Source organism: Thiococcus pfennigii (assembly GCF_016583835.1).
GTDB classification, from domain to species: domain Bacteria; phylum Pseudomonadota; class Gammaproteobacteria; order Chromatiales; family Chromatiaceae; genus Thiococcus; species Thiococcus pfennigii.
The window spans coordinates 1-104,202 of sequence record NZ_NRRW01000007.1 but is presented as its reverse complement, the minus strand read 5'-3'; the positions used below and the strand labels follow the sequence as shown (position 1 = coordinate 104,202).

General features: G+C 68.5%; 85 protein-coding genes, 3 tRNA genes and 1 riboswitch. Of the genes, 38 read left to right on the top strand and 50 right to left on the bottom strand.

All coding sequences use genetic code 11. The annotated features are described in order from the left end of the window. The first annotated feature begins 298 nt into the window (after positions 1 to 298). From CKO41_RS04105 to CKO41_RS04095, 3 genes are all read left to right on the top strand, one after another. Positions 299 to 2,374, top strand: coding sequence for a caspase family protein (locus CKO41_RS04105; protein ID WP_200381347.1), 2,076 nt, complete (start codon positions 299 to 301; stop codon positions 2,372 to 2,374). A 705-nt stretch (positions 2,375 to 3,079) separates the two neighbouring features. After that, positions 3,080 to 5,617 carry a CHAT domain-containing protein gene (locus CKO41_RS04100; protein ID WP_200381346.1) on the top strand — a complete coding sequence of 846 codons (2,538 nt, stop codon included), beginning with the start codon at positions 3,080 to 3,082 and terminating at the stop codon, positions 5,615 to 5,617. A 277-nt stretch (positions 5,618 to 5,894) separates the two neighbouring features. Next, positions 5,895 to 6,092 carry a hypothetical protein gene (locus tag CKO41_RS04095; protein WP_200254036.1) on the top strand — a complete coding sequence of 66 codons (198 nt, stop codon included), beginning with the start codon at positions 5,895 to 5,897 and terminating at the stop codon, positions 6,090 to 6,092. A 276-nt stretch (positions 6,093 to 6,368) separates the two neighbouring features. Here CKO41_RS04095 and CKO41_RS04090 read toward each other — a convergent pair whose 3' ends face one another. Beyond that, positions 6,369 to 6,812, bottom strand: coding sequence for a DUF302 domain-containing protein (locus CKO41_RS04090; RefSeq protein ID WP_242463935.1), 444 nt, complete (start codon positions 6,810 to 6,812; stop codon positions 6,369 to 6,371). 424 nt (positions 6,813 to 7,236) lie between these two features. On the opposite strand from CKO41_RS04090, the gene CKO41_RS04085 reads away from it, so the two are divergent. The 3 genes from CKO41_RS04085 to CKO41_RS04075 all read left to right on the top strand — a co-directional run bounded on the left by CKO41_RS04085 (position 7,237) and on the right by CKO41_RS04075 (position 11,861). After that, positions 7,237 to 9,186 carry a sigma-54-dependent Fis family transcriptional regulator gene (locus CKO41_RS04085; RefSeq protein WP_200381345.1) on the top strand — a complete coding sequence of 650 codons (1,950 nt, stop codon included), beginning with the start codon at positions 7,237 to 7,239 and terminating at the stop codon, positions 9,184 to 9,186. Positions 9,187 to 9,385: 199 nt separating this feature from the next. Then, the gene (locus tag CKO41_RS04080; protein WP_200381352.1) at positions 9,386 to 9,943 is read left to right on the top strand and encodes an OsmC family protein; all 558 of its coding nucleotides are present in this window, start codon (positions 9,386 to 9,388) and stop codon (positions 9,941 to 9,943) included. Positions 9,944 to 10,574: 631 nt separating this feature from the next. After that, entirely contained in the window at positions 10,575 to 11,861 is a 1,287-nt protein-coding gene (locus CKO41_RS04075) for an MFS transporter (RefSeq protein WP_200381344.1), read from the top strand. Between the two features lie 241 nt (positions 11,862 to 12,102). Here the strand turns inward: CKO41_RS04075 and CKO41_RS04070 are convergent, their stop codons facing one another. Further along, complete coding sequence (locus tag CKO41_RS04070) at positions 12,103 to 13,737, bottom strand: glutamate synthase-related protein (RefSeq protein WP_200381343.1); 1,635 nt, start codon at positions 13,735 to 13,737, stop codon at positions 12,103 to 12,105. A gap of 519 nt (positions 13,738 to 14,256) precedes the next feature. Between CKO41_RS04070 and CKO41_RS04065 the strand changes: the two genes are divergently transcribed. After that, complete coding sequence (locus CKO41_RS04065) at positions 14,257 to 14,496, top strand: hypothetical protein (RefSeq protein ID WP_200253686.1); 240 nt, start codon at positions 14,257 to 14,259, stop codon at positions 14,494 to 14,496. A 21-nt stretch (positions 14,497 to 14,517) separates the two neighbouring features. After that, positions 14,518 to 15,108, top strand: a complete 591-nt coding sequence (locus tag CKO41_RS04060; RefSeq protein WP_200253688.1) for a hypothetical protein — start codon at positions 14,518 to 14,520, stop codon at positions 15,106 to 15,108. A gap of 236 nt (positions 15,109 to 15,344) precedes the next feature. On the opposite strand, the gene CKO41_RS04055 is transcribed toward CKO41_RS04060, so the two are convergent. The 9 genes from CKO41_RS04055 to CKO41_RS04015 all read right to left on the bottom strand — a co-directional run bounded on the left by CKO41_RS04055 (position 15,345) and on the right by CKO41_RS04015 (position 26,610). Beyond that, a complete protein-coding gene (locus CKO41_RS04055; protein WP_200253690.1) occupies positions 15,345 to 15,899 on the bottom strand; it encodes a rhodanese-like domain-containing protein in 555 nt (184 codons plus the stop codon). A gap of 951 nt (positions 15,900 to 16,850) precedes the next feature. Beyond that, a complete protein-coding gene (locus tag CKO41_RS04050) occupies positions 16,851 to 17,396 on the bottom strand; it encodes a hypothetical protein (RefSeq protein WP_200381342.1) in 546 nt (181 codons plus the stop codon). Between the two features lie 298 nt (positions 17,397 to 17,694). Then, the gene (frdD, locus tag CKO41_RS04045; protein ID WP_200381341.1) at positions 17,695 to 18,033 is read right to left on the bottom strand and encodes a fumarate reductase subunit FrdD; all 339 of its coding nucleotides are present in this window, start codon (positions 18,031 to 18,033) and stop codon (positions 17,695 to 17,697) included. 160 nt (positions 18,034 to 18,193) lie between these two features. Further along, the gene (locus CKO41_RS04040; RefSeq protein ID WP_200253695.1) at positions 18,194 to 18,589 is read right to left on the bottom strand and encodes a fumarate reductase subunit C; all 396 of its coding nucleotides are present in this window, start codon (positions 18,587 to 18,589) and stop codon (positions 18,194 to 18,196) included. Continuing rightward, positions 18,586 to 19,362, bottom strand: a complete 777-nt coding sequence (locus tag CKO41_RS04035; RefSeq protein WP_200253697.1) for a succinate dehydrogenase/fumarate reductase iron-sulfur subunit — start codon at positions 19,360 to 19,362, stop codon at positions 18,586 to 18,588. Before CKO41_RS04035 ends, CKO41_RS04040 begins: the two co-directional genes overlap by 4 nt. Next, positions 19,359 to 21,134 (bottom strand): fumarate reductase (quinol) flavoprotein subunit, encoded by a 1,776-nt coding sequence (frdA, locus tag CKO41_RS04030; protein WP_200381340.1) that lies wholly within the window; start codon positions 21,132 to 21,134, stop codon positions 19,359 to 19,361. The genes CKO41_RS04035 and frdA overlap by 4 nt, the downstream gene beginning before the upstream one ends. Positions 21,135 to 21,258: 124 nt before the next feature. Then, complete coding sequence (locus CKO41_RS04025) at positions 21,259 to 24,075, bottom strand: AMP-binding protein (RefSeq protein WP_200381339.1); 2,817 nt, start codon at positions 24,073 to 24,075, stop codon at positions 21,259 to 21,261. After that, entirely contained in the window at positions 24,072 to 25,958 is a 1,887-nt protein-coding gene (locus tag CKO41_RS04020) for an AMP-dependent synthetase/ligase (RefSeq protein WP_338115535.1), read from the bottom strand. The genes CKO41_RS04025 and CKO41_RS04020 overlap by 4 nt, the downstream gene beginning before the upstream one ends. A gap of 250 nt (positions 25,959 to 26,208) precedes the next feature. Continuing rightward, a complete protein-coding gene (locus tag CKO41_RS04015) occupies positions 26,209 to 26,610 on the bottom strand; it encodes a thiol-disulfide oxidoreductase DCC family protein (RefSeq protein WP_200254807.1) in 402 nt (133 codons plus the stop codon). A gap of 300 nt (positions 26,611 to 26,910) precedes the next feature. On the opposite strand from CKO41_RS04015, the gene CKO41_RS04010 reads away from it, so the two are divergent. Then, positions 26,911 to 27,333, top strand: a complete 423-nt coding sequence (locus tag CKO41_RS04010; RefSeq protein WP_200381338.1) for a hypothetical protein — start codon at positions 26,911 to 26,913, stop codon at positions 27,331 to 27,333. Between the two features lie 358 nt (positions 27,334 to 27,691). Here CKO41_RS04010 and CKO41_RS04005 read toward each other — a convergent pair whose 3' ends face one another. From CKO41_RS04005 to CKO41_RS03985, 5 genes are all read right to left on the bottom strand, one after another. Then, positions 27,692 to 28,699: a metallophosphoesterase gene (locus CKO41_RS04005; protein ID WP_200254716.1), complete on the bottom strand. Its 1,008-nt coding sequence runs from the start codon at positions 28,697 to 28,699 to the stop codon at positions 27,692 to 27,694. 575 nt (positions 28,700 to 29,274) lie between these two features. After that, positions 29,275 to 30,447 carry a PQQ-dependent sugar dehydrogenase gene (locus tag CKO41_RS04000; protein WP_200381337.1) on the bottom strand — a complete coding sequence of 391 codons (1,173 nt, stop codon included), beginning with the start codon at positions 30,445 to 30,447 and terminating at the stop codon, positions 29,275 to 29,277. A gap of 125 nt (positions 30,448 to 30,572) precedes the next feature. Next, complete coding sequence (locus CKO41_RS03995) at positions 30,573 to 31,058, bottom strand: Hsp20/alpha crystallin family protein (RefSeq protein WP_200381336.1); 486 nt, start codon at positions 31,056 to 31,058, stop codon at positions 30,573 to 30,575. 93 nt (positions 31,059 to 31,151) lie between these two features. Continuing rightward, entirely contained in the window at positions 31,152 to 31,736 is a 585-nt protein-coding gene (locus CKO41_RS03990) for a metallophosphoesterase family protein (RefSeq protein WP_200381335.1), read from the bottom strand. After that, on the bottom strand, positions 31,729 to 32,733 hold the full coding sequence (locus tag CKO41_RS03985) for a zinc-dependent alcohol dehydrogenase family protein (protein WP_200381334.1): 1,005 nt from the start codon (positions 32,731 to 32,733) through the stop codon (positions 31,729 to 31,731). The genes CKO41_RS03990 and CKO41_RS03985 overlap by 8 nt, the downstream gene beginning before the upstream one ends. Before the next feature lie 213 nt (positions 32,734 to 32,946). Between CKO41_RS03985 and CKO41_RS03980 the strand changes: the two genes are divergently transcribed. From CKO41_RS03980 to CKO41_RS03965, 4 genes are all read left to right on the top strand, one after another. Next, entirely contained in the window at positions 32,947 to 34,521 is a 1,575-nt protein-coding gene (locus tag CKO41_RS03980; protein WP_200381333.1) for a carbon-nitrogen hydrolase family protein, read from the top strand. A gap of 470 nt (positions 34,522 to 34,991) precedes the next feature. Beyond that, positions 34,992 to 36,749, top strand: a complete 1,758-nt coding sequence (gene argS / locus CKO41_RS03975; protein WP_200381332.1) for an arginine--tRNA ligase — start codon at positions 34,992 to 34,994, stop codon at positions 36,747 to 36,749. 1 nt (position 36,750) lies between these two features. Continuing rightward, positions 36,751 to 37,359: an SPOR domain-containing protein gene (locus CKO41_RS03970; protein ID WP_200253979.1), complete on the top strand. Its 609-nt coding sequence runs from the start codon at positions 36,751 to 36,753 to the stop codon at positions 37,357 to 37,359. Positions 37,360 to 37,668: 309 nt separating this feature from the next. Further along, entirely contained in the window at positions 37,669 to 38,061 is a 393-nt protein-coding gene (locus CKO41_RS03965) for a DUF1523 family protein (RefSeq protein WP_200253977.1), read from the top strand. Positions 38,062 to 38,085: 24 nt separating this feature from the next. On the opposite strand, the gene ampD is transcribed toward CKO41_RS03965, so the two are convergent. Then, complete coding sequence (gene ampD / locus CKO41_RS03960) at positions 38,086 to 38,664, bottom strand: 1,6-anhydro-N-acetylmuramyl-L-alanine amidase AmpD (RefSeq protein WP_242463932.1); 579 nt, start codon at positions 38,662 to 38,664, stop codon at positions 38,086 to 38,088. Positions 38,665 to 38,949: 285 nt separating this feature from the next. On the opposite strand from ampD, the gene CKO41_RS03955 reads away from it, so the two are divergent. From CKO41_RS03955 to CKO41_RS03940, 4 genes are all read left to right on the top strand, one after another. After that, positions 38,950 to 40,941: a DUF1631 family protein gene (locus CKO41_RS03955; RefSeq protein ID WP_200381331.1), complete on the top strand. Its 1,992-nt coding sequence runs from the start codon at positions 38,950 to 38,952 to the stop codon at positions 40,939 to 40,941. A gap of 28 nt (positions 40,942 to 40,969) precedes the next feature. Next, positions 40,970 to 41,872 (top strand): carboxylating nicotinate-nucleotide diphosphorylase, encoded by a 903-nt coding sequence (gene nadC, locus CKO41_RS03950; protein ID WP_200381330.1) that lies wholly within the window; start codon positions 40,970 to 40,972, stop codon positions 41,870 to 41,872. A gap of 32 nt (positions 41,873 to 41,904) precedes the next feature. Next, positions 41,905 to 42,021, top strand: a riboswitch (TPP riboswitch). 152 nt (positions 42,022 to 42,173) lie between these two features. Then, positions 42,174 to 44,066: a phosphomethylpyrimidine synthase ThiC gene (gene thiC, locus CKO41_RS03945; protein ID WP_200381329.1), complete on the top strand. Its 1,893-nt coding sequence runs from the start codon at positions 42,174 to 42,176 to the stop codon at positions 44,064 to 44,066. 316 nt (positions 44,067 to 44,382) lie between these two features. After that, a complete protein-coding gene (locus tag CKO41_RS03940) occupies positions 44,383 to 44,520 on the top strand; it encodes a hypothetical protein (protein WP_200381328.1) in 138 nt (45 codons plus the stop codon). A gap of 116 nt (positions 44,521 to 44,636) precedes the next feature. Here the strand turns inward: CKO41_RS03940 and CKO41_RS03935 are convergent, their stop codons facing one another. From CKO41_RS03935 to CKO41_RS03900, 8 genes are all read right to left on the bottom strand, one after another. After that, entirely contained in the window at positions 44,637 to 45,413 is a 777-nt protein-coding gene (locus CKO41_RS03935; protein WP_200254521.1) for a YdcF family protein, read from the bottom strand. Positions 45,414 to 45,745: 332 nt separating this feature from the next. Then, on the bottom strand, positions 45,746 to 46,315 hold the full coding sequence (locus CKO41_RS03930; protein ID WP_200381327.1) for a tetratricopeptide repeat protein: 570 nt from the start codon (positions 46,313 to 46,315) through the stop codon (positions 45,746 to 45,748). Between the two features lie 68 nt (positions 46,316 to 46,383). Beyond that, on the bottom strand, positions 46,384 to 47,283 hold the full coding sequence (locus CKO41_RS03925) for a cation diffusion facilitator family transporter (protein WP_242463943.1): 900 nt from the start codon (positions 47,281 to 47,283) through the stop codon (positions 46,384 to 46,386). Positions 47,284 to 47,335: 52 nt separating this feature from the next. Then, the gene (locus tag CKO41_RS03920; protein WP_200381325.1) at positions 47,336 to 47,968 is read right to left on the bottom strand and encodes an EF-hand domain-containing protein; all 633 of its coding nucleotides are present in this window, start codon (positions 47,966 to 47,968) and stop codon (positions 47,336 to 47,338) included. Positions 47,969 to 48,188: 220 nt separating this feature from the next. Then, entirely contained in the window at positions 48,189 to 48,839 is a 651-nt protein-coding gene (locus tag CKO41_RS03915) for a diheme cytochrome c (protein ID WP_338115534.1), read from the bottom strand. Next, the gene (locus CKO41_RS03910) at positions 48,836 to 49,414 is read right to left on the bottom strand and encodes a diheme cytochrome c (protein ID WP_200381324.1); all 579 of its coding nucleotides are present in this window, start codon (positions 49,412 to 49,414) and stop codon (positions 48,836 to 48,838) included. Before CKO41_RS03910 ends, CKO41_RS03915 begins: the two co-directional genes overlap by 4 nt. Positions 49,415 to 49,430: 16 nt before the next feature. Beyond that, positions 49,431 to 49,784, bottom strand: coding sequence for a DUF1924 domain-containing protein (locus CKO41_RS03905; protein ID WP_200381323.1), 354 nt, complete (start codon positions 49,782 to 49,784; stop codon positions 49,431 to 49,433). Further along, positions 49,781 to 50,419 (bottom strand): cytochrome b/b6 domain-containing protein, encoded by a 639-nt coding sequence (locus CKO41_RS03900; protein ID WP_200381322.1) that lies wholly within the window; start codon positions 50,417 to 50,419, stop codon positions 49,781 to 49,783. The genes CKO41_RS03905 and CKO41_RS03900 overlap by 4 nt, the downstream gene beginning before the upstream one ends. 144 nt (positions 50,420 to 50,563) lie before the next feature. Here CKO41_RS03900 and CKO41_RS03895 point away from each other — a divergent pair, with 144 nt between their 5' ends. From CKO41_RS03895 to CKO41_RS03885, 3 genes are read left to right on the top strand one after another with little or no spacing between them, the layout of a single operon-like run. Beyond that, positions 50,564 to 50,890: a PepSY domain-containing protein gene (locus tag CKO41_RS03895; protein WP_200381321.1), complete on the top strand. Its 327-nt coding sequence runs from the start codon at positions 50,564 to 50,566 to the stop codon at positions 50,888 to 50,890. Further along, complete coding sequence (locus CKO41_RS03890; protein ID WP_200381320.1) at positions 50,890 to 51,558, top strand: response regulator transcription factor; 669 nt, start codon at positions 50,890 to 50,892, stop codon at positions 51,556 to 51,558. Before CKO41_RS03895 ends, CKO41_RS03890 begins: the two co-directional genes overlap by 1 nt. Then, positions 51,555 to 52,925, top strand: a complete 1,371-nt coding sequence (locus CKO41_RS03885) for a sensor histidine kinase (RefSeq protein ID WP_200381319.1) — start codon at positions 51,555 to 51,557, stop codon at positions 52,923 to 52,925. The genes CKO41_RS03890 and CKO41_RS03885 overlap by 4 nt, the downstream gene beginning before the upstream one ends. 141 nt (positions 52,926 to 53,066) lie before the next feature. Here the strand turns inward: CKO41_RS03885 and radA are convergent, their stop codons facing one another. From radA to rpsF, 7 genes are all read right to left on the bottom strand, one after another. Further along, entirely contained in the window at positions 53,067 to 54,443 is a 1,377-nt protein-coding gene (gene radA / locus CKO41_RS03880; protein WP_200253882.1) for a DNA repair protein RadA, read from the bottom strand. Continuing rightward, complete coding sequence (gene alr, locus CKO41_RS03875; protein WP_200381318.1) at positions 54,440 to 55,543, bottom strand: alanine racemase; 1,104 nt, start codon at positions 55,541 to 55,543, stop codon at positions 54,440 to 54,442. Before alr ends, radA begins: the two co-directional genes overlap by 4 nt. Continuing rightward, complete coding sequence (gene dnaB, locus CKO41_RS03870; RefSeq protein ID WP_200253878.1) at positions 55,540 to 56,946, bottom strand: replicative DNA helicase; 1,407 nt, start codon at positions 56,944 to 56,946, stop codon at positions 55,540 to 55,542. Before dnaB ends, alr begins: the two co-directional genes overlap by 4 nt. Before the next feature lie 253 nt (positions 56,947 to 57,199). Next, a complete protein-coding gene (rplI, locus tag CKO41_RS03865; protein ID WP_200253876.1) occupies positions 57,200 to 57,649 on the bottom strand; it encodes a 50S ribosomal protein L9 in 450 nt (149 codons plus the stop codon). Between the two features lie 43 nt (positions 57,650 to 57,692). Continuing rightward, positions 57,693 to 58,610: a hypothetical protein gene (locus CKO41_RS03860; RefSeq protein ID WP_200381317.1), complete on the bottom strand. Its 918-nt coding sequence runs from the start codon at positions 58,608 to 58,610 to the stop codon at positions 57,693 to 57,695. Between the two features lie 106 nt (positions 58,611 to 58,716). Next, the gene (gene rpsR, locus CKO41_RS03855; RefSeq protein ID WP_015280436.1) at positions 58,717 to 58,941 is read right to left on the bottom strand and encodes a 30S ribosomal protein S18; all 225 of its coding nucleotides are present in this window, start codon (positions 58,939 to 58,941) and stop codon (positions 58,717 to 58,719) included. A gap of 26 nt (positions 58,942 to 58,967) precedes the next feature. Further along, positions 58,968 to 59,339, bottom strand: a complete 372-nt coding sequence (gene rpsF / locus CKO41_RS03850) for a 30S ribosomal protein S6 (RefSeq protein WP_200253872.1) — start codon at positions 59,337 to 59,339, stop codon at positions 58,968 to 58,970. A 764-nt stretch (positions 59,340 to 60,103) separates the two neighbouring features. Between rpsF and CKO41_RS03845 the strand changes: the two genes are divergently transcribed. The 3 genes from CKO41_RS03845 (at position 60,104) to yhbY (ending at position 62,932) form a co-directional block, all read left to right on the top strand. After that, complete coding sequence (locus CKO41_RS03845) at positions 60,104 to 60,877, top strand: DUF3050 domain-containing protein (protein ID WP_200381316.1); 774 nt, start codon at positions 60,104 to 60,106, stop codon at positions 60,875 to 60,877. 576 nt (positions 60,878 to 61,453) lie between these two features. Beyond that, the gene (locus CKO41_RS03840; RefSeq protein ID WP_200381315.1) at positions 61,454 to 62,041 is read left to right on the top strand and encodes a Uma2 family endonuclease; all 588 of its coding nucleotides are present in this window, start codon (positions 61,454 to 61,456) and stop codon (positions 62,039 to 62,041) included. A gap of 576 nt (positions 62,042 to 62,617) precedes the next feature. Beyond that, positions 62,618 to 62,932, top strand: a complete 315-nt coding sequence (yhbY, locus tag CKO41_RS03835; protein ID WP_200253610.1) for a ribosome assembly RNA-binding protein YhbY — start codon at positions 62,618 to 62,620, stop codon at positions 62,930 to 62,932. Positions 62,933 to 63,137: 205 nt separating this feature from the next. Here the strand turns inward: yhbY and CKO41_RS03830 are convergent, their stop codons facing one another. Then, positions 63,138 to 63,641, bottom strand: coding sequence for a GIY-YIG nuclease family protein (locus tag CKO41_RS03830; RefSeq protein ID WP_200381314.1), 504 nt, complete (start codon positions 63,639 to 63,641; stop codon positions 63,138 to 63,140). Positions 63,642 to 63,729: 88 nt separating this feature from the next. Between CKO41_RS03830 and CKO41_RS03825 the strand changes: the two genes are divergently transcribed. Continuing rightward, the gene (locus CKO41_RS03825; RefSeq protein WP_242463931.1) at positions 63,730 to 65,874 is read left to right on the top strand and encodes a hypothetical protein; all 2,145 of its coding nucleotides are present in this window, start codon (positions 63,730 to 63,732) and stop codon (positions 65,872 to 65,874) included. 73 nt (positions 65,875 to 65,947) lie between these two features. On the opposite strand, the gene cowN is transcribed toward CKO41_RS03825, so the two are convergent. The 3 genes from cowN to CKO41_RS03810 form a co-directional block, all read right to left on the bottom strand. Beyond that, positions 65,948 to 66,238 (bottom strand): N(2)-fixation sustaining protein CowN, encoded by a 291-nt coding sequence (gene cowN, locus CKO41_RS03820; protein ID WP_200253606.1) that lies wholly within the window; start codon positions 66,236 to 66,238, stop codon positions 65,948 to 65,950. A gap of 388 nt (positions 66,239 to 66,626) precedes the next feature. Beyond that, a tRNA-Leu gene (locus tag CKO41_RS03815) sits at positions 66,627 to 66,711 on the bottom strand. A gap of 335 nt (positions 66,712 to 67,046) precedes the next feature. After that, a complete protein-coding gene (locus CKO41_RS03810; protein WP_200253604.1) occupies positions 67,047 to 67,733 on the bottom strand; it encodes an SOS response-associated peptidase in 687 nt (228 codons plus the stop codon). Between the two features lie 303 nt (positions 67,734 to 68,036). Between CKO41_RS03810 and CKO41_RS03805 the strand changes: the two genes are divergently transcribed. Next, positions 68,037 to 72,176, top strand: coding sequence for a hypothetical protein (locus CKO41_RS03805; RefSeq protein ID WP_338115533.1), 4,140 nt, complete (start codon positions 68,037 to 68,039; stop codon positions 72,174 to 72,176). A gap of 296 nt (positions 72,177 to 72,472) precedes the next feature. Here the strand turns inward: CKO41_RS03805 and CKO41_RS03800 are convergent. Then, positions 72,473 to 72,546 (bottom strand) — tRNA-Cys (locus tag CKO41_RS03800). A gap of 495 nt (positions 72,547 to 73,041) precedes the next feature. Here CKO41_RS03800 and mfd point away from each other — a divergent pair. Further along, positions 73,042 to 76,563, top strand: a complete 3,522-nt coding sequence (gene mfd / locus CKO41_RS03795; protein WP_200249796.1) for a transcription-repair coupling factor — start codon at positions 73,042 to 73,044, stop codon at positions 76,561 to 76,563. Positions 76,564 to 76,789: 226 nt separating this feature from the next. Here mfd and CKO41_RS03790 read toward each other — a convergent pair whose 3' ends face one another. The 3 genes from CKO41_RS03790 to uvrB all read right to left on the bottom strand — a co-directional run bounded on the left by CKO41_RS03790 (position 76,790) and on the right by uvrB (position 80,960). After that, complete coding sequence (locus CKO41_RS03790; RefSeq protein ID WP_200381312.1) at positions 76,790 to 77,764, bottom strand: pilin; 975 nt, start codon at positions 77,762 to 77,764, stop codon at positions 76,790 to 76,792. A gap of 31 nt (positions 77,765 to 77,795) precedes the next feature. Continuing rightward, positions 77,796 to 78,554: a PilZ domain-containing protein gene (locus tag CKO41_RS03785; protein WP_200249798.1), complete on the bottom strand. Its 759-nt coding sequence runs from the start codon at positions 78,552 to 78,554 to the stop codon at positions 77,796 to 77,798. A 399-nt stretch (positions 78,555 to 78,953) separates the two neighbouring features. Continuing rightward, positions 78,954 to 80,960, bottom strand: a complete 2,007-nt coding sequence (gene uvrB / locus CKO41_RS03780; protein ID WP_200249799.1) for an excinuclease ABC subunit UvrB — start codon at positions 80,958 to 80,960, stop codon at positions 78,954 to 78,956. Between the two features lie 108 nt (positions 80,961 to 81,068). Between uvrB and CKO41_RS03775 the strand changes: the two genes are divergently transcribed. The 3 genes from CKO41_RS03775 to CKO41_RS03765 all read left to right on the top strand — a co-directional run bounded on the left by CKO41_RS03775 (position 81,069) and on the right by CKO41_RS03765 (position 83,227). Beyond that, positions 81,069 to 82,253, top strand: coding sequence for a pyridoxal phosphate-dependent aminotransferase (locus CKO41_RS03775; RefSeq protein ID WP_207143703.1), 1,185 nt, complete (start codon positions 81,069 to 81,071; stop codon positions 82,251 to 82,253). Positions 82,254 to 82,382: 129 nt separating this feature from the next. Then, positions 82,383 to 82,925 carry a GspH/FimT family pseudopilin gene (locus CKO41_RS03770; RefSeq protein ID WP_200249800.1) on the top strand — a complete coding sequence of 181 codons (543 nt, stop codon included), beginning with the start codon at positions 82,383 to 82,385 and terminating at the stop codon, positions 82,923 to 82,925. Positions 82,926 to 83,151: 226 nt separating this feature from the next. Continuing rightward, positions 83,152 to 83,227 (top strand) — tRNA-Asn (locus CKO41_RS03765). Between the two features lie 75 nt (positions 83,228 to 83,302). Here CKO41_RS03765 and nifA read toward each other — a convergent pair. The 3 genes from nifA to CKO41_RS03750 all read right to left on the bottom strand — a co-directional run bounded on the left by nifA (position 83,303) and on the right by CKO41_RS03750 (position 87,505). After that, on the bottom strand, positions 83,303 to 84,889 hold the full coding sequence (gene nifA / locus CKO41_RS03760) for a nif-specific transcriptional activator NifA (RefSeq protein WP_200248483.1): 1,587 nt from the start codon (positions 84,887 to 84,889) through the stop codon (positions 83,303 to 83,305). A gap of 19 nt (positions 84,890 to 84,908) precedes the next feature. Next, positions 84,909 to 86,546 carry a nitrogen fixation negative regulator NifL gene (nifL, locus tag CKO41_RS03755; protein ID WP_200248480.1) on the bottom strand — a complete coding sequence of 546 codons (1,638 nt, stop codon included), beginning with the start codon at positions 86,544 to 86,546 and terminating at the stop codon, positions 84,909 to 84,911. Between the two features lie 464 nt (positions 86,547 to 87,010). Then, positions 87,011 to 87,505, bottom strand: coding sequence for a Uma2 family endonuclease (locus CKO41_RS03750; RefSeq protein ID WP_200381311.1), 495 nt, complete (start codon positions 87,503 to 87,505; stop codon positions 87,011 to 87,013). 325 nt (positions 87,506 to 87,830) lie between these two features. Between CKO41_RS03750 and rsxA the strand changes: the two genes are divergently transcribed. The 7 genes from rsxA to CKO41_RS03715 all read left to right on the top strand — a co-directional run bounded on the left by rsxA (position 87,831) and on the right by CKO41_RS03715 (position 93,492). Beyond that, positions 87,831 to 88,412, top strand: a complete 582-nt coding sequence (gene rsxA / locus CKO41_RS03745) for an electron transport complex subunit RsxA (protein ID WP_200381310.1) — start codon at positions 87,831 to 87,833, stop codon at positions 88,410 to 88,412. A gap of 32 nt (positions 88,413 to 88,444) precedes the next feature. Further along, entirely contained in the window at positions 88,445 to 88,975 is a 531-nt protein-coding gene (locus tag CKO41_RS03740) for an RnfABCDGE type electron transport complex subunit B (protein ID WP_200248471.1), read from the top strand. Between the two features lie 40 nt (positions 88,976 to 89,015). Further along, complete coding sequence (gene rsxC, locus CKO41_RS03735) at positions 89,016 to 90,521, top strand: electron transport complex subunit RsxC (protein ID WP_200381309.1); 1,506 nt, start codon at positions 89,016 to 89,018, stop codon at positions 90,519 to 90,521. Continuing rightward, positions 90,518 to 91,615, top strand: coding sequence for an RnfABCDGE type electron transport complex subunit D (locus tag CKO41_RS03730; RefSeq protein WP_200381308.1), 1,098 nt, complete (start codon positions 90,518 to 90,520; stop codon positions 91,613 to 91,615). Before rsxC ends, CKO41_RS03730 begins: the two co-directional genes overlap by 4 nt. Next, on the top strand, positions 91,612 to 92,280 hold the full coding sequence (gene rsxG / locus CKO41_RS03725) for an electron transport complex subunit RsxG (RefSeq protein WP_200381307.1): 669 nt from the start codon (positions 91,612 to 91,614) through the stop codon (positions 92,278 to 92,280). The genes CKO41_RS03730 and rsxG overlap by 4 nt, the downstream gene beginning before the upstream one ends. Continuing rightward, the gene (locus CKO41_RS03720) at positions 92,277 to 92,975 is read left to right on the top strand and encodes an electron transport complex subunit E (RefSeq protein ID WP_200248460.1); all 699 of its coding nucleotides are present in this window, start codon (positions 92,277 to 92,279) and stop codon (positions 92,973 to 92,975) included. Before rsxG ends, CKO41_RS03720 begins: the two co-directional genes overlap by 4 nt. A 253-nt stretch (positions 92,976 to 93,228) precedes the next feature. After that, a complete protein-coding gene (locus CKO41_RS03715; protein ID WP_200248458.1) occupies positions 93,229 to 93,492 on the top strand; it encodes an RnfH family protein in 264 nt (87 codons plus the stop codon). A 215-nt stretch (positions 93,493 to 93,707) separates the two neighbouring features. On the opposite strand, the gene CKO41_RS03710 is transcribed toward CKO41_RS03715, so the two are convergent. From CKO41_RS03710 to CKO41_RS03685, 6 genes are all read right to left on the bottom strand, one after another. Then, the gene (locus tag CKO41_RS03710; protein WP_200381306.1) at positions 93,708 to 95,153 is read right to left on the bottom strand and encodes a TrkH family potassium uptake protein; all 1,446 of its coding nucleotides are present in this window, start codon (positions 95,151 to 95,153) and stop codon (positions 93,708 to 93,710) included. A gap of 495 nt (positions 95,154 to 95,648) precedes the next feature. Continuing rightward, a complete protein-coding gene (locus CKO41_RS03705) occupies positions 95,649 to 95,942 on the bottom strand; it encodes an EF-hand domain-containing protein (RefSeq protein WP_200248453.1) in 294 nt (97 codons plus the stop codon). Between the two features lie 16 nt (positions 95,943 to 95,958). Further along, entirely contained in the window at positions 95,959 to 96,501 is a 543-nt protein-coding gene (locus CKO41_RS03700; protein WP_200248449.1) for a hypothetical protein, read from the bottom strand. Between the two features lie 384 nt (positions 96,502 to 96,885). Next, entirely contained in the window at positions 96,886 to 99,675 is a 2,790-nt protein-coding gene (ppc, locus tag CKO41_RS03695) for a phosphoenolpyruvate carboxylase (RefSeq protein WP_200248446.1), read from the bottom strand. A gap of 144 nt (positions 99,676 to 99,819) precedes the next feature. Beyond that, the gene (locus tag CKO41_RS03690) at positions 99,820 to 100,539 is read right to left on the bottom strand and encodes a lytic transglycosylase domain-containing protein (RefSeq protein WP_200381348.1); all 720 of its coding nucleotides are present in this window, start codon (positions 100,537 to 100,539) and stop codon (positions 99,820 to 99,822) included. Positions 100,540 to 100,627: 88 nt separating this feature from the next. Continuing rightward, complete coding sequence (locus CKO41_RS03685; protein ID WP_200381305.1) at positions 100,628 to 101,410, bottom strand: spermidine synthase; 783 nt, start codon at positions 101,408 to 101,410, stop codon at positions 100,628 to 100,630. A gap of 560 nt (positions 101,411 to 101,970) precedes the next feature. On the opposite strand from CKO41_RS03685, the gene hisG reads away from it, so the two are divergent. Both hisG and CKO41_RS03675 read left to right on the top strand, forming a co-directional pair. Continuing rightward, positions 101,971 to 102,843, top strand: coding sequence for an ATP phosphoribosyltransferase (hisG, locus tag CKO41_RS03680; protein ID WP_200248441.1), 873 nt, complete (start codon positions 101,971 to 101,973; stop codon positions 102,841 to 102,843). An 84-nt stretch (positions 102,844 to 102,927) separates the two neighbouring features. Continuing rightward, positions 102,928 to 103,893 (top strand): metallophosphoesterase, encoded by a 966-nt coding sequence (locus CKO41_RS03675; protein WP_200381304.1) that lies wholly within the window; start codon positions 102,928 to 102,930, stop codon positions 103,891 to 103,893. An 18-nt stretch (positions 103,894 to 103,911) separates the two neighbouring features. Here CKO41_RS03675 and CKO41_RS03670 read toward each other — a convergent pair. Then, the coding region (locus CKO41_RS03670) for a CDP-archaeol synthase (RefSeq protein WP_200381303.1) at positions 103,912 to 104,202 on the bottom strand (291 nt) is incomplete at its 5' end.

Genomic DNA, 104,202 nt, shown 5'->3' with positions numbered 1-104,202 from the left:
TGATCAGCGAGCGATCCGAATCGAGCGTCACTTCTTGAGCCTCCGCGATAGCCATCTCAGAATGTTGCGGAGGTTATATCATGTATATTATATAAGAATATCATAATGCTATGATGCGTTTGCCCTGTGCACTACCCCAACGCCCATTTCGACGGCCAAGGCAGATCCCGGAAGGTAACGCACCAGGCCTACGCGGCTATCGGTGCACTCGCGACACCCGAGCGGCACCTACGGCATCGAGGCGGAGCGCGGCATCCCACGAGCGCGGAGCCATTCGTCCACGAGAGAGGGACTCCCCATGCAGCGCTTTCTTGTTTCCGCAACCGTTCTGGCGTGCACTGCGTCTTGGGTCGCCATCGCTGCGGTCCCAGCGGCCGCAGCGAGCCACGCGCTCCTCATCGGCATTCAGCAGTACTCGGCCCCGGGTATCCCCTCGCTGGAGGGCCCGGCAAACGACATCGCGCTCGTGCGTGAGTTGCTCGAGACCCGGTTCCAGGTCCCGGGGGAGAACATTGCCACTCTGGCGGATTCCCAGGCGACGCACACGGGTATTGAGAAAGCATTCGCCAGCCTCGCCGCGCGAGTAATGCCGGAGGACTTCGTCTACATCCATTACTCGGGGCACGGCTCGGAGGCGCAGGACGAGAATGGCGATGAAGAACATGGCGGCCTGGATCAGACCTGGGTGAGCCACGGTGCGCGGGCCAAAAGGCTGGAAGGGATCGATGACCACGACGTCCTGGACGATGAAATCAATGAATGGCTGATCCCGCTCTATGACAAGACCGACCGCATTGTCTTCGTGTCGGACTCCTGTCACTCGCAATCGGTGAGCCGCGGCGAACTGCGCGGCGTGCGTGCCGTCCTCATGGACCCGAGAGAGCATCCCCTCGCGTCCAGACGCTTCAAGACGGCAGCGGCTCCCGGGGCGCGCATCGGGTCAGCGCGCGATATCGAGACGGCCATCGAAACCTTCAAAGGGGGGAAAATCTACGGCCTGTTCACCTGGTATTGGGTCGAGGCCCTGAACCAGGCGCGGCCGGGCGAGACCTGGGATGAGGTATTCAAGCGCACCTACACGCTCGTCACCACCCAGCGCGGCGTCCATCAGCGCCCCCAGATGGAGGGACGCGCCAACTGGCCGGTGTTCGGTGGTGACTTCGTGGCGGTGCAGCCGACCGTCGCCGTGACGAAGGTCCACGAGGCGACGCGGACCCTCACCATCGCGGCCGGTGCCGTCAACGGTGCGACCGTGAAGTCGATATACCGACTGCTCCAAACCGCCGATGCGACGCCCATCGAACCGCCCGCGACGATCGAGTTGACCGAGGTGCGGGCGTTCTCCAGCCTCGGTTCCATAAAGCAGGGGCGCTTCAAGGTAGGTGATGTCGTCGTGGAGGCGGAACACGCCTACCCTTTTCAACCCATCAAGGTCGCCGTGGAAGGCGATTACGCCACGGGCGCTGATCGCGACTTGGTGCGGCGAATTGAGAACGCGGTGAAGGCGTTGAAGGGTTTCGAGTTGGTGGGAGGGCGCTCCGACGCCGATTGGGTCGCCTACGTTTTGCGGCCGGTGCCCGACGCCAAGGGCGGCTTCGTCAAAGCGTCGACTGCGCACACGCTGCCCAGTTCCTCGCCAGCCAATGAGCCCCAGGTCTGGGTAATCAGTCCGAAGGACAGGGAAAGGCTGTTGCACGAGAAGATGCGCATCCCGCTCGAGGAGCCAGATCAGGGCATCAAGACGCTCACCGACAACCTGAGCACCTTCGCCCGCGTCCAGGAGCTAAAGCAGCTCTCCGCGAAGGGAGCTCCCCCGCTGGTCACCGTGGCCGCCTTCCGGCTCGTGCGCGCACCGGGCTGTGGCAAGGACTGCGTGCAACTCCCCGACGAGCAGGGCGAACAGCAGCGCTACCGAAAGGAGCCAGGCAGACAGCTCACCGACCTTTCTTCGGAATCGTTCAAATCTGGCGATATCCTGGGTTTCGCGGTCAAAAACGAGGATACAGACCCGCGCTACGTCTATCTGCTCAACATTGGCCCCAACGCAGAGGTGAATGTGATCTTTCCAGCGCCCTATCGGGCCCGTGAGCATGCACGGGCCGAGCCCGGTGAGTCCCGCGACCTCAGCCAAGAGACGGCCCTTCTGCTCGACACTCAAGGGACGGAGATGGTGAAGCTCGTCGCCACCAGCGAGCCGATAGATGCGAGGCTATTCGAGCTCGCTGGCTATCGCGAGGTACCAGCGCACCGGGACGGCACCCTCAATCCGCTAGAACGTCTGCTGAACACGGCCATGCACGCCCGTGGGCAGGTGGTGCTTTCTGCGGCCAGGAGTTGGGGTACCGCCCAGGCCGAGTTCCCCGTTGCCGATTAGTCCACTCGGCGAAACGATCATCCAAGCAACGATCGGATGCGGGCGCGGCAGCGGGGACGGCGCATCAGCAACGAATTACCTCAACCCAAGAACGGTAGTTGCCCGCGTCATCTTGGATTCAGATTCTTGAAACCGCGAAGAGGCTTTACGTGAGTCCTGCCCACCCGCTCGGTGAAGACCGCTACGGCGCGCGATCCACATCGCGCGCGGCGCCCGGCGGTATTACAGATCGCGGCAATCGCTTAGCGATCGCGCCTCCTCGTGCCTTGCCGGACACGCCACGCGGCGCACCCCGGACACTGTCCAGCGGCCGCCTTTCGGCTCCAATGTTAGAGCCCCTGCGCAAGCTGCCGTCTATCGTGGCGCGCATCGCGTCGACTTTGGTCGTTCTAATCGACCTCGTCTCGGTTGGATTGCTCGTAACCGCTGACAACGAGACGCGCGTGTGCACTGGAGAGTCCCAGCTGCGGTATCCGCTATCTCGCGCTCAAATAGACGGGTCGGGTTCTGTTTGCGCTTGGCGGTGCGCATGCATTTAGCCGGGTGCCTTGCGAGTCCGAAATGCCGATCAATGCATAGGGGGTGGTCATGAGGGTAGCTATCTCGATAACCCGTGCATCTCGCAGTCTTCAAGCGACACCATCCAGTTGGTTCAACGGCAACGGCCGCGACCGAAACGGGTTAAGGGCCGCCAGGCTTTGGTTGGTGCCGGTACTCGTCTTGTGGGCAGGTTTACCGGCGACCGCCGGCGACGACCCACATGCCTTGCAGGAGCGGGCCATCGCGCGCATCGACGCCTACATCGACCATTTTCGGCGGACCTTTGACCAAACCGCGTTGAAACAGGAGCGCAAGCTCGCGCAGGGCGAGCTCATCGAGAGCATCCGCCTGTTTCGGGCGGCCGGAAAGCCGGGCCCCGCGGCCTACTCGATGGTCAAGCAAGGGGATCTCAATCGATATAGCAATCGCTGGGACGCCGCCATCGAGCTCTACGAGGAGGCTTTGCGAACCGCCCAGGAGGCCGGCGACCCTGTCCCCGAATGCATGGCCCTCCTCGGACAGGCGCGTTCCTTGATGCTCGGGAAGCGTGACTCTGACCGTGCAGCGGGTCCCATCGAGCAGGCCATCCAGATCGGCACAGGCATCGATGACGAGACTTGTCTCTTCGACGCGCTCTCCCTCAGGGCGCAAACCGAACTCACGCAGGGCAACCTGATTGCGGCGGCGGACTCCCTCAACCGCGCCTTCTCCGTTGTCGACAGAATCCAGAACGACAAGCTCCTGTTCTATGGCCATCTCGATCGTGCCGACCTGTATCAGAAGCTAGCCGAGCGGTGCGATTTCGAGCGGGCTTTCCAACCCTGTTTGGAGGCCGCAGGGCTCGCAAGAAGGGACTACGAGGAGGCGCTCGCGTTGGCGCAAGGGTTCGGCTGGAGCGGGCTTGCCAGGGAGGTGCAGGGTTTTCTCCGTCGCTTGGGAACGCGCGAAGGACTGATCCGTAGTCAAAGGCGCCTTCACCAACTGGTGACGGGCAGCGCGGTCTTCGCACCAAAGCAGGCCAGTGACGTACTGGTAAACGAGCGGTTCACGGCCGGTGAGAATCCACAGCTTTCCGGCCTGTTGGCCTGGACCGAGGCCGAGGGCGGCATTCCGCCGGCGAGTGATGCCCGGGGTGCGTTCGTGCGGGGTCTGTTGCGGGAGATGGAAGGCGAAAGCGATGAGGCGTTGAAGTGGTACCTGCGCTCGGTAGAGCTGCTGGAGAGCGACCGCAGCTTGTTACAGACCGAGCAGGCGCGTGGCAGCTTTTTGGAGGACAAGGTCGAGTTCTATTACAACACGATGCTCCACCTGCTGGATCGCGGTCGGCTCGCGGAAGCCTTCGCGCTCATGGAGCAAGCGAGCTCCAGGGTGGTGGCGGATCTGCTTGCGACCAAGGACGTCGCGTTTGCAGAGGCGGGGCAACGCGAGCTCTACGCATCGGCCTTGACGCTTCGAACGCGGATTGCCGAGCAACAACAGCGCCTATTCAACCTCCGTAACGCCACCGGGCGCATGGCCTCTGTCGGTTCCGCCGGTCGCGCCAATGCGGGCGAGGCGCAACGAGGGAAGGTGCTGGCACCATCCGGCCCGAGTGCAGCGGAGCTGGAAGGGGAACTCGCACGCTTGGAAGAGTCCTATCAGAAGGTCATGTCGAGCATCCGCGAACAAGCCCCGCAGCTCGCGCGCCTGATCAGCTCGGAGCCCGTCTCTCTGGAGGCGGTGCAGCGAATGCTGGCAGCCGACGGCAGCGAGCTACTGGCCTACATGACGCTGGAGAGTCAGTTGGTACTCTGGCACATCGGCCCACAAAGCGTACATGTTCGCTCTGTCTTTCTGCCCAGTTCGGAGCTACAGCACAAGGTTGCATCGCTGCGCGAAGGTCTGATCGACCCCAAACGCCCATTCGATCAGCACCTCGCCCGCGAGCTCTACCTCTACCTCGTCGAGCCCGTGCTGAAATGGATCGAAACAGATCACCTGGTGATCGTTCCTCACCAGGACCTCAACTACCTGCCTTTTCAAGTGTTACTCAGCAGCACGGCGCCAGAGCGTTACCTCGGGGAGCGCTATGAGATCACGTATGCGCCGAGCGCGACGGTGCTGACATCGCTGCCCCCGCCGCGCCCCGTCACGGCAGGGCAGATGCTGGCGGTTGCCGATCCCTCGTTGGCGCACGCGCCCGCCGAGGTCCGTGCCATCGCCGATCGCTACCCGGGCCGAGTCGAGGCCGACGTCTTACCGACGGAAGCGGAGGTCAAGACCTGGCTCCCGGGGCGGGACCTGGTGCATTTTGCCGTGCACGGGCGGTTCGTTGCCGATCAACCCTTGCTGTCTTACCTATCGCTGCGCAGCGGCGGTGGCGACGATGGACAACTCACTGCCGCCGAGATGTACGGTCTGCCGCTCGATGCGGCGAAGCTGGTGGTTCTGAGCGCATGCGAAACCGGTACCGCCAAGGCGACCCATGCCAACGAGGTCTTGGGGATGACCCGCGGGCTCTTGTTCGCGGGTGCCGACGCGCTCGTGCTGTCGGCTTGGCCGATCAACGACGAGGCGACCGCGGCCTGGATGAAGGGGTTCTATGATGGAGCCGGGTTCAAGCCACCCGGAGCGGCGGCACGTGCTGCTATCGAGAATCTGCAGCGGGATGCCCGGTACCGGCATCCGTATTACTGGGGGCCGTTCCTGGTAGTCGGCCGCTAGCGGTTGCCGCCTCGGCTCCGGGAGACAAGCCCGCCGTGAGGACTTCAGCGCGAGCGGTCGTCAGGCTGCGCGGTCTCCTCGCGCCTCATGCGGCTGGAACCTGGCAATGTGCGGTAGATTCCATTAGAACAGCGGTGTTTCAGCCGTCGATGGCGGCGGGCGCCACCGGATACGACAGGACTGTGCTACGCTTGAATAGCACAACCGGATAGCCAATCTCGATTAGCGTGGCGATCCATTCAATCGCGGCCTAGCAACCGAGCCGAGGTGATTTCAAATGCCTGGATTCATGATTACCGTTACCAGCAACAATAAGTGGTGGTATCTACTCGGCGCTGTCCTGTTTTTGTTGGGTGGTATCGCCTTGGCCATCGCCGGCTTTACAACGCTCGGAACGTCCTGGGGTATCGCCGGCATCGTCGTCGGCGTCGTATCGGTGGTGTTTCTCATCGACGCCATTATGAATATAGTATAGCCGCGGCAACGCTTGAAACGGCGTGCCAGTAGTAGGGGTCAAAGGCGTAGAAAGGCTTAGGGGCCTGGCATCGTGGCAGCCCTTCCCCCTCCCGCTGGCTAAGGCGATATCAGCGGCCCCCTGAGCTGCGGGGCTTCAGGGGACCTTGAAAAACTGCGATCCGGGCAATTTTTCGAGACGCGAAGCGAAAATGCGATTTCCGCTTCGCTTCATTTTCAGTCGCTTAGGCGACTGAAAATGGGGAGGCGCCCCGGTGTCTCCGCCTTCTCCGTCGTCTCAGTCTGGCGCGCGCTCCAAGAAGGCGAGGATCGCGGCATCATCGGCAGCGATGTCGGCAAGCACGTCGCTGACCGGTTGTGGCATCAGCCGCGCAAAGAGCGCCATATTCATCGTTGCCACATAGGTGCGCCTATCGGACTTCTCGTAGACCGAGATCGAACACGGCGCCATCACCGAGACGGCCTTCGAGGCATCGCTGGCGAACATCCGCGTCGCGAACTCTGGCGAGCAGAGTTTGATGACACTGATCCGTCCCGGGTCGGGTTGTCCGCGGGACACGAGCGCTTGCTGGAAGTCGAAGACCTTCGGTACCTCCCAGCCGCGCTCCGCCGCCGCCTCGAAGATGGCGTCAACGGTCGCGTCGAAGCCGTAGGGGCTCGGTCGCTCGCGGATCATCACCGAGCCCAGACCGCAGCCGGCAATCAGCAGTGCCGGCAGCATGATTGCGACTAGCCACTGCAACCGCGTTGACATCACGGCGTCCTCCCACTGCATCTCTCTTAGTGAGAATATTAGCAGATTATAATTTTCTTGCAGACGGCAGCCCGGGTTCGAACGGCTCCGGCAAAGGGCGGCACGATGCAGGTGGGCTGAAGATCGGTGAGGGTACTGACCGACGAGCACAGCGAACGCTTGGCCGGCCGTGCCGGCCCTCCGGGTCGGCCAGGCGATCCGCGCCCCTGTCTCCGCCCGCGCAGGGGTCATCGAACGCACCAGTCAGAGCGCATGCCCCAGGTGTCGAGTTGCGCCGCGCGCAGCCAAGGAGCACGCCCTTCCCGACCGAGTCCCGTGGCTGGCCCCCTGCCGGCGCTCCGGCTTGGAGGCGTGCGTTGACGCGCTCCGTGAGAGGATCCACCTACAATGAATGAATACCCAGGCCGCCAAACACGTGGATCAGCGCGTCCTGCACGAGATCTTCAAGGGCGTCGCCGCGGAGACGGGCGAGGCCTTCTTCGACGCGCTGGTACGCCACCTGGCTGGTGCCTTGGATGTCCAGGCGGCCTGGGTCACCGAGTGGCTGCCGGACGAATCGCTTCTGCGCGCACTCTCCTTCTGGTCACTCGGTCGCCACGTGCCCGGCTACGAGTACCGCATCCAGGGCACCCCCTGCGAGGCCGTGATCTTCGAGCAGCGACTGGTAGTGGTTCCCAACCATGTGATCGACCTGTATCCGGCGGATCCGGATCTCGCGCCAATGGGAGCGGTCAGCTACATGGGTCTGCCGCTGCGCGATGCGGATGGCCAGGTGCTCGGCAACCTGGCAGTCCTCGACGGCCGACCGCTGGAGATCGACGCGACCCGCCAAGCCGTGTTCAGCATCTTCGGGGCACGGGCCGCCGCGGAACTCGGACGCCTGCGGCGCGACCGCGCACTGCGCGAGAGCGAACAGCAACTTTCCCGGCTGATCGACAGCGCGATGGACAGCATCATCGAACTGGACGCGACCTTGCGCGTGATACGCCTGAACCGCGCTGCCGCGGGGTGTTTCGGTTGCAGCTCGGAGGCACAGACGCCACAGCCGATCGAGCGCCTGTTTGCCACGGAGTCCTGCGCGCGGCTTCGCCAGCTCACGCAGTGCCTGCGAAGCGGTGAGGTCGGGGGCGATTCCCTGTGGATCACCGAGGGTCTGCAGGGTCTGAAGGTGGACGGCAAGCGTTTTTCGGCCGAGGCCACGCTGTCGCGCTTCGAATCCGGGGGAAAGGACTTCTTCACGCTGATCCTGCGCAACGTCGAGGAGCGTCTCGCCGCGGAGGCTCGCCTGCAGGCCCTGACCGACGAGACATCGGCGCTGCGTGCCGAACTGGACGCGCTGCGTGGTTTCGACGAGATCATCGGCAACAGCCCGGGCCTGCGCCGGTTGCTCCAGGACATCGAACGGGTCGCGCCCAGCGAGGTGACGGTGCTCATCACTGGGGAGACAGGCACCGGCAAGGAATTGATCGCACGCGCCATTCACCGGCGCAGTCGCCGCCGGGACTGCACCCTGATCAAGGTGAATTGCGCGGCCATCCCCGCGGGCCTCCAGGAAAGCGAGTTCTTCGGCCACGAAAAGGGCGCATTCACCGGCGCGACGCGACGCCGCGAAGGGCGATTTCAGCTGGCCGACGGCGGCACGCTATTCCTCGACGAACTGGGCGAGATGCCGCTCGACCTGCAAGCGAAGCTGCTGCGCGTGCTGCAGGAAGGCGAGTTCGAGCCAGTCGGCAGTGGTCGCACGGTGCGCATCGACGTGCGGGTGATCGCAGCGACCAACCGGGACCTGATTCAGATGGTCAAGGACGGTCGTTTCCGCGAGGACCTGCTGTATCGCCTGAACGTGTTCCCCATACACGCCCCGCCGCTACGCGAACGCGGCGACGATGTGGTGGTGCTCGCCGAGGCGATCGCCGCTCGGGTGGCACGACAGGACGGCACCACGCATGCGCCGCTGAGCGCGGCCGGCCGTGAGAGGCTGATGGCCTATGCCTGGCCGGGAAACGTTCGCGAGCTCGAGAACCTGATCGAGCGCGCGTGGATCCACGGGACCGACACGGCCGGCGGACGCGTCCTGAATCTCGCGCGGGCACTCCCGGACGCCACCCCGGAGACCCCGCCCCCGTCGTCTCCCGGCGAGCCAGTTCGTGTACTCACCGTCGCCGAGCTGCACGCACTCGAACGCGCCAACCTGCTGCGCGCGCTCGCGGCCTCGAACTGGAAGCTATCCGGTCACGGCGGCGCGGCGGAACTGCTCGGACTCCACCCCAACACCCTCGCTTCACGGATGAAATCGCTCGGCATCACACGTCTGGCGTCTGTGACCGCTACAAATGGCTAAATGCCGATCCCGATGCTTCGGGAACTCGGACACGACATCTCGTGATTCCCGAGATCTCGGGACCCAACGACCGCCAAAAAATCTCGCATCTATATGATTATATAGATTCTTCGGCTATGGCATGTCCATTGCTTTGGATGAAGCGAGGCATCTGAAAATGCCATTCCGCAATCGCACTCGACAGGAGGACGACATGGACATGCAAACCAATACCACCCTCAATGGCCTGAATAGGCAGCAGATGGTCGATACCATCGACCAAATCCGCAGCAACCCGAAACTCGCTCACTTCGAGTTCCGCGCACGCAACCGCTGGGTCAGCGGCGGCGAGAACCGTTCCACGATCCGCGACTTCTACGGTGCCGGCGCCGAGGATACCTCGCGCACCGAGGACTTCGTCTACACGAACGGCGAGCCACCCGTCCTGCTGGGCGGCAACGAGGGCGCGAATCCGGTCGAATACCTGCTCCACGCGCTGGCCGGCTGCGTGACCACGACCTTGGTGCTGCATGCGGCAGCCCGGGGCATCGAGATCCGCGAGCTCTCGACCGAACTGTCCGGCGACATCGACCTACAGGGCCTCCTCGGCCTGGATGAGGACGCTAATCCCGGTTACCGACAGATCCGGATTCGCATGCACGTGAAGGCGGACTGCAGCGCCCAAGAACTGGACGACCTGCTCGCCTATGCGCAGGCGCGATCGCCGGTATGCAACACCGTCTGCCGCCCCATCCCGGTGGAGATCACCCGCGTCTGAGGCGCAAGCCTAGCCATCCGATGCCAACGCCGCCCCGCCGCGGGCGGCCGCGGCCGAACTGCGGAGCACCGCACGTGGGTCTCGTATTGTAGCCAACCGAGAACCTGACCAGACTTGGGAGCGTGGCGTGACCTGCGCATCGAATTCGGTGGCGCTTCGTACCACCTCACCTCCCGTGGTGACCGGCGGGAAGCGGTCTATGAGGACGACGAGGACCGGCACCTTCTGCGAGACGAGGCCGACGGGTCGGCTTGTCATGGTCGCGGAACCAGGGTCTGTGCTCACCTTATCGCATCGCGCGGGTCGCTGTGAGTGCCCGCCCTCGTCCGGCAGAGGAGATATGTCACAATGCGAGACTTGGCCCCAGATCCCCAACAACGACCGTCGGTGCGTGGCTGCCCCGCCAGAATGCGTCCTGCCACCGGCATGCGCCTCGTGCTCCCCGCCATCGCGCTTCTAGCGGTGGCCGATACGGAAGTGGTTGCGCTACGGGCCGACCCGACCTCGTGGCGAGCCTTCTGACCGCACCTCGGACCGAAGCGCTTGCCGCTCTCCCGGCAGCGGTCCGGAGTCGCTACCCCTGCCTTTTTCCAATTCGTCGCAGCGCGGCCGATGGCCCGGGAGTCTGCACTTGAGCTCCAGCCTCGATCGTCGCTTCGGGCCCATTCATCTCGCACCCGGCTACACGCCAATGAACGCCGCAACTTACCTGTTCGCGGCCTTCATCACGATCGGCATGCTGGCCTTCGTCAGCTTCATACAGCCCTACCTGCTGAACGCGAACCTGCAGATCCCCGAGAACGCACAAGGTCGCGTGCTGGGCCTGCTCGGCTTCAGCAACGAGATCGTCTCGCTGCTGCTCGTTGCGCCCTTCGGCGCGCTCGCCGACAAGATCGGCCGTAGGCCCGTCTACGCGCTCGGATTCGTCTGGCTCGCCGCGGGTTTCTTTCTCTACCCGCTGGCCCGCACGGTCCCGCAGCTACTCGCCTGCGCGTTGTTCTTTTCGGTCGGCGTCGCCGCAGTCGGCACCATGCTCGCGACCGTGCTGGCCGACACGCCGAAGGACAAGTCGCGCGGTCTGCTGGTCGGCATCACGGGGTTCTGCCAGGGGCTCGGCGCGACGCTGGCCGTGCTGGTGCTCGGCCGCGTGCCGCAGCGGCTCGCGTCCGGCGGCATGGACGCGGTCATGGCCGGGCGCATCACGCTTGGCATCGCCGCCGGGCTTTGCCTGCTCACGGCACTCGTCTGCTGGTTGGGCCTGCGCCGTGGTACGCCGAGTCACCTCGGCAAGCACGAGCCGTTGCTGGTGCTGCTGCGCACGGGCGTCGCGGCGGCCAGGGCGAACCCCAAGATTTGGTTCGCCTGCCTGCTGCAGTTCGTCTCGTTCGCCGACCGCATCGTGCTCGGCACGTTCTTTTCCGCACGGCTGCAGCAGACCGCGATCGCGCAGGGCCTGTCGATTGCCGAGGCCGCGTCACTGGCGACCAAGCCCTATGTGACCGCGAGCGTCTCGGGGCTGCTGTTCGCGATCCTGTTCGGCCTGCTGCTGGACAGGACAAACCGCATCATAGCCGGCGTCCTAGCGATGGCGATCGCCGGCATCGGCTATTTCGCGGGCGGACTGGTCGGCGACCCGACGAGTCCAGCCATCATCCCTGTCGCGATCCTGCTGGGCTTGGGCCAGATCTCGGCGATCATCGCGAGCCAGACCGTGCTCGGGCAGGAGGCGCCGATCGAGGTGCGAGGCGCGGTATTCGGCCTGGCCGGCATCTGCGCCTCACTCGGCATCCTGTTCACGACCGCGTTCGGCGGCTGGTTCTACGATTCGGTCGGCAAGGGCGCTCCGTTCTTCCTGATCGCGGCCGTGAACCTGGGCATCATGGTATTCGGGGTCTGGCTGCTGTTGCGGCGGCGCTGAGCGAGTCGCGTGCCGTCCCGGTCAGCGCAAGGAAGGAAGGGTTCTCGCTTCGTAGCAGAGCGACAACCTGACTAGAAACGGGAACATGGCGCGACCTCTACGCATCGAATGCGCTGGCGCTTCGTACCACCTCACCTCCCGTGGTGACCGGCGGGAGGCGGTCAATGAGGACGATGAGGACCGGCACCTTGTGCGAGACGAGGCCGCCGGGTCGGTTCGTCATCGGGTTGTCTCCAGGACGTCAGCCGAGGGCGAGTCCGGCGTAGGGAATGCCGGCCAGGTGCGCCATGTCGCGGTCGAAGGTGGTCAGGTCCTCCGGGCTCAGCTTGTTGAGGTGGTCGTGCCCGCACGCACGGGCCATGACCTGCATCAGCTCGGTCGCGGCGAGGAAGAAGCGGCAAAGCTGTTCGGCGGACTCCTGAATCTTGAGCCTAGCGCGCAGGCTATCCTTCTGCGTCGCGATGCCCACGGGGCAGTTGTTGGTGTGGCAGGCGCGCATGGCAAGGCAGCCGATGGCCTGCATGGGCGCGTTGGCGAGCGCAACGGCATCGGCCCCGAGTGCCATGGCCTTGACGTAGTCCGCCGGCAGCCGCAGGCCGCCGGTGATGATCAGTGTCACCCGATCGGCCTCGCAGCGGTCCAGGTGGCGGCGCGCACGGGCAAGCGCGGGGATGGTGGGCACCGAGATGTTGTCGCGGAACAACAGGGGCGCGGCACCGGTGCCGCCGCCGCGGCCGTCGAGGATGATGTAGTCGACGCCGATCTCGAGTGCCGCGTCGATGTCCCACTCGATGTGCTGGGCGCTGAGCTTGACGCCGACCGGGATGCCGCCGGTCGCCTCGCGCACGGCGTCGGCGAACTCCCGGAATTCGGCAAGCCCGCGCCAGTCCGGAAAACGCGCTGGCGAGATGGCCGGCTCGCCCTCGGCGAGACCGCGCACCTCGGCGATCTTGCCTGTCACCTTGACCCCCGGTAGGTGGCCGCCGGTGCCGGTCTTGGCCCCCTGGCCGCCCTTGAAATGAAATGCCTGGGCCTTGACCACCTTGTCCATCGAAAAGCCGAAGCGCGCCGAGGCCAACTCGTAGAAGTAGCGGCTGTTCTCCGCCTGTTCTTCGGGGAGCATCCCCCCTTCGCCGGAGCCGATGCCGGTGCCGGCCAGCTCGGCACCGCGGGCGAGCGCGACCTTGGCCTCTTCGGACAGGGCGCCGAAGCTCATGTCCGAGACCATGAGGGGGATCGCCAGGCGAAGCGGCTTCTTGGCGGCTGGGCCGATGATGACGTCCGTACCGACGGGCTCGTCGTCGGGCAGTGGCAGGCGGTGCAGCTGTGCCGTCAGGATCTGGATGTCCGCCCAACGCGGCAGCTGGTCGTAGGGCACGCCCATGGCGTCGATTGGCCCGTGGTGGCCGAGCTTGCTCAAGCCTTCCTTGGCCAGCCGGCGGATGAAGGCGTTATGGGGCTCTTCGGCGGCACCGTGATGGTCGTCGTAGAGGCCGAGGTAGGCCGTGCGGTCGTAGGCTCGGGGGTTGTCCCGCTCCCAAGCGGCGATCTCGTCGGCGTCGACCCACACGGCGTCGTCCTCGACCCAGGCGGTGAACCTGGCGAGCCGCTCCTCGGGGTTGTAGGCGCTGACGCCGGTGCGGTAGCGGTAGTCCCAGTTATGCAGGCCGCAGACCAGATCCTCGCCGCGCACCTGGCCGTCCGCGAGCAGTGCGTCCCGATGCAGGCACCGGCCGTAGAGCACCGACACGCCGGGCTCGCCGTCAACGACAGGCTCTGGCCAGCGGATGACTACGAGGTCGACGTTCGCGACCAGCGCATAGGCGGGTGTGGCGGGCTTCAGATCCGCCCAGTGGGCGACGGCGATCTTTCTCATCGAAGGGTCTCCCAGCCTACTTGGTTTCGTAGCCGCCACCAACGGCACTCGGGGTCACCGACCACGGGCCGACCATTGTGCCGTCCACAGAGGAGATCCGGGCAGCAAGAGCGAAATCGGGGTCTGCCCCCCAGAAGAGCGCGATCCACCCAGCCCCGAAACCAAGCGGGGTGCGCAAGCATAATGTAGGCGATCGGCAGGGTCGCGAGCGAGATCACCGAGAAACGCAACGCATGACGACCTCACCCCTCGGCAGGGCCACGACCGCGGGCGGCGCCTCCGGCCGAAAAGGCCGCATGATCAGGGGCCAAAGGCGCCAGTCGTGCGATTGCAGGGGACCTTGAAAAAATTGCCATCCGGGCAATTTTTCAAGACGCGAAGCGAAGATGCGATCTCCGCTTCGCTTTATTTTCGGTCGCTTAGGCGACTGCAAATCGTGGGGCATCCTTGCCCCGCGGGGCGCCTCGAATTTGTCAAGGCGCCCTGTAGCGGCTGGCCGATCATTCGAGGAGAAGGGCGATGGCGCGAACGACACCCCAGAACACAGACACTGTCGCCGAGGCCCAGACGGCGACGGCGCACGGCGATTGGGAGGGCTTCTTCTTCGCCACCCTCGATCGCGACGATCTCAGCGAGATCGCCGTCAACGGGATCAAAGGGCTCGTCAATCAGGGGGCACCGGTGCCCGCGTCTCGGTCGACGTCGGTGCGGCGCCGGAGTTGGTGCTGCGGGAGATCGAGTCTGGGCCAGTCGGGTTAGGCGCTGCGGGGTTGCCGCACTATGCTCGATAAAGAGTTCCTCAGTGCCGTCGCCATCACGCTGACATTCGTGGGGTTCTATCCGTATCTACTCGGCATCGTCCAAGGAAGAGTGAAGCCCCACGTGTTTTCCTGGGTCATTTGGGGAAGTACGACCGGTGTGGTCTTCCTCGCTCAGGTCCAGGCCGGTGGAGGCGCAGGAGCCTGGCCGATCGGAGTTTCCAGCGCAATCACGCTCCTGATAGTCCTACTTGCCTATGTCAAGCGGGCGGATCTCACGATCACGGGATCGGATTGGTTTTTCCTGATCGCCGCAATCTCGTCTCTTCCACTCTGGTATGCGACCTCCGATCCCATGTGGGCCGTGGTTGTGCTCACCGTTGTAGACCTCTTCGGCTTTGGGCCAACAGTCAGGAAGGTCTATGCAGCCCCCCATTCTGAATCGTTGCCGTTCTTCGGCGTCTTTGCGGCGCGCAACAGCGTGGTGGTCATGGCCCTGGAGACCTACTCCGTTGCCACGGTCCTGTTCCCTGCCGCCATGGCCGCGACATGTATTCTTCTTGTGCTATTAATTTTCTATCGAAGGAGGGTTTTGTCGGCAACATCCCGTTGAAAGGTTGGAAAAAACGTGGACAGACCCTGAGGTATCCCCAAAAATCCGCCCCCCAGTCCCTCACTCGGCGAGCAGCGCATCATGGTCACTCACGGCCCATTCATCCAGTGGCCCGATGGCATCGACTGAGTGCGATCAGCCTCAGCGGGGATACCTCATGGACTGTCCCCATTCTCGCGTACTTTTCGCGTGCGGCCTTGCCGGGCCGCACAGTCCCTACTTCTTGGCCACCATCCTCAGTGCCAGGGTGGCTCGCATTTGGTACCTTCGACCAGATCCGGACGCGTTGGCACGGTGCCCGAGACAACTTCGCCAAACCATTTCACGGCATTCGTAGGCAGTCCCCAATCACAGACAGCCGTTATCACCGCATTCGCCGCTCGATGGCATCCTCGCGCACTAAAGGAATCATTACAGAAGAACACGATGATCCTGCCCTGAGCGATGAATTCCTCTAACACTGGCTCGGTCACTCGCCTATCCGTCTTGTACATCTTCTCACCCTGCGGACCGGAAAACGTGTATTCGAGATTCACCGAGCCTTTCAGCCGGCAGGCATCGAAGAAGGCGGGCGGACGCACATCAATGAAGACATTGGCATTGTCAGCGAGGGCCTCATCGAGCTGCTCGATATGCAGGCGCGCAACACCCTGCACCGGAGATGTCTCAGGAACCGGGAAACCCTGTATACCGACTTGTTGAGCCCTTCGAAACCAGGATTGATGGTGCAGTCGGCGTGTGCACCACTGAAAGTCAGAAACAGCGACACGAGCGAAAATGCCGCTGGACACGCAAGTCTCGACATCGCAAGCCCCTCCCATCTTTGACTGCTCGAGCTGGGTGGTAGCTAGTGACTCGCACCCAAGCTTAAGGTTAGCCCGGACTCGAGCCTAGAATGGCCACCAAGAGAATTTGGGCTGCTTAGCCGGCAGGGTCTCGCCTCGTGGCATATCCTGCTGGATAAAGGCGGACATCCACAAAACCCGCGGTGCGATGAGGCGAGAAACCGGAGCCTCGCCCGCGGCGCCCCCTTCGTCGATGTCGACGGCAAGCCGGGCGCTTCGCGCTGCGATGAACCAACGTGGCGAAGCGGCGACAGCCAGGACGTCGAGCGTCTGCCGGGTTACTGTAAAGCATCCCCTGGCGTTTTCCCGGGTGCCGCCCCCGCGCCGCCGGGGAACCCGTCGGCAATGAGGGAGTGAGGGCATCCGTCGATGGCGATCGCTCCTCGGCGTGCCGCACGGGCGGCGGAACGGAGTCGAGCGCCTGATCACCGACGGGCGGCGCCAACTTGGCACGCGTGCCAAACCGACACCGCGCACCGCGCCGTCGGTCCACGAGACAAAGTCACCCCGTTTCCAGGCACATCGCAATCCATCTTATCGCACCGCCGATGAGCTTCGATTGGGACCCTGACAAAGCAATACGTCACATTGCAAAGCGCGGTTTTCCTTTTGAAGAGGCGACCACGTTCATCAACGATCCGTTATACGTCGACCCTTCTAGCATGAACATGCTGAGGGGCGGAAAATCGATATATCCGAGTAGTCTGATCGAGCCAGAAACGGATATTGCTTATCGCCTGTACGAGGCGAAACGACCAGACCAGGATCATCGGTGCCCAGCCAGCCACCGAACATGAACGCCAAGCCCATGAACAAGACCGAAAGGCACCTTGAATTTTTCAAGGTGCCATTAAATCGCGGCCGGGCGGCGCGGCGCCGACCGCGGCGCCCGGACAACTATTGGAACGGCACCCAGTTGAACGGCATCATCCAGTGCATGTCGCGGGTCATGCTGCCGGTATCGGCGGACATCTTCTGCACCGCCGGGGTCATCGTGGACAATACGCCAACGGATCGGGACATCGCGTCCACGTTCGCCGCCATCTGCTCGACCGAGGCGGTCATGCGCCGCACGTCCGGACCCATCGTGTCCATCGTCTGCATGACTTGGGACATGGTCGCCATGTCGGTCCGCATCGCGCCGATGTCCTCGGACATCGCCCCCATGTCGGTGTGCATCGAGGCCATGTAGCGTTTCATCAGCGCCATGTCGTGCGACATCGACTCCATGTCTTCGTTCATGACCTCGACGAGGCGCCAGACGTTGCCGCCGGCCGCGACGAGACCGATGCCGGCCACGATGAGGATGAGGTAGATGCGCAGTCGATCGCGTCGGCTGTCTTCGGCGAACGCCTCGGTCAGAGAACGGACCTCCTTGGCGATGTCTCGGAGCGCATCGTTGCGGTCGTCGCCGGGGCTGTCCTGCTTGCTTTCGGCCATCATGGGTCTCCTGCTCGGGATTCACGGACGCTCGTCGCCGTTCATGGGGCAGCGGCCGGCCTCGCTCCCAGGCGCCGCTCGCCTACCGGCCAGCGCCTGAAAATCACGATTTTAATATCTTCTTAAACTTCCGCGCATGCACGGCGTGACCGGCCGTCACGCCTCGGCACAGGGGCAGGCGAGGCGCTGTCGTCCTCGTCCCCTTCGGCAGGCTGAAGGGCGGCAGGGCGCCTACGAGCAGAGGGTCGCTAGCGGCGCGATCTCGTCGTGAATCCCGAGGCCGTTCGGGGCTCGGGCGGCGTCACGCGAACCAGACGAGGTAGCCGCTGTAGAGGGTGACGAGGAACGCGAAGCCGTAGCAGAGCGCATACGTCAGCCGGTGGGCACCGACCTTCAGGTCGCTCAGGCCGTGGTAGAGGCGATGGGCCGCGTGCCACAGTGGCAACGCGATCAGCGCCCAGAGGATCAGTGCTCCGAGCGGATGGTCGAGGAAGGCGCGGACCCGCTCGAACCGCAGCCCCTCGCCGAGGAGGCCAAGGGGCGCGAGCAGCAGTGGCGGGGTGAGGAAGGCGGCCAGTAGGCCACCGGCGGCGAACAGGGACCAGGTCAGGGGTTCATTGGATCGGCGGGCGCTTTTCATCTTTTCTGATCCGGTCTTGTCCGTTGGCGAGATGAAGCGGCGACGTGCATCGGGTGCCGTAGCGGCCTTCACCGAGCGGGTGAGCAGGCCCCACGTAGAGCCTCCGCGCGATTTCAACCACTTGAATCCATGATGTAGCGGTCAACTGCCGTTTTTAGGTTCAGTGCACCCCGGCCGCGAGCAGCAGGATCACGAGGCTGCACAGCGCGAAGAGGCCATAGTGCGCGGCCTTGACCCAACGGGCCGGGATCGGGCGGTTGCCGATCCGCGACGGCATCAGCTTGGGCGTCAGCGCGAACCAGGTGACCGTATGGTACAGGGCCATCGCCAGCGCGAGGGTGTGGAAGGCGAGCGCCAGTGGATGCGACAGCCCGGCCAGGTAGGCCAGCCAGGCGCCCTCCCCCTGCCTGAGCGCAGACAGCCCCCACAGCAGCACGAGGCCGTAACCGCCGACGAACAGGGCCGTCGCCTCGCGCAGCATATAGCGGCGGAACACCGGGTTGCGGAGCCACCAGGTCCTCGGCATTGGCCGGATGTAGGGCCGGCGCGCGCTCATCGTTCACCCTCCTGGGTCGCGTCTTGTCCCAACGTCGCGGGACTCAGCCCGACCAGGTGGCGAACATAGTCGATGACGCTCACGATCTTGCCCTGATTGATCGCCGCCGCCGGGTCGACGCCCTTCGGGCAGACCTGCGAACAGTAGCCGACGAAGGTGCAGCCCCAGACCCCGTCCTCGGCGTTCATGGTCGGCAGCCGCTCGGCGCGGCCCTGATCGCGGCTGTCGCGGTTGTAGCGGTGCAGTAGGGCCAGCGCGGCCGGGCCGAAGAAGCGGTTGTTCAACCCGTACTCGGGGCAGGCGGCGTAGCAGAGGCCGCAGCTGATGCACTGTGCAAACGGCAGGAAACGGGCCAACTGCGCCGGGGTCTGGCGCCGGGGCTCGCTCGGTCGTTCGTCTTGCGCGGCGCGGATCAGATAGGGCTTGACCGCGGCGAGCTTGTCGAGGAAGTCGCGCAGATCGACGATCAGGTCGCGCTCGATCGGGAAATGGGCGAGCGGTCCGAGCCGGATCCTGTCCGGGTAGTAGTCGCGCAGGAAGGTCTTGCAGCCGAGCCGCGGCACGCCGTCGACCATCAGGCCGCAACTGCCGCAGATCGCCATACGACAGCTCCAGCGGTACGCGAGGCCGCTGTCGTGGCGATCCCTGATCTGGTGCAGCGCGTCGAGCACCGACATCTCCGGGCGGTAGTCCAGCTCGAACGCCTGCCACCAGGGGTGCGGATCCTGCTCGGGCCGATAGCGCTGGACCTCGATGACGATGGTCCCGTTCATCGCTCGCCGGATCCTCGTCCGTCGCCGCCGTAGGACCGCTGGGCTGGCGGGCTCGTCGTGATCGTGACCGGCGCATGCCCGATCTCCGGCGGGCCATCGTCGCGGAAGCGGGACAGCGTGTGCTTGAGGAAGCGCTCGTCGTCGCGGCTCCGGTAGGCATCGAGCCGATGGTGCGCACCGCGCGACTCGCGGCGCGCCAGCGCCGAGTGGACCATGGCCTCGGCGACATCGAGCAGGAAGCCGAGCTCGAGCGCCTGGAGCCATTCGGTGTTGAAGACGTTCGATCGATCGGTCACGCGGGCCGCCCGGTAACGACGCTTTAGGCTCGCGATCTGGTCCGCGGTCTGCTGCATGCCCTCTTCGGTGCGGAAGATCCCGAGGCCGGCCTCCATGGCCTCGCCGAGCGCGTCGCGCAGCGCCGGGACGGATTCCTGGCCATCCGGGTTGATGAGCGAGCGTGCCCGCGCTGCGATCGCGTCGGCCTCGCGCCGCAGCGCCGGGCTCGCGTCGAGGCTTGTCGTCGCGGCGATCTGGGCGGCCTCCTCACCGGCCACCCGGCCGAAGACCAGGAGTTCGGTCAGGGAGTTGGAGCCGAGCCGGTTGGCGCCATGCAACCCGGTGCTCGCGCATTCGCCGACCGCGAAGAGCCCCGGCAGCCGGGTCGCAGCGCGGCAGTCCGTCTCGATACCGCCCATCGTGTAGTGCACCGCCGGGCGCACCGGGATCGGCTCGTGAACCGGATCGACGTTCGCGTAGGCCCGGGCCAGTTCGCGGACGAACGGCAGCCGCTCGTCGATCCGCGCCTCGCCCAGGTGGCGTAGATCCAGCTGCACGACATCGCCCCAGACCGGGTGCCTCAGGGTCCGGCCCTTCTGCTGCTCGAACCAGAAGGCCTGCGACAGGCGGTCGCGCGGCCCCAGCTCCATCGTGCGATTGCGCGGTTGGCCGATCGGCGTCTCGGGGCCGAGGCCGTAATCCTGGAGGTAACGGTAACCGTCGCGATTGAGCAGGATGCCGCCCTCGCCGCGGCAGCCCTCGGTGACCAACACACCGGTGCCAGGCAGCCCGGTCGGGTGATACTGGACGAATTCCATGTCGCGCAGCGGGACGCGGTGGCGATAGGCCAAGGCCAGGCCGTCGCCGGTGACGATGCCGCCGTTGGTATTGAATCGGTAGACCCGACCGGCGCCACCGGTGGCCAGGATCACGGCCTTGGCCTGGATCAAGCGGATCGCGCCGGCCGCGAGGTCGAGCGCGACGACGCCCTGCACCCGGCCGTCGGCGACCAGCAGATCGAGACAGAAGTGTTCGTCGAAGCGCCGGATGCCGGGGTGGCGCAGCGCGGTCTGGAATAGGGTCGTGAGCAGGTGGAAGCCGGTCTTGTCGGCGGCGTACCAGGTCCGCTCGGTCCCCATCCCGCCGAAGGCCCGCACCGCGACGCGGCCATCGGCCTGGCGCGACCAGGGACAGCCCCAGTGTTCCAGTTGGGTCAGTTCGGCGGCCGCGCGCCGCACGAAGAACTCGACGACATCCTGCTCGCACAGCCAGTCGCCGCCGGAGACCGTGTCGTTGAAATGGTCCTCGAGCCGGTCATGGGCCTGCACGACTCCGGCCGCGCCGCCTTCGGCGGCCACCGTGTGGCTGCGCATCGGCACGACCTTGGAGATCAACGCGATCCCGAGATCCGGGCGCGCCTCGGCCGCCGCGAGCGCGGCTCGCAGGCCGGCGCCACCGGCGCCGACGATCGCGATATCGGTCTTGATGCTGTCCACGAACGAGAGAGACCCCGAAGGGGGCCGATCGGTTCCCGACGCGCTATCGAGAGCGCCGCCCTCCTGGCCGGCCATCGGGTGGGCGTCGCAGGGGCACTGGTGGGATGCCCTCCCCGCTCGATGGTCACAGCGCCACGGGCGGCTCGCCGCTGTCCCGCGCGATGACGGCGCGCGCCCGGTCGCGCAGGCGCACGGCCGCAGGCCAGTCGCTGCCGTCCGGCATCAGCGGGGCACCGATCAGGATCTGCACACGGCCCGGGCGCGGGAAGAAGGTCGTGCCCGGCATCAGGTCGCGGGTGCCGCGGATCGCGACCGGCAGCAGCGGCACGCCGGCGCTCGCCGCGGAGAGAAAGGCACCCATGCGGAAGGGCAGCAGGCTGGGACGCTCGAGGAAGGTGCCCTCGGGAAAGAAGCCCAGGGGCTCGCCCCGCCGCAGCACCCCGCCGAGATCGGCGGTGTCGGCAGCACTCTGAACCGGGTCGAAGCGCTCGACGAAGCGGGTGCCGAGCCGCTGCAACAGCACGCGCACGAGCGGCCTGCGGGCCAACCCCTGCTTGGCCAGGAAGCCGATGGGCCGCGCGATGGCGTCCACGAGCAGCGGCGCATCCAGATAGCTTTGATGGTTGGCGGCCAGCACGAAGGCCCGACCGGCGGCTGGGATGTACTCGGCGCCCGAGACCTCGAGCCGCACGAAGGCGAGCCGTCGCAACAGGCGCACGCCACCGCGCGCAATGGCCCAGCGCCAGGCCGGCCGAGGGGCCACCAGCACGCCGAGCCAGACCCAGGGCACGATGAGCCCGAAGAGCCCCCAGGCATAGCCGGCGTAGATCCGCGCCGGCAGTCGCCGGAGCTGGCGTGACATGCTCATCGCCGCGCCGGTCAGGGTCAGACGCACGAGCTGCCACAGCGCCGGGGGCGGGCCCTGCGCCAGGGTGCCGGCGAGATAGCGGTCACGGGTCGCACCGCGGCGCAGCTTGCCGCTGGAGGTCTTGGGCACCGCGCGCGGCGGCGCCAGCAGCACCTCGTCCGGCGGCAGGCCGAGGACGTCGCTGGCGCGTTCGCGGACGCCCTTCTGCAGCGCGGCGCGGCGCTCGGGATCGCGCTCGCGGGTCTCGGCGACCAACACCAGCCGCTCGCTGCCATTGACCGGGTCGGTGGCGGCGAAGGCGGCCACGCAGCCGCGGCGGATGCCGGGCAACTCGCCGACGGCCTCCTCGACCTCGTAGGGATAGAGGTTGCGGCCGCCGCGGATGATCATGTCCTTGACCCGTCCGGTCAGGTGCAGCTCGCCGTCGGCCAGGTAGGCGCGATCCCCGGTGTCGTGCCAACCGTCCCGGATCAGCGCCGCACTCGCCTCTGGGTAGCGGAAGTAGCCGCGGGTCGCCGAGGGCCCCTGAAACTCCAGCCGCCCCTCCTGGCGCTCGGGCAACACCCGGCCAGCGGGGTCGACGACGCGCAGCCGATAGCCCGGCAGCGCCTGGCCGCAGCCGACGACGGTCATGGCCTGCGGGTCGTCGCAGGGCACCGGCAGCGCCCGACCCTCGGCAGCGAAGCGCTGGCGATCGATGCAGTCGATGCGCGGGCCGCGCTCGGGCGGCGGAAAGGCGAGCCCGACGGCCGCCTCGGCCAGACCGTAGACCGGGGCCAAGGCATCCCCCCGCAGCCCGCAACGGGCGAAGCGTGCGGCGAAACGGCGCAGGGTCGCGGCGCTGACCGGTTCGGCACCGTTGAAGGCACGGCGCCAGCAACTCAGGTCGAGGCCGCCGAGGTCGGCCTCCGGGATACGGCTCAGGCACAGCTCGTAGGCGAAGTTGGGCGCCGCGGACAGGGTCGCCCGGTGGTCGTGGATTGCCTTCAGCCAGCGCAGCGGCCGGGCCAGAAAGGCCAGCGGCGACATGGACACCAGCGGCGTGCCGAAATAGAGGCTGCCGAGCCAGGCACCGATCAGGCCCATGTCGTGATAGAGCGGCAGCCAGCTCACGAAACAGTCGTCCGGCCGCACAGCGACGGCCGTGCCCATCGCGCGGATGTTGGCGAGCAGGTCAGCGTGGGACAGGACCACACCCTTGGGCGCGCCCGTGCTGCCCGAGGTGTATTGCAGCATCGCGATCGCCTCGCCATCGGCCGGCACGGCGGTCCATCCAGGCGCGGCCTCGGCAAGCTGGGCCGGCGTCAGCACGGCGCGCAGCGAGGCGACCCGCGCCTTGAGCAGGCGCGCGGCGATGCGCGCCTCGGGCACCGTGATCAGGAAGACCGCGCCGGCGTTGGCGAGCAGGCCAGCGTGACGGCGCAGGTGATCCTCGAGCTGCTCGGGTCGCGCGGGCGGGTAGATGGGCACAGGGATGCCACCGGCCTGGAGGATACCGAGAAAGCCGAAGAAGTAGTCGACGCCGGTCGGCAGCATCAGCGCGACCGTGGCACCGCGCGCGAGCCCCGCGCCGCGCAGGCCCGCGGCGACCCGTGCGGCGCCCTCGGCGAGGTCCGCATAGCGAATCGGCCGGATGCGCTCGGGCTCCTCGTACAAGAGGATGTGGACCCGGGACGGATGCCGGGTGACGTGGTGATCGAGGACCTCCGACAAGGTGCGGGCGCTGGTCGGGACGGCCATGTCCCCACCCTCGGGCCGCGCCGCCGCCGGCCTGGCCGAGGTCAGGCGGGCGCTGGCCGGTGCGGCCGCCTGGATCCGTTTCAGCAGGTCCCGCGCCGTGGTTGCGAGCAGCGCATCATCCGGCAGTTCGAGGTCGAAGCCTCGCTCCACCCGTGCGATCAGCTCGGCGCGACCGAGGCTGTCCAGGCCCAGGTCCGTCTCCAGTCGCGTGTCGAGCGTGATCTCCTCCGGCGGCGGCGCCAGGCCGGCGCCCTGTGCCCCTCCATGGATTAGGCCACGCAGGATCTCGAGCAGGCGCCCCTGCTGCGCGAACTGATCATCCGCATCCCTCATGCCCGGCGTCCGTCCCCGGGCCGCCCAGGCGGCGATGCGGGCGCCGCCTCGCCAGGCCGGCGTCTCGGTTGCGCGTACAGCTCGGCGATCTCCGCGGCGAAGCGCCCTTCGAGGACATCGCGCTTGATCTTCATCGTCGGCGTGATCAGGCCATCGGTGATGGTCCAGGGGGCGAGGGTCGGATGGAGCGCACGCAGGCGTGCCCAGTCCGGGAATTCGGCGAGGCGCTCCTCGGTCCGCGCGAGCAGCGCGTCGATGACCCGCGGGTCGGCCAACGAGGCCGGGTCCTGCGGGTCGAGCCCCAACGCAGCGGCCAGGCGCTGCCATGGCCGCTCCGAGAGCACCAACATTGCGGCCGGGTACTGGCGGCCTTCGCCGACGACCATCGCCTGCTCGATCAGCGGGTCCATCGTCAGGGCCATCTCCATGTCCATCGGCGCGATCTTGTGGCCCGTGGACAGGACCAGGATCTCCTTGAGCCGGCCGCCAATGGCGAGATAGCCACCGTCGCGTCGCTCGGCGATATCACCGGTATGCAGCCAGCCGTCGCGATCGACGGCCCGCGCAGTCTCCTCGGGCCGATTCCAATAGCCCATCATCACGGAGGGCGCGCGCACGAGCAGCTCCCCCGCGGGACCGAGCCGCGTCTCGATGCCGGGCAGCGGCGTGCCGACGCAGCCCGGCAGGCAGTCCCTGGGCTCGGTGGCGGTCACCACGGGGGCGGCCTCGGTAAGCCCGTAGCCCTCGGTCAGCGGCAGGCCCAGGCCGATGAAGAAGCGGGCCACGGTGGGTGCCAACGGCGCCCCGCCGCTGACGGCGACGCGCAGGCGGCCGCCGAGCCGATCGAGCACCGGCCGGGCGACGATCCGCTCGAGCAGCGGCCACAGCAGCCAGTCGCGCAGGCTCGGTGCCGGGCCGCGTCCCCGGGCGGCCAGATGGCGGCGCCAGCCGATGGCGACGGTCGCCTCGAGCAGCCGGCGCTTCGGCCCCTGCTCGCCGACCTTCTCGTGGATCGCGACATAGATCTTGTCGTAGATGCGCGGCACCGACAGCAGCGCCCTGGGGCGGATCACCAGCAGGTCCTCGCGCAACTGCTCGATGGAGCGGGCGTAGGCGACGGGGCAGCCGGCCATCATCGGCAGATAGCAGCCGACGGTGCGCTCGAAGGCATGGGCCAGCGGCAGGAAGGACAGGAATTCGTCGCTCGGATAGGCCGGGATGCGGTGCAGCACGGCCTCCGCGTTCCACAGGATGTTGCGGTGCGAGAGCATCACCGCCTTGCTCGGGCCAGTGGTGCCCGAGGTGTAGATCAGGGTCGCCAGCGCGTCGGGACCCTGGGTGCGGTCCTGCGGCTCGCCGATCGGTGCATCGTCACCGGGCAGCCAGTCGGCGATGCGTCGCAGCCGCGGGTCGTCCGCGTCGGCCCCGAGGCTCCGGCACAGCACGCGCCCGACGGCCGCGAGGCGTTCCCGCTGCGGCGCCAGCGCGGACCACTGTGCCTCGCTGTCGAGCACCAGCAGTCGCGCACCAGAGTCCTCGAGGATATGGGCCAGGTTGCCGGGGCTGTCGCTGACGTAGAGGGGTACCGTGACCAGGCCGAGGCCCAGCGCGGCCTGGTCGACGCAGACCCAGTCGATACCGTTGGGTAGCCCCACGGCGACGCGCTCGCCGGGGGCGAGCCCCTCGCTCGCGAGCGCCGCCTGCCAACGGGCGACCAGGCGGGCCATCGCCCGCCAACTGCAGCTCTGCCAGTCCTCCGCACCGAATGCTCGGTAGGCCACCTGATCCGGGGTCAGTGCGACCCGCCGGGCGAAGAGGCCCGGCAAGGTGCCGGCGGCATCGCAGCCGATCGTCCCGGGCAGCAGCGCCACATCTTCCGGCACGGCAGCGGACGCCGACCAAGCCGACTGTCGCTCCAACCCGCCTCGCCGAGGCGTTGTCATCGCGTTCATCCCGACCTCCCCCGGATCTCGGAACTGAGGAACCAAGCTGAAGCGCCCGTCCTATTTGTCCGTCCACGGACTGCGCTGCAACGGGCGTCACCGGGCTGGCCGCCCGTTCGCCCGTGGCTGCCGCAGGCCAGGATTGACCCTGCTTGACGGTCAGCGCACCGGCCTTCTTGGGCCCGCGTGCCTAATGCTCACTGACGCGACAGCCCTCGTCGGTGCAGCGCCCGCGGGTGCGGTGACGGGCGAACCAACCGTACCCCCACTCCAACACAGGCAACAACCTCAGCGCCCGGACCCCGGCCGCAAGGTACCGCCACACGGGCAAGGCGCCCCAGAGCGTCACGAAGGCCGCCGCCCCGGTATCGACCCGGTCCCCGTCGATCACGTGGAACCGGGCCATGGCCTCCGGGCGGGACAGCCCATAGCGCATCGGGGCCTTTCGGTCGGCGTCGATGTCGACCCATTGCACGGGACGCCGCGGGCGAAGTCGGCGGTAGATGGCGATTTCGCGTCGACAGAGGGGGCAGCCCCCATCGTAGAGGACGTGTAAGGCCCGCGGGGCTGTTGGCTCGGTTCGACGAAACATGCGTTGACGTCCTGCCCCGATGGGCTCGATGGTGTTTGCGGACCGACCAGGCGGCCTTACCGCCCCGCAGTTGGCCTGCCACTGGAACATTGATCCATGACGAGCGCCGAGAGGCCGATGGAGCCCCCAGATGCCGGCACCCATAGTCTGAAGGTGCGGTCCGCTGCCTGGATTTCGACCCGACTGACGGAGGGCTGGAGGGCGCACTTCCCACAAGCCATCCGCGAGACACACCGGCCAAAAAATGAACGCAAGCTATAGATCTATAAAAATAAAACCCACTCGACGGCGGAGACCGGTATGCCACGGCGACAAGGCTTCATCGACGGTGAACGCATCCGCAAGGCTCGCACACTGCGCGGCGTCGATCCCATTCACCAGCAACTCGCCATGGCCCTGGCGGCCATCCCGCAGCTGCGCTTCATCAAGCTTTTTCCCGGCAGACTGACCGCATCCAACCGACTATCGGCAGATGGGAAGCAGAACCCTGTGGTCGCCGTCGGCGCCGAGGGGATCACTGGTATCGAGTTGTTGATCGATGCCGAACACCGCACCGTCCAGTTCTACGCCATTACCTCCGCCGACCAAGGCTGCGGCCGGAATATGGTGGAGGCCACGCTCAGTGCCATGCCGGAGGATTGGCTCCTTGCGGTGCTGATGGACTGGAGTGGCGGGTTCTGGCAGCACATGGCGCGCGACTACCCGCGGCTTCAGGTGCGCTGATGCTTGCGTCAGCGCTCCAAGCGTACCGGGTGCGACGTGCTGCTGCCCAAGACGGACAGCAGCGCCGCACCCAATAAAGGGCGATCCGGACTGATGGCAGTCAGGCAGGCTTGGGCCAGAAGCTGCCGCCGCCGGCCTCGGCCCCAGCGGGCCCAGATGACCCCTTGCAGCCAGTCCAACGCATGTATCGAAAGTCCGCAACGAGTCGCGGAGCGGTCAACCAACCCGATCCTGCGGCATTGACGTATACTGCCGCCTGATGTTAACCGTCGCAGAAGCACCGCTCTTCACACGCCTGTGGTCCGACTACTGGATGGAGGACGAGCGCGCTAGCCCGCGCCCCCAGGCCGCATGCCCCTTAGGGGGCCAGGATCTGCACCTGATCCTCGTAGGTGTACTGCTGGGCGTTTCCCGTGAGGGCGATCTGGTAGGTCCTGATCCCATTGAACTCGTCAGCCCTTTCTTGCTTCACTTCCACGAAGGTGAACGGCGAGTCCTTCACCGGATCGAGCCCCTCTGTCGGGCTGACCTCGGGCCAATCGAGGCTCATACCAACATTTCCCTCGAGCACGAAGTAGTGAATGCCATTGCGAACGGCCATCTCGCCGCGATGGTCATGGCCCGAGAACACGGCGACGACCTGACCATCTTCCTCGAGGATGGCGCGAAGGGCATCTGCGTTCTTGATCGTGTGGTCCTCTGTCGTATCCCGATGCACGACCTGGTGAGTGAAGACGACCGTGGGTCGATTGCTCCTCGCGAGATCCATCTCAAGCCAAGCAAGCTGCTCCTCCGGCACCCAGGCATCCTTCCATGTCCAGAATGGGTCATTCGGGTCCTGGAGATCGAACGGTAGGTGAGGCTCGGCCACCGTGTAATCTGCGTCCAACACGACACAGTGGATGCCTCCGCTATCGAAGGAGTAATAGGTCTCACCCATAGGAATCCGTGTATTCGTGATCGAATCAAGGAAGACATCGCGTTCGATGTTATCGAAATCGTGGTTCCCCAAGACATGATATTTTGGACCACGGAAACTTGAATAAACGCTCTCGACCTCGTTCAAGTTTTCAAGCGGGTCCTTGCTATCCGCAAGGGTGTCTACGAAGTCGCCAAGCTCGATGACAAAATTCGCTTTCTGTCGATTCATCGACTTGACAAAGTGTTCGGTCTTGGCGACGGCAGCCGAGTATTTTCGTGATGGGATATCGGCCTTGTTCGTATGGTGGATATCCGTGATGATCCCAAACTTCGCGATCGTCCTACAACGGTGGCCCGTCTCACAGACGTCATCCAACGGTGGACCGGCGTTCGCCACCCCTGCACAGAACAAGATCGACAATGCGGCAGCCAATTTGTTGTTCATAGGATCGGTACCTGATCAATCGCGTAGCAGATTGCCATTTCTCGTGCCTGTTGCGCAAGGCGAAGCAGCGAGGCCACGGCCGTTGTCGGACGCCACGCATGCCCGATCCGGCGAGCGCATGCTAATGGCGAGGCGTGAAGCCAGAGTGACGCGAGGATGAAAGTTGAATGAACCGGGAGGTGGGTATTCAGTTTCCTAGCACTCCCGGGATCCCGGACGGTAGTTCCAGGTCCCGGTTAAAGGGTTACGGATGACAGCTTCCAGTCGGTTCCGGAGACAGTATGTTACCCTAACCTTCTAGCCCGAGGCGCTCGCATTATTTGGAAGAGTTAATAGGGTACGTACTGCCTTGACAGCTTCACCTTGTTGCAGACCTCGGCCAGCGACAGGTCGCCCTTGATCGCAGGGAGATGGATTCTGCCGGCGCTTGATTGATGCTCAGCATCCAGATCCCGTCCGACTAGCGTGGGCATCCCGCTGATCTTTCCGCCCATCCTTTTGCCAACCTATGGGCAACGACATGAATAGGTGACCGATCGACCGATTGCGGCGACCGACTTGGTATTGAATCGTACCTAACTCCGGCCCAGTGCCGGCACGACCCGCAGCAGTTGGCCGTTCGGCTCGTCGGTTAGCAGATAGAGGTGGCCGTCCGGTCCCTGGCGCACGTCGCGCACACGCTGGCCGATCGGGAGCCTTTCTTCACCGACGATGCGTTCGCCATCGAGGATGACCCGTCGGACCTCCTCGAACTTGAGCGCGCCGCTGAATAGGTTCCCGCGCCAGGCGGGGAAGGCGTCGCCGGTGTAGAAGGCCAGGCCGCTCGGGGCGTTCGACGGGGTCCAGACGACCTTGGGATCGCGCATCCCTGGGGCCGTCGTCGCAGCGCTGATCCGCGGGCCCCAGTACTCGCGGCTGTAGGTGATCAGCGGCCAGCCGTAATTGGTCCCGCCCTCGATCAGATTGAGCTCGTCGCCGCCGCGGGCGCCGTGCTCGCTGGCCCAGACGCGACCGCTCTGCGGATCGCGGGCGAGGCCCTGGATGTTGCGATGTCCCAGGGTCCAGATCTCGGCGCGGGCGCCTTCGCGGCCGCGGAAGGGATTGTCCGGTGGGGCGCTGCCATCGCCGCGCAGGCGCAGGATCTTGCCGAAATGGGTCCCCAGCCGCTGGGCCTGGTCGCGGATGTTGGCGCCGTCGAAGGCGAGCGGCGGGTTCCCGCCGTCGCCGATGCTGACCAGCAGGGTCTCGTCGGGGAGCCAGAGCAGCCGCGAGCCGAAGTGCTGGCCGCCGGTCTTCTCGTCGGCGACCTCGAAAATGACCTCGACGTCGGCCAACCGTTCCCCGTCGAGCCGCCCGCGGATGACGGCCGTGTGGTTCGCATCCGGGGTGCCGCGCGCGGCGGTCAGATAGACCAGGCGGTTGTCGGCGAAGCGGGGATGCAGGGCGATGTCGAGGAGGCCGCCCTGGCCATGGACCAGGATCGGCGGCAGACCGGCGATCGGCCTCGGCTGGAGGGCGCCTTCCTCGATCCGCCGCAGCCGCCCGGGACGCTCCGTGACCAGCGCCGAGCCGTCTGGCAGCCAGGCGATGGCCCAAGGGTGCTCGAGGCCCTTCACGACCGGCTCCAGCTGCCAGCCGGTCGCCACCGGCACCTCGTCGCTCAAGGGCACGGGGCCGGTCGGCGCGGCCCCGGCCGCCGTGCCGACCAAGAGCAGACCGGCGATCAGAAGCCGCGGGATACTGAACATGGCGCCCTCCTCAGGCCAGGCCCCCAACGGGTGCGGCCCGACCGACAAGAGACAAACGAAAGGGGCCGACCTCTCGGTCGGCCCCGGCCCTGCGCTCCCTTCCACTCATCGGCCGGCCCTGGCGGCTAGCCGATATCGATCCGCTTGCGTTCGGTCTTCGCGACCTTCGGCAGATGGACCTCGAGGATACCGTCGCGGAACTCGGCCTTCACCTCGTCCGCCATCACCTCCTGCGGCAGACGCAGCGTACGGTGGAAGGTACCGTGCTCGATCTCCTCGCGGAAGTACTCGCCTCGCTCCTCCTTCTCCTCGCGGCGACGCTCGCCGCGGATCGTCAGCATCGACCCGGACAGCTCAACCGCCAGGTCCTTGCGCTCCACGCCTGGCAACTCGGCCCGGACCAGGACCTCCGCCTCCCGGTCGATCACATCGACGCGCGGCCCGAACATCGTCAACGGCTCATCGGTCATCATCCATTCCGGCCAACCCCGTCGCCACGCCCGGAGCCAACCGCGCGGGAAGAAGGTATCGAACAACCGATCCATCTCACCGAGGGATTGCATCTCCCGATGCGGATCGCCCGTCGTCATCTCGGTGCGTTTGGTCTTCATGGTGTTCCTCCTTCGCTTGCCTTCCCTACCTCGAAAGATAGCCCAAAGCCCCTGGATGGCAACCCGGAGGATTCTGTATAAAATATCTATCTATCAAGCAGATAAAGCCGCCTTATCGGCCGACCTCGGGGGGGTGTGGCGCCGCCTCGGCAAGAGCGCGAAGCGCTGCACGACGAGCGTCCAGCGCGCCTCGGCGGCGGTCAGGATCAGGCACGACGGTCCGCCATGGGTCCGCACCCGCCCGGCCGCGCCGGGATTGACGACCCAGGGCTCGCACTCCCGGTCGACGACCAGCTCGTGACTGTGGCCGTAGACGATGACGCGGGCGCGCGGGAAGCGCTGCCGCAGGAGGCCGTGGCGGCCCGAGGCCGGAAACTGGTGGCCATGGATGACCGCCAGCACCCCGCCCGGCAGACGGAGTTGCAGGACCTCGGGCAGATGACGCAGGGAGGGCGACTCATCGGCTGGCCGCGAGTGGGTGCGGTCGTTGTTGCCGTGGACGGCGAAGACCCGCCCGCGCGGCTGCAAGGCGGCCAAGACGGACAGGTCGCCGATGTCCCCACCGTGGACGGCGAGGTCGCAGCCGGCCACCAGCTCGGCGACCCGTGGGTCGAGCGCCCCGTGGGTATCCGAAACTAGGGCGACTCGCAGCGGCCCGGCCTGATCGAGCTCAATCATCGGCGATCGTCAAGGCCAGCTTGCCCCGGAGATGGCCCTCCTCGAGGAGGCGGTGGGCCGCAGCGGCCTCGGCCAGCGGGAAGGTCCGCGAGACCTCGATACGCAATTCGTCGCGATCGATCAGCTCGCCGCAGCGGCGCAGGATCTCGCACTGGCGGGCTCGGGCGAGGGGCAGGTCGCGCAGCATCGGCGTGAGCATCAGCTCCAGGCTTAGGCGCAGATTGCGGTTGCGCGCCTCGCGCAGGTCGAGCTGCGGCCCCGGGTCAAGGATGGTAACCAAGTCCCCGTAGTGGGCGACGGCCGGGATCGTCTGCTGGAAGACCGCCGGGCCGACCGTGTCGAAGGCGACATCTACGCCCTGCCCTTCGGTCCACTCCATGACCACCTCGACCAGGTCCTCCTCCCGGTAGTTGATCGCGCACTCGGCGCCGAGCTCGTGGACGAAGGCCGCCTTCTCCGGGCTGCTGACGGTCGTGCACACCCGCGCCCCGGCGAGCCGGGCGAGCTGGATCGCGACGTGGCCGACGCCACCCGCGCCGGCGTGGATCAGCACCGTCTGGCCCTCGCGCAGCCGGGCACGATCGTAGAGGGCCTCCCAGGCCGTGATCAGGACCAGCGGGGCGGCGGCGGTCGTCGCGAAGTCGATCGAACGCGGCTTGGGCTGGGCGATCGCGGCATCCACGACGGTGTACTCGGCGTAGTTGCCGACCGGACCGCCGAGCCCGCCGTGGCAAAACCAGACCTCGTCACCCGGCTTGAAACGGGTCACCTCGTCGCCGACCGCCTCGACGACCCCGGCGCCGTCGCAGCCGAGCACCGCCGGCAGGCCGTCCGGGACCAGGACGCCGCGGCTGCGCAGCTTGGTATCGATCGGGTTGACGCCCGCCGCGCTCAACCGCACGAGGATCTCGCTCGGCGAGGCGATCGCCGGCATCGCCACCTCCGCCTGCTCCAGGACACCCGGCCCGCCAGGCTCGCGCATCAGGATCGCCTGCATCTGTCATACCCTCCGTTGAATCTCGTGATGGCGGCGAGCCGGCCCGCCTGCACCGTGCGCCACCGCAACCTGTCGCGTTCCGATTGTGTAGACTCGGCCCTGCGTCGACGGGGCATCGCTCATCGCTAAGTGGGGGCCCCGTCCCCACCCAGACAAGCCGTCGGCAAACCCCGTTCGACCCGGCCCGCCACCCCGAACCGGAGCCTGCACCCCATGCCCAAGAAGAAGCCCGCCAGCCAGAGCCAGCCCCAGCTCCTGGTCCGCAACGCCCGGATCAAGGATATCCCGGCGATCCGCGACCTCGTCACCCGCGTCTACGCCGGGACCGGCATGGGCACCTATTCCGCGAGCATGCTGCGCGGGCAGATCCACAACTTCCCCGAGGGTCAGTTCGTCGCCGAGTATGACGACCTGATCGTCGGCTACTGCGCGACCTTCCAGATCGGCCCCGAGCATGCGCTCGCCGCCCACACCTGGAGCGAGATCACGGGTAACGGCTATGCCTCGCGCCACGACCCGGACGGCGACTACCTTTATGGGATGGAGGTCTGCGTCGACCCGGCCTACCGTGGCCTACGCATCGGCCAACGCCTCTACGACGAGCGGCGCAAGCTCGCCCAGTCCTGGCGCCTGAAGGGGATCGTCTTCGGCGGGCGGTTGCCGACGTTGGCCCGCCGCCTGCGCCGCTTCGAGTCGCCCGAGGCCTACCTCGAGGAGGTCAAGGGCAACCGCCAGCGCGATCCGGTGCTGACCTTCCAGCTGCGCAACGGCTTCGAAGTCCTCGGCCTGCTGCCCGACTACCTGCCCGAGGACAAGCAGTCGCTCGGCTTTGCGGTGCATCTGCTGTGGCGCAACCCGAACGCGATGGACGCGGCCGAGGAGCGGCGCGCCCGCAGCTACGGCGGGAGGCTGCCCGACACGGTGCGCGTCGCCACCGTCCAGTACATGCAGCGGCGGGTGCACTCCTTCGCCGAGTTCACCGACCTGGTGCGCTACTTCGTCGACGTCACCTCGGACTACCGGGCCGACTTCGTCGTCTTCCCCGAGCTCTTCTCGCTGCAACTGCTGTCGATGCAGGACCAGGAACTGACCCCGGCCCAGTCGATCGAGGCGCTGACCAAGTACACGGATCCCCTCAAGGAGGCGCTGCGCGAGATGGCGATGCGCTACAACATCAACATCGTCGGCGGTTCCCACCCGACGCGCATGCCGAACGGGCGGGTCGAGAACATCTGCTACGTCTGCCTGCGCAGCGGCGAGATCCACGAGCAGGCCAAGATCCACCCGACGCCGAACGAGGTCTACTGGTGGAACATCGAGGGCGGTCACAGCCTCCAGACGATCGACACCGATTGCGGCCCGATCGGCGTGCTGATCTGCTACGACGCCGAGTTCCCCGAACTCGCCCGCCACCTCGCCGATCAGGGCGCCAACCTCATCTTCGTCCCCTTCTGCACCGATGAACGCCAATCCTACCTGCGGGTGCGTTACTGCGCCCAGGCGCGAGCGGTCGAGAACCAGTGCTATGTCGTCCTGTCGGGCAACGTCGGCAACCTGCCCAAGGTCCACAACATGGACATCCAGTACGCGCAAAGCTGCATCTTGACCCCCTGCGATTTTCCGTTCGCCCGCGACGGTATCGCCGCCGATACGACGCCGAACGTCGAGACGGTCGCCTTCGCCGACCTGCGGCTCGAGTCGCTGCGCCTCGCCCGCAACTCGGGCACGGTGCAGAATCTGAAGGACCGCCGCCACGACCTCTATCGCACGATCTGGCGCGAACGCTGAGCGATGCGAGGTTCACAGGGCAAGCGCGTGCATCGCCTTATGGCCGGGCCACGCGGGGGTCGCGAGCGGGACTCGGCGACCCGTCAATGGCGGGAGACACGACCGGGAGCGGCGGGATGCGCGGCCGTCAGCGGCGGGTTGCACGACCGGCAAACGCGGGATGCGCTGCGCTTTCCCGCCCTACGGCCCTGCCTTCGGCATTGGATTGCGGTATCCTTCCAGGCCATCGCATGCCGCTCGAGACGCGGCCGCCCAAGCGGTTCGGCGAGACCGCCGGCCGACCGTGACGCCGCGGAGTCGGCGCGACCCTCGACGAGGGGGGTCTGAGACGACCGCGACGTGTCAGGCAGGGCCGATGCGAGCCCCCCGACAAGGCTGGGGTTGGTTCCTCGCCCTGGCCCGCTGGCCGGCATTCGCCTCGACGATGGAAACGCCAACCACAGACCTTCAGACCGAGCCCGCCCGATCCCATGAAACGCCAGATCCAGGATCTCCTCAACACCGCCCTGCGCCAAGTCGCCGCCGCGGGGCCGCTCGCCGCCGACCTGCCCGCGCCCCAGGTCGAGCGCACCAAGGACCCGAGTCACGGCGACTTCGCGACCAATGTCGCGCTGGCGCTCTCGAAGCCCGCGCGCCAACGGCCACGCGACCTGGCCGAGCGGCTCGTCGCGGCGCTGCCGGCGACACCGCTGATCGAGCGCATCGAGATCGCCGGACCCGGCTTCATCAACTTCTTCATCGCCCCGGCCGCCTACCGCGCCCTGGTGCCCGAGATCCTCGCCTCGGGCCCCGACTACGGACGCAGCCGGCTCGGCGCCGGGCGGCGCGTCCAGGTCGAGTTCGTCTCCGCCAACCCGACCGGCCCCTTGCACGTCGGCCATGGCCGCGGCGCCGCCTACGGGGCCGTCGTCGCCGACCTGCTCGCCGCCGTCGGCTACGAGGTGCACCGCGAATACTATGTCAACGACGCCGGGCGCCAGATGGACATCCTGGCGACCTCGATCTGGCTGCGCTACCTGGAGCTCTGCGGCGAGGCGTTCGACTTCCCGAGCAACGGCTACAAGGGCGACTACGTCTGGGACATCGCTGCCGCGCTGCACCGCGAGCACGGCGATGACTACCGCTGCGACGCCACTGACCTCTTCCGCGGCATCTGCCCGGACGAGCCCGCCGGCGGCGACAAGGAGGCGCACATCGATGCCCTGATCGCGCGCGCCAAACGGTCGCTCGGCGATAACCGCTATCGCTTCGTCTTCGAGCTCGGCCTGAACACCATCCTCGACGACATCCGCAGCGACCTCGCCGAGTTCGGCGTCGAATACCAGGAGTGGTACTCCGAGCGCTCGCTGACCGAGAGCGGCGCCGTCAACCGGGCCATCGCGCGGCTGCACGCGGCCGGTCAGGTCTACGAGCGCGACGGCGCCCAGTGGTTCCGCTCCTCGGCCTTCGGCGACGAGAAGGATCGGGTCCTGGTGCGCGAGAACGGCCAGAGCACCTATTTCGCCTCCGACATCGCCTACCACATGGACAAGCTGGAGCGCGGGTTCGACCGGGTCATCGACGTCTGGGGCGCCGATCACCACGGCTATGTGCCACGGGTGAAGGCAGCGCTGACGGCCCTCGGCGACGATGCGAGCCGCCTCGACGTGCTGCTCGTGCAGTTCGCGATCCTCTACCGCCAGGGCGAGCGGGTGCAGATGTCGACCCGCTCGGGCGAGTTCGTGACGCTGCGCGAACTGCGCCGCGAGGTCGGGCGCGATGCGGCCCGCTTCTTCTACGTGATGCGCCGCTGCGAACAGCATCTGGACTTCGACCTCGACCTCGCCCGCTCCCAATCGGCCGACAACCCCGTCTACTACGTGCAGTACGCCCATGCGCGGATCGCCAGCGTCCTGCGCCAGGGGGCGGAGCGGGGCATCCCGCTCGAGCCGACGCGCGGCACAGAGCACCTCGCGCGGCTCGAGGAGCCCCACGAGCAGACGCTGTTGCGCAGCCTGTCGCGCTATCCCGAGATCGTCGAGGGCGCAGCGCTCGCCGCCGAACCGCACCAGTTGACCCAATACCTGCGCGAGCTGGCCAACGACTTCCATACCTACTACAACGCCCACCAGTTTCTCGTCGACGACGTCGCGCTGCGCGACGCCCGCATCAAGCTGATCCTGGCCGTGCGCCAGGTGCTGCGCAACGGGCTCGCGCTGATCGGCGTCTCGGCGCCCGAGGCCATGTGAGATGACCCTCGACTATCGCCGCGGCTCGCCACCGCCCCGCCCCAAACGCCGCGAGCCCAAGCCCTGCTTCTTCTGGTTCGTGCTCGGCGGGATGCTCGGCGCCTTCGGTGTCGGCCTGGCCTGGACGACCAACGGCCCGCGATCGCACCCTGCCCGAGACGGGGCGCCGGCCGAGGCCGCCAGGCCCAAGCCCAGCCAGCCGGGGCCGACCCAGCCGACCTTCTCGTTTTACGACATCCTCCCCGAGATGGAGGTGCTGGTACCGGACGAGGAGACGATACCGCCGACGCCTGCATCACCGCCCCAGACGCCACCCGAGCCCGTAGCTGCCACGCCGCAGACCGCGCCGTCCGAGCCGGCGACCGCCGCCACCGGCGACGTCTATCTACTCCAGGTGGCCTCTTTCAAGCGCCCCGAGGAGGCGTCACGACTCAAGGAACGTCTCGCCGGGCTCGGCATCCAGGCGCAGATCCAGACCGTCACGATCAATAACAAGGACACCTATCACCGGGTGCGCACCGGGCCCCTCGCGGACCGCGAGCAGGTCGGCCGAGTCCGCGAGCTGCTGCGCCGCAACGGCCTCGAGAGCATCGCGATCAAGGTCAAGTGAGGCCCGCGGCACGGCCGAGCCGCGGCGCACCGCTGACGAGGCGAATACGCTCTGTATAATGCCGATGGCGCTTCCCGCATCGGCGGGGCCGGTCGGCCTCGACATTGGGAAGCCCAAGGGCGGCCCTAACCATCGGATCGTGACCGCATGGACGTTGCCATGCCACGACACGACGCCTGCCCGCGGCGTAGTGCAGGGTGTCCCTGCGTCCTCGCACCGCCGATCGAGGGTCCCGAGACGACCGCAAACACCTTGAAGGCCCGGGGCGGAGAGAGCGAGCCCCGGAGAAGCTAAGGAGCGTCAAGTATCATGAAGCAGAAGATCGTTACAGCACTGATCGTGATCGCCGTCATCGCGCTCACCCTGCTCTGGCTCCGTTTCGGCCCGGATTCCTGGGAGGTCCAGATCAGCGGTGTCACGGGCGACGGCCGCAACATCCAATATCGCATCGAGACGGTTCGCGCCGGCTCTTCCAACCCGCTGATCTTCCGCAACGAAGATGCCGGCTTCCTGCCGCCCTACTTCAAGTTCGACTCGGCGGACCTTCAGGCCAATGCAAGCCGTATCGCGCGCAATTGTCCGGACGTGCCAGTCACCGTCAACGGCTACAGCATGCGCATCCCCTGGCTGAGCATGTTCCCGAACGCCACCTCGATCGACGCGCCCGAGCGCTGCCTCGTGGCCCCGTCGTCGAGCGACTGATCGCGGCCCTGGCGCCCGCCCCGTTCAGGTCTCGAGCCGGCGCCGCAGGCCCGCCCAGTCGAAGGCCGGACCGGGATCGGTCTTGCGCCCCGGGGCGATGTCGGCGTGGCCGACGACCCGTGCGTCGGTGATGGCCGGAAACTGCGTCTGGATCGCCCGGATCGTCCGTGCGAGGACCCGGTATTGCACTTCCATGTACGGGATCGTATCGGCCCCCTCGAGCTCGATCCCGATCGAGAAGTCGTTGCAAGCCGACCGCCCGGCGAACGACGACACCCCCGCGTGCCAGGCGCGCCCCTCGAGGCCGACATACTGGATCAGGTCGCCATCACGGCGAATCAACAGGTGCGCCGAGACGCGTAGCGCGGCGATATCGCGGAAGTAGGGGTGGGCCGCCGGGTCGAGGCGATTGAGGAACAGGTCGTCGATCCAGGGCCCGCCGAATTCGCCAGGCGGCAGGCTGATGTTGTGGATCACCAGCAGGTCCACGACCGTGCCCGGGGGGCGAACATCCTGATTCGGTGACGGGCGCGCCTGGGCCCCGACCAACCAGCCCCCGGCGTTCGACGACACGCTACCCTCCTCGCCGCGGGCCATCGGCATGGCCACGGGTCCTGGAAACCGGGCGCATCGGGCAAGGCCCGACCGCCCGCGATCGACCCCTTGCGGCCACTGCGACGCCGAACGCGCCCGGCGCGCACGCCAAGTCCTCGGACGTCCCTCGATCCTCCGAGATCCGGCCTGAAAATCGATTGCGAGACCTATGATTCATTTCGATGTAGGGTTATTCTTACTTCGTCGTCGGCCGATGCCGAGGGAACCCGGTTTCCGCCATGGTGTCCATCGTGGGTCGCGGCGCCGCACCGGTGCCGATTCTAGGTCGCAATCGTGACGAACGACAGCCAGATCACCGACAACCGCCGATTCCAGCCTCCGTCGCATGCCGGCGCACGCTGTGTCGAGTTATTCCACGAGCGGTTGCTCGAGCTGTTCGACGCCTTCTACGATCGGATCGAGGGCGTCCTGCTCGAGGCCGCCGACAAGGCCGAGAGCAACGGCGTGCACGCAGGCTATGTCCTCGCGACCCAGGCGTTCCGCCGTCGCAGGCGGGCCAGCCGTTCGGCCTTTCACAACGCGCTTTGCGAGGCGATGGCCCGGCCGGCCGCTGGCGAGCCGACATCGGACGCGGCCGAAACTCGCGGAGACGAGGAGCGCCTCGCGCTCGAGAACCTGGTGTCCAAGGCGTCGAACCGCTATCGCGACACCCTGCCGGCGCTGACCGATCGCCTCGCGCGGCTGCTCGGTGACGAGGCGCTGAGACCGGCCGCCAACCCGGTCGGTCCAACGGCCGTCTGCGGGGCGCTCCAAGCCGCGATCGAGCCGATCGGCGAACTGGACCCGCCCACACGACTGGTCGTCTACAAGCTCTTCGACAAGCAGGTCATGGACCGCCTCGGCGGACTCTACAGCGCCTGCCTGCGGATCGTCGCCGCAGAGACTGGGCGTCGCACGACGAACGCCACCGCACCGACTCCGACACCTCGCCAACCCACCACAGGCGCGGTGGCCTTCGCCGAGCTGCAGCGCGCCTTGGCGCACGGGCGCGCGCCGCGGCAATCCGGCGACGGCGTCGCCACCGCCGAGGTCGTACAGATCCTATCCGGCATCCAGCAGACCGCCCCGCCCGGACCGGCCCCGGCGAGCGCGCTACGCGCGCAACTCGGCGCCACGCTCGGCCGCTCGCTCGGCGAGGTCGACGAGACGACTCTCGATCTCGTCTTCCTGCTGTTCGAGCACCTGCTCGCCGACAACATGCTGCCCGATTCGATCAAGGTGCTGATCGCCCGGTTGCAGATCCCGATCCTCAAGGTCGCCCTCCTCGACAAATCCTTCTTCGACGACCCGGACCACCCCGCGCGCCGCCTCCTCAACCACATGGCCCAGGCGGCCATGGGGTGGACGGATGACGGAGACCGCTCGCCGGAGGGTCTCTACGGCCAACTCGAGCGGATCGTGGAACGGGTCATCGGCGACTTCGGACAGGACCTCGGCCTGTTCGCCGAACTCGATAGCCAACTCAGCGCCGAGCGCGCCCTCGAGGACGAGCCGGCCCGTATCCGCGAACGCCGCGTCCGGCGGCTGGCCGAGGAGCGTGCCGAGGCCAGCACGACCGCGCAGATCGTCGCCGCGACGATCGCCGCCCGCCTGCGGCGCTACCGCCAGGTGCCACCGGCCATCCGCGAACTCATCGAGACAGGTTGGGCCGAGGTCCTGGCGACGACCCATGTCCTGGAGGGTCCGGACGGGTCGGCCTGGCGCGCTCAGGTCGCGCTTGTCGATCGCCTGCTCTGGAGCATCTGCCCGAAGGACACGCAGGAAGAGCGCCGCGAGCTCCTGCGGGGCGTTCCGAGCCTCCTACGACACCTGCGTCTCGGACTCGCCGACACCCTGCTCGACTCCCGTCGCATCGCTCGCTGGCTGCGCGAACTGCAGGCCCTGCAACTCGCCGCGCTACGCGGGGAGGGCCCCCCGGTGTCACCCGCCGAGACGACCCCCGAGCCCGATGACACCCCGGTGGCTGCGCCGATCCTCGTAAAGGCCGCTCCGCCCCCCACCGGCGAGCCCGTGCGTCTCGCCCCCGGCACCTGGCTCGCGTTGCGCCGGGATGACGCCGAGCACGTCCGCCTGAAGGTCATCTGGCGGGCGCAAGACGGCACACGACACCTCTTCATCGACGGCAAAGGCCGCCGCACGGTCGAACTCGACCGCGAGCGACTCGCCACCCTGCTCGCCGAAGGCGCCGCCGAGGTCATCGGTCACGAAGACGAGGCCATCGTCGAACGCGCCATCACGGCCCTGATGCGCTCCGTTCAACATTGAACCTCGTCCACAATCCAGACACCCCGAGATGCCCGTCCAGGCCGATCGCCCCACCGTCACCGCAGACCCCCACCAGCTCACCCGCCACCGGCCGCGGCTGCCGGTCATCGAGCAACAAGTCCGCCTGGCCCTCGAGGAGGACATCGGCACCGGCGACCTGACCGCCGCCCTGGTCCCCGCCGGACAGCACTCGCAGGTCGAGATCGTCGCCCGCGAGGCCGCCGTCCTCTGCGGGCAGGCCTGGCTGGAGACGGTCTTCCGGCTGCTCGAGCCGGCCGTCGAGGTGACCTGGGATCGGGCCGACGGCGAGGCGATCGCCGCCGGGCAGCGGATCTGCCGCCTCGCCGGGCCGAGCCGCGCCTTGCTGACCGGCGAGCGCACCGCGCTCAACTATCTACAGACCCTCTCGGGCACCGCGACGCGCGCCCGCCGCTATGCCGAGGCCGTCGCCGGTCTGCCGGTGCGGATCCTCGATACCCGCAAGACCCTGCCCGGGCTGCGCGTCCAGCAGAAGTACGCGGTCCTCTGCGGCGGCTGCCACAACCATCGCCAGGGCCTCTACGACGCGATCCTGATCAAGGAGAACCACATCCTTGCCGCCGGTTCGATCGCCGCCGCCCTCGCCGCCGCCCAGGCCATCGCCCCCCAGGTGCCCGTCGAGATCGAGGTCGAATCGCTCGCCGAGCTCGAACAGGCCCTCGCCGCCGGGGCGCGCCATGTGCTGCTCGACAACTTCGCCCTCGCCGACCTGCGCCGCGCCGTTGCCCTGACCGCCGGTCGGGCGCGGCTCGAGGCCTCCGGCGGCGTGACGCTCGCCGGCCTGCGGGCGATCGCCGAGACCGGCGTCGACGACATCTCGGTCGGCGACCTGACCAAGGACGTCACCGCCATCGACCTCTCGATGCGCTTCCTCGACCGGCCCGCCGGTTGAAAACCCGAGCCCCTTGGTATAGCTTCCCGATCAAGTCCTGCTGGGGGTGCCCGCGCCCGGGCCAGCCGACGGTCCGGGCGCGGTGCTGAGAGAGTCCCTTGGAACCTGATCCGGGTAATACCGGCGGAGGGAAGCTGGGCGGAGGTCGCCATCGGCACCGTCTGTGCCGATCCGGATGTCGAGCGACCACCGCCGCCACCCGCGCCGTTCGCTCTCCCCGTCCCCGCAGCCGAGGTCAGGCCGTTTTCGGCAGAGGCGTCCCGGTCCGCTCGGGGCCTCCCTGATGCAACGAGGAATCGAGATGAGCGCCATCCCCGCCGCCTTCGCCCAGCGCACGGCCCAACTGTCCGACGAGGCGACCCGCCCGTTCCCTAATTCACGCAAGATCCACGTCCAGGGTTCGCGGCCGGACCTGCAGGTGCCGATGCGCGAGGTGAGCCAGGCGCCGACCGTCGGTCGCCACGGCCGCGAGGAGAACCCGCCGATCTACCTGTACGACACCTCCGGCCCCTACACGGACCCGACCGCCCGGATCGACCTCCTCGCCGGCCTGCCGGATCTGCGCGCCGCCTGGATCGCCGAGCGCGACGACACCGAGCCCCTCGCCGGCCCGACCTCGGCCTACGGCCGCGCCCGCCAGGACGACCCGGCGCTCGACCACCTGCGCTTCGCCCACCGGCGCACGCCGCGACGGGCTAGGGCCGGGGCCAACGTCACCCAGATGCACTACGCCCGGCGCGGCATCGTCACGCCCGAGATGGAATACATCGCCATCCGCGAGGACCTGCGCCTCGCCGAGCTGCGCGCCGACCCGCGCTACGTCCGGCTTCTGCGCCAGCACCGCGGCGCGCCCTGCGGCGCCGACCTGCCGGAGTCCATCACCCCCGAGTTCGTGCGTGCCGAGGTCGCCGCCGGGCGGGCCATCATCCCGGCCAATATCAACCACCCGGAGCTCGAACCGATGATCATCGGCCGCAACTTCCGGGTGAAGATCAATACCAACATCGGCAACTCCTCGCTGAGCTCCTCGATCGAGGAAGAGGTCGAGAAGATGGTCTGGTCGGCGCGCTGGGGCGGCGACACCCTGATGGACCTCTCCACCGGCAAGCACATCCACGAGACCCGCGAGTGGATCCTGCGCAACGCCCCGGTGCCGATCGGCACCGTGCCCATCTACCAGGCCCTGGAGAAGGTCGACGGGCGCCCCGAGGAGCTGACCTGGGAGCTGGTGCGCGACACCTTGATCGAGCAGGCCGAACAGGGGGTCGACTACTTCACGATCCACGCCGGCGTCCTGCTGCGCTACATCCCGCTGACCGCCGAGCGCCTGACCGGCATCGTCTCGCGCGGCGGCTCGATCCTCGCCAAGTGGTGCCTGGCCCATCACCAAGAGAACTTCCTCTACACCCACTTCGAGGAGATCTGCGAGATCATGAAGGCCTACGACGTGGCCTTCAGCCTGGGCGATGGGCTGCGCCCGGGCTCGATCGCCGACGCCAACGACGCCGCCCAGTTCGCCGAACTGGAGACCTTGGGCGAGCTGACCCGGATCGCCTGGAGGCACGACGTCCAGGTCATGATCGAGGGACCCGGCCACGTGCCGCTGCAACGCGTGAAGGAGAATGTCGACAAGGAGCTCGCCGATTGTCTGGAGGCGCCCTTCTACACCCTCGGCCCGCTCGTGACGGACATCGCCCCGGCCTACGACCACATCACCTCCGGGATCGGTGCGGCCAACATCGGCTGGTACGGTACCGCGATGCTCTGCTACGTCACGCCCAAGGAGCACCTGGGCCTGCCGAACAAACAGGACGTGCGCGACGGCATCATCACCTACAAGATCGCCGCCCACGCCGCCGACCTCGCCAAGGGGCTGCCCGGCGCCCAGATCCGCGACAACGCCCTCTCCAAGGCCCGCTTCGAGTTCCGCTGGGACGACCAGTTCAACCTCTCCCTCGACCCGGAGCGCGCCCGCGAGTACCACGACCAAACGCTACCGCACGAATCGCACAAGGTCGCCCACTTCTGCTCGATGTGCGGCCCGCACTTCTGTTCGATGAAGATCACCCAGGACGTGCGCGACTATGCCGAGGCCCACCGCCTCGACGACATGGAGGCCGCCCTCGCCGCGGGCATGAAGGAAAAGTCCGAGGAGTTCCTGAAGGAAGGGGCGGCGATCTATCGGGAGGTATAAGAGGCGACCCGGAAATCGGTCGAGACCGAACAGGCCCGCGCGCCGTACCCCGACAGCGGCCTCGGCGGGCGCCACATCGCCACCCGTCGGGTTACGCCCCGAGGGGCTAACCCGACCTACAGCCCCGGCGAAGACCAGCACGGCCCGTAGGTCGGGTTAGGCGCGCCGCCACGACACTTGCCGACGAAGCACTGGCTCGCCGCGCGCCGTAACCCGACAGCGGCCTCGGCGGGTGCCACATCGCCGCCCGTCGGGTTACGCCCCGAGGGGCTAACCCGACCTACGGCCCTCGATGTGCGGCCCGCACTTCTGTTCGATGAAGATCACCCAGGACGTGCGCGACTATGCCGAGGCCCACCGCCTCGACGACATGGAGGCCGCCCTCGCCGCGGGCATGAAGGAAAAGTCCGAGGAGTTCCTGAAGGAAGGGGCGGCGATCTATCGGGAGGTATAAGAGGCGACCCGGAAATCGGTCGAGACCGAACAGGCCCGCGCGCCGTACCCCGACAGGGGCCTCAGCGGCCGCCACCCGTCGGGTTACGCCCCGAGGGCGTACCCGATTCACGGTGCTCAACCGGCGGCCCAGCCCCGCCAGCGGTAGACCCACAGCCCCAGATACTCCTTCAACGCCCGGGTGCTGTCGACGAGGGCCTGGGCGTCCGGCATCCAGCGCAGCGGGTGTGACGGCTCCGGCATCACCTCGAAGTCGGCCGGCAGCGGTATCGCATCGATGCCGACGGCGCGAAAGGTCGCCAGCGCCCGCGGCATGTGCAGCGCCGAGGTGACGAGCAGGACCCGTTCGAAGCCCTGCGCGCGGATCAGTTCCGCGCTGTAGAGGGCGTTCTCGCGGGTATTGCGGCTGCGGTCCTCGGACAACTGCACCTCCTCGGGCACCCCGAGTGCCGTGAGCAGGCCGCGCATCGCCTCGGCCTCGGGCCGACGATCGCCCTGCCAGGGCATGCCGCCCCCGGAGATGATCAACCAGCGGGCCTTGCCGGCGTGCCAGGCGCGCGCCGCCTGCCAGACCCGATCGGCCGCCGGGCCGAGGTTCGGATAGGGCCAATCGCGTGGCGCGCCGTAGACGCCGCCGCCCAGGACCACGACGACATCGGCCGCCGGCACGGCGCTAACGGCCTGGTTCGCGAAACGCCCCTCCAACGACAAGCGTACCGCATCGGAGACCGCCGGCAGCGACCACAGCCAGAGCCAGCCGATCGCGACCGCGAGGGCCGTCCCGCCCAGGCGCCGCCGCCCCAGCCCGAGGAGCAGCAGCGCCATCAGGGCGAGCGCGAGCGACAGGCCGAGCGGATAGGCGAGTTGGACGAGCAGCTTGTCGAGGTAGAGCATCTCGGTGGGTCCAGCTGAGCGAGGTGGTCGGCAACAGTACGCCAAGCCTCGCCATCGGTGCGACGCGAGTCAAGCGGCGATGCCGGAAAAGCGCCGCGAGGCGGCACGCCAGCCTGGGGCTGGCGGCCGAGGGGCGCCGCTCCATGCTGGCCTTGCGACCGCCATCGAGGCGGAGCCATCGCGCACATCGCTCGCCGCCTGGCCGACGGGCGGAGCAACGACCGCGCCGCCCGCCAGCCCGCGACCGAGGGGCAGGACCGGTCCTGTCGTGCCGGGTGGCCCGCACCGCTTCGAAAGGCCCGACTCCGACGAGGCCGAAGTGGCCTGACCGGTCAGATGACATCGTCCGCTCCCATGTGCCAGATCTTCGCGGCGCGGGCAAACAATGCCTGTGCCTCTTCGTCGCGTTGCACTGCCAGGTAGAAGACCCCGAGGTTCGACAGGCTCGTGGCGACATCGTAGTCGTCTGGACCGAGCGCCTTCTCCCGGATGGCCAAGGCGCGCTTCAGGAGCGGGATGCCGTCTCCGTAGCGGCCCTGCCGATAGTAGAGCCAGCCGAAGTCGCTCAGGGTCGTCGCCACCTCCGGGGCATCGGGACCGAGCGCCCGCTCCTCGATCTCCAACGCTCGCCGGTAGGCCTGCTCGGCCGGACCGTAATCGCCCCGTGCGCCCAGAAGCAGGGCCATGTTGGTGAGGCTCTCGGCCAGCGGTAGCGGATCGGCATCGGCCTGCCGCTCGGCCAAACTGAGGGCCTGCTCGGCGATCGCCATGGCACCTGCGTGGTCGCCGGCCCGGTAGCGGGACTCGACCTCGGCGTTGAGCGCCGACCAGGACGCCTCCTGCCCCTCGACCGCCGCAGCGCCGGCAGATATCAGCAGCAGCGACAGAAGAATCGTCTTCATTCGCATATCATCGATCTCTAAATCAAATCCCCAATGCTTGTCCGAAGGCGAGCGACCAGCTCGCCACCCTACTCCTCGCCGAGCGACACCGGATCCAGATGGATGATGATGTCGGACTCGCGATGCCGTGCCCGGATCCGTTCCTCCATCTCGCAGGCGACCGCGTGGGCGTCCAACAGCGGGAGCTGGTCATCGAGCGACACGTGGAGCTGGATGATCAGCAGTTGGCCAGAGCGCCGAGTCCTCAAACCATGCACACCGCGCACCAGCGGCACGGCGCGGGCCAGCGCGATGATCTCCGCGCGTTCCTCATCGGGCAGCTCGCGATCCATCAGGAGCTCGACGGCCTCGCGGCCGATGCGCACGGCACTTGCGAATACATAAACCCCGATCGCCAGCCCGACCAGCGGATCCAAGCCATACCATCCGGTGGCCGCAAAGACGAGCGCGAGCAGGGTTGCGCCGTTGGTCGCGAGATCCGTCGCGTAATGCAGCGCATCGGCGCGGATCGCCGGCGAGCCGGTACGGCGGATGACGTAGCGCTGCACCGCCAACAGGCCGATCGTCAACAGGATCGACAGACAGATCACCGTGAGACCGACGCCTACGGCCGCGATCGGCTGCGGATGGAGCAGCCGATCGAACCCCTGCAGGCCGAGGAACAGCGCCGAGCCGGCAATGAAGGTCGCCTGACCGAGGGCCGCCAGGGCCTGTGCCTTGCCGTGACCGAACCGGTGCTCGGCATCCGGCGGCATCAGCGACCAATGCACGGCCAGCAGGTTCACGAGCGAGGCACCGGCATCCATGACGGAATCGACGAGCGAGGCCAGCACGCTGACCGAGTCGGTCGCCAGCCAGGTGCCGGCCTTGGCCAGTATCAGCACGGTCGCCGTCGCGACCGAGGCGTAGGTGGCCAGCCGCAGCAGCCGGGCCGTCTCGCCTGCCGTGATGGCAGCCACCGGCGGCATCGTCACCCTGTCCATCTGCCCGCCCACGAATCGCGACGCCTCGCCCCGTCGCTCAGCGCGGCGCCATCATCTGCTGGTGGTGCTCGGCCTGGGCCGCGGCGAACTCCTCGGCCGTCACCCGGCCGTCGCCATCGACGTCGATGGCCTGAAACGCGGGCGCGTTGGCCAGATTGCGCATCCCATAGCCCTGCTGGGCACGCTGCTGGATGCGCTGACCGCGCGCCTCGTTGAACTCCTGTTCGGTCAGGACCCCATCGCCGTCGAGGTCGAACTGGCCGAAGCTGGGCAGGTTGGCGCCCATCCCCCGCCCCATCCCCTGGCCCATTCCCTGGCCCATTCCCTGGCCCATTCCAGGTCCGGCGCCCATCCCGGCGCGGCCCTGGCGGCGCTCCTGCTGCAGGGCCGTGACCTCGTCCGGCGTCAGCCTGCCATCGCCGTTGCGGTCGAAGTCGGCGAAGCTGGGCGCATCGGCGATGCCGCGCATCGGCGCGCCCTGGGCGGCCCGACTCCCCATCCGCTCGGCCCGGGCCTCGGCGAATTCCTGCTCGGTGACGACCCCGTCTTGGTTGCGGTCGAACTGCGCGAATCCCATCGGCCCGCCCATCGGCTGGCCGAGGACCGGCAGGGCGAGGCCCGCGGCGGCGATCGTCAAACCGACTGCGAAGGTCGTGGTCAGGGTCTTCATGGCTCTTCTCCATTGCGCTGCGTTGAGTTGGCTTGACCGACCGAACCGGCGGCGTTCGTCCGCTCGCACGGCCGGCCTCGAGGACACTGCGAATCGGCCAAGGTGCTTCTTAAGGATAGAGTCCAGCACCCCGAAAATATCGCCGCAGTCCCGCAAAGATCGAGGAAATCGGCAGCCCACCGGGGTGACGGGCCAGCCTCACGACGGGCCGGCGACGCCCTCAATCATCCCACCGGCCCACACCCGGGATGACGACCCGATCCTCGTCGTAGTCGCCGTCGTCGGCGCCCCGATGACAGGCGTTGCACTGGCTGAAACTCCCGACCTGCGTGTTGGCAATCACGAAGCGGGGCGGGATCTCATCGTGCTCGTGCACGAAGTATCGATTCTCGCTGATACGCGGCAGACCGCCGTCGGCGCCGGGGCGCGACTCGGCAAATTTCCGGGCCCGCTTGCCGCCCGTCTGGTCAGCCGCATTGGCGGTCAGATAGGCGCTGATCTCGTTGCGGAGCGCATCCGTCAATGAGGCATCATCGCCGTAGTGATTACCGAGTCCCTCGGACGACATGATCGCCTCCCAAGCGCGCGCCGGCAGCAAACCAGGCTGATAGGCCATGTGGCAGGAACTGCACTCCTCGCGATAGGCCACATTGGTCACCGGGGCGAAATCGGCGCGGGGCTGTGAGCGCTCGCTGCGATGGCCGCGCCTGTCATCGTCATCATCATCGCCGAAGGCCACGCCAGCGGCCCCCAGGGTGAAGAGACCAACGGCGAGGACGGAGAGGATCTGTTTGTGGTGGTTCATTCGTGTTGTTTCCCGTTGCTTGCGTTTAGGTGGTGGACACAGTTTTTTCAGGCCAGCCGGGCTCAATCCTCCCAGCGGCCATAGCCGGGGATGTCGATTCGACTGTCGTTGTAAACGCCTTTGGCAGCCCCGCGATGGCAGGCATTGCATTGGCTGAAACTACCGACATCGGGGTTGCTGGTCACCAGACTCGCCGGCACGTCGTCATGCTTGCGCTCGAAATAGCGCCTCTCGGTGATGCGCGGCAACCCGGTTCCCGCATGGGCATCAAAGCCAACGGCAAAGGCGCGTGAGCGCGGGGCGCTGGCCTGATCGGCTGCCTGGGCGAGCAGATAGCCGGCGATCTCGGCCCGCAGCGTCTCCGTCAGCGAAGCGTCATCGCCGTAATGGTCTGCCAGCGCGGCGGGATCCATGACCTGCGTCCAGGCCTGCGCCGGCAGCAGACCCGGCTGATAGGCTAGATGACAGGAACCGCATTCCTCGCCGTAGGTGGCATTGGTGACCGGGGCGACATCGGCGCGGGAGGTCAGCCAGCCACTGCGCGTCCCGTTCCGGTCGCCATCACCGTCACTGGCGGCCACACCAACCGCGCCGAGCGATACCAGGCCCAACCAGAAAAGGATGCCTCTGCGATTGGCCATGGGGTCAGTCTCCTGTTTATTGCGTCTTGATGTAGGCGACGAAATCGGCCTTTTCGGTCGCCGTGCATTCGCGGCCCAGGGTCCAGCGGCAGTTGCGCCTCAGCCACTTCTCGACGTTGGCCGGGTCGGACAGACGCTCGGGGTTCACCGATGGCGCGAGCGGCTCGATGGCCTTGCCGGTGACCGCGTGACGCCCGGGTTTGGTGAGGTCGTCACCATGGCAGGTCACGCAGCTACGCACCGGTGCACCGCCCCCCGGCTGATGCTCTGCGACCCAGGCGGCGGCACCCGCGGCCGCATCGCCGGCCAGGGCCGACGGGATCGGGAGCCCGGCCATCAGGACCAGGACGCATCGATTCAATGGATTCATGGCTTGTCACTCCGCTTGTAGCCCGTGAACATGGCAGCGACGAGGTTTTCCCGATGCGCCAGGCTGGAGAACAGCACACCGCCGATGTGCAACACGATCAGGCCGAGCGTCAGGTTGGCGAGCACCTCGTGGGCCTCCTCGAGCCAATGCCCCCAGGCGCCCGGCAGGTCCCTCATCAGCGGCGCCAGCGGACCGGACAGCTCCTCGGCGCCGTAGAGGGCCATGCCGGTGAGGCCGGTCGCCGCGACCGCCACCAGCAGCGCGACGACCATGGCCCCGCCGGCCGGGTTGTGACCGAGATAGTGCGGCGCCCTGCCGCGCACGGCCCCGGCGAAGTAGTCGAGGACCTGGCGCGGCCCGCACACGAAGTCGGTGAAGCGGGCGTGGCGGGTGCCGATTAGGCCCCAGACCAGGCGCACCGCGATCAGGATCAGGACCAGATAACCGGCCCAGACATGGACATCGAGGATGTCGTCCTCGACGATGAAGGCGGTCGCGAAGCCGACGGCCAGCGACCAGTGAAAGACCCGCACCAGCGGGTCCCAGACCCGGACCCGCCCGCCCGTAGCCCCGTCGTGGGGGCCGGTCGCGGGGGATTGCGTGGTCGCCGTGGCGACCGCAGTTTGGCTTTGCATCGATTCGTCTCCGTTCTCTGCGGCAGGAAGACCTCGTCGCGCCCTGTGGCGACGACTTGCGGGGCAGGTTAACGGGGTGGCGCTGACCGATCCCTGTGCGGGCCTGTCAGCGAATCGTCAGCCGGAATCTCGTCTAATCAGGCCATGCCGAATCCTTACCTACATCGCCTGCTCGCCCTCCTGCTGGCCGCGACGACGAGCCTCGCCGCGGCGGACCGCTACGACGACCGCTACGATCACGACCGCGCCCGCCACGCGCTGGAGCGCGGCGAGGTCCGGCCGCTCGCCGAGATCCTGCAACGGGTCGCCGCCCGGGTGCCGGGCGAGGTGGTCGGCGTAGAACTGGAGCGCTGGGGCCGCTCCGATGAGCGCCGCTGGGCCTACGAGCTGGAGATCATCGCCCCCAACGGCCGGCTGCGCGAGGTCTATGTCGACGCCGCCACCGGCGAGATCCTGGAGGAGGACGACTGATGCGGGTGCTGCTCGTCGAGGACGACGATCGCCTCGCCGCCGGCGTGGTCGCGGCGCTCGAGGCCGCCGGCTTCGTCGTCGATCGCGCGCGCGACGGCCAGACGGCCTGGTTCCAGGGCGATACCGAAGGCTATGCCGCCGTGATCCTCGACCTCGGTCTGCCGGCGCTCGACGGCCTCTCGATCCTGCGCCGCTGGCGGGCCGGCGGCCAGCGCGTCCCGGTCCTGATCCTGACCGCGCGCGGCGACTGGCACGAACGCGTCGAGGGGATCGACGCCGGCGCCGACGACTACCTGCCCAAGCCCTTCCGGATGGAGGAGCTGCTGGCCCGCCTGAGGGCCCTGGTGCGCCGCGCCGCCGGCCAGGCGAGCGCCGTCCTCGTCAACGGCCCGCTCGTCCTCGACACGCGGCGCATGGCCGTGAGCGTCGACGGCGTGCCGATCCACCTCTCGCCGCAGGAATACCGCCTGGTCAGCTATCTGATGCAGCATGCCGGGCGCGTCGTCTCCCAGCTCGAGCTCACCGAGCAGCTCTACGCCCAGGACTTCGAGCGCGACTCCAACGCCATCGAGGTCCTCGTCGGGCGGGTGCGGCGCAAGCTCGGCGGCGATCTGATCCAGACCCGCCGCGGCTTCGGCTACCTGATCGAACGAGCCGATCCACAATGACGGGCCGCTCGTTGCGGGTGCGGCTGTGGATCGCCGCCGCCGCCTCGATCGCCGTCACCATCGCCCTGGCCGGCATCGGCCTCGTGGCCCTGTTCGAGCGTCACGTCGAGCGGCGCATCGGCGCGGAGTTGCGCGTCCAGCTCAATCAGCTCGCCGCCGCCGTGACCAGCGAGGCCGACGGCACCTTGGCCCTCGCCCGCGAGCCGGCCGATCCGCGCTTCGCCCAACCCTTGAGCGGCCTCTACTGGCAGATCGACGGGTGGCGCGACGGCACCATACAGAGGGGCTTGCTGCGCTCGCGCTCGCTCTGGGACGCGGTCATCGAGCTCTCCGACGACGGGCTCGCCACCGACGCCGTCCATACCCACCGTGCGCCCGGTCCGGCCGATCAGCGCCTGCTCGTCAGCGAGCGCCTCGTGCGACTGGGGCAAGGCGGCGTCACCCGGGCGTTGCGCCTCGTCGTCGGCCTCGACCGCACCGAGATCACCGCCGCGCGCAACGCCTTCGCTGCGGACATGACGCCCTACCTGGCCCTGATCGCGGCGCTGCTGGCCCTCGCGACCTTCGTCCAGATCCAGACCGGCCTCGCACCGCTCGAGGCGGTGCGCCGCGGCGTCGAGGCGATCCGCTCCGGGCGCACGCGCCGCCTCGCCGACACCTACCCGGACGAGGTCATGCCACTGGTCGGCGAGGTCAACGGCCTGCTCGCCGCCCGTGAGCAGGCGATCGAGCGCGCACGCGCCTGGACCGCCGACCTGGCCCACGGCCTCAAGACCCCGCTCGCCGCCCTCGGCGCCGACGCCCAGCGGCTGCGCGAGCAGGGGCAGGTCGTCCTCGCCGACGACCTCGAGCAGCTCGCCCAGGCGATGCGGCGGCGCGTCGAGCGCGAGTTGATCCGCGCCCGCGTGCGCTCGGGCGCCCAGCCGCATCAGGCACGGGTCGAGGTCGTCGAGGCCCTCGCCCGGCTGCTGCGGACGCTGCAACGGACCCCAGAGGGTGCCCGCGTCGACTGGCAGGTCGAGGCCCCAACCCAGGCCACCGCCGCGCTCGTGGCCGACGACCTGCTCGAGCTCCTCGGCAACCTGCTGGAGAACGCCGCCAAATGGGCTCGCCGGCGCGTGCACATCGAGGTCACGGCCGGCGAGCGGATCGCCATCCGCATCAGCGACGACGGCCCAGGGGTGGCCGCCGAGCAGCTGCCGCGCCTCGGGGAACGCGGCCTGCGACTCGACGAGCGCAAGGACGGTTCGGGGCTCGGCCTGGCGATCGCCCGCGACGTGGTCGACGCCTACGGCGGCGAGCTGACCTTCCGCCTCGCGGCCGAGGGCGGCCTCGCGGTCGACGTCGCCCTGCCCCGCGCCGATTGAGACGGAGCCCTCGGCATCGCGACCTGCGGCGACTGATCGCCGGTCGAGGCGCTCCGATGCCGCCGGCACCGCCCAGACCGAAGCGCCCGCAAGGGGCGCGCCGCCGCCGACCGACCGGACCGACCGGACCGTCCGGTGCGCTCAGAGGGCGTCAAGGGCCTCCTGGACGACCCGCACCGGCACCAGCTCGAGCCCCTCGACACCCTGCTTCGGGCAGTTCTTCTCCGGCAGGATCGCCCGGCGCAGGCCGTGCTTGGCCGCCTCGCGCAGCCGGTCCAGGCCGTTCGGCACCGGGCGGACCTCGCCCGAGAGGCCGACCTCGCCGAAGACCACGAGGTCGAGCGGCAGCGGCCGGTCGCGGTGGCTCGAGACGACCGCGCAGAGGACGGCCAGGTCGGCGGCAGTCTCGCCGATGCGCACGCCGCCGACGACGTTGACGAAGACGTCGCGGTCGAACATGCCGACGCCACCATGGCGGTGCAGGACCGCGAGCAGCATCGACAGGCGGTTCTGGTCGAGCCCGAGGGCGACGCGGCGTGGGTTCGCGAGCGGGCTCTCGTCGACCAGGGCCTGGACCTCGATCAGGAGCGGTCGGGTGCCCTCGCGGGTGACCATGACGACGCTACCCGGCACTGGCTCGTCGTGGCGCGACAGGAAGATCGCCGAGGGGTTCTTGACCTCGCGCAGGCCGCGGTCGGTCATCGCGAAGACGCCGAGCTCGTTGACGGCACCGAAGCGGTTCTTGACCGAGCGCACCAGGCGAAACTGGCTGCCGGCCTCGCCCTCGAAGTAGATGACGGTGTCGACCATGTGCTCGAGCACCCGGGGTCCGGCGAGCGCCCCCTCCTTGGTCACATGGCCGACGAGAAAGACGCAAGTCCCGCTCTGCTTGGCGAAGCGCACCAGCTGGGCCGCCGTCTCGCGCACCTGCGAGACCGAGCCCGGCGCCGAGGCCAGCTCCTCGCTGAAGAGCGTCTGGATCGAGTCGACGACCATGACGGTCGGGCGCTCCTGCTCGGCCGTCGGCAGGATCCGTTCGATGCCCGTCTCGGCGAGGAGGCGGATGCCGGCGCGCACGAGCCCCAGGCGCTGCGCGCGCAGGCTGACCTGCTGCGGCGACTCCTCGCCGGTGACATAGAGGACCGACTCGGCGGCCCCGAGCGCGGCACAGGCCTGAAGGAGCAGCGTCGACTTGCCGATGCCCGGGTCACCGCCGAGCAGCACCACGGAGCCCGCGACCAGGCCACCGCCGAGGACCCGATCGAGCTCGGCGATGCCGCTGCTGCGGCGGCTCTCCTCGGCCGCGCCGATCGTCTCGAGGGACTCGACCGCGGCCGCCGTCCCGGCATAGCCGCCACCGCGGCGCGGTGCGGCCCGCTCCTCGGGGACCTCGATCACCGTATTCCAGGAGCCGCAGTCCGGACACTGGCCGCTCCACTTCGGCAGTCGCGCACCGCAGGCGTTGCAGACGTAGCTGCCGGCGCCGCGGCGCTTCGCCGTGCGGGCGGCCTGACTCATCCGGTGCCCCCGGCCGCCGTGCCGTCGTGCTCCATGTGCACCCGCTGGGCGACGTGGCACAGGAGTTCGTAGGGGATGGTGCCGGCCCGCGCCGCGATCTCCTCGACCGGCAGCCCCACCCCCCAGAGGGTCGCGACATCGCCGACCGCGGCCTGCGGTTGGCTGCGCAGGTCGACGTGGATCATGTCCATCGAGACCCGCCCGAGCAGCGCCACTCGCACCCCGTTGAGCAGCACCGGCGTGCCGGTCGGGGCGTGGCGCGGATAGCCGTCGCCATAGCCGATGCCGACGATGCCGACCGGCATGTCCTCCGGGCAGACATAGGTGCCACCGTAGCCGAGCGCGGCACCACGTGGCAGCCTCTGCACGGCGATCAGCCGCGCCTGGAGCGTCATCACCGGGCGCAGCCCGAGATCGGCGGCGGTCCGGGTCGCGAACGGCGAGGCGCCGTAGAGCATGATCCCGGGGCGTACCCAGTCGCCGCGCGCCGCCGGCAGCGCGATCAGGCCGGCGGAGTTGCCGATGCTGAGCGGCAGGCCGCGCCCGGCAGCGACGGCGTGCAGCGTCGCGCACTGGCCCGCGGAGGTCGTATCCCCGGGCTCGTCGGCGTTGGCCAGGTGGGTCAAGAGCCCGACGACCCTGGGGCCGGGCGCGCTCGCGGCCAGGGCCTCGAACACGGCATCGACCTCGGCGGGGGCGAAGCCGAGGCGGTGCATACCGGTGTCGACCTTGATCCAGCAGGGCGGCGCGCCCAGGCCGGCGCCCTCGGCGAGGAGCCGCACCTGGTCCCAGCTGTGGACGGCGACGGCGAGGTCCTCGCGCGCGGCCGCGGCCAACTCCTCGGCGAAGATCATGCCCTCGAGGACCAGGATCGGCTTGGTGACCCCCGCCCGGCGCAGGCGCACGCCCTCCTCGACCCGGGCGACCGCGAGGCCGTCGGCATCGGCGAGGGTCGCCGCGACGGCCTCAAGCCCGTGCCCGTAGCCATTGGCCTTGACGACGGCCCAGACCCGGCTCGCCGGGGCGAAGCGGCGCACCGCCGCGAGATTCTCGCGCAGCGCGGCGTGATCGATCCGCGCGCAGGGGGCCGACCAGGTCAAAACCCGTCCTCCCCGTAGACGTCGGCGATGAAGTTCTCGAACTTGGTGTACTTGCCGAGGAAGGTCAGGCGGGTCGTGCCGATCGGGCCGTTACGCTGCTTGGCGATGATGATCTCGGCGATGCCCTTGTCCTTGCTGTCCTCGTGATAGACCTCGTCGCGGTAGATGAAGACGATCAGGTCCGCATCCTGCTCGATCGCGCCCGATTCGCGCAGATCCGACATCACCGGGCGCTTGTTCGGCCGCTGCTCCAGGCTGCGGTTGAGCTGCGAGAGGGCGATGACCGGCACATCGAGCTCCTTGGCCAGGGCCTTGAGCGAGCGGGAGATCGCCGAGATCTCGGTGGCGCGGTTCTCCCCGACGCTCGGGGCCTGCATCAGCTGGATGTAGTCGAGCACGATCAGCGCCAGGTCGTCGTGCTCGCGTTTGAGGCGCCGCGCCCGGGCGCGCACCTCGGTCGGCGTCAGGGCCGGGGTGTCGTCGATGAAGAGGGGCACCTCGGCGAGGATGTGCACGGCCGACGTCAGGCGCGGCCACTCCTCGTCGCCGAGCTTGCCGGTGCGCACCCGGTGCTGATCGATGCGCCCGAGCGAGGACATCATGCGCATCGCGAGCGCATCGCCCGGCATCTCCATACTGAAGACCGCGACCGGGCGGCGCGTCTTGATCGCCGCATGCTCGGCGATGTTCATCGCGAACGAGGTCTTGCCCATCGACGGGCGCCCGGCGACGATGATCAGGTCCGCGGGCTGGAGGCCCGAGGTCATCATGTCGAAGTCCTGGAAGCCGGTCGGCAGGCCGGTGATCGGATCATCGCTCTGGAAGAGCTTATCGACCCGCTCGACGGCCTGGCGCAGCAGGTCCTTGATCGGCTGGAAGCCGCCACCCCCGCGGGCCTGCTGCTCGGCGATCTCGAAGACCCGCCGCTCGGCCTCGTCGAGGAGGTCCACGACCTCGCGCCCCTGCGGATTGTAGGCGCTGTCGGCGATATCGGTGCCGGCCGAGATCATCCGCCGCAGCACCGCGTGCTCGCGCACGATCTTGGCGTAGGCCTTGATGTTCGCGGCGCTCGGGGTGTCCTGGACCAGGTTGCCGAGGTACGGCAGGCCGCCGGCGTCCTCGAGCGCGCCGTTGCGCTCGAGGGTCTCGGCCAGCGTGACCACGTCGAACGGCTGATCACCCTCGGCGAGCCGGGCGATGGCGCGGAAGATCAGCCGGTGCTCGCGGCGGTAGAAGTCGTGCTCCTGGACCGCATCGGCGACCCGCTCCCAGGTCGCGTTGTCGAGCATCAGACCACCGAGCAGCGATTGCTCGGCCTGGACATTGTGCGGAGGCAGCCGCAGATGGCCGCCCCGGCCATCGGGGACACCGACCTGCGACGGAAACGGATTCGTGTCGCTCATGCTCAACAGGGGCCGTCGATTCGGGATCGGAGAGGGTCCGCGGGCACGCGCCGTCGGCGGACCGCAGGGATCTCGGCCTCGGCACCGGTCAAGCGGGGCGTCGGGCGGCCGAGCGGGAACGATCGGATTGTCCTACCGGGCACCAACGACGGCAATGGGGAGCGAAGCCCCGTCCCGGCCGGCATTCGCAGAGAATTGGGATGGCCGACGGGCCGGCCGCTCCAGAGCGGCCGGCCCGTCGCAACACGCAGGTTCAGGACTCGGCGACGATCTCGACGGTGATGGTCGCGTCGACGTCGGCGTGCAGGTGCAGCGTCACCTCGTGCTCGCCGGCCGCGCGCAGCGGACCGGCGGGCAACCGCACCTCGTGCTTGCCGAGTTCGATCTCGTGGGCAGCAACCGCCTCGACGATATCGACGGCACCGACCGACCCGAACAGCCGACCCTCGTCGCCGGCCCGGCGCGCGATCGTCACGGTCAGCCCCGCGAACCGCTCGCGGCGCGCCTCGGCGGCGGCCAGCGTGGCGGCTGCCTCGCGCTCCAACTCGGCGCGACGCTCCTCGAACGCTTGCAGGTTCGAGGCCGTGGCAGGCACCGCAAACCCCTGCGGTATCAGATAGTTGCGGCCGTATCCCGGCCGCACGGACACCTTGTCCCCCAGCGCCCCGAGGCCAGAGACCTTCTTCAACAGGATGACTTCCACTTGATTATTCCTCGTAAGCCAGAATTCAGATTTCCGCGCGCCGTCACGACCGATCCTGCTTGCGCCGTTCGAGCCGCCGCCGCCAATCCGCCCAGAGGTCGGCCAGCCCGATCCCGGCGATGACCAACTGCGGGAGCGGGAAGCCCAGCACGAACAGGACATAGAGCCCCACCAGCCAACCCGGGCGCGCGTTGCGCGCGACGCTCAGGGCATGGAGCACCGCGAGCCCCTGGAGCACGAGCAGCACGCCGACGATCACGAGCGCGGCGACCGCCCAGTTGGCGTTCGTGAAGACGACGACCAAGTGCAGCGCGATCGTCACCAAGCCCAGCACCGGATGGATCCGCAGCGCGCGGTACTCGGCCCCGAAGCCGCCCGGTCCGTACAGCAGCGATTGCCACCAACGCCCCAGCAGCAGCGAGATCAGGACCATCAGATAGACGGAGGCCGTGAGCAGTCCGGGCATCCAGCCGGCGATCTGCGCGATCAGCTGCGGGCTCTCGGCCGCGTCGATGACGCGCGCCTCGATCAGCGCCTGGGTCAGCGGCTCGAGCATCGCCATCCAGACCTCGCCCGACCCGCCGGTCAGCAGATAGACGAGGGCCAGCGCGACGAGCGCGATCAGCGCCGCCGCCTGGACCGCGAGCGACAACGACCGCGACCAGCCGAGCACCACCGCGAGCGCCCAGACCGGTAGCCAGTAGGCGAGCCAGAAGCCGAGCGCCGGCAGCGGGCTGCCGAGGGCCAGCCAGGCCAGCAGGCCGCCGCCGAGACCGGCGAAGACGGTCAAGAGCGCCCCCTCGCCGGCCCCCTGACGCAGGGTCGCCAGGGCGACGACGGCCGCGCTCGCGAGGGCCGCGAACAGGCCGATGATCGGCAACACCGACAAGACCGCCCCGGTGGACGCCACCAGAGCGGCCTGCGAGCGGCCGCGCATTGCGAAATGGGCGAGGGCTTTCATCACGCGCTAGGCGGATGCGACGAGCGGGCCGGCCGGGCGCAGCGAACCTCGCCTCGCGAGGAGACGTGGGCCGTGCCGTCGAGCGGCCAGCGCGCGGGCGCGCCGATCAATGCCCGTCGGTATAGGGCAGCAGCGCGAGAAAGCGTGCGCGCTTGACGGCCATCGCCAACTGACGCTGATAGCGGGCCGAGGTCCCCGTGATACGGCTCGGCACGATCTTGCCCGACTCGCTGACGTAGGCCTTCAGCAGGTTGAGATCCTTGTAATCGATCTCCTCGATGCCCTCGGCGGTGAAACGGCAATAACGCTTGCGACGGAAGAAACGGGACATGGCAATCTCCTGAGCCGGGTTCGGCCTTATTCGTCGTTGGGCTTGTCGCGCGAGGGCTGCTCGGGCGACTCGCGATCCTCGGCGCTCTTGACGAGCGGCGAGGGGTCGGTCACGGCCGAATCACGCTTGATGATGAGGTTGCGCAGCACCGCATCGTTGAAACGGAAGGCATTCTCAAGCTCGTCGAGGGCCTCCTGGTCGCACTCGATGTTGAGGAGCACGTAGTGCGCCTTGTGGATCTTGTTGATCGGATAGGCCAGCTGACGCCGGCCCCAATCCTCGAGGCGATGGACCTTGCCGCCGCGCCGCTCCAGATTGGCACGGTAGCGCTCGACCATCGCCGGCACCTGTTCGCTCTGGCTCGGATGAACCAGAAAGACCACTTCATAATGTCGCATGGACGCTCCTTTCGGATTGGACAGCCTCCCGCAAGGGCGCGGTGAGGCAAGGAGATCACCCCGGGACAGGGGCAAACCGGGAATTATACGGAGGCGCGAGGGGCTGTCAAAGATTTACCGCGACGCCTCCCAGGGCGGATCCGTTCTGATCCGCCGGCGTCGCCTGTGCCGATGGCACGGCCCGTAGGTCGGGTTAGGCGCGCCGGCACAGAGGTCCTTGTAAAACAAAGGATTGCGCGCGCCGTAACCCGACAGGGGCCTCGGAGAGCGCCACGGTGTCGGCCGTCGGGTTACGCCCCCGCGGGGGCGTAACCCGACCTACGGGCCGCGGCGCCGTGCGAGGGGGCGGGGTTGGGCGCGCGGGGCTAACCGGACCGCGTGTGCCGCGCGGTCATTGGCACGGCCGTGCGGGATGGGCCTCCGCGGCCGCCGTCTCGACCGCCGCGAGAGGCGAGCATTCGCCTGAGCACCAACCCAGTCGAGGATCGACCGCCAACCCTTCACTCTGAACGAAAAAGGCCACAGAACGGATCAGCCCTGCGACGCCTCCCAGGGCGAGCGAGTTGGGCGTCGCCCAGGCCCGGACCGTCGTCTCCTGGGCAGGCGACGCCTGCGGAGTCGGCCGATACGCCTCGGCTGCCTTCTCCCGCTGTTCCGAAAGGCCCCGCCTCGCCGGCCTCATCGCCCGGTCGTTCGCTGCGGGGGCGCATGCTATCATCGGCGCTCAGCGCCGGCCTGGGCGCGGGCCACAGGACTGCATCGCCATGCCCGACTTCGACTTCGAACCGCTGCGCCCCCTCCGGGAAGAGCTCGACCAACACCCCCTCTACGCCGCCTTGCGCGACCTCGCCGACCTGCGGATCTTCATGGCCCACCACGTCTACTCGGTCTGGGACTTCATGTCCCTGATCAAGTACCTGCAAGACGAGGTCGCGCCGACCCGAGTCCCCTGGCTGCCGAGCGGCGATCCAGCGGTGCGCCACTTCATCAATCAGTTGGTACTCGAAGAGGAGTCGGACGCGATCCCGGATGCCGAGGGGACGATCCACTACACGAGCCACTTCGAGGGCTACCTCGCGGCGATGACCGAGATCGGCGCCGACGCCGAGCGCCCGCGCCGCTTCCTCGAGCGCGTCGCCGAACAGGGCGTCGACGCCGCCCTCTACGGCGCCCTGGTACCGCTACCGGCGCGCTGTTTCTGCGAGACGACCTTCGGCTTCATCCGTGCCGGCAAACCGCACATGGCCGCCGCCGCGCTCGCCTTCGGTCGCGAACAGGCGATCCCGGACATCTTCCGCCGCCTCCTCGCCGCGACGGCCGTCGACGCGACGCGGGCACCGCGTTTCCATCAGTATCTGGAGCGCCACATCCACCTCGACGAGGACTTCCACGGCCCGCTGTCGCTGCGCCTGCTCGCGGCCCTCTGCGACGATGACGCCGAGCGGATCGCGGAGGCCGCGACCGCGGCCGAGGAGGCCATCTGCGCCCGACTGCGCCTCTGGGACGGCGTCCTCGAGGCCATCGAGGCGCAACGCTGAGCGGCGCCCGAGGATTGGAGGGTCGCGGCCCGCCAGGGCGATCCAGGATCCGGCGCCCGAGCGCCTCACGGACGACCCCCCGGCCGCGTCATGGCGGAACCGCTTCGCGTTCCGCCCGACGAACGCCGTTACGGATCGTAGACTGGCCCAGCCTGCGCGGGCGAGCGATTTCGGGGCCTTGCCAACCGCCCGATGCTGGGATTCGTACCTCACCCCACCCTTTCGCCGGGTCATGGCTTCCGTCTCGATCGCGCGTCCAGTCGGCCCTATTTTCCGATGATTCGCGCTGAACCCCAGGCTCTGCTGGATTGACCATCCTCAGGAACGGCGCGGAAACAACCGATACAAGCACGCGGAAGACAAGAAACAACGAAACGCGCAAAAGTCGCGAAAAAATGGCAGATTCCCCCGCGTATATTCTACTTTTCGCGTGTTTCGCATGTTTCGCGTGTTTGGTAGTTCAAAATGAAGATGCGCCGGTTGTTCTTGAATCGTCACTTAGTATCCGACCACAGCATGACCGCGAACTCTTCAGCTACCAGTCGACGCCAGATACAGCCGGCTGGAGCCAAGCCAATGGCCGACGCTACCCAAAAAACCGTACCCCACCAAACCCACTGCTGGTCAAGGGCCGAGTACGAACACATCGTCGATGTCGGGGGGTTCGGTTCCGACGTGCGCCTGGAACTTCTCGACGGATACATCATCGACATGAGCCTGCAGAAGAGTCTGCACGCGTGCGCGGCGGACTTGACAGAGGCCGCTTTACGCGAATGCGTCTCAGACGGCGCCTACATCCGCAGCCAAAAGCCTTTGGCCCTCGACGACACCTCGGAACCGGAGCCCGACATCGCCGTTGTGCCGGGAAGCCCCCGCGACTATGCAGAGCGTCATCCGTCCGATGCCCTGCTGATCGTCGAGGTGGCAGACAGCAGCCTTGATTTCGACCGCAATCGCAAGGCTCGCGCCTATGCACGCAACGCCATTGCCGATTACTGGATCGTCAATCTGCGCGACCTTGTCGTGGAGGTCCGGCGAGCGCCTATCGGCGACGCCTACCAAGATGTCCAGATGCTCCGAGCCGGCGAACGGATTGCTCCGCTGGCCGCCCCGAGATGCGCAATCGCCATTGCCGACTTGCTACCCACAAGACGGCACGGATAAAGACCGGCGCAAAACCAGACGGTGGAAGGTCGAGCAAGGCCGGTCACGTTAGCTCGGGGGTCAAGAATCCCAGCGGTCCCTTGGCGTCCTCATGCTGGGTCCAGGTCGATTCCCACACCAGCTGTTCCTTTCCCTGCCTCTTGGCCCGCTGCACAACGGGTAGAACCGGATCGCGCCTTCGATCTCGGCCAGAGAATTCGACGGCGAACGGGATCTCGCCACAAAGCTCGGGGCCCTGCGGATTGGGATAACGCAAGCGCGAGCCCCCAGGGCCATCGTCGAGCGACGGGGTCCACGCACGACGCGAGGGCAAGTCGGGTAAACTGTCCGCAGCGCGGCCTGTGCAACGGCAAGCCCGACCCGCGACCGCCTGGGCATCACACGGCCGGCGCGCCACGCCTCGTCGGCTGGCCTTCCGCGATGCCGGTCCCGGGCGACACGGGATCGCTGGCACCTCGGTTCGCCTATCTCGCATGGGCGATCCGATGGCGACCGCGGACCGTGCCCCGGCCGCCGAGCGCGCCGCCGCTGGCCACTCGACTCCACTGCCACTTCCGCCACGACCCGACCGAATCCATGTCTCCATCCAAGCCCATCACCGAACGCCAGCGCCGCTGGCTGAAGCGCCAGGTCCACCACCTCAAGCCCGTCGTCATCGTCGGCCAGCACGGCTTGAGCGACGCGGTGCTGAACGAGATCGGCCTCGCCCTCGAACACCACGAGTTGATCAAGGTCAAGATCGCCGCCGGCGACCGCGACGAACGCGACGCCCTGGCCGCCGAGATCGCCGAGCGCACCGCCGGCGCCCTGATCGACCGCATCGGCCACACGGCCGCCTTCTTCCGCGCCAACCCGAAGAAGCGCCAGCCGCTCGCCTTGCCGGTGGACTGAGGCAACGCCCGGAAAATGACCCACCAGGTTTGCGCGGCTGTCGGTTGACTCGCTGTAGGTGCGGCGTCAGCCGCACGCGGGCCACGACGACCCTCACCGTCTGCGGGGGCGGATTGCGATGCGGCTGAGGCCGCACCTACGCTCTCGGTCGCAGACGGCGGGATGCGTTGCGCTGGAACGGCGGGATGCGCTGCGCTTGCCCGCCCTACGGGGGCTTCCGAGACCAGGCACCCTCCCCGAGCGTCGCCTCGAAGAGGGTCGTGCTCGGCGGCTCGGGGTGCCAGATCAGGTGCGCTGGGCAGTCGCAATCGCTGGCCCCGAAGCCGGCACGCGGCCAGCCTGCCTCGGGCAGGGCACCGAGCGCCCTGGCCCAGACGTGCTCGCGGCGCTCGCGCCCGTGGGCGACCCAGCAACCCAGGATCCGGCAGTACGGGCGCAGGTAGTCGAGGTGCCAATGCGGCCGCGCGGCAAGCCGCTCGTGATGGCGGCAGCGCGCCGCGACGCCACCCGGGCCGAGGGCGCTGCCGACATAGAGGTAGGTCCCGGCGACAAGCGTCAACTCGCCGAGGCGACCGATCGGGACGACACCGCGACCGCGCGGCTCGAGCACGACGACATAGGTCCCAGGCCGGGCGTCCTGTCGCCTCGACGGATCAAGGCTCGTCGCGGGTGCTATATTTCCGAGTAGGGTCCGTGACTCGCTCGTCATCGACGCTCTCGCAGAAGGGTCGACCCTCGGGCCGTTGTCGGCGGCCAACCTGATACTCTCTTCCTGAACCGGTCCCTGGGGATTCGCCATGTCCAAGCCCGCCCCGCCGACTCAAATGCCGATCGAGCCGGCGCCCGACCGCCCCCTGTTGCGCCTCTGGAGCCTGTTCTGGAACTCGGTGGTCCGTGTCCTCTGGCTGTGCGCCTACGCGACCGTCGCGTCCATCGCCGTCGCCTATCTGTTCCTCGCCAACGGTCAGGGCCAGGACCTGCTGCGCCTGTCGGCCGAGCGCGGCCTCTCGGGCTGGAACCTGGCCTTCCTCGCCGGGGCGCTGCTGCTCGGCCTGACCCTCTGGTACACGGCTCGCCGACTGCTCGACCGTGAGTTCCCGGGCCGCCGATTCAACCGGCGCACCTCGGCCTTCGGTCGCCGCTGGCTGCCAAGGCTGTTCGGCTTCGTGGCCCCGCTATCGATCGGCGTCGGCTTCCTGCGGGTCGACACAGATCAGGTGCTGGCCGCCAGGGTCTTGGGGATCGTGTTCCTCGCGCTGGCCGCCGGGCTGATGTGGTTCTTCATCGCCCGCCGCCGGCTCTTCGTCGCGCCGGACCGCGCGCGGCTCGGCCTGGAGGTCGCGAACGAGCGCGGCCTGAGCCCGCTCGACTGGACCATCATCGTCTCGGCGTTCGCCGCCGCCGCGCTGCTGCTGGTCGCGTTCGTGGTCTGGCCGGTCGCACTGCCCCAAGCCCTCGGTGCCCCGGCGGTCGTCCTGCTCGGCCTCGCCGGCATCGCCCTGTTCGGCGGGCTCATCCTGACCTATGCCTTCCTCGCTCGCGGCCAGCCGGCCGGCACCGCGCTGGTGCTGATGATCGCGGTGGTCAGCGGCTTCTTCAACGACAACCACTGGGTCCGCACTGAGCCCGACGCCCCACCGCTCACGCGCACGCCCCCGGCCGCGCACTACGCCGACTGGCGGCGGGCCAATCCAGCCCCGATCGAGATCGACGGGCGCCCGCCGTTGGTCCTGGTCGCGACCGCCGGCGGCGGCATCCGCGCCGCTTATTGGACAGCCTCGAGCCTGGCGGTCATGGAGTCGATCCCGGGCTTCAGCGCCAACCTGTTCGCGATCAGCGGGGTCTCGGGCGGCAGCGTCGGGGCCGCCGTCTACGCCGCGGTCAAGCGCGCCCAACTCGCCCAGGGGGCCGGATCCACGGAGGACATCCCAACCCGCGTGACGGTGCAGCAGGCACTGCGCGAGGATTTCCTGTCGCCCGTCGTCGCCGGCATGCTGTTTCCGGACCTGATGCAGCGCTTCATCCCCTACCCCGTGCCGCTCGCCGATCGTCAGCGCTTCCTCGAACTGAGCTTCCAGCAGGCCCTCGCCAACGGCGACAGCGCCCTCGGCCGACCGATGACGGCCCTCTACGGCGACGGCTTCGAGACCCGCCTGCCGAGCCTGCTGCTCAACACGACGGTCGTTGGCTCCGGGTACCGCGGGATCCTCTCCAACATCGACCTGGCCGGCTTCTCCGACGCCCTCGACCTGCTCGGCGACGGGTATTCGACCCGCGACGCGCTCCTCTCGGCCGCGGCCGGTGCCAGCGCCCGCTTCACCTACGTCAGCCCGGCCGGGAGCCTGAAGGTCAGCGAACGCGAGAAGGACCAGAAGATCCGCGTCGTCGATGGCGGCTACTTCGACAATTCGGGCGCCACGACCGCCCTCGAACTGCTCGACCAGATCGGCGACTCGCGGGTCTTCCCGATCCTCGTCCTCATCAGCAACAGCCCGCAGGGCACGCCGATCTGCCAGGGACGGCACAGCCCGGATCTGGCCGCGCTGAAGGAGGCGGCGATCGGCCCGCCGGCCGATGACTTCCTGAGCGAGGTACTCTCGCCGGTGCTGGCGCTGCTCAACGCCCGCACCGCGAGCGAACGGCGGACCGAGGTCGAAGCGGCCAAGCTCGTCGAGGAGGCCTACGGTGGGGCCGTCATCGAGATCTCGCTCGCGAGCGCGGCCCAGATCGACCTGGCCCAGGCCGAGAGCGCCGAGGAGCGGGCCAAGATCCGCCGGGCGATGGTCGAACCACCGCTCGGCTGGTCCCTCTCCGAGGCGGCCTGGCGCTACATGGACGATGCGCTCGACACCGAGGGTACGGGCCTTGCGATCGAGTTCGACAACCTGCGGGCGGTCCTCGCCGGACGGATCGACGACTATCGGAAATGCCGAGCGCAGTAGCGCGCCGCCGGGGCGAGCGGGCCGATTTCCGCGCGGCATCGGCCCATCAGGTCGAACGGGCGCACATCGCCCGTCAGCAACACTCCAGCTCGACGCGCTCCAGCAGCGCCGCCGCGTCGTCGGCCCCCGCCTCGTCGAAGAGTTCGCGCAGCGTGTTGACCTGGCTGCCGACGAAGTAGAGCTCGTCCTGGCCGCGGCGCTCGACCTCGGCCAGCCGGGTTCGGAAATAGGCATGCCACGGCGAGGCATCGCCGAGGCGGGCCAGACAATCATGGATCGCGGCGACGATCCGTCGCGCGCAGTCATCGCACGCATGGCCCTCGAAACTGACGTAGCGGTCGATCTTTACGGCGGAACGCGGCACTGGTCTCACCCTGGATGCACACCCATCCGGAGAGGCGAAGGGCTCGCCATCCGGACGGCTTTCGAGGTTCTCGACGTCGTCACAGTGTCGGAGAAACGACAAAGGGCTGCGAACCGACGCAGTCGCAGACGGGCACGGCATCGAAACAGCTTAACGCCCTCGATGCCGATCCAATCGGATCACTGCCTTGCACGTCGAGCGTAGCCCGTCGGGCGAATGAATAAGCAAAACCTGTACCACATCGTCGCGCCGCCGCGTATGGACGCCATCCGGCCATCAGGGTCTCGCGCCGGGCAGCGACGCAACGCAACCGTAGCGTTCCGCCCCGGATCGGGTGCCTGTCCCGTGAGTGTCCCACAGCGAGGATCGAACGGCGGCGGGATCGGGATGGTGCCCGGGGCGGGGATCGAACCCGCATGACCGAAGTCGAGGGATTTTAAGTCCCTTGCGTATACCAGTTTCGCCACCCGGGCGGGTGTCGGAGGCGGGACCACTTGGCGTTGGTCCGGCAGGCGATGGGCAGCCCACCGATCGAGAGAACGGCGGGCCGGCCGACGGTGGAGCAGACCACAACGACGAAGGCCAACGAAACCGCCCCATGTCCACGAACGGCCTGGCGCCGAACGGCCGCTGGGCGGTCATCGTCCAAAGGCCGAGAGCGGCTCCGGCCGAACAGCGCAGGAGCCTAGCAGCTGCCTCCATTCACCTGCAAGCGGCATGAGCCGGCCATGCCAACCACCGGCGCCGGGGCCGGCGCCCGCGCCACTTCGGCCGCTTGCGGCATGAAGAAGGCCGAGCGCGGATGACCTCAGGCGGATTCCGGCGCCTCCAACGGCACGCGCAGCGCGGCATCGTCGTGACGCGGGTCGTTGACACGCCGGCTCACCGGCACGACCCGCAGGGGCTCGGACGAATAGGGGCGCAGCAGCGCGAGCAGGGCCTGGGTGTCGTCGTTGGCCGGATCGAGCCAGGCAGCGAAGTGCTCCGGATCCAACAGCACCGGCATCCGATCGTGGATCGGGCGGAGCAGCCGATTCGCCGCGGTGACGATGACGGCGCAGGACTCGACGACCTCGCCGACCGGACCCCGCCAGCGTTCCCAAAGGCCGGCCATCGCGAGCGGGGCGCCGTCGGTCCGCGAGATGAAATAGGGCTGCTTGACCTTGCTGCCCGGCCTGGGCTGCCACTCGTAGAAGCCGTCGGCGGGGATCAGGCAACGCCGCCGGCGGAAGGCGTCGCGGAACGCAGGCTTGATCGCCACGGTCTCGGCCCGCGCATTGATCGTCGAGTAGCCGACCCGCGCGTCCTTCGCCCAGTGCGGGATCAGCCCCCAGCGCAGCGGGTCGGCGCGGCGCACACCGGCGATCTCGCGGATCGCGATCGCCGACGTCGAGGGCGCGACGTTGTAGCGCGGAACAGAGTCCGGCGCCTGGTCGAGACCGAAAAAGTCCCACAGGTCCTCAGGCGAAACCCCGAGGGAAAAACGGCCGCACATTGCACTCCTCCAACCACTCGGTGACGATTGAAGAACGACCGATACATATTCTTGGAACTACGAAACACGCTAAACACGCGAAACGGCCGAATAGACACAGGAGCACCGGCTGTTTTTTCGCGACTTTCGTGTTTTTCGTAGTTTCTTGTCGTCCTTGCCCATCGAGGCGCAACGTCGATGGTGCGGTGCGCAACGCCGCGGGGCAAGGTCGCGGGCCGCAAGCCGCGCCGTTGCGCTAGGCTTAGAGACCGAGACGAACCCAGCCGGCGGAGCACCATGTTCCCATTGATTCGATGCCTCCCCGTGGCCGCCTTGATCGGCGTCCTGTCCCTCGCCCTGCCGGCCATCGGCGGCGCGGAGCCCGCGGCGGTCTCGGTCCCCGAGTCCCTCGCCCCTTGGGTCGACTGGGTCCTCGAGGGCGACGACGAGCGGGGCTGCCCGCTCGGTACCGGGCGCGACAGCGGCCGGATCTGCGCCTGGCCCGGCCGCTTGGCGTTGGAGCTCGATCGCGACGGTGGACGCTTCGAACAGGGTTGGGAGCTCGCGGCCGAGGGTTGGGTGCCACTGCCCGGCGGGGAGGGCGCCTGGCCGCAGCAGGTCGTCGTCGACGAGATACCGACGCCAGTCGTCGAACAGGCCGGGCGACCTGCGGTCCGGCTCGCCGCTGGGGCGCATCGGCTCAGCGGACGATTCCTCTGGGAGCGCCGCCCCCAGGTGCTGGCGGTGCCGCCGGAGACGGGCCTGCTGGCGCTGCGGCTCGACGACGAGACGATCCCCCTTCCCAGGCTCGACGCCCAGGGCCAGCTCTGGCTCGGCCAGCGCCCGCGACCGGCGGCCGTCGCCGAACCCGACACGCTGGCCCTGGAGGTGATGCGGCGCATCGACGACGGCGTCCCGTTGCAGGTGCGCACCCGGCTCGCGCTCGACGTCTCCGGCCAGCCCCGCGAGCTGACCCTAGGACCCGTACCGCTCCCAGGCGGCATCCCGCTGCGCCTGGAGAGCCCGCTGCCGGCTCGGCTGGTCGAGGCACCGGACGAGGGCGACGCAGACGGTTGGTTCCTCCAGGTGCAGCTGCGCCCAGGCCGCTGGGTCGTGACGCTCGATAGCCACCATCCGGGCCCGATCGAGGCCCTGACCCTGACCGATCGGGCCGGGCCCTGGCCGGCCGAGGAGGTCTGGGCCTTCGCCGCCCAGCCGGACCTCCGCCAGGTCGAGATCGGCGGCGCCGAACTCGTCGATCCGCGCCTGACCCGCCTGCCGGACGACTGGCAACGCCTGCCCGCCTACCTGCTGCGCCCGGGTCAGACCCTGACCCTGACGCCGCTGCGGCGGGGCGCCTCGGGCGCCGACCGGATCCGGCTCCAACGGGAACTGCGCCTCGACTACGGTGGCGCCGCCTTCAGCGTCCGCGACCGCCTGAGCGGCCGGCTGGAGGAACGCTGGCGACTAGAGGCCGAGCCCGCGCTCGCCCTCGGCCAGGTCGAGATCGATGGCGAACCGCGCGTGATCACCCACCTGCCAGGCGCCGAGGGCCCGGCGCGCGAGGGCGTCGAGGTCCGCCAGGGGCACCTCGACCTCGTCGCCGATGCGCGCATCGCGAGCGGGCCGGTCGCCCTCGGGGTCACCCTACCCGCCTCGGGCTGGTCGCTCCCGCTCGAGGCGGTCGAGACCCGCCTGCACCTGCCGCCCGGTTGGGACCTGCTCGCCGTCGCCGGCGTCGACAACCTGCCCGACAGTTGGCTCGCCCGCTGGTCGTTGCTCGACATCTTCCTCGTCCTGATCATCGCGCTCGCCACCGGCCGACTCTGGGGTTGGCCCTGGGGGCTACTCGCGCTCGCGACCCTCACCCTCGTCTGGCAGGAGCCCGGGGCGCCACGCTGGGTCTGGCTGCACGTCCTCGCCGGTGTGGCGCTGCTGCGGCTGCTGCCAAACGCCCCCAGCGGCAAGACCTTCGGGACGCTGCGCGCCCTGCTCGGGCTCTACTACCGCGGCGCCCTGCTGGCGCTGGCCCTGATCGCGCTGCCGTTCCTCGTCACCGAGTTGCGCGACGGCCTGTTCCCGCAGCTCGATCGCCCAGACCGTACCGCCCTGCTCAGAACGGATGCGGGGACGCGCATGCGACCCAACTTCCAGTTCTACGACACCATGCCCGAGAGCGAGGTCGCGCTGGACGAGGCCAGGCAGGCCATGCGCAAGTCCATCCCCGCCCCGAGCCTCGCCCCATCCGCGCCCAAACCCCTGCCGACGCTCGCGCCCGGCGCCCTGATCCAGACCGGCGCCGGCGTGCCGGACTGGACCTGGCGGGCCTTCACGCTCGGCTGGAGCGGACCGGTCGCGCCCGGGCAGACGCTGCGGCTGTGGCTCCTGCCACCCGCGGCGGCCCTGCTGTTGGCGGTGCTCCAGGTCCTGCTCGTGCTGACGCTCGGCCTGCGGCTCGCCGACCGCCTGCGGCTGCCGACCGCCGCCGTCCGGGCAGCCGCCCCACTCGGGCTCGCCGGCCTGTTCCTCGCCGGCGCACTCGCGCTCGCACCCGGCGGCGACCTGCGCGCCGACCCCTCGCCCACGGCAGCGACGCAGGCGCCAGCCGCCTTCCCACCGCCGGCGCTACTCGATGAGCTCAAGCGCCGTCTCCTCGAGCCGCCGGACTGCCTGCCGCGCTGCGCCGAGATCGCGCAACTCGGTGTCCAAGCCTCGCCCGGACACCTGCACCTGTTCCTCGAGATCGATGCCGCCGAGGCCGTGGCGCTCCCGCTGCCGACCCCGACCGGGGGCTGGGCGCCGCGCGACAGCCTGCTCGACGGTGCGCCGCTGACCGGCCTGCGACGCGGCAGCGACGGCGGCCTCCTCGCGCCGGTGCCGGCCGGGCGCCATCGGCTGGCCCTGTCCGGCCCGCTGCCGCCGACCGGCCCGATCGATATCCCGCTGCCGCTGCGTCCGCGCCTCGTCACGGCCCGGCTCGCCGAACCCTGGCAGCTCGAGGGCATCGACAGCGCCGGACGCCCCGGCGAACAGCTGCGGCTCGTCAACGTGCAGGCGGCCGCCGCGGAGTCTCCCGAGGCCGATCAGCCTCCTGACGGGGCGCGGACCACCCCGCCGCTCCTGCGCGTCACCCGCACGTTGCGGCTCGGCCTCGACTGGACCGTCGAGACCGAGATCGCGCGCCTGTCGCCGCCGGACCCGGCCGTCGCCTTGCGCGTGCCGCTGATCGCAGGCGAGGCCGTCACGACGGCTGGCCTCCAGGTCGATGAGGGCCACCTGCTCGCCTCGCTACCGCCGGGTCGCCAGCGGCTGACCTGGTCCGCGACGCTGACGCCGGTCGATCGGCTGACCCTCGTCGCCGCCGACGACCCACGCCTGACCGAGGTCTGGCGCCTGGAGGTCAGCCCCGTTTGGCACCTGGAAGCGAGCGGCGTGCCGCCGGTGCAGAACCTGGACGCCGCCGAGCGCTGGCTGCCGACCTGGCGGCCCTGGCCGGGCGAACGGCTGGTCCTCGCGCTGTCGCGTCCGGTCGGCGTGGTCGGGCCGACCCTGACCCTGGATCGCAGCCTCTATCGGCTCACGCCCGGGCGACGCGCGAGCGAGGCGACCCTCGAACTCGCACTGCGCAGCAGCCAAGGCGGGCGTCATGCGATCCGGCTGCCGGCCGGGGCCGAGCTCACCGGCTTCACCGTCGACGGCGTCCCCCGCCCGCTCGCGCTGCAGGACCGCACCCTCGACCTGCCGCTGGTGCCGGGCAGCCAGCAGGTCGCGCTCGCCTGGCGCGAGCCGACGCCGCTCGCCGCGATCTACCGCCCGGCGGTCGTCGAACTGGGCAGCCCCGGCGTCAACGCGGAGACCCAGGTCCAGCTCGGCCGCGACCGCTGGCTCTTGTGGACGTCCGGCCCGGGGGTCGGGCCGGCGGTCCTCTTCTGGGGACTCCTGATCGTGCTGGCCCTCGCCGCCGTCGTCCTCGCCCGCTCGCCGCTCACACCGCTCGGCTTCGCGAGCTGGCTCCTGCTCGGCGTCGGCCTCAGCCAGGCCGGGGTCTGGGTCGCGGCGCTCGTCACCCTGTGGCTGTTCGCGCTCGGCCTGCGCCGCCGGCTCGGCGAAGAGACCCCGAGTCGCTGGTTCAATCTCGCCCAGATCGGCCTCGTCCTGCTCACCGTCGTCGCCCTCTCGGCGCTGATCGCAGCCGTGCAACAGGGGCTGCTCGGCGACCCGGCGATGCAGGTGGCCGGCAACGGCTCCTCGGCGACCCAGCTCAATTGGTACCTCGACCGCCAGGGGGCGCAGACCGAGCCCGTCACCGTGTTCTCGGCGCCGATCTGGGTCTACCGCGCGCTGATGCTCGCCTGGGCGCTGTGGCTTGCCTGGCGCCTCCTCGACTGGCTGCGCTGGGGCTGGCAGGGTTTCGCCGCGCCGACGCTGTGGTGCCAGAAGGAGCGCAGGGCCGACCATGCGTGAGGCGGAAAACGCCAGCGCATCGAGCCGCACGGGACGGGCGCGTCAGGCGGATGGCGGAGGCCGATGATCGATGCTCGATGGTCGATGGCGGAGGTGGATGGCGGGATGCGCTGTGCTTTCCCGCCCTACGCCACGCCGCGTAGACGGCGTCGGGATCCGAATGCCTAGGCGGAAGACGGCTGCCGTGGCGACAGGTGGAGCCCAGGGCATGAACGCCGCTCGCGACATGGTCCAGGCCGGGACGGGAGGCAACGAAAAAAGGGCTGGATGACCAGCCCTTTCTCGTCGTTCGATATTGGAGGCTGAGCCCGGAATCGAACCGAGGTACACGGCTTTGCAGGCCGCTGCATAACCACTCTGCCACTCAGCCAAGGCCGGTCATTATAGCGACACGCGCCCGTTTGTCACTAGCCCGGCGTGCGTCACCGGCACCGCAGAGCCGTTCCGATCGACGGGGCACGCAATCGAAGGCCCGTAGGTCGGGTTAGGCGCGCTGGCACGGCGGTCCTGGTAAAACAAAGGATTGCGCGCGCCGTAACCCGACAGGGGCCTCGGCGGCGCCACGGTGTCGGCCGTCGGGTTACGCCCCCGCGGGGGGCTAACCCGACCTACGGGCCGCGGCGCCGTGCGAGGAGGCAGGGTTGGGCGCGCTGGCACGGCGGTCGTGATAAAACAAAGGATTGCGCGCGCCGTAACCCGACAGCGTCCTCGGCGACCAGCGGCTCGACCGCCCGGCACGCCCGCGCATTGGACCTAATCGGCTGCACCCGGCCGACGGCTGTGCGAGAATCCGCGGCAACGCCGGGCGATGCCCCGTCTCGGCCCCCCGCTGCCGACCTCGATCAGCCCAACACATCCCGATAGCATGTCTTCCCCCCGCCCGGACGTCGACGACCCGACGTTGCACACTGCCCTCGCCCCACCGCTGCCGGAGCGCCCCGGCGCCCGCCTCCAATGGGAAGGGCTCCATGGCGCCAGCCCGGCCCTGGCCATCGCCTCGGCGGCCGCGCGCGCCGATCGGCTGTTGTTGGTCGTGGTCGAGGACGTCCAGGCCGCCGCGCGCCTGCGCGGCGAGCTCGCCTTCTTCCTCGGTGCCGCCACCCGCGGCGAGGCGCCTACCGAGGCAGCGATCCCGGTCCTCGCCTTTCCCGACTGGGAGACCCTGCCCTACGATGTCTTCTCGCCGCTGCCGGAACTCGTCTCCGAGCGGCTCGCGACCCTGCACCGCCTGCCGGGCCTGCGCCGCGGCGTCCTCGTGGTGCCGATCGCCACCCTGCTCCAACGGCTCGCCCCGCAGACCTACCTCGACGCCCATTCGCTGATGCTCGCCGTCGGTGACCGGCTCGACTTGGAGGCGACCCGCCGACGCCTCGAGCAGGCCGGCTACCAGTGCGTCTCGCAGGTCATCGCGCATGGCGAGTTCGCGGTGCGCGGCTCGCTGTTCGATGTCTTCCCGATGGGGAGCGACACGCCCTACCGCATCGATCTCTTCGATGACGAGGTCGAGAGCCTGCGCACCTTCGACCCCGACAGCCAGCGCACGCTGGAGAAGGTTCGCGAGATCCGCCTGCTGCCGGCCCGCGAGTTGCCGCTGACCGACGAGGCGATCAGCGCCTTCCGCCAACGTTACCGGGCCGCGGTCGAGGGCGACCCGACGCGTAGCCTGATCTACCGCGAGGTCTCGCAGTCGCGGGTGCCGGGCGGCATCGAATACTACCTGCCGCTCTTCTTCGACGAGACCGCGAGCCTGCTCGATTACCTGCCCGAGGGGGTCCTGACGATCGAGGCCGACGGCTGCCGCGAGGCCGCCGCGGGCTTTCTCGCCGAGGTCGCCGAGCGCTACGCGCAGCGCCGCGGCGACATCGAGCGCCCACCGCTGCCGCCGGCGCGGCTCTATCTCGGCGCCGACGAACTGGCCGCACGGCTCAACCGCCTGAACGGCGTACGCTACCGGGCGCTCGCGATCGCCGAGCGCGACAAGGGCTATAGCGCCGTCCATCCCTTCGCGACCCGGACGCTGCCGCCGCTCGCGATCCAGCCGCGCGCGGCCCATCCGGCCCAGGCCCTCCAGGCATTCGTCGCCACCGCCGGGCGCCGGGTCCTGTTGGTCGCCGAGGGCACGGGGCGGCGCGAGATGCTCGCCGACCAGCTGCGCGGTTTCGGCCTGAAGCCGCAGGCGGTCGCCGGCTGGGCCGACTTCGTCGCCGGCGAGGTGCCGCTCGGCCTCACGGTCGCGCCCCTCGAACAGGGTCTCTGGCTCACCGACCGGGACCTCGCCGTCGTCACCGAGACCCAGCTCTACGGCGAGCGGGTACGCCAGGAGCGCCGCCGGCGCAGCCGCGAGCGCGACGACGAGACCGTCGTGCGCAACCTCACCGAGCTCACCGAGGGCGCCCCGGTCGTCCACGAGGACCACGGCGTCGGCCGCTACCTGGGGCTCCAGACCCTGACCGTCGGCGGCCTGACGACCGAGTTCCTGACCCTCGAATACGCCCGCGGCGACAAGCTCTACGTACCCGTCTCGTCGCTGCACCTGATCTCGCGCTACACGGGCGCCTCGCCCGAGCAGGCGCCGCTGCACCGCCTCGGCGGCGACCAGTGGGAGAAGATCCGCCGCCGCGCCGCCCAGAAGGCCCACGACGTGGCCGCCGAGCTGCTCGACATCTACGCCCGCCGCGCCGCGCGTGTCGGCGTCGCCTTCCCCACCAGCGAGGCCGAGTACACGGCCTTCGCTGCCGCCTTCCCGTTCGAGGAGACCCCGGATCAGTCCCGGGCGATCGAGGCCGTGCTCGCCGACATGGCGGACAGCAAACCGATGGACCGCGTCGTCTGCGGCGACGTCGGCTTCGGCAAGACCGAGGTGGCGATGCGCGCGGCCTTCGTCGCCGTCCAGGGTGGCCGCCAGGTCGCCGTGCTGGTGCCGACGACGCTGCTCGCCCAGCAGCACTTCGAGAACTTCTCCGACCGCTTCGCCGACTGGCCGATCCGCATCGAGAGCCTGTCGCGCTTTCGCACCGCGAAGGAGCAGAAACGCATCCTCGACGGCCTCGCCGACGGCACGCTCGACATCTGCATCGGCACCCACAAGCTGCTGCAAGGCTCGGTCCAGTTCAAGGACCTGGGGCTCGCGATCATCGACGAGGAGCACCGCTTCGGCGTGCGCCACAAGGAGGCGCTCAAGGCCCTGCGCGCCGAGGTCGACGTCCTGACGCTGACCGCCACGCCGATCCCACGCACGCTGAACATGGCGATGTCGGGGCTGCGCGACCTCTCGATCATCGCCACCCCGCCGGTCGAGCGTCACCCGATCAAGACCTTCGTCGCGCCCTGGAACGCGGTCCTGGTCCGCGAGGCCTGCCTGCGCGAGCTCAAGCGCGGCGGCCAGGTCTACTTCCTGCACAACGAGGTCGAGTCGATCGAGACCCAGGCGCGCAAGCTCGCCGAACTGGTCCCCGAGGCGCGCATCGAGATCGCCCACGGGCAGATGCGCGAGCGCGAGCTCGAGCGGGTCATGCGCGACTTCTATCACCAGCGCTTCAACCTGCTGGTCTGCACGACCATCATCGAGAGCGGCATCGACGTGCCGAGCGCCAACACCATCGTCATCAACCGCGCCGACAGGCTCGGCCTCGCCCAGCTACACCAGCTGCGCGGGCGGGTCGGGCGCTCGCACCACCGCGCCTACGCCTACCTGATCACGCCACCGCCCCAGGCGATGACGGACGATGCGAAGAAGCGCCTCGAGGCGATCGAATCGCTCGAAGACCTCGGCGCCGGCTTCACGCTGGCGACCCACGACCTGGAGATCCGCGGCGCCGGCGAGTTGCTCGGCGACGAGCAGAGCGGTCAGATCCACGAGGTGGGCTTCTCGCTCTACATGGATCTGCTCGAGCGTGCCGTGCAGGCGCTCAAGGCCGGGCGCACGCCGGAGCTCGACCGGCCGCTCGACCACGGCGCCGAGATCGACCTCCAGCTACCGGCGCTGCTGCCCGCCGACTACCTGCCCGACGTGCACGCCCGCCTCGTCCTCTACAAGCGGATCGCGAGCGCCGCGAGCCGCGCCGAGCTCGAGGAGCTCCAGGTCGAGATGATCGACCGCTTCGGCCTGCTGCCCGAGCCGGCCAAGAACCTGTTCGGGATCACGGCGCTGAAGTTGCGCGTCCAGCCCTTCGGCATCCGCAAGATCGAGGCCGGCCCGAGCAGCGGACGCATCCTGTTCGCCCCCGAGGCCCGCATCGACCCCGCGCGCCTCGTCGCCCTCCTCCAGCGCCACCCGCACAGCTTCAAGCTCGACGGCGGCGACAAGCTGCGCTTCTACCGCGACATGGCCGAACCGCACGAACGGCTCGCCCAGGTCGAGGCCGTGGTCGCGCAGATCATCGATTGATTCGTCCGGGGATCACCCGCGCCAAGGGTGGCGGGTGGAACCCAGAGGGTATGCATTGCGCACCGACCGGGCCCCACCGCCACCCCCGCGCCCGATTTCCGCGAAGAACGGCACTCGAACACCGACCACCAGACGCAGCCAGGCTACCGTCACCGATGGTCCAACCAAGACGTCCTGTCCGGATCCACCCTAGCTCCGAGCCCGGGTGACATAAACGCCGAACCTGCTAGCCCTTTCTCTTGCAATTGCCGGATTTACCGACTGGCTTCCAGCCATCCGGGCATTCTCCAGCGTTCTCCTCATCGATCGGCTTGCAGTTCCCGCTCCTGCCCGCTGGCGTATAGCCGACGGGGCATCCACCAATGCCGGAGCCCGCACCCGCGTCGGAATCACTACCCGTACCGGAATCACTACCCGTACCGGAATCACTGCCCGTACCGGAATCACTGCCCGTACCGGAATCACTACCCGTACCGGAATCGCTGCCCGTGCCGGAATCGCTGCCCGTGCCGGAATCGCTGCCCGTGCCGGAATCACTGCCCGTCCCGGAATCGCTGCCCGTCCCGGAATCATTGCCCGTGCCGGAATCATTGCCCGTGCCGGAATCACTGCCCGTGCCGGAATCGCTGCCCGTCCCGGAATCGCTGCCCGTCCCGGAATCGCTGCCCGTCCCGACACCTGTGTCAGATTCGCCACTGCCCGAGCTCGCACCATCGCCGGAGGCCGCCGCATCAACACCACAAGCCGCACTATCCCGACAATTCGCCGGCAGGAAACGCGGCGCGATGTTAGGGCTGTAGCAGCACCAGTCGATGGCGCCACCGTCGGCCGAGGCCGCGAGGATCAGGCTGCGGCCGGCGAGCTGCGACACGGCGTCGTTGAAGGTCACATGGATATCGCCGTCCACGACCGCGACCGAGCCGACATACTGGCCTCGGATCGTCTCGGGCCTCGGCAGGTCGGCGGCGGCATTGTCGACGGGCAACCCCCGGCTGTCCTGATAGGCGGTGGCTACCGCGACCTTGGCCCCGGACGCCAGCGACAGGCCCTCGGCGACCTTGCCGCGGACGATGTACTCCTGATAACTCGGCAGCGCCACGGCGGCCAGAATGCCGACCACGGCGACCGCGATCATGACCTCCAACAGCGAGAACCCGTTGGGCGCCCGCCGCCGGTATCGATCGCTCTCGTGACTGTGCATCGTATGGACTCCTGCTATTGTCGGTGAGATCTCACCCGAGATCGACCGAATGGTCCGCGGAGAAGGACCAGTCGGTCGTCGAGGACGACTCGATCCGGGAGAGGCGCTCGATGAACGATGCAACGATCCGTTGGAGTTCTTCGGCCGGGTGCTCGAAGGAGAGCTCGACCTCGTACACATCCCAATCGGGCGCCGTCTCCGGGGCCAAGGGCCTTACGCCGGCCACCCTGGCACGCAGCCGCACGGCCGGGAGCCGGGCGATCCCGGCAAGCACGAGTCGGATGCTCTGATGAACCTGATAGGCCTTGAAGACCGTGAGCGAGAGGCGTCCGGCAGCGATCTCGTTCAGCTTGCTGGACATGTCCGCCGGGTCGTTGAAGAGGACTTCGAGGGTCGGGACCAACTCAACCCCCTCGCCGCCCGATAGTCGGTTCGCCCCGTCGAGCATCCGCAGCAGCTTCTCCAGGCGCTGCTGATCGGCGGCCGATAGGCTCGCGAAGCGCGCCGCAACCAGATCGCGACCATCGTCGAGCGGCTCGATGCGCACGATGTCGGCGCGCACGACGAACTGATCGCCCTTGGCCCAGGGAAAGGTCAGCGTGACCGTCTTGGGCCTTGTCAAGGCACCCCGCGCCACGATGAACTGGACGCCGCCCCAGGAGATGTCCCGATTCTCGACCAGCAAGGATCCGCCCATGTCTTCCGCGACGAGACGGACCGGAATCTCCATCGGCAACCGCGAGTGCCTGCGCCTGTTCGGCGTCTTGCCGCCGTTGGCTGCTCGGGTCATGGCTGAGATTCCTCGCTCAATATAGCTCCTACCCTGTATCGATCTCGGCGCGAAACAGGGGAACCACCTGTGCTCGCCGAGGGTCGGCCAGGACCGCGGCCGAACCGATGCCGGGGCTCCGGATACCGGTCGATCGTCGTGAGTCCCACGCCTCCCACGAACCGAATTTAAACATATTGGTCCGGTTCCAGACGCATTGAAAGTGAGAACCCCATCACTGTTGAAGGCACCTTGAAAGATTCAGGATGCCAGCGCGGGGCGGGATGCCGCGCCATCTTCGGCCGCCGAGACGACCAAGAAATGGAGCGAGGCGGAAACCGCATCTTCCCTCGGCGTCTTGAACAATGGCCCGGATGGCCCTCTTCGAAGGTCCGCTCGGGTGGACCCGATCGCCGAGACTCAGGCGGCCAGCCCCCGCCCTTGGAGGCTCTTGATCTGATCGCGGATCGCGGCGGCCCGCTCGAACTCCAGGTCCTTGGCGTGGCGGTACATGGCCTTCTCCAGGGCCTTGATCTTCTTCGCCATCTGCTGCGGCGTCAGGCGCTCGTACTCGATGACCTCCTCGGCCACCTTGGCGTAGGCGCGCGGTGATCTCGGGGCACCGGGCAACGCCCCCTCCAGGATGTCGGCGACCGCCTTGCGGATCGTCTGCGGCGTGATCCCGTGGGCGAGATTGTGGGCGATCTGCTTGGCGCGTCGCCGCTCGGTCTCGTCGATCGCGCGGCACATCGAGCCGGTGACCCTGTCGGCGTAGAGGATCGCCTTGCCATGGAGGTTGCGCGCGGCCCGGCCGATGGTCTGGATCAGCGATCCTTCCGAGCGCAGGAAGCCCTCCTTGTCGGCATCGAGGATCGCCACCAGCGAGACCTCGGGCATGTCGAGCCCCTCGCGCAGCAGGTTGATGCCGACCAGCACGTCGAACTCGCCGAGGCGCAGGTCGCGGATGATCTCGACCCGCTCGACGGTGTCGATGTCCGAATGCAGATAGCGCACCCGCACGCCGTGGTCGCCGAGGTAGTCGGTCAGGTCCTCGGCCATGCGCTTGGTGAGCGTCGTCACCAGCACCCGCTCATCGGCGGCCACCCGCAGACGGATCTCCGAGAGCAGGTCATCGACCTGGGTCAGGACGGGACGGACCTCGACCTGCGGGTCGACCAGCCCGGTCGGGCGCACCACCTGCTCGACGATCGCGCCCGAGTGCTCGATCTCGAAGCTACGTGGTGTCGCCGAGACGTAGATGGTCTGCGGCTGGCGCGCCTGGAACTCCTCGAAGCGCAGCGGCCGATTGTCGAGCGCCGAGGGCAGCCGGAAGCCATACTCGACCAGGTTCTCCTTGCGCGAGCGGTCCCCTCGGTACATGCCGCCGAGCTGCGGCACCGTGACATGGCTCTCGTCGATGACGACGATGGCGTTGGCCGGCAGGTAGTCGTAGAGGGTCGGCGGCGGCTCGCCGGGCCCGCGCCCCGAGAGGTAGCGGCTGTAGTTCTCGATCCCCGAGCAGTAGCCGACCTCGAGCATCATCTCCAGGTCGAACAGCGTGCGCTGCTCCAAGCGCTGGGCCTCGACCAGCTTGTCGTTCGCGCGCAGCCAGGCGAGACGCTCCTTGAGATCGACCTTGATCTGCTCGATGGCGGCCAAGATGGTCTCGCGCGGGGTCGCATAGTGCGTCTTCGGGAAGACGGTGTAGCGCGGCACCCGGCGGCGGACCTCGCCGGTCAGCGGGTCGAACAGCGCCAGGGACTCGATCTCCTCGTCGAAGAGCTCGACGCGCAGGGCCTCCTCGTCGGACTCGGCCGGAAAGATGTCGATGACGTCGCCGCGCACCCGGTAGGTGCCGCGGTGCAGCTCGACCTCGTTGCGTCGGTACTGGAGGTCGGCGAGGCGGCGCAGCAGCGCGCGCTGGTCGATGATGTCCCCGCGCGAGAGGTGCAGGACCATCTTCAGGTAGGCATCCGGGTCGCCCAGGCCGTAGATCGAGGAGACGGTCGCGACGATGATGACGTCTGGGCGTTCTAGGAGGGCCTTGGTCGCCGACAGGCGCATCTGCTCGATGTGCTCGTTGATCGAGGAGTCCTTCTCGATGTAGGTATCGGTCGAGGGGACATAGGCCTCGGGCTGGTAGTAATCGTAATAGGAGACGAAGTACTCGACTGCGTTGTGCGGGAAGAACTCGCGCATCTCGCCGTAGAGTTGGGCGGCCAACGTCTTGTTCGGCGCGAGGATCAGGGCCGGGCGTTGCACCTGGGCGATCACGTTGGCGATCGTGAAGGTCTTCCCCGAGCCGGTCACGCCGAGCAGGGTCTGGGCCGCCTCGCCGTCGGCGAGACCCGCGACGAGGCGGCGGATCGCCTCCGGCTGGTCGCCGGCGGGGGCGAGCGAGGTCACGAGCTGAAAGGGCCTTTCCATCGGACGGGGATTCTTCTCTCTGAGGGGTTTAGCTATCATTGGGAGTCTTCACGGGTGGTGCCGAACCGCCACCCTCCCTGCCCCCACACAACATTCGAGAATTCGACGATGAGCATCAAATTGTCCGCCCGCGTCCAAGCCGTCAAGCCCTCCGCGACCCTCGCCATCACGGCGCGGGCCAAGGCGCTCAAGGCCGCGGGCAAGGACGTGATCGGTCTCGGCGCCGGCGAGCCGGATTTCGACACCCCGGACCACATCAAGGAGGCGGCGATCGCGGCGATCGAGCGCGGCTTCACCAAGTACACGGCGGTCGATGGCACGCCCGAGCTCAAGCAGGCGGTCATCGCCAAGTTCGAGCGCGAGAACCAGCTGCACTTCACGCCTGATCAGATCCTCGTCTCGTGCGGTGGCAAGCAGAGCTTCTACAACCTGGCCCAGGCGGTCCTGGACCCGGGCGACGAGGTCGTGATCCCGGCCCCCTACTGGGTCTCCTACCCGGACATGGCCCTGCTCGCCGGCGGGGTGCCGGTAATCGTCGATGCGGGCGCCGAGCAGCGCTTCAAGATCACGCCCGCGCAGCTCGCGGCGGCGATCACGGACAAGACCCGCCTCGTCGTCATCAACAGCCCCTCGAACCCGACCGGCATGGCCTACACGAGCGCCGAGCTCGAGGCCCTCGGCGAGGTCCTTCGCCGCCATCCGCAATCCCTGATCGCGACCGACGACATGTACGAGCACATCCGCTGGGACGCGGCGCCCTTCGTCAACATCGTCAACGTCTGCCCGGACCTGGCGCCTCGCACGCTGGTGCTCAACGGCGTCTCCAAGGCCTACTCGATGACCGGTTGGCGGATCGGCTACGCCGGCGGGCCCGAGACGGTCATCCGCGCGATGAAGAAGATCCAGTCGCAGAGCACGTCGAACCCGACCTCGATCTCGCAGGTCGCCGCCCAGGCGGCCCTCGAGGGGCCGCAGGACTGCATCGCGACCATGCTGGCGGCCTTCAAGGAGCGGCATGACATGGTCGTCGAGCGGCTGAACCGGATCCCGGGCATCGAGTGCCTGCCGACCGATGGCACCTTCTACGTCTTCCCGCGCGTCGAGGGGCTGATCGAGCGGCTGGACGGGGTCGGCGACGACCTGGAGCTGGCCGAGTACCTCATCGAAAGGGCCGGCGTCGCCCTGGTGCCCGGCTCGGCCTTCGGCCTCGGCGGCTATGCCCGGATCTCGATCGCGACCAGCCGCGACAACCTGGAGCGGGCCTTGGAGCGGATCGCCGCCATCGCCGGCTGAGGTCCGCCCGCGCCGCGCGCCACGATAGCTGTCCTGAACCGCGGCGGCCACCCCGGCCGCCCGCCTTGACGGATCCCGCTGCACCGACCATCCTTTCCATCGGTACTGGATGGATCCAGCGAGGCCGACATGGACAAGTTGCAACGAGGCAACCGCCACACTCGCCCCCACGGGCTGACCCTGCTCGAACTCCTGATGGCGATCGCGCTGATCGGCATTCTCTTGTCGATCGGCGCACCGACCTTCGCCGACCTGGTGGCCCGCAACCGCATGGCCGTCGCCGTCAACGCCCTCATCGCCCACCTCCAATTCACCCGTTCCGAGGCGATCAAGCGCGGCGTGCCCGTGCAGCTCTGCCCGAGCGCCGACGGGGCGACCTGCACGGGCGGCCAAGCCTGGCACCTCGGGTACATCGTCACCACCGACGAAAAGGACCCGGCGGCCCGCCTGCGCGTCGGCGGTGCGCTCGACCCGAACGCGATTCAGATTCGGAGCAACCGCTACCGCGTCATCTATCAGCCGCTGGGCACGGCCGGCGGCAGCAACCAGACCTTCCTGTTCTGCGACCAGCGCGCGGCCGCCACCGTCGACGACCACCGCAAGGTGGTCCTCTCCAACGTCGGACGACCGCGCGTCGAGACACCCTCGGGCGAGGATCCATGCCAAGGCTGACGGCCACCGCCCACCCGGGTCGCAGGCTCCCACCGGCGCAGGCACCGCCGGCGATCGCCGATGCCGGGTTACGGCGCGCGGCCGGCCTGTGTGCGTCGTCAACGACCACCGTGCCTGCGAGGCGTGTGACCCGATGCGGCTACGCGAAACGCATCCGGGTTGCCGATTCGATCTCACGGCCTTGACCATCGCCGGCACCGCCGGTAAACTGCCGGGCTTTGATTGATCCCCGGTAGCTCAGTCGGTAGAGCGGGTGACTGTTAATCACTAGGTCGGCGGTTCGAGCCCGTCCCGGGGAGCCAAACAAAGCAAGGGCTTAGCTCGCAAGGCTAGGCCCTTTTTCGTTGCGCGGCGCACCCGCCGGTACGGCCGTGGTATCAGAACTGGCGGACCTTGATGTTGAGGGTCTGGATGCGATAGGCGATCTGCCGGGGCGTCATGTTGAGCAGGCGGGCGGCCTTGGCCTGGACCCATCCGGCCTCTTCCAGCGCCGCAATGACGCGCTCGCGCTCATCGAGATCCGGATCTTCGATGGCCGCCGACCTGGGCGCCGGCGCGACCGAGGTCGTCGGCGCCGGGGCATCGGCCACCAGCCCCTCGCCGAGACCGCTGAGGCGGATCGCGTCGCGATCGATGACGCCGGCCTCGCTCATGACGGCGGCGCGCTCCAGGCAGTTCTCGAGCTCGCGCACGTTGCCCGGCCAGGCGTGACGCATCAGGATGCGCAGGGCGCTGTCGGTGATGTCGAGGTCGCGCCCCTGCATCCGCGCGATCTTGGTGATCAGGAAGCGGGCCAGGTCGGGGACGTCCTCGAGGCGATCGCGCAGGGCCGGCATCCGGATCGGCATGACGTTGAGCCGGTAGTAGAGGTCCTCGCGGAATTCCCCCTTGCGCACCACGTGCTCGAGGTCGCGGTTGGTCGCGGCGATGACCCGCACGTCGACCTTCAGGGTCCGGTTGCCGCCGACCCGCTCGAACTCGCCCTCCTGGAGCACCCGCAGCAGCTTGGCCTGGAAGGCCGGCGAGATCTCGCCGATCTCGTCGAGGAACAGGGTGCCGCCGTCGGCCTGCTCGAAGCGACCCTTGCGCTGGGAGACGGCCCCGGTGAAGGCGCCCTTCTCATGGCCGAACAGCTCGGATTCGAGCAGGTTGTCCGGTAAGGCCGCGCAGTTGAGCTTGACGAACGCGCCGCGGGCGCGCGGGGAGTTGTAGTGGATCGCATTGGCGACCAGCTCCTTGCCGGTGCCTGACTCGCCGCGGATCAGGACGGTCGTGTTCCATTTGGCGACCTGGCGGACCTGCTCGAAGACCAGGCGCATCGCCTGGGCGCGGCCGATGATGTTCTCGAACCCGTGATCCCCCTTGACCTGCCGGCGCAGCTTGTCGCGCTCCTCGCGCAGGGCCTGCTGCTCCTCGGCGACCCGGTGGGCGAGGCGCACGACCTGGCCGATCAGGTTGGCGACCATCTCGAGGAAGCGCGCCCGCTCCTCGAGTAGCCCGTCGGCGCTCTGCGGCTGGGCGGCGAAGACCCCGACCGCGCCCTCATCGCCGACACGGATCGGTACCCCGATGAACGGGAGGTCCGGGTCGTAGAGGCTCAAGCGATCGAGAAAGCGCGGCTCGTCGCCGACCCGCGGCAGGATCCAGGGCTCGTTGCGCTCCAGGATACGCCCGACGACCCCCTCGCCGGGGCGATAGCGCACCGTCGTGAAGGTCTCGGAGCTGTCGTCATGCAGGGCGCTGACCAGCAGGTCGCCGCTGTCGGCATCGACCAGCGTCACCATGCCGTAGCGCAGGCGCCCGTGGTCGTGCAGGACCTTCAGCAGCTCGCAGAGGGTCTCGCGCAGATTGAGCGAGCGGCTGAGGATGCTGCTCACCTCGAAGAGGGCGGCCAGCTGGGATTCCAACAGGGCCAGACGGCCCGTCTCCTGGCTCGCGCCCGATGCGTCTATCGCGCCACTCATCGCGGGACTTCATCCGACCTCATTCATCGACCGCCGCGGTCAGCAACAGCCGAACGCGGCAGCCATCCAGATACTCCGGGTCGATCTCGATCGACCCGCCATGTTGGTTGACGATCTCCTGCGCCAGAGCCAGCCCCATACCGGCGCGCCCGCGGCGATGCCGCCAACCGCTGGAGAAGGGCTCGAAGACGGCGTAGCGCTGCTCGGGCGGGATCCCTGGACCATTGTCCTGGATCACCACCTCGACCGCCGACTCGACGGCGCGCGTCGCCACGCGCAGCTCACGATGGCCCTTGCCGCTCTCGTTCAAGGCCTGGATCGCGTTGTCGATCAGGTGTTTGAACATCGCGCGCAGCTGGTTCTTGTGGCCGTTGAACTCCGGCAGCACATGGGCCGGTTGCCAGTCGACGACGATACCGGCAGCGAGCAGCCGGTCGGTCTCCAGCTCCAGCACCTGGCGCAGCAGGGCGTTGACGTTGACCAGGATCCCGGCCTCGCGCGCCTGCACCGGCAGCGCCGCCTCGAGGGTCTCCAGCGCCTTCTGGCCGGCAGCGCTGATCTGCTCGAGGGTGCCGCTGAGGACCGTCAGATTGGCGCTCCCCCCCTTGATCATCTCCGAAGCCGCATGGATGACGTTCAGCGGCCCTTGGATCTGGTAGATGGCCGCGGCCAAGGCCTCGCGCATCGTGTGGCCGAGCTGCTGCTCGGCGAGGCGGGCGCGCAGGTTCTCCAGGTGGGCGCGCTCGATCTCGCGGCGCCGCGCCGTGATGTCGTTGGCAAGCAGCAGGAGCCGCCGCTCGCCGGCCGAGTTACGGCCGAAGAAGGTCCGGGCGCTCGCATCCAGCTCATGGGCCGGGGTGCCGGAACACGCGAACCAGCGCGGCCCGCCGGCGCCGGGTACCTCGACGCTGACCTCGACGTCCTTGAAGCCGCGATCGGCCAGCGCAGCCTCCAGCGGATCGAATCCCGCCTGCTTGCGCAGTGCCGCACGCAGGACCTCGATCGGTGCACTGCCCTGGAGTTCGCCCTGCAGCTTCTCGTACTCCCGATTCTCGAGCAGGACCCGGCCCTCGCCGTCGAGCAGCACGACCAGGACCGGCGCGGCCTGGAGCACGGTCTCGACGCGCGCCTTCTGCTGGCGCAACGCGCCTTCCAACTCGTGGACACGCGTCACATCACGGTGCATGCCGAGGAAGTAGCGGATCTCGCCCTGCTGATCGAGGACCGGCGAGATCGTCAGCTCGGCCAGATAGTCGCCGCCGGCCTTGGTGCGGTTGACCAGCGTGCCGGTCCAGGTGCGCTTGTCCTTGATCGTGCGCCACAGTTGCCGGTAGATGGTGGCAGGGGTCGCGTTGTTCGACAGGAGCGACTCGTTCTTGCCGATGACCTCGGCGCGCGTGTAGCCGGTCAGGGCCTCGAAGGCGGCGTTCGCGTAGAGGATGATCGCCTCTGCGTTCGTGATCGAGATGGCCACCGGCGACTGCTCGACGGCGGCGAAGAAGAGGCGCGGCGGAAGCGGTTCGCCGGACTCGCCGCCGACCAGACCGAGGGCCTCGATCACCTCCGGCGGCGTGCCCGGCGGGGGCGCGGCGAGGAAGGCGGCCAGCGCGTTGGCGGCCAACTGCTGCGCGGGTTCCGACGAGCCTTTCGAGGTCATGAGCGCCACTCCTGAGGTACCGAGTCCCGCATAGTATCAAGCAAGAGGCACACCATCATCAGGCAGCCACTGGCAATGTAGGGTGGGAAGGCAACGCGCATCCCGCCGCGCACGGCAACCTCGGCGAGGAGACCCAGCTTCGCGGCCCCTGGCAGGCCGCCGGCCCCCAGTCTTGATCGTCGGGCTTGCCGAACCACGCGGCGTCGCGTCGCCTCGCCGGTGACGAGGCTCGCGGAGCCTCGCCGACAGTCGCGATGGCGGGATGCGCTGCGCCTCTGCGCCGTTCGCTGCCTCGTATTGGTCGCGGTGGCGGGATGCGCTGCGCTCTTGTGCCGTGCGATGCTTCGTATCGGTCGCGGTGGCGGGATGCGCTGCGCTCTTGTGCCGTGCGATGCTTCGTATCGGTCGCGGTGGCGGGATGCGCTGCGCTTTCCCGCCCTCCGGTCTGGATGCCCATGCGTCTCTTAGACCGTGACCCGGCAACCGCACTCCAAGTCGATGTCGACCGGCGAGACCTGGCGACTGACACGGTCTTTTCGCACGCGCAGCACCAGCAGTGTGGACGGATCGAAGACCACGACATCCTTGACGCCTTGCGATAGATAGAACGGCGGGCCGATCTCGAGATCCTTGGCCTCGAAGCCCTTGTTGACGACCTCGATCACGGCTTCGGGGATCGTCGTCAGGGCGCCATCCTGCTCCTCCTCGGGCGGTTCACGGCAAAAGACCGAGATATCGGGACGTTTCAGACCGTTGGCGAACTGTATGTAGACATCGATGGCATAGATGCAGGCGCAAGCGGCCTCGGCGCCAGCGGTCGGCCGCAGACCCCGATTGATCCGATCGATCTGCTTCTGATGCCGGTAGACCGGTTGCGCCTCCCAGATCGGCAGGCCGTTGACGATCTCCAAACGAATACCGAGCTCGCTCGCTTGCAGCATCAAGTGTGGCAGGTTCATGGCATCTCCTCGCTCCAGGCACGCCCCTCCAGGGTGGCTGTCGACGCCGACTCAGGCGCCCGCATCGGCCCGCCCAAGCGACCGCCTGTAGGATTTACTACAAAGACGCCCCGGCGGCGGTGAACGCGTGTCGCAATGCCGACGGCACCGACCGGGGAATTGCGCCCCCTTTGCCGCCTGCGCCCCTCGGTCGACCTCGGATGGCGCTGGCGCAGCGGCATCGCGCGGCGCCTCGACCTCGCCAAGGCCGGCCCCTTGCGTGTGGCATCGTATTTGCTGCATCGAGAAACATCCAGACCGCGCAGGTCGCCTGGCAGGCGGGCGTATGACCGACTATCTGATCCTCATCCTCGGCACCGCATTGGTCAACAATGTCGTGCTGGTCAAGTTCCTCGGCCTCTGCCCCTTCATGGGGGTGTCGGGCAAGCTCGACTCGGCGATCGGCATGGGGCTGGCGACGACCTTCGTCCTGACGTTGGCCGCAGCCGCCAGCTGGCTGCTCGAGCACCTGGTGCTCGGGCCGCTCGACATCGGCTTCCTGCGGATCCTGACCTTCATCCTGGTCATCGCCGCCGTCGTGCAGTTCACCGAGATGGCCGTGCGCCGCATCTCGCCGACCCTCTACCAGGTCCTCGGCATCTTCCTGCCGTTGATCACGACCAACTGCGCGGTGCTCGGCGTCGCCTTGCTCAACGTCCAGGGCGACCACGGTTTCCTCGAGAGCCTGCTGTTCGGCTTCGGCTCGGCCCTCGGCTTCACGCTCGTGATGGTCCTCTTCGCCGGGTTGCGCGAGCGCCTGGCGCTCGCCCAGGTGCCGGCCGCCTTCGCCGGGGCGCCGATCGCCTTCATCGCCGCCGGCCTGCTGTCGTTGGCCTTCATGGGCTTCGCCGGCCTGACGCACCACTAGCCGCCCCCGACCTCGAAACGGAGCAGAGCATCGTGATCGCGCCCCTTCTCAGTCTGACCCTGCTGGGCCTCGCCCTGGGCACCCTCCTCGGGGTCGCCGCGCGTTACCTGAGGGTCGAGCAGAACCCCCTCCAGGGGGAGATCGAGGAGATGCTGCCCGGCTCGCAGTGCGGCCAGTGCGGCTACCCCGGCTGCTCGGCGGCGGCCGCCGCGGTCGCCGCCGGCGAGGCCGCCGTCACCCTGTGTCCGCCCGGCGGGCGCGCCCTGGTCGAGCAGCTCGCCGCCAAGCTCGGCGTCAGCGTCGACCTGGCCGCGATCCAGGACCAGGGACCGCGCGTCGCCTACATCCACGAACGGCGCTGCACCGGCTGCACCAAGTGCCTAAAGCGCTGTCCGACCGACGCCATCCTCGGCGCGTCGCGGATGATCCACGCCGTCATCCCCGATGCCTGCACCGGCTGCAACAAGTGCTACGAGGCCTGTCCGCAGGGGTGCATCGAGATGCGGCCGCTGCCCATCACCGTCCCCCAGTGGTACTGGCCCAAGCCGGTCCCGGCGCTCTGAGCCGCCGCGTCACCCATCTCAGCGAGGCAGCCAGAACCCCATGAAGCTGTTCAAGATCCGCGGCGGCGTCCACCCGGAAGACCGCAAGGGCCTATCGAGCGAGCGGCCCATCGAGCCGATCCCCCTGCCCCACCTGCTGCATGTGCCGCTGTTGCAACACGTCGGCGCCGCCGCCAACCCGGCCGTGCACCGCGGTCAGACGGTGCGCAAGGGCGACCTCCTCGCCGAGCGCCAGGGGGTCATCTCGGCGCCGGTCCACGCTCCGACCTCGGGCCGCGTGGTCGGCATCGGCCGCTACCCGGCGAACCACCCCTCGGGCCTGTCGGTGCCGACGATCACGCTCCAGCCCGACGGCGAGGACCGCTGGTCCGACGCGCTCGTCGGGACGGACGATCCGTTCGCCCTGCCGCCCGAGGAGATCGCCGCCCGGGTCGCCGCCGCCGGCATCGTCGGCATGGGCGGGGCGACCTTCCCGGCCGCCGTCAAGCTCAACCTGCGTCAGCGCTACCGGCTTCACACGCTCGTCATCAACGGCTCGGAGTGCGAGCCCTATCTCACCTGCGACGACCGACTGATACGCGAGCAGTCCGAGCAGGTCCTCGACGGGGTGCGCATCATGGCCCATGCGCTGGGCGTCGGCCACATCATCGTCGCGATCGAGTCCAACAAGCCCGAGGCCCTAGCGGCGATGCGCGCCGCCGCGACCGGCCGCGCGGAGATCGAGATCGCGGCCCTGCCGACGCGCTATCCGATGGGCTCGGAGCGCCACCTGGTCTTCACGCTGACCGGCCGCGAGTCGCCGGCCCGCGGCCTGACCGCCGATATCGGCGTCGTCGTGCACAATCCGGCGACCGCCTTCGCCGTGCACGAGGCGCTGCGCCACGGCCGCCCCCTCGTCGAACGGGTCGTCACGGTCACCGGGGCGGCCATCGCCCGGCCGGCCAATCTGCGCGTACCGCTCGGCACGCCGGTCGCCCACCTGATCGAGCAGAGCGGCGGGCTGCGCGAGGCGCCGGCCCGCCTGATCAGCGGTGGGCCGATGATGGGCCAGCCGCTGCCGAGCACGCGGGTGCCGATCGTCAAGGGCAGCAATGGCGTCCTGGCCCTGACCGCCCAAGAGGTCAACCGCCGCGAGCCGATGCCCTGCATCCGCTGCGGCAGCTGCGTCGGCGCCTGTCCCTGCGGCCTGGTGCCGCTCGAACTGGTCGCCCGCACCCGCGCCGCCGACCTGGAGGGCGCCGTGCGCCTCGGCCTGATGGACTGCATCGGCTGCGGCTCGTGCGCCTACACCTGCCCGGCGCACATCCCGCTGGTGCAATACATCAACTATGCGAAGGGCGAGATGGCCGCCCGCGGGCGCGCCCGCCACAAGCAGATCGAGACCAAGCGGCTGGCCGAGCTGCGCAGCGCCCGCCTGGAGGCGGCCAAGCGCGCCAAACGCGAGGCCATGGCGCGGCGCAAGCGGCAGCAACAGGCCAAGGCAGAGGGCGAGACGCCGCCTTTGGGCAACGCCGAGGTGGGCACGAACGCGGAGGCCCGGCCATGAGCGCGCTCGGCGACCCGCCCCTGATCGCCGGGCCGTTCGCCCACGCACCGACCAGCATCGGGCTGACGATGCGGCTCGTGATGCTGGCGCTGATCCCCGGCACCCTGGTCGGCCTGTGGCAGTTCGGCTGGCCGGCGATCAATCTCTTCGTCGTGACCATCGCCACCGCGATCCTCGCCGAGGCCGCGGCGCTGCGCCTGGCCAGACGGCCCGTGCGGCCTTACCTGCTCGACGGCTCGGCCTTGCTGTCCGGCTGGCTGCTCGCGATGACGCTGCCACCCTGGGCACCCTGGTGGATCGGCGCGGTCGGCGGGCTGATCGCGATCATCGTCGCCAAGCAGGTCTTCGGCGGCCTCGGCCAGAACCTGTTCAACCCGGCGATGATCGCGCGCGTCGCGCTGCTGATCTCGTTCCCGGTCCAGATGACGACCTTCGTCGCGCCGACGCCGCTGTTCTCCGCCGACGCGCCGGACTTCCTCGGCGGCCTGGCGATCACCTTCGGCGCCCAGACCTACGACGCGATGACCAGCGCCACCGTGCTCGGCCAGGTCCACACCGACCTGGGCACGGGCCTGACGCTGCTCGACATCCTGCCCTCGACCTACCAGCTCAACCAGGCCGCGATCGGCACCGTCGCCGGCAGCCTCGGGGAGACCTCGGCCCTGCTGCTGCTCCTCGGCGGGCTGTTCCTGATCTCGCGGCGCGTGATCAGCTGGCACATCCCGGTCGCGATGCTCGCGACCATCACCCTGTGCGCCACCGCAATGCACCTGGTGAACCCGAACCACTTCCTCAACCCGGGCTACCACCTGCTGTCGGGCGCGACGATCTTGGCCGCCTTCTTCATCGCCACGGACCCGGTCACGGCGCCTGTCTCGGCCCGCGGACGGCTGCTCTTCGGCTTCGGTTGCGGCCTGCTCGTCTACGTGATCCGCACCTGGTCGAGCTACCCAGAGGGTGCGGCCTTCGCGGTCCTGCTGATGAACGCCTGCACGCCACTGATCGACCACTATGTGCGCCCGCGCATCTACGGCCGCGACCGCCGCGGCGAACCGCTCGCCTACGGCGAGGACAACCAGGGGACCACACGATGACCGGCGCGCGCGACACGGGTGCCGGCTGGCGCGAGCGGATCAGCTACCAGGCCCTGCTCTTGGGCGGCTTCTCGCTGCTCGCCGCGGCCCTGCTGACGGTCGGCGATCTGGTGACCCGCGACCCGATCGCCGCGCGCCGCGCCGAGGACCTCCAGGCCTCGCTGAGCCAGGTGCTGCCGCCGGCGATCCACGACAACGACCTGCTCGCCGCCCCACTGACGCTGACCGACGAGGCCGGGCGGCCGCGCACCGTCTACCGCGCGCTGCGCGGCCTCCAGGTGACCGGCATCGCCTTCCGCACCAGCGGCCTCGGTTATGCGGGGCCGATCGACATCCTGGTCGGCATCGACGCCGAAGGGCGCGTCCTCGGCGCGCGCGTGCTGGCCCACGCCGAGACGCCCGGTCTCGGCGACAAGATCGAAATCGCCCGTGACGACTGGATCCTCGCCTTCGACGGCCGCTCGCTCGGCGACCCGCCGCTCGAGCGCTGGGCCGTCGCCAAGGACGAGGGCGACTTCGACCAGTTCACCGGCGCGACCATCACCCCGCGCGCCGTCGTCGACGCGATCAAGGGGGCCCTGCTCTTCTTCGCCGCCCACCGCGACACCCTGACCGCCGCGGCGGTCATCACCGAACCCGCGCCCGAGGCGCCCCTCCCCCGATGAGCAACGCCGCCACCCCGGCCTACGGCCAGATCGCCCGCGACGGCCTGTGGGACAACAATGTCGTCCTCGCCCAGGCCCTCGCCCTCTGCCCGTTGCTCGCGGTGACCGGCACCGCGACCAACGGGCTCGGCATGGGGCTCGCGACGACGGCCGTCCTCGCCGCCTCGGGCCTCCTGATCGCGCTGCTGCGCGGGCTCCTCACCTCGGCCGTACGCATCCCGATCTTCGTCCTCGTCATCGCCACGCTGGTGACCCTGGTCGACCTGGCGATGAACGCCTGGCTGCACGACCTGCACAAGGTCCTCGGTCTCTTCATCCCGCTCATCGTGACCAACTGCGCGATCCTCGGTCGCGCCGAGTCCTTCGCCGCGCGCCAGCCGGCGTTGCCGGCGGCCTTCGACGGGCTGATGATGGGGCTGGGGTTCACGCTGGTCCTGGTCGGGCTCGGTGCGGTGCGCGAGATCATCGGTAGCGGCACCCTGTTCGCCGGCGCGCCGCTGCTCCTCGGCGAGGCGATGGCCTTCCTCGAGGTGACCCTGATCCCCGACTACGGCGGCTTCCTGCTCGCGATCCTGCCGCCCGGCGGCTTCCTGGTCCTCGGCTTCCTGCTCGCCGGCAAGCGGCTCCTCGACCGTCGCCTGGCCGAGCGACAGACCCGCCGACCCACGGTCGGCGCGCCACGGCCCTCGCCTTAGGCGCCGACTGGTCCGCGAGCGGTTACCGTGAAACAGGCAACCGCCTGTCAAGTGACGGCGCACGCAATCCGCGCCTCCTCTTGCGAAGGTCGTGCGGGCGCGCCTGACCCGACCTTGCGCGCCCGTCGAACTTGGGCCGGACGCACCCGCAGGCGAGCCCCTATCGCCGGTCCTCTGCCGCCGCCCATGACACCGCTCGACCGCCGCACGTGGCCGGGTAGCTCCCGAATCCTTCGTTGAGGAGAGAGACAGCATGCACATCGGCGTCGCCTATGCCGACACGCTGAAACAGGTCTGGCTGAAGCTCGACGTGCCGGACGCCTGCACGGTGCGCGAGGCGATCGAGCGCTCCGGCCTGCTCGCCCAATTCCCGATGATCGACCTGGAGGCCCAGAAGGTCGGCATCCACGGCAAGATCGTGCGGCTCGACGCTAGGGTCGCCGACGGCGACCGGGTCGAGATCTACCGCCCGATCGTCGCCGAGATCGACACCGGTGACGACGAGGACGACGATTGAGTGACGATTCAAGAACGACCGGCGCAGATTCTCGGAACTACGAAACACGCGAAGAGCGCGAAAGGGGTTGCTCGAGACAGCAACATTGCTGAATTTGCGCGATTTTCGTGTATTTCGTAGTTTCTTGTCCTCCGCGCGCTCGTATCGGTCATGTCTGAATCGTTCGTGAGCGCGCCCATGGATCCGCGCGCCGTACCCGAAGGCGCCCCGTGCGACTACGGCCGCCAGAAGGCGAAGGTGAAGAGGATCAGCAGGGTGAAGACCTCCAAGCGCCCCACCAGCATGCCGAAGATCGCGAGCCATTTGACCGCCGGGCCGACATCCGCGAACGTGATCGCGACCTCGCCGAGGCCGGGGCCGAGGAGGTTCAGCGTCGCGGTCACGGCGCCGAAGGCCGACTCCAGATCGAGCCCCGCGGCCATCATGGCCACCGTCAGCACCAGGGCCGTGGACAGATAGAGGACGTAGTAGCCCCACACCGAATAGGCCACGTCATCGGGCACCGCGCGCCGCCCGAGCTTCAGCAGCGCCGTCGCCCGCGGGTGGGAGAGGACGAGCATCTGCCGCACCCCCATCTTCGCGAGCAGCATCACCCGCACGACCTTGAGCCCGCCGGCGGTCGAGCCGGCGCAGCCGCCGACGAAGGCGAGCATCGCCAGCACGAGCGGGATGTGGCGCGGCCAGGCGGAGAAGTCCGCCGTGCCGAAACCGGTCGTCGTCATCACCGAGACGACCTCGAACAGCCCGTAACGCAGCGCCTCGCCGAAGCCGGCGTACGCCCCGGCCCACACCAGGCTGAGCGCGATGAATAGGCTCGCGCCGAGGAGGATCGCCAGGTAGGTGCGCGCCTCGGGATCTCGCAGATAGAGCAATGGGTTGCGTTGCCGCCAGACGACGAAGTGGATCGCGAAGTTGATCCCACCGAGGGTCATGAAGACGATGCAGATCAGCTCGATCGCCAGGCTGTCGAAGTGGCCGATGCTCGCGTCGTGGGTCGAGAAGCCGGCCGTCGCGACGGTCGTGAAGGCATGGCCTACCGCATCGAAGAGACTCATCCCGGCGGCCAGGTAGGCCAGCGTGCAGGCCAGCGTCAGCGCGAAGTAGATCGACCAGAGGGCCTGAGCCGTCTTCGTGATGCGCGGCGTGAGCTTCTCGTCCTTCGCAATGCCCGAGGCCTCGGCGCGGTAGAGCTGCATGCCGCCGACGCCCAGCAGCGGCAGGATGGCGACGGCCAGGACCACGACCCCCATGCCGCCGAGCCACTGGATCTGCTGGCGGTGGTAGAGGATCGACGGCGGCAGCTCGTCGATGCCGACGATGACGGTCGCGCCGGTCGTCGTGAAGCCCGACACGGACTCGAAGATCGCATCGGTCACGCTCAGGTGCAGACCGACGATGAAGGGGATCGCACCGACGACGCCGAGCACGGCCCAGAACAGGGCGACGACGAGAAAGCCGTCGCGCACGCGCAGCGCCCTGCGCTCGGCGCGCACCGGCCACCAGATCGCCAGGCCGATGGCCGTCGAGATGAGCCAGGCGGAGAGAAAGTGCTGCGCCTCGCCATCCTGATAGACGAGCGCCAGCAGCCACGGCAGGATGAAGCTCAGGCTGTAGAGCGTGAGTAGGAGACCGATCAACCGGATGACGCCGCGCCAATTCATCGATGGCTTCGACAGGCGGGAATCGCCGATCTGGATGGAAACGAGGTCGCGATTCTAACGCCTGCGCCCCGGATACTGAAATCGCCGTGCGCGCTCGGGGAACGCTGGGCTGTCGAACCCCTTGCGGGGACGGGGCTCATGGCCGCTGGTTCGCGTCTCGACGTGGAAGGCAAGACCGACCCTGGATGTCGATGGCAAGGTCACGCGGCTCGACGCCCCGGTCGGCAATGGCGATCGGGGCGCGATCCGACCACACGGTCGTCGCCAGCATCGAGACCGGCGGCCACGCGAACTGACGGCCCGGGAGACGACACGACTTCCTCTCGGGCGGCCCACCGAGAGGGCAGGCATGCAAAGACGGGCAGGAGGAATCAGGCGCGCGGGCCAGCGGCGTCGCACCGAGGGCGTCGATCCCGTGACCGCCCGTCAGACGACGGGCTCGCCTCGGGGTTTCTACGGTGACGAAGCCGCAGCTTCGTCACCCGTTCACGACCATCACTGCGGTGGCGCCCGGCGGGCCTCCGCCCGCTCGCGCGCGAAGTGCTGCATCTCGGCCTTCGTCACACCACCATTGACGTCGACATCCATCTCGTCGAAATGGCGGGACACGAAAGGAAACCCTTCCTGCGCCTCCGGGCGCGTCAGGTAGCCATCCCCATTGACGTCGGCCGTAGCGAAGCGGGCATCGACCCGCCCGACGAAACGGTCACGGGGCGTCGTCGTCTCCGCGGCGCTCGCCGCCCCGATCATCAGCAGCGTCAGCATCGGTGCCAGGATACGCATCGGCATGTCGCGACCTCCCGCATCAGCGCGATGGGCAGGGGACCTCGTTGCCACCCGCGTCGAAGCAGGTCTGGCTGCGCGTCAGCCCGCTGTCCTTGTCGTAGCTGGTGCTGCCCTCGAACGAGCCGCCCTTGGCGCCCTCGATATCCGTGCTGCGGCTGCCCGAGACATTGCCCTCGGCATCCACGGAGACGCCACCGGAACTCTTCAGGGTGCCCCGCTCGCCGGTGACCGCGGCGCCGCTCTTGTGCTCGATGCTGCCATCGTCCTTGCGCACCGTCACGCCGCCGCGCGTGCCGGCGGCCCCCTCCGGGGTGCGGAAGGCACCGCCGGTGACGGCCGCGGCATTGCCTTCGCCATCGGTGCGGATCGTGCGCCGCTGCAGGAACTTGCCGCCTTCCGGTCCGGTTTCGTTTCGGATCTTACCGGCGGTCGTACCCCCAGCCGGGTTTTCGCGGCTGAAGCGCTCGGCCAGATCGGCGAACGCATCGAGCGCGACGAGGGAGCTGGTCAGACCGAGAATGGCACAGGCAGTCAACATGCGAAAAGACTTGTTCATCGCCAATTCCTCATCGTTTGTGGAGTCGTTGGACAAAACCGTACCTGCGACCCTCCGCGCGGTCGTCGAGCCACCGCGACCGGCGGGCGTCGCACCGCTGCGGCGCGGCGCGGCGCGGGGCCGACCCGCGGCAGCCGCCGGTCGGGAGCTCCGGCCACCGCCTATCCGGTGGATCGCAGGGTCAGCCTATACCCCGGCAGCTGAATGGCCCCTGAACGCCCCCGCGACGGCCCTGGATCGGCGGCCGGTGCTTCAGGACCGAGGCCCGGTGCGGCCCTGCGGCAAGTTTAGACCGTCGCCGCCGAAATTCACGACCTCGTCGGCGCCGCCCCGGCCCCTCGGATCTGGACGCGACCGTGTAGGCGTCGTGGCACCCCGCCGCGAGCCGGGTCAACCGGTGTTGCGCATCCCAGCGGCGATCGCGTTGATCGAGCGCAGCAGCGGGTCGAGCCACTGCTCGCGCTCCTCCTCGACGGGCTCGCTGCGGTAGCGCTCGAGGACCGCGAGTTGGATGTGGTTCAGCGGATCGAGGTAGAAGTTGCGCCGCGCGAGGGAGAGTTGCAGCTCGGGCGTCTCCTCCATCAGGCTGTGCAGCCCGGCGACGTTGAGGACCTGAGTCAGGGTGCGTTGGTATTCGGCCCGGATCCGCTCGTAGATCGCCAGCGCCCGCTCCTGATCGCGGGCGAGCCGCACGTACTCGCGGGCGATGTTCATCTCGGCCTTGAAGAGCGACATCTGGATATTGCTCAACAGCGCCCGGAAGAACGGCCACTCGTTGTACATGCGCTGGAGCTTGGCGAGGCGCTCGACGTCGTTGTTGCGCCAGCGCTCCAGGGCCAGCCCGACGCCGAACCAGGCGGGGATCGTGTGGCGCGCCTGGGCCCAACCGAAGACCCACGGGATGGCGCGGATCGAACCGAGCGAGCGGTCGCCACCGGTACGGTGCGAGGGGCGCGAACCGATGTTCAGACGGGCGATCGCATCGACCGGGGTGACCTCGTAGAAGTAGTCGAGGAAGCCGTCCGTGCCGAGCACGAGATCCCGATAGGCCTCCTCGCCGAGCCGGGCCAGCTCGTCCATGATCCCGAGGTAGTCGTTGCGGTCCTCGGCCGGTTCCTCGATGAGGCAGCGGCTCGCCTTGATCAGGCCGCTGATGCCCATCGTCAGCTCGTAGCGCGCCGTCTCCGGGTTCGCATAGCGGTAGGAGAGGACCTCGCCCTGCTCGGTGAACTTGATCTGGCCGTGCACCGTGTCGACCGGCTGAGCCAGGATGGCCTCGTAGGTCGGCCCGCCGCCGCGCCCGACCGTGCCGCCGCGGCCGTGGAAGAGACGGCAGGAGACCCCGCGGTCGTCGGCCAGTGCGATGACCTTCTTCTGCGCCTCGTAGAGCCGCCAGCCCGAGGCCAGGATGCCGCCGTCCTTGCACGAATCCGAATAGCCGAGCATGACCTCCTGCTGATTGCCGGAGGCCTTCAGCAGGGCCTGGTAGGTCGGGTCGTCGAAGAGGGCCGCCATCACCGCATCGATGTGCGTCAGGTCCTCGATCGTCTCGAACAGCGGCGCGATGTGGATGTCGCAGAACCAGCCACCGCGGTGGCAACCGGCCAGCCCGGCGAGGCGTGCGAGCAGCATCACCTCCATCACATGGCTCGCCGAATGCGTCATCGAGATGACGTAGGCGCCGAAGACCTCGGGGCTGATCTCGGCGCGCATCCGGGCGATGACCTCGAAGGTCTCGAGGGTCTCGCGGGTCTCGGGCGTCAGGGTCGCCTTGTCGATGATGAAGGGATGCGGGTGGGCGATCGCCTCGGCCAGCACGACGCGCCGCTGCTCCTCGGTGAAGGCCTGGTAGTAGGGCGCACCGGCCTGGCGGGCGAACAGCTCGGTGACGGCGGCGGTGTGACGCCCCGACTCCTGGCGCAGGTCCAGATGCACGAGGTGGAAGCCGAAGGTCTCGGCCAGCCAGATCAGGTCCTGGAGGTCGCCGGTCGCGGCGCTCGCATCGCCGTGGCTGATCAGCGAGTCGCGGATCAGGTGGAGGTCGGCGAGGAAGTCGCGGACATCGCCATAGCCCTCCGGCAGCTCCGCTGGGTCACCGGCCATGCGGGCGCGCACCCGCACGAGGTTCGCCTCCAGACGGTGGCGGACGATCGCGAGCTTGCGCCGATAGGGCTCGTGCGTGTAGCGGCGCATGCTCTCGCCCATGATGTCGACCCAGTACTCCTCGTCGGCATCGAGGCTGTCGAGGAAGGCCGGCGATGGGGGACAGAGGTTGTCGGTGTGGCTCAGCAGCCGGCGCAGCGCGATGACGCGCTCGATGTAGGCCTCGAGGACCAGCTCGTGATGCATGCGCACGGCCAGTTCGGTCGTCTCGGGCTTGACGCTCGGGTTGCCGTCGCGGTCGCCGCCGATCCAGGAGCCGAAACGGATGAAGCTCGGGATGCGCAGGCCGGCGTCGGGGCCGTAGATGCGTCGCACGGCCCGCCCCAGGTTGCGGTAGACCTCCGGGACGGCGTCGAACAGGGACTCGCGGAAGAAGTGCAGGCCCTGGCGCACCTCGTCGGTGACCTGCGGCTTGTGGACGCGGACCTCGTCGGTCTTCCAGAGGATCTGGATCTGGGTCAGGATCGCCTGGAGTCGCTCCTCGAGCTCCTCGTCGTTGAGCCGCCGCCGATGCAGGTCCTGGGCGACGAGGAAGATGCGGCGGAAGGTCTCGAGGATGGTGCGCCGCTTGGCTTCGGTCGGATGGGCCGTGAAGACCGGCAGATACACCAGGTGCTCGAGCAGGCTCTGGAAGTGCTCCGGGCTCACGCCGTCGGCCTTGAACTCGCGCACCGTCTGGTCGAACGAGCCGAGCCAGAGCGGCCCCCCGGTGCTGATCAGGTCCATGCGGCGCAGGTGGCCATGGACCTCCTCGGCCGTGTTGACCAGCCCGAAATAGATATTGAACGCGCGCACCACCTCGCTCAGCGTCTGCGGGTCGAGCCCATCGATGCGCTTCATCAGCTTCGCGCGCAGGTCGGGATCGTCGGCGTCGCGCAGCGCGATGAATCCGTCGCGCAGCCGTTCGACGACGACCAGCACGCGCTTGCGGCTGTGCTCGCGCAGCACTTCGCCGAGCAGGGCGGTGAACAATTGGATATCGCGGCGAAGCGGTTCGCCGTCGGGGGAGTCGTTCATCGGGATTCGGTTCCGTGGCAATGGCCCGCGGCGCCAGCAGCGCATGGCGCAAGGCAATGGCCGCGATACTACCGTGGGATTGGGGGAGTTGAAAGCGCGGCCCGGACAGGGACCCGGCGCCCGGGCCTCCCGGCCGGGCAGCCGTCAGTCGAGGGGATGCAGCTCGAACATCGGGCGACTCTCGGGGCCGACCCGGTGCAGACCGGGGTCGAGATAGTCGATCGAGAGCGAGGGACGAACCTTCAGCGACAGCAGCGAGGGGTCGAGGTAGCGTTTCATCAGGCGCCGGGCATCGCCCTGGTTGGCGGTACGCCGCAGCAGCGCGACCTTGCGCAGCGCGCCTTCGGTCGGCTGGGTACCGCCGTTGCGCCGGTATTGGTGGATCACCGCGACCGTGTAATCGAGGGTCTCGCGGTAGGTGACGTTGCTGTTGGTTCGGTCGACGACGCCCTCGCCGGCGTTGTAGGCCATGATGGTCCGCCCGTAGTCGTTGTCGTACTTGTTCAGCAGCCGACGCAGGTGGCGGATACCTGTCTGGACATTGGTTTCGGGATCGAAAAGCGCCTCGCGGTTCGTGACCCCGTAGTCGGCTGCCGTCGCCGGCATGACCTGCATCAGGCCGATCGCGCCGGCACGCGAGACGGCGCGGGCGTCGTAGGCCGATTCGGCCGCGACGATCGCGTGCGCGAGCGCGAGTTCGACGCCGCGCTGCTTGGCGATCCGGTCGATCAGCGGGACCAACTCGGCCTTGGTCGGCACGGCGGCTACGCCGGTCAGCGCCGGCTCGGTCCGCGTGGTGGCCGAGGCCGGCAGGGCGACGACCGAGACGAGCCCGATCAGGGCGAGAATGGCGATCCGCTTCATGACTCCTCGCTGGCGAATGGCGATCCGCCGCACGTCGTTGAATGACAAGCCCCCGGGCCTGGCGCCGGCCCAGGCCATCGGTGCCTGGTCAGACTTCATCGTGCAGCCGATCCTCGAGGCGAAAGCCCATCAGCTCGAGGACCAGGCCGGTGACGGCACCGCCGAGCGTTCCGCCCAAGGCGCCGGTCGGGATCGCCCCGGCGACCCGCTCGAGCAGGTCCTTGGCCATCGCATCGAGATGCCCTGCGGTCGCCCCGGCCATCAGCCAGATACTGGCGGCGACGACGCTGGCGATGAGGGCCGCGACCACGGGCGCCCCGAGGGCCACGGGGACCAGACCGGCACAGGCGCGGCCGATCCAGCGCTCGCTGATCTGGTAGATGGTCCCGACCAGGGCGACGACGCCGGCGGCGAGGACGAACAGGCCGACCGGCCCCTCGTAAAGGTCCAGCCCGAAGGCCAGCAGGGCGCCAGCGCCGAAGCCGGCCAGCAAACCGGTCAGAGTGCCGGCCAGGGTCCGCGCATCGCCACGGACCGCCCACGCGTAGAAGCCCCCACCCACCAGACCGGTGCCGGTTGCGGCCAGCGCGATCGCCGACAGGTCCACCTGGCGGCCGGCGAACATCAGATAGCCGATCGAGGCGAGGACCCCGGCCAACGCCCCGACCAGGGCGACCGGCATGGCCCCGTAGAAGGTCGCGGTCGTCATCGCCGCGATCGTCGCCGCCGCGACCAGCAGCGGCCAGCCGGTGAACCCGAAGACGAGAAGCAACTCGTGCAACCCGGCGAACAGCCCGCCGAAGAGGGCGCCGGCAAGGCCCCAGACAACGAGGGCGAGGACGATGGCTGCGGACCTTCCTTCATCGGCCATGGATAGCTCCAGACATGTCGGAACAGGCCCATTCTAGCGTCAAAGCGACCAGGAGGCGCGTCCCTCCAGCCAACGCGCGCACCCTACGCCGGGACGGCGCCGCGCATCCCGCCAGCCAGCCCACGCTCCAAGCCCTTGCGGTATGACTGATCCGTGCTGTGGCCTTCTTCTAGTGGGTTCAACGGTTGCCGATCGGCCCTCATCTGGGGCCGTTGGCGAATCCCCGCTGCCCGAGGTGATCGAGTCGGCGCTGCCCCGGCCTCGCACCGCCCTAGAGGCGGCCGACGGCACACCCCAGGGGCCGGACTGCCGCCGATTGACATCGCCCGGATCGCCCGCCAGCGGGCCCCTAACGCCGCGGACGACGCCTGCGGCGGGATGCGCTGCGCTTTCCCGCCCGACATGCTAGGCTCATCGGTGGCGGTTCGAGAGTGACCGGTGCCCATGCGCCGATACCGTCGGGTACGCGCAGCCCAACCCGATATCGGGGACCGAGTCGTACCGCTCGCGCTCGAATCCTTCCCTATCCACCCATCAGGACCGACTCGACCCCGCCCATCATGTCGCTGATCAAGCTCGGCATCCCCAAAGGCAGCCTCGAAGAGGCCACGATCAACCTGTTCGGCCAGGCCGGCTGGCAGATCAAGCCACGCTCGCGCCACTACTATCCCGAGGTCGACGACCCGGAACTCTCCTGCGCCCTGGTACGCGCCCAGGAGATGGCCCCCTATGTCGCCAACGGGACGCTGGACCTCGGGCTGACCGGACTCGACTGGATCCTGGAGACCCAGGCCGAGGTCGTCGAGATCTGCGCGCTGACCTATTCGAAGAGTTCCAATCAGCCGAGCCGTTGGGTCCTCGTGGTCCCACAGGACTCGCCGGTCCGCACCGTCAAAGACCTCGAAGGCAAGAAGGTCGCCACCGAACTGGTCGGCTTCACGCGCCGCCACCTCGCCGAGCAGGGCGTCGCCGCGACCGTCGAGTTCTCGTGGGGCGCGACCGAGGCCAAGGTCGTCGAGGGGTTGGTCGACGCGGCGGTCGAGATCACCGAGACCGGCAGCACCATCCGCGCCCATGGCCTGCGCATCGTCGCCGACCTGCTCTACACCGAGACGCGGCTGATCGCCAATCCGGCGGCGATGGACGACCCGGCCAAGCGCACCAAGATCGAGCAGATCGCGACCATGCTTCAGGCAGCGCTCGCGGCGCGCCACAAGGTCGTCCTCAAGCTCAATGTCGCCGCGGGTGACCTCGATGCCGTCGTGGCACTCCTGCCGAGCCTCCATGCCCCGACCGTCAGCCACCTCTACGACGGGCGCTGGCTCGCCGTCGAGACGGTCGTCGACGCCCAGGCCGTGCGTGACCTGATCCCGCGGCTGCGCGCCGCCGGCGCCGAGGGGATCCTGGAGTTCGAGCTGCGCAAGATGGTCTGAGACGGTGACGAGCCGCACCCTGTCCCGTGCCCGAGGCGACGGCTGGCAAGCACGCGGCGCGCCGCGCCGAGGATAGTGTTTCTCGTGGCCAGGTACCGCCCCTACCCCCAACTCACGAGCGAGGCCGAGGCCTATCTCAATCTGCGCGCCGGACGCCTGCACCTCTGGCAACGCCAAGGCATCCAGCGCGACCACGTCACCCGGATCTTCGGGCGCGGACGGAACTTCTTCCACATCGAGAATTGGTACTCGATCCACGCGCTGATGCGGCTGGCGCTGCGCGCCCTCTGGCTCTACGAGCGCGGGCGACGCAACGCCGCGGCCATCGAACTGACCCACAACCAGGTGCGCCTGCCACGCCTGCCCCCGGCCTTCGACGGCTGGCGGCTGCTGCACCTGAGCGATATCCATCTCGACATGGATCCGGCCATCTTCCACGCGCTGCGCGCGCGCGTCGCCCTGGCCGACTACGACCTCTGCGTCATCACAGGCGACTTTCGCGCTCGGACCTATGGCGATGAATCCCGGGCGCTCCGCGCGATGGCCAGCCTGTGCGAGGCGATCCACACGCCGATCCATGCCGTGCTCGGCAACCACGACTTCATCGAGATGGTCCCGGCCCTCGAGTCGCTCGGCGTGCGCGTCCTACTCAACGAATCGGTCCGGATCGCACGCGGCGACGACGCCCTCTATGTCGCCGGCATCGACGACCCGCACTACTACCGGGCCGACAACCTCGAGAAGGCGGCCGACGGGATCCCGGCCGGGGCGGCGGCGATCCTGCTGAGCCACTCCCCAGAGGTCTACCGCCACGCCGCCCACGCCGGCTTCGACCTGATGCTCTGCGGCCACACCCATGGCGGGCAGATCTGCCTGCCCGGCGGACTGGCCCTGACCTACAACGCCAACTGCCCACGGGCGCTCGGGCGCGGCCCCTGGCGCTGGGGTCCGATGCAGGGCTACACGTCGCGGGGGGCCGGCTCTTGCGTGATCCCGGTGCGGTACAACTGCCCGCCCGAGATCACGGTCCACCGGCTGCAACGCCCCTGAGGCGCGACACCGCCCCGCTCAGTGGGGTCGATTGCGCCAGCCGAGGCGATAGAGGAGTCGCGAGACGACGAGATCGAAGGCCGTGAAGGCGGCGACGATGATGAAGATATCGCCCCAGCCGAGGTCGAGGACCTGGGCCAGCGCGAGGAGCGGCAGGAGGCTCTCGGGGATCTGATCGAGACCGATCGCCCGCGCGCTGCGCGCCAGCCCCAGCCGGCGCTTGACCCAGCTCGAGGCGGCATCGCCGAGCATCGCCAACAGCCCGATCGTAGCCCCGACCGCCACCCCCTGCCCGAGCAGCGCCGCCCC

What these genes read in the sequence shown, in the direction of transcription:
- CKO41_RS04105 (WP_200381347.1), top strand. Translation starts at nt 299, where the DNA reads ATGCAGCGCTTTCTTGTTTCCGCAACCGTTCTGGCGTGCACTGCGTCT.
- CKO41_RS04095 (WP_200254036.1), top strand. Translation starts at nt 5,895, where the DNA reads ATGCCTGGATTCATGATTACCGTTACCAGCAACAATAAGTGGTGGTAT.
- CKO41_RS04090 (WP_242463935.1), bottom strand. Translation starts at nt 6,812, where the DNA reads ATGCTGCCGGCACTGCTGATTGCCGGCTGCGGTCTGGGCTCGGTGATG.
- CKO41_RS04085 (WP_200381345.1), top strand. Translation starts at nt 7,237, where the DNA reads ATGAATACCCAGGCCGCCAAACACGTGGATCAGCGCGTCCTGCACGAG.
- CKO41_RS04080 (WP_200381352.1), top strand. Translation starts at nt 9,386, where the DNA reads ATGCAAACCAATACCACCCTCAATGGCCTGAATAGGCAGCAGATGGTC.
- CKO41_RS04070 (WP_200381343.1), bottom strand. Translation starts at nt 13,737, where the DNA reads ATGAGAAAGATCGCCGTCGCCCACTGGGCGGATCTGAAGCCCGCCACA.
- CKO41_RS04065 (WP_200253686.1), top strand. Translation starts at nt 14,257, where the DNA reads ATGGCGCGAACGACACCCCAGAACACAGACACTGTCGCCGAGGCCCAG.
- CKO41_RS04060 (WP_200253688.1), top strand. Translation starts at nt 14,518, where the DNA reads ATGCTCGATAAAGAGTTCCTCAGTGCCGTCGCCATCACGCTGACATTC.
- CKO41_RS04050 (WP_200381342.1), bottom strand. Translation starts at nt 17,396, where the DNA reads ATGATGGCCGAAAGCAAGCAGGACAGCCCCGGCGACGACCGCAACGAT.
- frdD (WP_200381341.1), bottom strand. Translation starts at nt 18,033, where the DNA reads ATGAAAAGCGCCCGCCGATCCAATGAACCCCTGACCTGGTCCCTGTTC.
- CKO41_RS04040 (WP_200253695.1), bottom strand. Translation starts at nt 18,589, where the DNA reads ATGAGCGCGCGCCGGCCCTACATCCGGCCAATGCCGAGGACCTGGTGG.
- CKO41_RS04035 (WP_200253697.1), bottom strand. Translation starts at nt 19,362, where the DNA reads ATGAACGGGACCATCGTCATCGAGGTCCAGCGCTATCGGCCCGAGCAG.
- CKO41_RS04025 (WP_200381339.1), bottom strand. Translation starts at nt 24,075, where the DNA reads ATGAGGGATGCGGATGATCAGTTCGCGCAGCAGGGGCGCCTGCTCGAG.
- CKO41_RS04015 (WP_200254807.1), bottom strand. Translation starts at nt 26,610, where the DNA reads ATGTTTCGTCGAACCGAGCCAACAGCCCCGCGGGCCTTACACGTCCTC.
- CKO41_RS04010 (WP_200381338.1), top strand. Translation starts at nt 26,911, where the DNA reads ATGCCACGGCGACAAGGCTTCATCGACGGTGAACGCATCCGCAAGGCT.
- CKO41_RS04005 (WP_200254716.1), bottom strand. Translation starts at nt 28,699, where the DNA reads ATGAACAACAAATTGGCTGCCGCATTGTCGATCTTGTTCTGTGCAGGG.
- CKO41_RS04000 (WP_200381337.1), bottom strand. Translation starts at nt 30,447, where the DNA reads ATGTTCAGTATCCCGCGGCTTCTGATCGCCGGTCTGCTCTTGGTCGGC.
- CKO41_RS03995 (WP_200381336.1), bottom strand. Translation starts at nt 31,058, where the DNA reads ATGAAGACCAAACGCACCGAGATGACGACGGGCGATCCGCATCGGGAG.
- CKO41_RS03990 (WP_200381335.1), bottom strand. Translation starts at nt 31,736, where the DNA reads ATGATTGAGCTCGATCAGGCCGGGCCGCTGCGAGTCGCCCTAGTTTCG.
- CKO41_RS03985 (WP_200381334.1), bottom strand. Translation starts at nt 32,733, where the DNA reads ATGCAGGCGATCCTGATGCGCGAGCCTGGCGGGCCGGGTGTCCTGGAG.
- CKO41_RS03980 (WP_200381333.1), top strand. Translation starts at nt 32,947, where the DNA reads ATGCCCAAGAAGAAGCCCGCCAGCCAGAGCCAGCCCCAGCTCCTGGTC.
- argS (WP_200381332.1), top strand. Translation starts at nt 34,992, where the DNA reads ATGAAACGCCAGATCCAGGATCTCCTCAACACCGCCCTGCGCCAAGTC.
- CKO41_RS03970 (WP_200253979.1), top strand. Translation starts at nt 36,751, where the DNA reads ATGACCCTCGACTATCGCCGCGGCTCGCCACCGCCCCGCCCCAAACGC.
- CKO41_RS03965 (WP_200253977.1), top strand. Translation starts at nt 37,669, where the DNA reads ATGAAGCAGAAGATCGTTACAGCACTGATCGTGATCGCCGTCATCGCG.
- ampD (WP_242463932.1), bottom strand. Translation starts at nt 38,664, where the DNA reads ATGCCGATGGCCCGCGGCGAGGAGGGTAGCGTGTCGTCGAACGCCGGG.
- nadC (WP_200381330.1), top strand. Translation starts at nt 40,970, where the DNA reads ATGCCCGTCCAGGCCGATCGCCCCACCGTCACCGCAGACCCCCACCAG.
- thiC (WP_200381329.1), top strand. Translation starts at nt 42,174, where the DNA reads ATGAGCGCCATCCCCGCCGCCTTCGCCCAGCGCACGGCCCAACTGTCC.
- CKO41_RS03940 (WP_200381328.1), top strand. Translation starts at nt 44,383, where the DNA reads ATGAAGATCACCCAGGACGTGCGCGACTATGCCGAGGCCCACCGCCTC.
- CKO41_RS03935 (WP_200254521.1), bottom strand. Translation starts at nt 45,413, where the DNA reads ATGCTCTACCTCGACAAGCTGCTCGTCCAACTCGCCTATCCGCTCGGC.
- CKO41_RS03930 (WP_200381327.1), bottom strand. Translation starts at nt 46,315, where the DNA reads ATGAAGACGATTCTTCTGTCGCTGCTGCTGATATCTGCCGGCGCTGCG.
- CKO41_RS03925 (WP_242463943.1), bottom strand. Translation starts at nt 47,283, where the DNA reads ATGCCGCCGGTGGCTGCCATCACGGCAGGCGAGACGGCCCGGCTGCTG.
- CKO41_RS03920 (WP_200381325.1), bottom strand. Translation starts at nt 47,968, where the DNA reads ATGAAGACCCTGACCACGACCTTCGCAGTCGGTTTGACGATCGCCGCC.
- CKO41_RS03910 (WP_200381324.1), bottom strand. Translation starts at nt 49,414, where the DNA reads ATGGCCAATCGCAGAGGCATCCTTTTCTGGTTGGGCCTGGTATCGCTC.
- CKO41_RS03905 (WP_200381323.1), bottom strand. Translation starts at nt 49,784, where the DNA reads ATGAATCCATTGAATCGATGCGTCCTGGTCCTGATGGCCGGGCTCCCG.
- CKO41_RS03900 (WP_200381322.1), bottom strand. Translation starts at nt 50,419, where the DNA reads ATGCAAAGCCAAACTGCGGTCGCCACGGCGACCACGCAATCCCCCGCG.
- CKO41_RS03895 (WP_200381321.1), top strand. Translation starts at nt 50,564, where the DNA reads ATGCCGAATCCTTACCTACATCGCCTGCTCGCCCTCCTGCTGGCCGCG.
- CKO41_RS03890 (WP_200381320.1), top strand. Translation starts at nt 50,890, where the DNA reads ATGCGGGTGCTGCTCGTCGAGGACGACGATCGCCTCGCCGCCGGCGTG.
- CKO41_RS03885 (WP_200381319.1), top strand. Translation starts at nt 51,555, where the DNA reads ATGACGGGCCGCTCGTTGCGGGTGCGGCTGTGGATCGCCGCCGCCGCC.
- radA (WP_200253882.1), bottom strand. Translation starts at nt 54,443, where the DNA reads ATGAGTCAGGCCGCCCGCACGGCGAAGCGCCGCGGCGCCGGCAGCTAC.
- dnaB (WP_200253878.1), bottom strand. Translation starts at nt 56,946, where the DNA reads ATGAGCGACACGAATCCGTTTCCGTCGCAGGTCGGTGTCCCCGATGGC.
- CKO41_RS03860 (WP_200381317.1), bottom strand. Translation starts at nt 58,610, where the DNA reads ATGAAAGCCCTCGCCCATTTCGCAATGCGCGGCCGCTCGCAGGCCGCT.
- rpsR (WP_015280436.1), bottom strand. Translation starts at nt 58,941, where the DNA reads ATGTCCCGTTTCTTCCGTCGCAAGCGTTATTGCCGTTTCACCGCCGAG.
- rpsF (WP_200253872.1), bottom strand. Translation starts at nt 59,339, where the DNA reads ATGCGACATTATGAAGTGGTCTTTCTGGTTCATCCGAGCCAGAGCGAA.
- CKO41_RS03845 (WP_200381316.1), top strand. Translation starts at nt 60,104, where the DNA reads ATGCCCGACTTCGACTTCGAACCGCTGCGCCCCCTCCGGGAAGAGCTC.
- CKO41_RS03840 (WP_200381315.1), top strand. Translation starts at nt 61,454, where the DNA reads ATGGCCGACGCTACCCAAAAAACCGTACCCCACCAAACCCACTGCTGG.
- yhbY (WP_200253610.1), top strand. Translation starts at nt 62,618, where the DNA reads ATGTCTCCATCCAAGCCCATCACCGAACGCCAGCGCCGCTGGCTGAAG.
- CKO41_RS03830 (WP_200381314.1), bottom strand. Translation starts at nt 63,641, where the DNA reads ATGACGAGCGAGTCACGGACCCTACTCGGAAATATAGCACCCGCGACG.
- CKO41_RS03825 (WP_242463931.1), top strand. Translation starts at nt 63,730, where the DNA reads ATGTCCAAGCCCGCCCCGCCGACTCAAATGCCGATCGAGCCGGCGCCC.
- CKO41_RS03810 (WP_200253604.1), bottom strand. Translation starts at nt 67,733, where the DNA reads ATGTGCGGCCGTTTTTCCCTCGGGGTTTCGCCTGAGGACCTGTGGGAC.
- mfd (WP_200249796.1), top strand. Translation starts at nt 73,042, where the DNA reads ATGTCTTCCCCCCGCCCGGACGTCGACGACCCGACGTTGCACACTGCC.
- CKO41_RS03790 (WP_200381312.1), bottom strand. Translation starts at nt 77,764, where the DNA reads ATGCACAGTCACGAGAGCGATCGATACCGGCGGCGGGCGCCCAACGGG.
- CKO41_RS03785 (WP_200249798.1), bottom strand. Translation starts at nt 78,554, where the DNA reads ATGACCCGAGCAGCCAACGGCGGCAAGACGCCGAACAGGCGCAGGCAC.
- uvrB (WP_200249799.1), bottom strand. Translation starts at nt 80,960, where the DNA reads ATGGAAAGGCCCTTTCAGCTCGTGACCTCGCTCGCCCCCGCCGGCGAC.
- CKO41_RS03775 (WP_207143703.1), top strand. Translation starts at nt 81,069, where the DNA reads ATGAGCATCAAATTGTCCGCCCGCGTCCAAGCCGTCAAGCCCTCCGCG.
- CKO41_RS03770 (WP_200249800.1), top strand. Translation starts at nt 82,383, where the DNA reads ATGGACAAGTTGCAACGAGGCAACCGCCACACTCGCCCCCACGGGCTG.
- nifA (WP_200248483.1), bottom strand. Translation starts at nt 84,889, where the DNA reads ATGAGTGGCGCGATAGACGCATCGGGCGCGAGCCAGGAGACGGGCCGT.
- nifL (WP_200248480.1), bottom strand. Translation starts at nt 86,546, where the DNA reads ATGACCTCGAAAGGCTCGTCGGAACCCGCGCAGCAGTTGGCCGCCAAC.
- CKO41_RS03750 (WP_200381311.1), bottom strand. Translation starts at nt 87,505, where the DNA reads ATGAACCTGCCACACTTGATGCTGCAAGCGAGCGAGCTCGGTATTCGT.
- rsxA (WP_200381310.1), top strand. Translation starts at nt 87,831, where the DNA reads ATGACCGACTATCTGATCCTCATCCTCGGCACCGCATTGGTCAACAAT.
- rsxC (WP_200381309.1), top strand. Translation starts at nt 89,016, where the DNA reads ATGAAGCTGTTCAAGATCCGCGGCGGCGTCCACCCGGAAGACCGCAAG.
- CKO41_RS03730 (WP_200381308.1), top strand. Translation starts at nt 90,518, where the DNA reads ATGAGCGCGCTCGGCGACCCGCCCCTGATCGCCGGGCCGTTCGCCCAC.
- rsxG (WP_200381307.1), top strand. Translation starts at nt 91,612, where the DNA reads ATGACCGGCGCGCGCGACACGGGTGCCGGCTGGCGCGAGCGGATCAGC.
- CKO41_RS03720 (WP_200248460.1), top strand. Translation starts at nt 92,277, where the DNA reads ATGAGCAACGCCGCCACCCCGGCCTACGGCCAGATCGCCCGCGACGGC.
- CKO41_RS03715 (WP_200248458.1), top strand. Translation starts at nt 93,229, where the DNA reads ATGCACATCGGCGTCGCCTATGCCGACACGCTGAAACAGGTCTGGCTG.
- CKO41_RS03710 (WP_200381306.1), bottom strand. Translation starts at nt 95,153, where the DNA reads ATGAATTGGCGCGGCGTCATCCGGTTGATCGGTCTCCTACTCACGCTC.
- CKO41_RS03705 (WP_200248453.1), bottom strand. Translation starts at nt 95,942, where the DNA reads ATGCCGATGCGTATCCTGGCACCGATGCTGACGCTGCTGATGATCGGG.
- ppc (WP_200248446.1), bottom strand. Translation starts at nt 99,675, where the DNA reads ATGAACGACTCCCCCGACGGCGAACCGCTTCGCCGCGATATCCAATTG.
- CKO41_RS03690 (WP_200381348.1), bottom strand. Translation starts at nt 100,539, where the DNA reads ATGAAGCGGATCGCCATTCTCGCCCTGATCGGGCTCGTCTCGGTCGTC.
- CKO41_RS03685 (WP_200381305.1), bottom strand. Translation starts at nt 101,410, where the DNA reads ATGGCCGATGAAGGAAGGTCCGCAGCCATCGTCCTCGCCCTCGTTGTC.
- hisG (WP_200248441.1), top strand. Translation starts at nt 101,971, where the DNA reads ATGTCGCTGATCAAGCTCGGCATCCCCAAAGGCAGCCTCGAAGAGGCC.